Annotated in this window: 89 protein-coding genes and 1 tRNA gene (2 of these 90 running past the window's edge); 53 read left to right on the top strand and 37 right to left on the bottom strand. The window is 68.6% G+C overall.

From position 1 onward, the window contains the following. A protein-coding gene (locus tag NKJ47_RS14850; RefSeq protein WP_429002540.1) for a TonB-dependent receptor crosses the window boundary here: on the bottom strand, positions 1-2,276 show its 5' portion. The gene continues 475 nt to the left of window position 1, outside the view; 2,276 of the gene's 2,751 nt are visible here — the first part of the coding sequence; it begins with the start codon at positions 2,274-2,276; its stop codon lies beyond the left edge, outside the window. A gap of 782 nt (positions 2,277-3,058) precedes the next feature. Here NKJ47_RS14850 and NKJ47_RS14845 point away from each other — a divergent pair. Further along, positions 3,059-6,088 (top strand): TonB-dependent receptor, encoded by a 3,030-nt coding sequence (locus tag NKJ47_RS14845; RefSeq protein ID WP_429002437.1) that lies wholly within the window; start codon positions 3,059-3,061, stop codon positions 6,086-6,088. 429 nt (positions 6,089-6,517) lie between these two features. On the opposite strand, the gene NKJ47_RS14840 is transcribed toward NKJ47_RS14845, so the two are convergent. Together NKJ47_RS14840 and NKJ47_RS14835 are read right to left on the bottom strand one after the other, a co-directional pair. Beyond that, the gene (locus NKJ47_RS14840; RefSeq protein WP_254458606.1) at positions 6,518-7,183 is read right to left on the bottom strand and encodes an energy transducer TonB; all 666 of its coding nucleotides are present in this window, start codon (positions 7,181-7,183) and stop codon (positions 6,518-6,520) included. 234 nt (positions 7,184-7,417) lie between these two features. Then, on the bottom strand, positions 7,418-8,155 hold the full coding sequence (locus NKJ47_RS14835; protein WP_254458605.1) for an SIMPL domain-containing protein: 738 nt from the start codon (positions 8,153-8,155) through the stop codon (positions 7,418-7,420). 134 nt (positions 8,156-8,289) lie between these two features. Here NKJ47_RS14835 and NKJ47_RS14830 point away from each other — a divergent pair, with 134 nt between their 5' ends. The 4 genes from NKJ47_RS14830 to tldD all read left to right on the top strand — a co-directional run bounded on the left by NKJ47_RS14830 (position 8,290) and on the right by tldD (position 16,020). Continuing rightward, positions 8,290-8,856: a Maf family nucleotide pyrophosphatase gene (locus tag NKJ47_RS14830; protein WP_254458604.1), complete on the top strand. Its 567-nt coding sequence runs from the start codon at positions 8,290-8,292 to the stop codon at positions 8,854-8,856. Beyond that, a complete protein-coding gene (gene rng, locus NKJ47_RS14825) occupies positions 8,856-10,346 on the top strand; it encodes a ribonuclease G (protein WP_254458603.1) in 1,491 nt (496 codons plus the stop codon). Before NKJ47_RS14830 ends, rng begins: the two co-directional genes overlap by 1 nt. 157 nt (positions 10,347-10,503) lie before the next feature. Continuing rightward, positions 10,504-14,406 (top strand): YhdP family protein, encoded by a 3,903-nt coding sequence (locus NKJ47_RS14820; RefSeq protein ID WP_254458602.1) that lies wholly within the window; start codon positions 10,504-10,506, stop codon positions 14,404-14,406. A gap of 171 nt (positions 14,407-14,577) precedes the next feature. Continuing rightward, entirely contained in the window at positions 14,578-16,020 is a 1,443-nt protein-coding gene (gene tldD / locus NKJ47_RS14815) for a metalloprotease TldD (protein ID WP_254458601.1), read from the top strand. Positions 16,021-16,194: 174 nt separating this feature from the next. Here tldD and yjgA read toward each other — a convergent pair whose 3' ends face one another. Further along, positions 16,195-16,791, bottom strand: coding sequence for a ribosome biogenesis factor YjgA (yjgA, locus tag NKJ47_RS14810; protein ID WP_254458600.1), 597 nt, complete (start codon positions 16,789-16,791; stop codon positions 16,195-16,197). Between the two features lie 95 nt (positions 16,792-16,886). Between yjgA and pmbA the strand changes: the two genes are divergently transcribed. The 3 genes from pmbA (at position 16,887) to NKJ47_RS14795 (ending at position 19,246) form a co-directional block, all read left to right on the top strand. Further along, on the top strand, positions 16,887-18,251 hold the full coding sequence (gene pmbA / locus NKJ47_RS14805; RefSeq protein WP_254458599.1) for a metalloprotease PmbA: 1,365 nt from the start codon (positions 16,887-16,889) through the stop codon (positions 18,249-18,251). 38 nt (positions 18,252-18,289) lie between these two features. Further along, on the top strand, positions 18,290-18,727 hold the full coding sequence (locus NKJ47_RS14800; RefSeq protein WP_254458598.1) for a DUF4870 domain-containing protein: 438 nt from the start codon (positions 18,290-18,292) through the stop codon (positions 18,725-18,727). Positions 18,728-18,868: 141 nt separating this feature from the next. Next, a complete protein-coding gene (locus NKJ47_RS14795) occupies positions 18,869-19,246 on the top strand; it encodes a DUF4870 domain-containing protein (RefSeq protein WP_254458597.1) in 378 nt (125 codons plus the stop codon). 264 nt (positions 19,247-19,510) lie between these two features. Here NKJ47_RS14795 and NKJ47_RS14790 read toward each other — a convergent pair whose 3' ends face one another. From NKJ47_RS14790 to NKJ47_RS14765, 6 genes are all read right to left on the bottom strand, one after another. Further along, the gene (locus tag NKJ47_RS14790; protein WP_254458596.1) at positions 19,511-20,605 is read right to left on the bottom strand and encodes a M35 family metallo-endopeptidase; all 1,095 of its coding nucleotides are present in this window, start codon (positions 20,603-20,605) and stop codon (positions 19,511-19,513) included. 627 nt (positions 20,606-21,232) lie between these two features. After that, positions 21,233-22,114, bottom strand: a complete 882-nt coding sequence (locus tag NKJ47_RS14785; RefSeq protein WP_254458595.1) for a polyprenyl synthetase family protein — start codon at positions 22,112-22,114, stop codon at positions 21,233-21,235. Then, the gene (locus NKJ47_RS14780; RefSeq protein ID WP_017909613.1) at positions 22,104-22,367 is read right to left on the bottom strand and encodes an exodeoxyribonuclease VII small subunit; all 264 of its coding nucleotides are present in this window, start codon (positions 22,365-22,367) and stop codon (positions 22,104-22,106) included. The genes NKJ47_RS14785 and NKJ47_RS14780 overlap by 11 nt, the downstream gene beginning before the upstream one ends. Before the next feature lie 31 nt (positions 22,368-22,398). Then, the gene (gene tilS, locus NKJ47_RS14775) at positions 22,399-23,742 is read right to left on the bottom strand and encodes a tRNA lysidine(34) synthetase TilS (protein WP_429002436.1); all 1,344 of its coding nucleotides are present in this window, start codon (positions 23,740-23,742) and stop codon (positions 22,399-22,401) included. Positions 23,743-24,384: 642 nt separating this feature from the next. Further along, on the bottom strand, positions 24,385-24,948 hold the full coding sequence (locus NKJ47_RS14770) for a WG repeat-containing protein (RefSeq protein ID WP_254458593.1): 564 nt from the start codon (positions 24,946-24,948) through the stop codon (positions 24,385-24,387). Beyond that, entirely contained in the window at positions 24,945-26,651 is a 1,707-nt protein-coding gene (locus NKJ47_RS14765; RefSeq protein WP_254458592.1) for an alkaline phosphatase, read from the bottom strand. Before NKJ47_RS14765 ends, NKJ47_RS14770 begins: the two co-directional genes overlap by 4 nt. Positions 26,652-26,801: 150 nt before the next feature. On the opposite strand from NKJ47_RS14765, the gene NKJ47_RS14760 reads away from it, so the two are divergent. Beyond that, complete coding sequence (locus tag NKJ47_RS14760; RefSeq protein ID WP_254458591.1) at positions 26,802-28,142, top strand: dicarboxylate/amino acid:cation symporter; 1,341 nt, start codon at positions 26,802-26,804, stop codon at positions 28,140-28,142. A 7-nt stretch (positions 28,143-28,149) separates the two neighbouring features. Next, complete coding sequence (locus tag NKJ47_RS14755) at positions 28,150-28,986, top strand: class I SAM-dependent methyltransferase (RefSeq protein WP_254458590.1); 837 nt, start codon at positions 28,150-28,152, stop codon at positions 28,984-28,986. Positions 28,987-29,190: 204 nt separating this feature from the next. Here the strand turns inward: NKJ47_RS14755 and NKJ47_RS14750 are convergent, their stop codons facing one another. Genes NKJ47_RS14750 through NKJ47_RS14740 form a run of 3 tightly spaced genes read right to left on the bottom strand, consistent with a single transcriptional unit; the run spans position 29,191 to position 33,412 of the window. Beyond that, complete coding sequence (locus tag NKJ47_RS14750; protein ID WP_254458589.1) at positions 29,191-30,237, bottom strand: PstS family phosphate ABC transporter substrate-binding protein; 1,047 nt, start codon at positions 30,235-30,237, stop codon at positions 29,191-29,193. Between the two features lie 5 nt (positions 30,238-30,242). Continuing rightward, positions 30,243-31,274: a PstS family phosphate ABC transporter substrate-binding protein gene (locus NKJ47_RS14745; RefSeq protein ID WP_254458588.1), complete on the bottom strand. Its 1,032-nt coding sequence runs from the start codon at positions 31,272-31,274 to the stop codon at positions 30,243-30,245. Between the two features lie 20 nt (positions 31,275-31,294). Continuing rightward, complete coding sequence (locus tag NKJ47_RS14740) at positions 31,295-33,412, bottom strand: TonB-dependent siderophore receptor (protein ID WP_254458587.1); 2,118 nt, start codon at positions 33,410-33,412, stop codon at positions 31,295-31,297. Positions 33,413-33,665: 253 nt separating this feature from the next. Between NKJ47_RS14740 and NKJ47_RS14735 the strand changes: the two genes are divergently transcribed. Beyond that, positions 33,666-34,145: an acyl-CoA thioesterase gene (locus NKJ47_RS14735; RefSeq protein WP_254458586.1), complete on the top strand. Its 480-nt coding sequence runs from the start codon at positions 33,666-33,668 to the stop codon at positions 34,143-34,145. A 9-nt stretch (positions 34,146-34,154) separates the two neighbouring features. On the opposite strand, the gene NKJ47_RS14730 is transcribed toward NKJ47_RS14735, so the two are convergent. From NKJ47_RS14730 to NKJ47_RS14720, 3 genes are all read right to left on the bottom strand, one after another. Beyond that, positions 34,155-34,904: a nucleotidyltransferase domain-containing protein gene (locus NKJ47_RS14730; RefSeq protein ID WP_254458585.1), complete on the bottom strand. Its 750-nt coding sequence runs from the start codon at positions 34,902-34,904 to the stop codon at positions 34,155-34,157. A 268-nt stretch (positions 34,905-35,172) separates the two neighbouring features. Further along, the gene (locus NKJ47_RS14725) at positions 35,173-36,015 is read right to left on the bottom strand and encodes a C40 family peptidase (protein WP_429002435.1); all 843 of its coding nucleotides are present in this window, start codon (positions 36,013-36,015) and stop codon (positions 35,173-35,175) included. Between the two features lie 107 nt (positions 36,016-36,122). Then, positions 36,123-36,665, bottom strand: a complete 543-nt coding sequence (locus NKJ47_RS14720; RefSeq protein WP_254458583.1) for a C40 family peptidase — start codon at positions 36,663-36,665, stop codon at positions 36,123-36,125. Between the two features lie 109 nt (positions 36,666-36,774). Here NKJ47_RS14720 and NKJ47_RS14715 point away from each other — a divergent pair, with 109 nt between their 5' ends. The 6 genes from NKJ47_RS14715 (at position 36,775) to NKJ47_RS14690 (ending at position 42,932) form a co-directional block, all read left to right on the top strand. After that, complete coding sequence (locus tag NKJ47_RS14715; protein ID WP_254458582.1) at positions 36,775-37,254, top strand: FKBP-type peptidyl-prolyl cis-trans isomerase; 480 nt, start codon at positions 36,775-36,777, stop codon at positions 37,252-37,254. A 158-nt stretch (positions 37,255-37,412) separates the two neighbouring features. Then, entirely contained in the window at positions 37,413-38,636 is a 1,224-nt protein-coding gene (locus NKJ47_RS14710) for a DUF418 domain-containing protein (RefSeq protein WP_254461439.1), read from the top strand. 157 nt (positions 38,637-38,793) lie between these two features. Beyond that, entirely contained in the window at positions 38,794-40,155 is a 1,362-nt protein-coding gene (gorA, locus tag NKJ47_RS14705; RefSeq protein ID WP_254458581.1) for a glutathione-disulfide reductase, read from the top strand. Positions 40,156-40,615: 460 nt separating this feature from the next. Next, positions 40,616-41,551 (top strand): DMT family transporter, encoded by a 936-nt coding sequence (locus NKJ47_RS14700; protein WP_254458580.1) that lies wholly within the window; start codon positions 40,616-40,618, stop codon positions 41,549-41,551. After that, on the top strand, positions 41,548-41,925 hold the full coding sequence (locus NKJ47_RS14695) for an MGMT family protein (RefSeq protein ID WP_254458579.1): 378 nt from the start codon (positions 41,548-41,550) through the stop codon (positions 41,923-41,925). Before NKJ47_RS14700 ends, NKJ47_RS14695 begins: the two co-directional genes overlap by 4 nt. A gap of 350 nt (positions 41,926-42,275) precedes the next feature. Beyond that, positions 42,276-42,932, top strand: coding sequence for a rhomboid family intramembrane serine protease (locus NKJ47_RS14690; RefSeq protein WP_254458578.1), 657 nt, complete (start codon positions 42,276-42,278; stop codon positions 42,930-42,932). A gap of 50 nt (positions 42,933-42,982) precedes the next feature. Here NKJ47_RS14690 and NKJ47_RS14685 read toward each other — a convergent pair whose 3' ends face one another. Beyond that, positions 42,983-43,255 (bottom strand): hypothetical protein, encoded by a 273-nt coding sequence (locus tag NKJ47_RS14685; protein ID WP_429002434.1) that lies wholly within the window; start codon positions 43,253-43,255, stop codon positions 42,983-42,985. A 26-nt stretch (positions 43,256-43,281) separates the two neighbouring features. Here NKJ47_RS14685 and NKJ47_RS14680 point away from each other — a divergent pair, with 26 nt between their 5' ends. Beyond that, positions 43,282-43,611 carry a hypothetical protein gene (locus tag NKJ47_RS14680; protein WP_254458577.1) on the top strand — a complete coding sequence of 110 codons (330 nt, stop codon included), beginning with the start codon at positions 43,282-43,284 and terminating at the stop codon, positions 43,609-43,611. A 314-nt stretch (positions 43,612-43,925) separates the two neighbouring features. Here NKJ47_RS14680 and NKJ47_RS14675 read toward each other — a convergent pair whose 3' ends face one another. Both NKJ47_RS14675 and NKJ47_RS14670 read right to left on the bottom strand, forming a co-directional pair. Then, a complete protein-coding gene (locus NKJ47_RS14675) occupies positions 43,926-45,938 on the bottom strand; it encodes a M13 family metallopeptidase (protein ID WP_254458576.1) in 2,013 nt (670 codons plus the stop codon). Positions 45,939-46,175: 237 nt separating this feature from the next. Continuing rightward, on the bottom strand, positions 46,176-48,272 hold the full coding sequence (locus tag NKJ47_RS14670) for a M13 family metallopeptidase (protein WP_254461438.1): 2,097 nt from the start codon (positions 48,270-48,272) through the stop codon (positions 46,176-46,178). Between the two features lie 202 nt (positions 48,273-48,474). Here NKJ47_RS14670 and NKJ47_RS14665 point away from each other — a divergent pair, with 202 nt between their 5' ends. Continuing rightward, entirely contained in the window at positions 48,475-50,067 is a 1,593-nt protein-coding gene (locus tag NKJ47_RS14665; RefSeq protein WP_254458575.1) for a phytoene desaturase family protein, read from the top strand. Between the two features lie 279 nt (positions 50,068-50,346). Here NKJ47_RS14665 and NKJ47_RS14660 read toward each other — a convergent pair whose 3' ends face one another. Next, positions 50,347-53,112 (bottom strand): AAA domain-containing protein, encoded by a 2,766-nt coding sequence (locus NKJ47_RS14660; RefSeq protein WP_254458574.1) that lies wholly within the window; start codon positions 53,110-53,112, stop codon positions 50,347-50,349. 825 nt (positions 53,113-53,937) lie between these two features. Here NKJ47_RS14660 and NKJ47_RS14655 point away from each other — a divergent pair. Continuing rightward, positions 53,938-55,503, top strand: coding sequence for a tetratricopeptide repeat-containing sulfotransferase family protein (locus NKJ47_RS14655; RefSeq protein WP_254458573.1), 1,566 nt, complete (start codon positions 53,938-53,940; stop codon positions 55,501-55,503). Between the two features lie 171 nt (positions 55,504-55,674). Here NKJ47_RS14655 and NKJ47_RS14650 read toward each other — a convergent pair whose 3' ends face one another. Both NKJ47_RS14650 and NKJ47_RS14645 read right to left on the bottom strand, forming a co-directional pair. Next, positions 55,675-56,058, bottom strand: a complete 384-nt coding sequence (locus NKJ47_RS14650; protein ID WP_254458572.1) for a cupin domain-containing protein — start codon at positions 56,056-56,058, stop codon at positions 55,675-55,677. 272 nt (positions 56,059-56,330) lie between these two features. Then, positions 56,331-59,090, bottom strand: coding sequence for a TonB-dependent receptor plug domain-containing protein (locus tag NKJ47_RS14645; protein ID WP_254458571.1), 2,760 nt, complete (start codon positions 59,088-59,090; stop codon positions 56,331-56,333). A 766-nt stretch (positions 59,091-59,856) separates the two neighbouring features. On the opposite strand from NKJ47_RS14645, the gene apbC reads away from it, so the two are divergent. After that, a complete protein-coding gene (gene apbC, locus NKJ47_RS14640; protein WP_254461437.1) occupies positions 59,857-60,708 on the top strand; it encodes an iron-sulfur cluster carrier protein ApbC in 852 nt (283 codons plus the stop codon). Between the two features lie 130 nt (positions 60,709-60,838). Further along, positions 60,839-61,411 (top strand): dCTP deaminase, encoded by a 573-nt coding sequence (dcd, locus tag NKJ47_RS14635; RefSeq protein ID WP_254458570.1) that lies wholly within the window; start codon positions 60,839-60,841, stop codon positions 61,409-61,411. A gap of 267 nt (positions 61,412-61,678) precedes the next feature. Here dcd and NKJ47_RS14630 read toward each other — a convergent pair whose 3' ends face one another. From NKJ47_RS14630 to NKJ47_RS14620, 3 genes are read right to left on the bottom strand one after another with little or no spacing between them, the layout of a single operon-like run. After that, on the bottom strand, positions 61,679-61,846 hold the full coding sequence (locus tag NKJ47_RS14630; RefSeq protein WP_254458569.1) for a LiaI-LiaF-like domain-containing protein: 168 nt from the start codon (positions 61,844-61,846) through the stop codon (positions 61,679-61,681). A gap of 28 nt (positions 61,847-61,874) precedes the next feature. Further along, positions 61,875-62,282 (bottom strand): HIT domain-containing protein, encoded by a 408-nt coding sequence (locus NKJ47_RS14625; RefSeq protein WP_254458568.1) that lies wholly within the window; start codon positions 62,280-62,282, stop codon positions 61,875-61,877. An 8-nt stretch (positions 62,283-62,290) separates the two neighbouring features. Next, a complete protein-coding gene (locus tag NKJ47_RS14620) occupies positions 62,291-62,953 on the bottom strand; it encodes a dienelactone hydrolase family protein (RefSeq protein ID WP_184643726.1) in 663 nt (220 codons plus the stop codon). Positions 62,954-63,533: 580 nt separating this feature from the next. Between NKJ47_RS14620 and NKJ47_RS14615 the strand changes: the two genes are divergently transcribed. Further along, positions 63,534-64,541, top strand: coding sequence for a hypothetical protein (locus NKJ47_RS14615; protein ID WP_254458567.1), 1,008 nt, complete (start codon positions 63,534-63,536; stop codon positions 64,539-64,541). A gap of 241 nt (positions 64,542-64,782) precedes the next feature. Here the strand turns inward: NKJ47_RS14615 and NKJ47_RS14610 are convergent, their stop codons facing one another. From NKJ47_RS14610 to NKJ47_RS14595, 4 genes are read right to left on the bottom strand one after another with little or no spacing between them, the layout of a single operon-like run. Then, positions 64,783-70,407 carry a DEAD/DEAH box helicase gene (locus tag NKJ47_RS14610; protein ID WP_254458566.1) on the bottom strand — a complete coding sequence of 1,875 codons (5,625 nt, stop codon included), beginning with the start codon at positions 70,405-70,407 and terminating at the stop codon, positions 64,783-64,785. A gap of 17 nt (positions 70,408-70,424) precedes the next feature. Next, entirely contained in the window at positions 70,425-71,519 is a 1,095-nt protein-coding gene (locus NKJ47_RS14605; protein ID WP_254458565.1) for a hypothetical protein, read from the bottom strand. Further along, positions 71,504-74,296, bottom strand: coding sequence for a hypothetical protein (locus tag NKJ47_RS14600; RefSeq protein WP_254458564.1), 2,793 nt, complete (start codon positions 74,294-74,296; stop codon positions 71,504-71,506). Before NKJ47_RS14600 ends, NKJ47_RS14605 begins: the two co-directional genes overlap by 16 nt. Before the next feature lie 2 nt (positions 74,297-74,298). Beyond that, positions 74,299-75,408 (bottom strand): Druantia anti-phage system protein DruA, encoded by a 1,110-nt coding sequence (locus NKJ47_RS14595; protein WP_254458563.1) that lies wholly within the window; start codon positions 75,406-75,408, stop codon positions 74,299-74,301. 601 nt (positions 75,409-76,009) lie between these two features. Between NKJ47_RS14595 and NKJ47_RS14590 the strand changes: the two genes are divergently transcribed. Further along, entirely contained in the window at positions 76,010-76,243 is a 234-nt protein-coding gene (locus NKJ47_RS14590) for an AbrB/MazE/SpoVT family DNA-binding domain-containing protein (RefSeq protein ID WP_254458562.1), read from the top strand. A gap of 198 nt (positions 76,244-76,441) precedes the next feature. On the opposite strand, the gene NKJ47_RS14585 is transcribed toward NKJ47_RS14590, so the two are convergent. Continuing rightward, the gene (locus NKJ47_RS14585) at positions 76,442-76,789 is read right to left on the bottom strand and encodes a helix-turn-helix domain-containing protein (RefSeq protein WP_254458561.1); all 348 of its coding nucleotides are present in this window, start codon (positions 76,787-76,789) and stop codon (positions 76,442-76,444) included. Positions 76,790-76,988: 199 nt separating this feature from the next. On the opposite strand from NKJ47_RS14585, the gene rimO reads away from it, so the two are divergent. Beyond that, on the top strand, positions 76,989-78,398 hold the full coding sequence (gene rimO, locus NKJ47_RS14580) for a 30S ribosomal protein S12 methylthiotransferase RimO (RefSeq protein ID WP_429002539.1): 1,410 nt from the start codon (positions 76,989-76,991) through the stop codon (positions 78,396-78,398). 42 nt (positions 78,399-78,440) lie between these two features. Here the strand turns inward: rimO and greB are convergent, their stop codons facing one another. Then, complete coding sequence (gene greB / locus NKJ47_RS14575; protein ID WP_254458559.1) at positions 78,441-78,947, bottom strand: transcription elongation factor GreB; 507 nt, start codon at positions 78,945-78,947, stop codon at positions 78,441-78,443. 110 nt (positions 78,948-79,057) lie between these two features. On the opposite strand from greB, the gene NKJ47_RS14570 reads away from it, so the two are divergent. Further along, positions 79,058-80,497, top strand: coding sequence for a rhomboid family intramembrane serine protease (locus NKJ47_RS14570; RefSeq protein WP_254458558.1), 1,440 nt, complete (start codon positions 79,058-79,060; stop codon positions 80,495-80,497). Positions 80,498-80,564: 67 nt separating this feature from the next. Here the strand turns inward: NKJ47_RS14570 and NKJ47_RS14565 are convergent, their stop codons facing one another. Further along, entirely contained in the window at positions 80,565-81,845 is a 1,281-nt protein-coding gene (locus NKJ47_RS14565) for a hypothetical protein (RefSeq protein WP_254458557.1), read from the bottom strand. A gap of 247 nt (positions 81,846-82,092) precedes the next feature. Between NKJ47_RS14565 and nudK the strand changes: the two genes are divergently transcribed. Next, a complete protein-coding gene (gene nudK, locus NKJ47_RS14560; protein ID WP_254458556.1) occupies positions 82,093-82,695 on the top strand; it encodes a GDP-mannose pyrophosphatase NudK in 603 nt (200 codons plus the stop codon). 85 nt (positions 82,696-82,780) lie between these two features. Here the strand turns inward: nudK and NKJ47_RS14555 are convergent, their stop codons facing one another. Then, the gene (locus NKJ47_RS14555; protein WP_429002433.1) at positions 82,781-84,343 is read right to left on the bottom strand and encodes a helicase HerA-like domain-containing protein; all 1,563 of its coding nucleotides are present in this window, start codon (positions 84,341-84,343) and stop codon (positions 82,781-82,783) included. Positions 84,344-84,611: 268 nt separating this feature from the next. On the opposite strand from NKJ47_RS14555, the gene NKJ47_RS14550 reads away from it, so the two are divergent. Continuing rightward, a complete protein-coding gene (locus NKJ47_RS14550) occupies positions 84,612-86,210 on the top strand; it encodes a transglycosylase SLT domain-containing protein (protein ID WP_254458554.1) in 1,599 nt (532 codons plus the stop codon). Positions 86,211-87,027: 817 nt separating this feature from the next. On the opposite strand, the gene asd is transcribed toward NKJ47_RS14550, so the two are convergent. Further along, positions 87,028-87,873 (bottom strand): archaetidylserine decarboxylase, encoded by an 846-nt coding sequence (asd, locus tag NKJ47_RS14545; protein WP_254458553.1) that lies wholly within the window; start codon positions 87,871-87,873, stop codon positions 87,028-87,030. Beyond that, positions 87,870-88,520 carry an SCO family protein gene (locus tag NKJ47_RS14540; protein WP_254458552.1) on the bottom strand — a complete coding sequence of 217 codons (651 nt, stop codon included), beginning with the start codon at positions 88,518-88,520 and terminating at the stop codon, positions 87,870-87,872. The genes asd and NKJ47_RS14540 overlap by 4 nt, the downstream gene beginning before the upstream one ends. A gap of 79 nt (positions 88,521-88,599) precedes the next feature. On the opposite strand from NKJ47_RS14540, the gene prmB reads away from it, so the two are divergent. The 7 genes from prmB to NKJ47_RS14505 all read left to right on the top strand — a co-directional run bounded on the left by prmB (position 88,600) and on the right by NKJ47_RS14505 (position 97,004). After that, positions 88,600-89,526, top strand: coding sequence for a 50S ribosomal protein L3 N(5)-glutamine methyltransferase (gene prmB / locus NKJ47_RS14535; RefSeq protein ID WP_254458551.1), 927 nt, complete (start codon positions 88,600-88,602; stop codon positions 89,524-89,526). Between the two features lie 10 nt (positions 89,527-89,536). Then, entirely contained in the window at positions 89,537-90,640 is a 1,104-nt protein-coding gene (gene aroC, locus NKJ47_RS14530; RefSeq protein ID WP_254458550.1) for a chorismate synthase, read from the top strand. Then, positions 90,633-91,667, top strand: a complete 1,035-nt coding sequence (locus tag NKJ47_RS14525) for a 2-hydroxyacid dehydrogenase (protein ID WP_254458549.1) — start codon at positions 90,633-90,635, stop codon at positions 91,665-91,667. The genes aroC and NKJ47_RS14525 overlap by 8 nt, the downstream gene beginning before the upstream one ends. A gap of 103 nt (positions 91,668-91,770) precedes the next feature. Continuing rightward, positions 91,771-92,796, top strand: a complete 1,026-nt coding sequence (locus NKJ47_RS14520) for an aspartate-semialdehyde dehydrogenase (RefSeq protein ID WP_254458548.1) — start codon at positions 91,771-91,773, stop codon at positions 92,794-92,796. A 467-nt stretch (positions 92,797-93,263) separates the two neighbouring features. Further along, a complete protein-coding gene (locus NKJ47_RS14515) occupies positions 93,264-95,348 on the top strand; it encodes a FimV/HubP family polar landmark protein (RefSeq protein WP_254458547.1) in 2,085 nt (694 codons plus the stop codon). A 223-nt stretch (positions 95,349-95,571) separates the two neighbouring features. Beyond that, entirely contained in the window at positions 95,572-96,345 is a 774-nt protein-coding gene (gene truA / locus NKJ47_RS14510; protein ID WP_254458546.1) for a tRNA pseudouridine(38-40) synthase TruA, read from the top strand. Then, a complete protein-coding gene (locus tag NKJ47_RS14505) occupies positions 96,342-97,004 on the top strand; it encodes a phosphoribosylanthranilate isomerase (RefSeq protein ID WP_254458545.1) in 663 nt (220 codons plus the stop codon). The genes truA and NKJ47_RS14505 overlap by 4 nt, the downstream gene beginning before the upstream one ends. 34 nt (positions 97,005-97,038) lie before the next feature. Here the strand turns inward: NKJ47_RS14505 and NKJ47_RS14500 are convergent, their stop codons facing one another. Further along, positions 97,039-97,932 carry a LysR family transcriptional regulator gene (locus tag NKJ47_RS14500; RefSeq protein WP_254458544.1) on the bottom strand — a complete coding sequence of 298 codons (894 nt, stop codon included), beginning with the start codon at positions 97,930-97,932 and terminating at the stop codon, positions 97,039-97,041. Between the two features lie 98 nt (positions 97,933-98,030). Between NKJ47_RS14500 and trpB the strand changes: the two genes are divergently transcribed. From trpB to NKJ47_RS14475, 5 genes are all read left to right on the top strand, one after another. Continuing rightward, positions 98,031-99,248 (top strand): tryptophan synthase subunit beta, encoded by a 1,218-nt coding sequence (gene trpB / locus NKJ47_RS14495; protein ID WP_254458543.1) that lies wholly within the window; start codon positions 98,031-98,033, stop codon positions 99,246-99,248. 146 nt (positions 99,249-99,394) lie between these two features. Continuing rightward, positions 99,395-100,198 carry a tryptophan synthase subunit alpha gene (gene trpA / locus NKJ47_RS14490; RefSeq protein WP_254458542.1) on the top strand — a complete coding sequence of 268 codons (804 nt, stop codon included), beginning with the start codon at positions 99,395-99,397 and terminating at the stop codon, positions 100,196-100,198. 335 nt (positions 100,199-100,533) lie between these two features. Continuing rightward, positions 100,534-101,433, top strand: a complete 900-nt coding sequence (accD, locus tag NKJ47_RS14485; protein ID WP_254458541.1) for an acetyl-CoA carboxylase, carboxyltransferase subunit beta — start codon at positions 100,534-100,536, stop codon at positions 101,431-101,433. 142 nt (positions 101,434-101,575) lie between these two features. After that, positions 101,576-102,919, top strand: a complete 1,344-nt coding sequence (gene glmM, locus NKJ47_RS14480) for a phosphoglucosamine mutase (RefSeq protein ID WP_254458540.1) — start codon at positions 101,576-101,578, stop codon at positions 102,917-102,919. A gap of 118 nt (positions 102,920-103,037) precedes the next feature. Then, positions 103,038-103,976: an isopenicillin N synthase family dioxygenase gene (locus tag NKJ47_RS14475; protein WP_254458539.1), complete on the top strand. Its 939-nt coding sequence runs from the start codon at positions 103,038-103,040 to the stop codon at positions 103,974-103,976. 122 nt (positions 103,977-104,098) lie between these two features. Here NKJ47_RS14475 and NKJ47_RS14470 read toward each other — a convergent pair whose 3' ends face one another. After that, positions 104,099-104,899: an SDR family NAD(P)-dependent oxidoreductase gene (locus NKJ47_RS14470; RefSeq protein WP_254458538.1), complete on the bottom strand. Its 801-nt coding sequence runs from the start codon at positions 104,897-104,899 to the stop codon at positions 104,099-104,101. A gap of 114 nt (positions 104,900-105,013) precedes the next feature. Here NKJ47_RS14470 and tpiA point away from each other — a divergent pair, with 114 nt between their 5' ends. The 13 genes from tpiA to NKJ47_RS14405 form a co-directional block, all read left to right on the top strand. Further along, entirely contained in the window at positions 105,014-105,775 is a 762-nt protein-coding gene (gene tpiA / locus NKJ47_RS14465; RefSeq protein WP_254458537.1) for a triose-phosphate isomerase, read from the top strand. Between the two features lie 62 nt (positions 105,776-105,837). Further along, complete coding sequence (gene secG, locus NKJ47_RS14460) at positions 105,838-106,272, top strand: preprotein translocase subunit SecG (protein ID WP_152245707.1); 435 nt, start codon at positions 105,838-105,840, stop codon at positions 106,270-106,272. A 50-nt stretch (positions 106,273-106,322) separates the two neighbouring features. Further along, positions 106,323-106,407: transfer RNA gene (locus NKJ47_RS14455), tRNA-Leu, on the top strand. A 107-nt stretch (positions 106,408-106,514) separates the two neighbouring features. Then, positions 106,515-106,871: an NADH-quinone oxidoreductase subunit A gene (locus NKJ47_RS14450; RefSeq protein WP_010343005.1), complete on the top strand. Its 357-nt coding sequence runs from the start codon at positions 106,515-106,517 to the stop codon at positions 106,869-106,871. Continuing rightward, positions 106,862-107,416, top strand: coding sequence for a NuoB/complex I 20 kDa subunit family protein (locus NKJ47_RS14445; protein WP_010343006.1), 555 nt, complete (start codon positions 106,862-106,864; stop codon positions 107,414-107,416). The genes NKJ47_RS14450 and NKJ47_RS14445 overlap by 10 nt, the downstream gene beginning before the upstream one ends. A gap of 32 nt (positions 107,417-107,448) precedes the next feature. Continuing rightward, the gene (locus NKJ47_RS14440) at positions 107,449-108,198 is read left to right on the top strand and encodes an NADH-quinone oxidoreductase subunit C (protein ID WP_184449321.1); all 750 of its coding nucleotides are present in this window, start codon (positions 107,449-107,451) and stop codon (positions 108,196-108,198) included. Then, on the top strand, positions 108,195-109,502 hold the full coding sequence (locus NKJ47_RS14435; RefSeq protein WP_254458536.1) for an NADH-quinone oxidoreductase subunit D: 1,308 nt from the start codon (positions 108,195-108,197) through the stop codon (positions 109,500-109,502). The genes NKJ47_RS14440 and NKJ47_RS14435 overlap by 4 nt, the downstream gene beginning before the upstream one ends. Continuing rightward, positions 109,499-110,026: an NADH-quinone oxidoreductase subunit NuoE gene (gene nuoE, locus NKJ47_RS14430; RefSeq protein WP_010343009.1), complete on the top strand. Its 528-nt coding sequence runs from the start codon at positions 109,499-109,501 to the stop codon at positions 110,024-110,026. Before NKJ47_RS14435 ends, nuoE begins: the two co-directional genes overlap by 4 nt. A 5-nt stretch (positions 110,027-110,031) precedes the next feature. Beyond that, positions 110,032-111,375: an NADH-quinone oxidoreductase subunit NuoF gene (gene nuoF / locus NKJ47_RS14425; protein WP_209031858.1), complete on the top strand. Its 1,344-nt coding sequence runs from the start codon at positions 110,032-110,034 to the stop codon at positions 111,373-111,375. Next, a complete protein-coding gene (gene nuoG / locus NKJ47_RS14420) occupies positions 111,372-113,621 on the top strand; it encodes an NADH-quinone oxidoreductase subunit NuoG (protein WP_254458535.1) in 2,250 nt (749 codons plus the stop codon). Before nuoF ends, nuoG begins: the two co-directional genes overlap by 4 nt. Beyond that, positions 113,618-114,709, top strand: coding sequence for an NADH-quinone oxidoreductase subunit NuoH (gene nuoH / locus NKJ47_RS14415; protein WP_254458534.1), 1,092 nt, complete (start codon positions 113,618-113,620; stop codon positions 114,707-114,709). The genes nuoG and nuoH overlap by 4 nt, the downstream gene beginning before the upstream one ends. A 3-nt stretch (positions 114,710-114,712) precedes the next feature. Next, positions 114,713-115,201, top strand: a complete 489-nt coding sequence (nuoI, locus tag NKJ47_RS14410; RefSeq protein ID WP_012915532.1) for an NADH-quinone oxidoreductase subunit NuoI — start codon at positions 114,713-114,715, stop codon at positions 115,199-115,201. A 9-nt stretch (positions 115,202-115,210) separates the two neighbouring features. Continuing rightward, positions 115,211-115,343 carry the start of an NADH-quinone oxidoreductase subunit J gene (locus NKJ47_RS14405; RefSeq protein WP_254458533.1) on the top strand. Its footprint extends 515 nt past the window's final position, so only the first 133 of its 648 coding nucleotides appear in the window; it begins with the start codon at positions 115,211-115,213; its stop codon lies beyond the right edge, outside the window.

Genomic DNA, 115,343 nt, shown 5'->3' with positions numbered 1-115,343 from the left:
CCGGGGCCGATCGCGAAGGTCTGGCGGATGTCGGTGTCGATGCCGCGCACGCGCGAGGAGTTCGCGTTCACGTAGCCGGTGTTGACCGCCAGGATGGTGCCGCTGTTCGGCACGCCGCCGATGTTGTTGCTGTCGCGCAGGACGTTGCCGGCGGCGATCGCATCGGCGGTGCTGCCCTGGGCGATCTCGTTGGTGCGCTTGATCTCCCAGCCGTCCACGGTCAGCGAGGTGGTCGCCGTCGGTTGCAGCACGAAGCCCACCGAATAGCTCTTGGACTCCTCGGGCCGCAGCGCCGGGTTCGGGCGGGTGATGATCGCGACCGAGCGCGCGGTGCACTCGTTGGCCGGGTCGATCGCGCAGCGCACCGGATCGCGCGCGTTGGAGAACGCGGCCAGGCCGCCGTCGCCGTTCTCGGCCGGGTTCGGCGCGCGGAAGCCCTCGGCATAGCTGGCGCGCAGCGCGATCCAGTCGGCCGGGGTCCACTTCACGCCGAACTTCGGCGTGGCCTTGCCGTCGCCGCCGTCGTACTTGTCGTAGCGCAGCGCCGCCGACAGTTCCAGCTGCTCCAGCACCGGCGCGGACAGCTCGACGTGCGCGGCGTAGACGTTCTGGGTGCCGTCGTAGGCCGAATAGCCCAGGCCGATGATGTCGCCCACATCGGTGTAGGTCTGCGGGGTCAGGCTGTTGCTGGTCTTGCGCCATTCGGCGCCGAACGCCAGGCCCAGCGGACCGCCCTTGAGGTCGGCCAGGCTGCGCGAGACGTTGAAGTCGAACATGTCCAGTTCGGACTTGGCGCGCGCGCTGATGGTCGGCGAGATGTAGTCGTACAGCGCCTGCGAGTTCAGGCTGGCGTTGTCGCCGATGCGCCAGGTGCCGGCGGGGCAGGCCGGGTTGCCGAGCACGCAGCGCACCGCGCTGTAGCGCAGGAAGCCGGTGCGCTTGTTGATCAGGTTGGTACCCGAGTGCAGGTAGCCGGTGTCGTAGCTCCACTCGCCCCAGTTGCCCTTCACGCCGACCAGGAAGCGGTTGAACTCGTTGGTGTTGTCGGTGACGCGCGGGCCCACGTCCCAGGCGCTGTAGCGCAGGCGCGCGGCGTAGGGCAGCGGGTTGTCGGGGTGGCCGGCGTAGAGCACGGTGGCGCCAGCGCCGCTGTTGGCGTTGACCGGACCGCCCGGGTAGCCCCAGCCGCCGGACACGGCCGACGGGGTGTTGGAGAACACGGTGTTCTTCTTCGAGTAGCCGATCTCGGTGTAGATCTCGCCGCCCTCGCCGAAGGCGAAGCTGGCGCGCCCGAACACGTTGACGTACTTCTCTTCCGGCGCCAGATCGCGGAACTGCTGCGCCGGATCCCACAGGCAACCCTGCGCCTGCGCGGTGGCGTCGCTCTGGCCGGGGATGGTGGTCAGGCCTGCGCAGCCGGGCAGCGCCACCAGTTGTCCGTTGGTGTCGAACACCGAACCATTGGGGCCGGTGCCGCCGGCGGTGCCGCCGCTGAGGTAGGCGCCGCCGAGGAACTGCGCGTCCTGCGCCGCGTAGCCCCAGCGCCGGATGTCGCCGGTGCCGATCCACTTGCGGTCCTTGCGGTCGCTGATCCTGATCGCGTCGGTCTTGCCCACGTCCAGGCTGAAGAACGCGTTCCAGCCGTCGCTGGCGAGGTCGCCGGTGCCGGCGGTCAGGGTCGCCTTGCGCGCATCGCCGTCGCCGTCGCCGGAAATGCCGTAGGAGCCGCGCAGGATCGCGCCCTGGAAGTCGCTGCGCAGGATGATGTTGACCACGCCGGCGATGGCGTCGGAGCCGTAGATCGCCGAGGCGCCGTCCTTCAGCACTTCGACCCGCTCGACCGCGTCCAGCGGGATGGTGCTCAGGTCGGTGAAGACCTTCTGGCCGTCGTCGGCCAGGCCGTAGGTGGCCATGCGCCGGCCGTTCAACAGCACCAGAGTGGACCCGGCACCCAGGCCGCGCAGCGAGATGCCGGCGCCGCCGCCGGCGAAGCCGTTGCCGAAGCTCTTCGGAATCGAGCCGGCGCCGTCGGCGGTCAGCGTCTGCAGGTATTCGGCCAGCGAGGTCTTGCCGGTGCGGTCGATTTCCTGGCGGGTCACCACCTGCACCGGCGACGGGGTCTCGGTGTCGGTGCGCGGGATGTTGGAGCCGGTGACGGTGATGCGGTCGAGGTTGGTGGCCGCTTCCTGGGCGAAGGCGGCCGGGCCGGCGAGCGCAGCGAGAATGCCGGTGACGGAGGCGCACAGCAGGGAACGGCGGGTTGCACGCCGTTGCATCGAGGTGTTCACAGTTTCTCTCCTAACTGGAAACGTACGTTTGGGATTTCTGAACCACGGAGTGGCTGGCATCGGCGCCGGCCTGGTCGCATCAGGGTCGATGCGCCGTGAAGAAAATGTCAAAGATTCAGTAAAAACCCTTGGTCGATGAAGGCTTTATGCCGTTCATCCCAGTTTGCTCCGTGATCCAGTTCGCGCGGGTGGGGCGCTCTGCAGGTGCTCGAATCCGGCGGCGCCGCGTGCGTGTCCATGGCAGGAATCACTGAACGCGTGCATCGAGCTGGCCACGCCGACGCCCGATCGGCGGTGGACAGCCAGCACGGGCTGTCTTGGCGGGACTGGGGAGGGGACGCCCCAGATGGCGCATGTGTTCGCGGCAGTGGGGCGCTGAGGCCGCCGGCTCATCCAGTGGTCCTTGTGGCGGTGCTGTGCCCTGCCTGGCGCGCAGTTCGGCGTCCCGACGATGCCGGGGTCCAGGGCAGATATGAGCGCGCTGCGGCGCACGGCGCCACGCTGGAGAGTCGCCCAACGCGCGCTCCATCCTTCTAAAAACAGACACTTATCCCAGAATGGGGCGGCGGCAGCGAGAGATCTCTAAACGCTTCCGGCGACAAAGTCATGGGCCAAGAGTTGCATTCTCGTGAAAATTTTGTTTTAAGTTAATCTCGCGTTAAGAAATTTGTTTTAGACGAAGCAATTTTTCGTTACGAATTTCTTAATTCCTGGGTCGCACTGCATCGCGCAGCCAGGCCCTTCACGTGTCGTCAGGAGAGAGAGGACAGATGTCGAAGCACTATCCGAGCCGTGTCATGCGTCGTAGCGTATTGGCCGTGCTCCTGGGAGCAGCCCTCACGCAGGGCGTGGTCCATGCGCAGAGCACCACAGGTTCCATCTATGGCGTCGCGCCGGCAGGCGCGACCATCACCGTGCAGAGCGACACCGGTCTGACGCGCACTGTGCCGGTCGATAGCGCCGGACGCTTCAACATCGGCTCGCTGCCGGTCGGCACCTACACAGTCACCCTGAACAAGGACGGCCAGGCCGTCGATAGCCGCAAGGGCATCGGCCTGCGCGTCAGCTCGGGCACCGAGGTCTCCTTCGCCAAGTCCGACTCCACCGCCACGCTCGATACGGTGACCGTCAGCGCCAGCAACGTGGCGCCGGTGGACGTCACCACCGTCGACTCGCGCACGGTCATCACCGCCGAGCAGTTGCAGCGCCTGCCGCTGGCCCGCTCCGCCGAGGCGATCGCGCTGCTGGCGCCGGGCGCCGTGGCCGGCAGCGGCTACTTCGGCAACGCGGTGTCCTTCGGCGGCGCCGGCGTGTCGGAGAACGCGTACTACGTCAATGGTTTCTCTACCGGCAACCCGATCAACAACATCGGTGGCGTGAGCCTGCCGTATGGCGCGATCGACCAGCAGGAGGTCTATACCGGCGGCTACAGCGCGCGCTATGGCCGCTCCGACGGCGGCGTGATCAGCCAGATTGGCAAGCGCGGCACCAACGAGTGGCATTTCGGCGGCCAGGTGCTGTGGCGCCCGCGCGCCACTTCCGAGTCGCCCAAGGACGTGTACTACCCCGACGCGTCCCTGCCGAGTGGCTATGGCTATCAGGATCCGACGCTGACCGGCAAGCTGTATCGCTCGCGCAAGGACAACCCGACCTGGAGCAACGTGTACAGCGCCTATGCCGGCGGCCCGTTGATCGAGGATCGCCTGTTCGTGTTCGTCTCGGCCGAGCAGGAAAAGATCGACGGCGTGTCGACCACCGCGTCCGACAGCAGCACCGTGGCGCGCAACCATTGGAACCAGAACAAGCCCAAGGTCTACGCCAAGGTCGACTGGAACATCAACGACAGCAACCTGCTCGAACTGACCGGCATCAAGAGCAACGACCGCACCGGCGGCTACTACAACGCGTTCGACTACGCCACGCTGTCCGAGGGCGCGCGCAACACTGCCGTCGAACCGAACATCGTCAAGCAGAACAGCACCTACTACATCGGCAAGTACACCAGCTATCTCACCGAGGACCTGACGTTCAGCGCCACCTACGGTAAGAGCACCTTCGACAACAAGAACTACCCGGGCATCGTCAGTCCGGATCCGTACCTCAGCGGCGTGGTCTTCCAGAATCCGGCGGCCAACGGCGGCACGCCGATCCGCAACGGCCAGGGCGCGCGCAACCTGCTCGATGGCAAGGACAACACCCGCGGCCTGCGCCTGGACTTCGACTACCGCCTGGGCAACCACGATCTCGCCTTCGGTATCGACAACATCTACTACCAGGCCGAGAACGAAGGCCAGTCGATGACCGGCCCGGGCTATGCCTGGTACTACGCCAAGTCGTCCAGGCCGAACGCGCCGATCAGCTCGGCGCTGGGCGTCGGCGCGCCGGGTGGCCAGGGGTATTACGTGCGCAAGCTGATCTTCAGCACCGCGACCTCGATGACGGTCAAGCAGAAGGCCTACTTCCTCGAGGATCGCTGGCAGGTCAGCGACAAGGTGCTGCTGTCGCTGGGTCTGCGCAACGACAAGTTCATCAACAGCAACAGCAACGCCCAGCCGTACGTGGACAGCGGCAACCAGTGGGCGCCGCGACTGGGCGCGACCTGGGACGTGCACGGCGATTCGACGCTGAAGGTCTATGCCAACCTGGGCCGTTACTTCCTGGCGCTTCCCAACAGCGTCGCGATCCGCGGCGCCTCGGCCTCGACCTTCACCAGCGAGTACTTCGCCTATACCGGCATCGACGCCAAGGGCAACCCGACCGGCCTGCGTCCGCTCGGCCCGGGCCCGGTGTCCTCCAACGGCGAGTACGGCATCGCCCCGGATCCGCGTACCTTCACGCCGAGCGACCTGAAGTCGATGTATCAGGACGAACTGATCGTGGGCTTCGACCAGGCGTTCGCCGAGAAGTGGACCTTCGGCGCGAAGGGTACCTACCGCAAGCTGCAGTCCGCCATCGACGACGTGTGCGATCCGGGCCGCATGCGCACCAAGCTGAGGTCGCTGGGGGTGGACCCGAGCACGGTCACCATCCCGGGATGCATCCTGCTCAACCCCGGCGAGACCAACAGCTTCAGCCTGGCCAACAGCAGCGGTGGCCGTACCAACTTCACCATGAGCAAGGCGGACTGGGGCTTCGACAGCTCGGCCAAGCGTGACTACGCCGCGCTCAACCTGTATCTGGAGCATCCGTTCGACGGCAAGTGGAGCACCCGTGTCGACTACACCTGGTCGCGCAACTTCGGCAATACCGAAGGCCAGTTGAAGTCCAACATCGGCCAGACCGACGTGTCCAAGACCCAGGATTGGGACGCCGCGGCGCTGATGGCCTGGGCCGGCGGCTACCTGGCCAACGATCGCCGCCACCAGCTGAAGATCTACGGTGCGTACCAGATCGCGCCGGAATGGATGGTCTCGGCCAACCTGCGCATCCAGTCGGGGACGCCGCGCGATTGCCTGGGTTACTTCAGCGCCAACGGCGTGGATGAAAGCTCTGTGGCTGGCGACCCGGTCGGTTACCGCTCCGCCTATCACACCTGTGCCGGTAGCGCGTCGCGGCCGGGCGATGCGGGTCGGACCCCGTGGACCAAGCAGATCGACCTGGGCGCGATCTATCGCCCGGCGTTCGCGGATCAGAAGCTGGCGTTCGGGTTGCAGGTGTTCAACCTGCTGAACGAGCGCAAGCCGGTCCAGCAGTACGCGACCTGGGAATCCAGCCCGTACACGGTGCTCAACACCTATGGCATGGGCAACTACTTCCAGACCCCGCGTTACCTGCAGTTGTCGGTGTCCTACGACTACTGATCCGGGACTGGCGCCGCGCGCGGCGTGAGTTTCACTGCCAGGCCCGCCTCCGGAAACGGGGGCGGGCTTTTTCTTTGTGTGCAGGGTCCTTCCTGGGAGTTGGAGGCTGCAATGGCGGAAACGCGCAAAGCCAGGGCCGGCGCGCGCCGAAGGTGCGGACTGTTTGCGATGGCGGCGAGGCGGGGATGGCGGCAAAGACCGCAGACGCACAGCGTTGGCCGGACGCGAGGGGGGCTTGTCGCGTAGCCGATGCCGATGGCGCGTGGTGGCCGCGCCCTGTCTTCGATGGCCGATCCTGTGCACGCATGTCCCATGCCGGTGGGGTGCGGCCGGGACCCAGGCGCGCAGCCAGGTCGATGGGCGCGGCCGGAGCCGCTTATCCGGGCAATGGCCGACGCGCTCGGGCGTCGGCCATCGGTGCGCCGATGCTTAGCGATCGAGCGAGAAATCGATCGGCACCAGCCCGTACGCCTGCACCGGCGTGCCGTTCTGCAGCGCCGGCTTGAACGCCCAACGCTTGAGCACCTGGTCGCGCGCGGCCAGGTCGAGTGCCCGGTGGCCGCTGCTCTTCTCGATGCTGACCTGCAGCGGTTGCCCGTCGGTGCCGACCAGCACCCGCAGCAGCACGCTGCCCTGCAGATGCTCGCGCAGGGCGTCGCGCGGATAGGCCGGGGCCGGCGCGCGCAGGTACTGCAGCTGCATGCCTTCCAGTGGTGCGCTGACGCTGGCTGGAGGCTGGCTCGGGGCCGCAATGCTGGGCGTGGGATCGACCACGGGCGCCGCGTCCAGCGCCACCGGGCTGCTGTCGGCCAGCGGCGCCGGCGCCGGGGTCGGTGCCGGCACCGCCACGGGCGTGCGCGGCTGCGGCGGCGTCTGTTTCTCGGTTGTCGGCAGGGTCGGCGGCGGCGGCGTGACCTGGACCACGACGGGTTGCTGCCAGCGCGGCTGCGCCGGTTCCGGGGGCGCGGTCACGTGCGAGAGCGGAAGCAGCAGCAACAGGGCGGCCAGCAGGTGCAGGGCGATCGCGGTGCTGTAGGCCAGGACCCGGGACAGGTCGATGCGGAAGGACGGGGCGGGGAGTTGCGTGCGAACCATGGATCCACCTCTGCGATAGGAGTGTCGTGGACTGCGGTACGGGGAAACGCACGGGCGCGGCGGATGGGGTTGTCGCGCCCGTCGCGCTTGGACAGTGCGCCGGGCGCGGGCGCTTTGGCAAGCGGTGGCGGGGAACGGCGCCGGATGCGACAGTGGCGAGCGGGCGCCGCTTCCTGAGCCGGAAACGACGACGGCGCCCGCAGGCGCCGTCGTGAGGTGTTGCGGGACCAGGACTTACTTGCCCAGTTCGAACACCACGTCCAGGTTGACCGAGACACTGCTTTCGCCCGGTGCGACCGGCGTGTCGGCCTCGGCCTTCATCGCCATCGCGCGCATCATCGGCATCGGCGGACGCACCCCGCCGCCACCGCCCTCGGAAATGCTGACGATGCGCCGCACGCGCAGGTTCAGCGCCTTGGCGTAGCTCTGCGCGCGCGCCTGCGCCTTCTTCAGCGCGTCGACCCGGGCCTGGTCGTACAGCGGTTCCGGGTCGTCGATCTCGAAGGTGGGCCCGTTGATCTGGTTGGCGCCCTGCGCGGCCAGCGCGTCGAGCACCTTGCCGAGCTTGCCGATGTCGCGCACCTTGAGGTTCACCGAGTTGCTGGCCTGGTAGCCGACGATCTGCGGGGCCTGGTTCTCGACGTACTTGTACTGCGGGTTGAGGCTGACGCCGCTGGTCTGCACGTCCTTGTCGGCGATGCCGGCGGCGCGGATCGCGGCCAGGACCTTGGTCATCTGCTCGGCGTTCTGGCGCATCGCCGCGGCGCTGTCGGTGGCCTGGGTGACCACGCCGGCGGAGATGGCGGCCACGTCGGGCGCGCGCTTGGCCTCGGCCTGCGCGGTGATGTTGAGCAGGGTGCCGTCGGCGGGCACGGCATAGCCGGGCGCGGCGGATTGGGCGTGGGCGGTCATCGTGCCTCCTAGGGCGAGGGAAAGGGCCAGCAGCAGGGGACGGACGGACAATGCGCGCATCGTGGTTCTCCTTGTGAAGACGTTGGCGAGGGTGTTGCCGCGACGATGAACGCGTCGTGATCTTCGCTGGGGTCGAAGCGATCGTCCCGCAATTAGCGATCGTTCAGTCAGTCCGGTCGGGTTATCCTTCGAGCATGCTGTATCTCGCGTCCCGTTCCCCTCGCAGAAACGAACTGCTGACCCGCCTCGGCGTGCCGTTCCGGATCCTCGATCTCGAGGTGCCGGAAGTGCGCGCGGCCGACGAATCGGCGCAGGCCTACGTGCGCCGGGTGGCGCTGGACAAGGCCCGCGCCGGATTGGCGCAACTGGCCGCTACCGCCGACGCGGTGGTGCTCGGCGCCGACACCGAAGTGGTGCTGGAGGACCGCGTGTTCGGCAAGCCGGCCGACGCCGGGGACGCCGCGGCGATGCTGGCGGCCCTGTCCGGGCGCACCCACCAGGCGATGACTGCGGTGGCGCTGGTCGCCGCCGACCGCGAGGAGCTGGTGCTGGTGTCCACCGCGGTGACCTTCGCCGCCCTGTCCGCGCGCGACATCGCCGACTACGTGGCCAGCGGCGAGCCGATGGGGCGGGCCGGCGCGTACGCGATCCAGGGCGGCGCCGAACGCTTCGTCAGCCGTCTCGACGGCAGCTATTCCGGGGTGATGGGCCTGCCCCTGCACCAGACCTTCCACCTGCTGCGCACCTTCGGAGTGCTGTGATGTCGCAAGAGATCCTGGTCAACGTCACACCACGCGAGACCCGGGTGGCGGTCATCGAGAATGGCATGCTGCAGGAGCTGCACATCGAGCGCGGCTGGCGCCGCGGCGTGGTCGGCAACATCTACAAGGGCCGCGTGCAGCGGGTGATGCCGGGCATGCAGGCGGCCTTCGTCGAGGTCGGGCTGGAGCGCGCCGCGTTCCTGCACGCCAACGACGTGGTGCGGCCGGCGCCGGTCGGCAACGGCGACACCGAGGAGGCGACGCCGCTGCCGGTGTCGGCGGCGGTGCCGATCGTGGAACTGCTGCGCGACGGCCAGGACATCGTGGTGCAGGTGGTCAAGGACCCGATCGGCAGCAAGGGCGCGCGGCTGACCACCCAGATCAGCATTCCTTCGCGCTACCTGGTGCTGCTGCCGCAGTCGCGGGTGATCGGGGTGTCGGCGCGGATCGAGGACGAGGCCGAACGGCAGCGCCTGAAGACCCTGGTCGCCGACCTGGCCGCCAGCCACGGCGGCTTCGGCTACATCATCCGCACCAACGCCGAGGGCCAGCCGGCCGAGGCCCTGGCCGAGGACATCGCCTACCTGTCGCGGGTCTGGAACGTGGTCGAGCGGCGCGGCCGCGACGGGTCGCCGGCGAGCATCATCTACGAGGACCTGAGCCTGCCGCTGCGCGCGGTGCGCGACCTGATCCGCAAGGACGTGGAGAAGGTCAAGGTCGATTCGCACGAGACCTTCGAGCGCCTGCAGGCCTTCGTCGCCAAGTACATGCCGGTGCTGGCCGAGCGCCTGGAGCTGTACACCGGCGACCGCCCGATCTTCGACCTGTACGGGGTCGAGGACGAGATCGCGCGCGCGCTGGACAAGCAGGTGCCGCTGAAGTCCGGCGGCTACCTGGTCATCGACCAGACCGAGGCGATGACCACCATCGACGTCAACACCGGCTCGTTCCTGGGCCAGCGCAACCTCGAGGAGACGGTGTTCCGCACCAACCTGGAGGCGGCGCAGGCGGTGGCGCGGCAACTGCGCCTGCGCAACCTCGGCGGCATCATCATCATCGACTTCATCGACATGGACGACGCCGAGCACCGCCGCCAGGTGCTGCGCACGCTGGAGAAGGCGCTGGCGCGCGACCACGCCAAGACCACGGTGTACGAGTTCTCGCCGCTGGGCCTGGTGGAGATGACCCGCAAGCGCACTGTGGAGAGCCTGGAGCGGCAGCTGTCCGAACCGTGCCCGGAATGCGGCGGGCGCGGCTCGATCAAGACCGCCGAGACGGTGACCTACGAGATCTTCCGCGAGATCACCCGCGCCGTGCGCCAGTTCGACGCGGCGCGGCTGCTGGTGATCGCCTCGACCAAGGTGGTGGCGCGCATCACCGACGAGGAATCGGCGGCCGTGGCCGAGCTGGAGGAATTCCTCGGCAAGACCATCCGTTTCCAGGCCGACGAACAGTACCTGCAGGAGCAGTTCGACGTGGTGTTGTTGTGAGGCCGGGAGTGGGGAATCGGGAATGGGGAATGGGGGAAGAGCGCGTTATCGGCGCTGATGCATTCCCGGATTCCTTTGCCGAATTTCACGTGGCAATGAGCGGTTCGTGTGCTGCTTTTGCGATTCCCCATTCCCGATTCCCCACTCCCCGCGCCTGATGCACACCCCCCTGCGCCGCCGCCTGCGCCTGGCTCGCCGTTTCGCGTTCTACGCGGCGGCGATCGGGCTGGTGTGCGTTGCCCTGGCGGTGGGCGCGCTGAGCCAGGCGCTGCCGTTCGTCGAGCGGCACCCGCAGCAGGTGGCGGCGTGGCTGAGCGAGCGCGCCGGGCGGCCGATCCGTTTCGACCGGCTGGAGACCGCGTGGACCCGGCGCGGGCCGCTGCTGCGCCTGGACGGGCTGCGCATCGGCGCCGGCGACGGTGTGCGCATCGGCCAGGCCGAGGTGTTGGTGTCGATGTACGCGGGACTGCTGCCTGGGCGCTCGTTCACCGAACTGCGCCTGCGTGGCCTGGCGCTGACCCTGCTGCGTGGCGACGACGGCAACTGGAGCGTGCAGGGCCTGCCGACCTCGGGGCAGGGCGGCGATCCGCTGGATGCGCTGCAGGGGCTGGGCGAACTGCAGGTCATCGACGGCCGCCTGCGCGTGCACGCTCCGTCGCTGGGGCTGGAAGCGCAGGTGCCGAAGATCGACCTGCGGATGCGCGTGAACGGCGAGCGCCTGCAGGTGGGCGTGCAGGGCTGGAGCGATCTGCAGCAGGCGCCGCTGACCGCGGTGCTGGACCTGGACCGCCGCCATGGCGACGGCCAGGCCTATCTGGCGGTGCGCCCGGCGGAGCTGGCCGGCTGGGCCGGCCTGCTGCATGCCGGCGGCATCGAACTGCAGGGCGGCGTCGGCGAAGTCCAGGCCTGGCTGGACCTGCAGCAGCACCGGGTCGCCGGGGTCACCGTGGATGCCACGTTGCGCGAGTTGCGCCTGCGCGGCGCGCCACTGGCCGACGGCCGTACCCGGCCTTCGCTCACCTTCACCACCTTCCGGGCGAAGGCGCGCTGGCGCCAGATCGAGGGCGGCTGGCGGCTGGATGCGCCGCAGCTGCAGTTCGGCCAGGCCGGGCTGCCGTTGCAGCGCCTGGACGGCCTGACCGTGGCCGGCGGGCGCCGCTTCGCCCTGTTCGGCGACCACCTCGACGCGACGCCGCTGATCGCGGTGGCCGGGCTCAGCGACCGCCTCTCGCCCGGTCTGCGCAGTTGGCTGACGGTGGCGCGGCCGCGCCTGCAACTGACCCAGGTGGCGGTGAGCGGGGTGCCCGGCGGCCCGCTGTACGGCCAGGGCCGGCTGACCGAGCTGGCGTTCGCGCCGGCCGGCGGCGCACCGGGCGTGAGCGGGCTGCGCGGCCGCTTCGACGGCGATGCGCAGGCCGGCGAGCTGGCGCTGGACGCTGGCAGTCCGGTCCGCGTCGACTGGCCCAGCGGCTTCGGCGTGGTCCACCAGGTGCAACTGGCCGGGCGCATCGTGGCGTTCCGCGACGGCGATGGCCTGCGCGTGGCGACCCCGGGCCTGCGCGTGCAGGGCAGCGACTACGGCGCCGACGTGCGCGGCGGGCTGCGCTTCCAGGGCGACGGCTCGCGGCCGTGGATCGACCTGGCCGCCGACCTGCAGGACGCGCCGGTGGTGGCAGCGAAGACATTCTGGGTCCATTCCAAGATGAGCAAGGCCGCCACCGACTGGCTCGACGCCGCGCTGCAGGGCGGGCGCCTGCGCGATGGCCATGCGCTGGTCTCCGGCGACCTGGACGACTGGCCGTTCGCCGACCAAAACGGCCGCTTCGAGGCGACCGCGCGGCTGGAGGACGCCAAGGTGCGCTTCCAGCGCGACTGGCCGGCGGTGGAGAACGTGGATGCCAGCGTCGCCTTCATCGGCAACGGCTTCGAGGTGCGCGGCCGCGGCAGCATGGGCGGGGTGCCGGTGGAGCAATTGTCGGCGACGCTGCCCGACTACAAGGAAGGCCAGCTCAGCGTGCTGGCCAGCACCCGCGCCGAGACCGGCAAGCTGCTGGCGATGCTGCGGCAGAGTCCCCTGCATGCCCATTACGGCGACACCCTGGATGCGCTCAGCGCCTCGGGGCCGGCCGATGTCACCTTCGACCTGCTGCAGCCGTTGCGTGCCGATATCGGCACCCACCACCTGCGCGGCACGGTCGACCTGCTCGGCGCGCACATCGCCGACAAGCGCTGGGACCTGGCCTTCGACGACATGCGCGGCAGCGCCACCTACAGCGATACCGGGTTCGCCGCGCAGAAGCTGAGCGTGACCTACCAGGGCCACCAGGGCGAGCTGGCGCTGCGCGCCGGCGACGGCGTGCAGGATCCGCAGCAGGCCTTCGAGGCGGCGCTGAGCGCGTCGCTGGACGCCAACGAACTGCTCGACCGGGGGCCGGACCTGGCCTGGCTCAAGCCCTACGTGCAGGGCCGCTCGCGCTGGAACATCGGCGTCGGCCTGCCCAAGACGCCCGACGGCGGCGCGCAGCCGCCGACCCGGCTGCAGCTGCGCTCGGACCTGGTCGGCACCGAGCTGTTGATGCCGGCGCCGATGGACAAGGCGCCGGCGACGCCGTTGGCGACCTCGGTCAACGTGCCGCTGCCGGTCGGCAGCGGCCGCATCGAGGTGGTCTTCGGCAAGCTGATGGCGCTGGCCGCGCGCAGCCAGGGCGGCAAGACCGGCGTGCGCGTGGTGATGGGCAGCGACCACGTCGCCGACGATCCGCCCGCCAGCGGCCTGGTCGTGACCGGTCGTACCGCGGCGCTGAACGCCATCGACTGGATCGGCGTGGTCAGCCGGCCCGATCCGAACGCCGCCGCGGCCAACGGCGGCGAAGACCCGATGCCGCTACGCCGCATCGACATCCTCGCCGACCACCTGCTGTTGCTGGGCGGGGTGTTCGACAACACCCGCCTGCGCCTGCTGCCGCAGGCCGACAGCATCGACGTGCACCTGGACGGCCCGGCCCTGGCCGGCGACCTCAGCGTGCCGACCAAGGACGGCGGCGTGCTCGGCGGACGCCTGGCGCGGGTGCACTGGCGCTCGGCCACCGCGGCGCTGCCGGTGGCCGACGGCGCGGCCACCGCGGTGGTCGCCACCCCGGCCCGCGGCGTGGCCGGCAGCGCCGGCCCGGTCCCGGCCGGCCCGTTCGCCGACACCCTGGACCCGGCCACGATCCCGGCGCTGGCGCTGGACGTGGACGACCTGCGCTTCGGCCCGGTCATCCTCGGCGCCGCCTCGCTGCGCACGCGCAAGCTCGCCGACGGCATGCAGGTGGACCAACTGCACCTGCGCTCGGACAAGCAGAAGATCGACATCAGCGGCGACTGGCGCGGCAAGGGGGCCACCGCGCATACCCAGCTCGACGCCAATGTCGACAGCCGCGACCTCGGCGAGTTGATGCAGAACCTGGATTTCGGCGGCCAGGTGCGCGGCGGCGAAGGCCAGCTGAAGCTCAGCGCGGCCTGGCCGGGCACCCCGGCCGGCCTGCAACTGGCCACGGTGCAGGGCCAGCTCGACGTGGCCGCGCGCAACGGCCAGCTGCTGGAGCTGAACCCGGGCGCCGGGCGCGTGCTCGGCCTGCTCAGCGTGGCGCAGCTGCCGCGGCGGCTGATGTTCGATTTCCGCGACTTCTTCTCCAAGGGTTTCGCCTTCAACCGCATCGACGGCCAGATCCGCTTCGGCGACGGCATCGCGCGCAGCGACAACCTGGTCATCGATGGCCCGGCCGCGGAGATCAAGGTGCGCGGCGAGGCCGATCTGCGCACCCAGCAGTTCGACCAGACCATCGACGTCAATCCCAAGTCCGGCAACCTGCTGACCGTGGTCGGCGCGGTGGCCGGCGGGCCGGTCGGCGCGGCGGTCGGCGCCGCCGCCAATGCGGTGCTGGGCAAGCCGCTGGGCAACATCGGCGCGCGCACCTATCGGGTCACCGGGCCATGGAAGGATCCCAAGGTGGACGTGATCGAGCGCGAATCGGCGCGGCCGCCGGCACCGCCACCGGCACCGGCGGGTACGCCCTAGAGCCCGTGCCGTCCGTAGGAGCGGCTGCAGCGGCTGTAACGCCCGTCGCGGCTGAAGCCGCTCCTACGGAAGGGACGTGGCGACGGCACAGATACCCGCGGGGCGCTGGCCATGCGCGTTCGGTGCCGCCCGCCGCTTGCGCTGCGCGCCTTCGTCCCCCATGTTGAGCCCATGAACGATCACGCCCTGAGTCTTGCCGAAACCCGCCTGTTGCTTCCCGCCGGCCTGGATGCCGCCAGCCTGGAGCGCGCCTTCGGCACGCTGCTCGGCCCCGGCATCGACTTCGGCGACCTGTACTTCCAGCATTCGCGGCGCGAGAGCTGGAGCGTGGAGGACGGCATCGTCAAGGACGGTGCCCACTCCATCGAGCAGGGCGTGGGGGTCCGCGCGATTTCCGGGGAGAAGACCGGTTTCGCCTATTCCGACGACATCCACCGCGACGCGCTGCTGGCCGCCGCGCAGTCGGCACGGGCCATCTCCCGCGACGGCGGCGCGCAGCCGGCGCAGGCGCTGCAGCGCGGCGGCGGCCGCGCGCTGTACCCGGCGCTGGACCCGGTGGACGCGATGGACAACGCGCACAAGGTGGAGCTGCTGCGGCGCCTGGACCAGTACCTGCGCGCCGCCGATCCGCGCGTGCAGCAGGTGATGGTGAGCCTGTCCGGTGGCGTGGACACGGTGCTGGTGGCGCGCAGCGACGGTGTGCTCGCCGCCGACGTACGCCCGCTGGTGCGGCTGAACGTGCAGGTCATCGTCGAACAGCAGGGCCGCCGCGAATCCGGCTATGCCGGCGGCGGCGGCCGCTACGATTACGCCACGCTGTTCGCCGACGGGCGGCCGGAAGGCTTCGCCCGCGAGGCCTTGCGCCAGGCGCTGGTGAACCTGGAGGCGGTGCCGGCCCCGGCCGGGGTGATGCAGGTGGTGCTGGGGCCGGGCTGGCCCGGCGTGCTGCTGCACGAGGCGGTCGGCCACGGCCTGGAAGGCGACTTCAACCGCAAGGGCACCAGCGTCTACGCCGGCCGCATCGGCCAGCGCGTGGCCTCGCCCGGCGTCACCATCGTCGACGACGGCACCCTGGACGGCCTGCGCGGTTCGCTCAACGTCGACGACGAGGGCACCCGCACGCACTGCACCACCCTGATCGAGGACGGCGTGCTGGTCGGCTACATGCAGGACACGCTCAACGCGCGGCTGATGGGCGTGGCGCCGACCGGCAACGGCCGCCGCGAATCGTTCGCGCACCTGCCGATGCCGCGCATGACCAACACCTACATGCGCGCCGGCCAGCACGACCCGCAGGAGATGATCCGCTCGGTGAAGAAGGGCCTGTACGCGGTCAACTTCGGCGGCGGCCAGGTCGACATCACCAGCGGCAAGTATGTGTTCTCGGCCACCGAGGCCTATCTGATCGAGGACGGCAAGGTCACCGCGCCGGTGAAGGGCGCCACCCTGATCGGCAACGGCCCGGAGACCATGCAGAAGGTGCGCATGATCGGCCACGACCTGGCGCTGGACGAAGGCGTCGGCGTCTGCGGCAAGGACGGGCAGAGCGTGCCGGTGGGCGTGGGCCAGCCGTCGCTGCTGATCGACGGGCTGACCGTGGGCGGGACGGCCTAGGAGCCGGGAGTGGGTAGGCCGGGAATCGGGAATCGGGAAACGGGAATCGGCAAAGCCACAGCCGCGGTGTGCTGCGGCGTTGCCGGCCTGGCGGACAGGTTCATAGCGTGCCGCGCTCGTTGCTGGGCTGGGAGTGCGGCGGCGGCCGTGCGCCGCAGCCGACGCGGCCGTACCTCAGTCGCGCGTGTCGTCGAACGCCTCGTCGTCGTCGGCGTGTTCGATTCCCGATTCTTCATTCCCCATTCCCGACGCACCAGCCAGCATCAGCTCGCGCAGTTCCCGAAACAGTTCCCGATAGGCATGCGGCGGCTTGTTCTTCAGCCGCTCGTCCTTGGCGTTGCGGACCAGTTGGCGCAGGTGCTGGCGGTCGGCGTCGGGATGCTCGGCCAGCAGTTCGGCCAGCGCGGCGTCGCCTTCGGCGAGCAGCCGCTCGCGCCAGTCCTCGACCCGGTGCATGGCCGCCACTTCGCGGCGCGCGCTGTCGCTGTTGACGTCCATGGCCTCGCGGATCGCCTCCAGCACCGCCTCGTCCTCGCGCCGCATCTGCTTGGCCAGGAACGCCAGCTGCCGCTTGTGCGCGATGTGCGAGGTGATGCGCTTGGTCTCGGCGATGTGCGGCAGCAGCGACTCGGGCACCGGCAGCTTGGCCAGCTGCGCCGGGGTCAGCGCCACCAGCTTCTCGCCCAGGCTCAGCACTTCCAGCGCCTCGCGGCGTTGCTGGCTGCGGCTTTCGCCGCGGAATTCACCGGTGTCTTCGTCGCGTCCGCGCATGCTCGTACTACTCGATCGGGCTGGAAATCAAATCAACAGATCCGGCCAGGACGGCCGGACAGGGGCGAAGGGATTCGCACAACAAGGATAAAGCATTGAACGCGATCACCCCCGATTTGCACCGCGACGACAGCCAGCAGCGCCTGGAGCGCCTGTCCGACATCGCCGAACGGCTGCTGGCGCGCGCCCGCGCGCTCGGCGCCAGCCAGGCCGAGGTCAGCTGTAGCGAAGACCGCGGGCTGGACGTCAACGTGCGCCTGGGCGCGGTGGAGACGGTGGAGTCCACCCGCGACCGCGGTATCGGCGTCACCGTCTACTTCGGCCAGCGCAAGGGCAGCGCCAGCACCGCCGACCTGCACGAGTCCAGCCTGGAGGCCACCGTGGCCCAGGCCTGCGCGATCGCCCGCTACACCGAGGACGACGTGGCCGCCGGCCTGGCCGAGGCGGCGCTGATGGCGCGCGATCAGCCGGATTTCGACCGCTGGCATCCGTGGCCGCTGCAGGCCGAGGAAGCGATCGACCTGGCGCTGGCCTGCGAGGCCGCCGGCCGCGACGCCGATGCGCGGATCAGCAATTCCGACGGTGCCTCGGTGGGCAGCAGCGAGAGCCTGTCGGTGTACGCCAATTCGCACGGCTTCATCGGCTGCGAGCGCAGCACCCAGCATTCGCTCGGCTGCGCGCTGATCGCCGGGCAGGGCGACGGCATGCAGCGCGACGGCTGGTACAGCAGCGCGCTGGCGCGCGAGGACCTGGAGCGGGCAGCGGCGATCGGCCGCCGTGCCGCCGAGCGCACCGTGGCACGGCTGCAGCCGCGCTCGTTGCCGACCGGCGAGGTGCCGGTGCTGTTCGCGCCGGAGATGGCGCGCTCGCTGATCGGGCACCTGCTCGGCGCGGTGTCCGGCGGCGCGCTGTACCGCCGCGCCAGCTTCCTGCTCGACAGCGCCGGCACCCGCCTGTTCCCCGAGTGGTTCGCGATCGACGAGCGGCCGCACCTGCGCCGCGGCCTGCGCTCGGCCGCCTTCGACGGCGAGGGCGTGGCCACCCGCGAATCGCCGCTGGTGCGCGACGGCGTGCTGCAGCGCTACGTGCTGGGTAGCTACTCGGCGCGCAAGCTGGGCCTGCAGACCACCGCCAATGCCGGCGGCGTGCACAACCTGCAGGTGGCGGCCAACGCGACCGACCTGCCGTCCATCGTCAAGGGCCTGCCGCGCGGCCTGCTGGTCACCGACCTGATGGGCAACGGCGTCAATCCGGTCACCGGCGACTACTCGCGCGGCGCCGGCGGGTTCTGGATCGAGAACGGCGAAATCGCCTATCCGGTGGACGAGATCACCATCGCCGGCAACCTGCGGCAAATCTTCCAGGACATCGAGGCGGTGGGGGCCGACATCGACGTGCGTTCGCACGTGCACATCGGCGCGGTGCTGGTCGGCAGGATGACGGTGGCCGGCAACGATTGAGCGCGGCCATGCCGCCACGCACGCCAGGATGCCGCGCGATGCTCCCCGCTCAGTCGGACAGCGCCACCAGCGCCGGCCACGCACCGGTACCCGCGCGCGAACGCGCGTTGGCGGCGCTTGCGCACGTGTCGATGTGGATCGGCTTCTTGCTCGCCGTCAATGTGCACCTGGTCTACGCACTGTGGTGGCTGCTGGGGCTGTGGCTGCTGCCGGGAGCGCAATGGCTGGCGATGCGGCGCGGCCGCCCCTTCGCTGCCGAACATGCGCGCCAGGCCATGCTGCTGGGCATCGGCCTGTCGGTGCTGAGCGCGCTGTTGCTGGCGCCGTGTCTGTTGATCTTCGGCGCCGCGCTGCTGTTCGCACCGCTGCTGATCCTGATGCTGCTGGTGGCGATGTGCCTCACCCTGGGCGCCGCGGCCAGGGCCATGCACGGTCGGCGCTACCGCTATCCGCTGCCGTATGGGGCCGGTCGCTAGCGTGGCGCCCGGCGCGGCGAGGGCGTTCCGCTCTTCGCGAGGCCCAGCGCGGCGCGGCCGGGTCGCTTGACAGCGCTACGCCGGCCGCCGAGAGTGACGCGCCAACGTCTTGTCCTTCACCACCAAAGGAACGGAATACCGATGAGCGAATTCGACAACGTCACCGCCCCGCCGCCGCCGCCGGCCTCGGCAGGGCCGCAGGAAGACCGCACGGTCGCGCTGATCACCCATCTGTCCGGGATCATCGCCAGCTTCATCGTGCCGCTGATCATCTGGCTGATCAACAAGGACAACCCGGCCAAGGCGTTCCTCAACGACCAAGCCAAGGAAGCGCTGAATTTCCAGATCACGGTCGCCATCGCCTGGGCGATCTGCGTGGTGCTCAGCTTCGTGTTCATCGGCGCCTTGCTGATGCCGGTGGTGTGGGTGGTGAACCTGGTGTTCTGCATCCTGGCCGGCGTCAAGGCCAACGAAGGCGTCGCCTACCGCTACCCGTTCGCGCTGCGCCTGATCAAGTAAGCGCACCCGCGACACATCCAAGAAGGCCCGGCCTTTGCGCCGGGCCTTTTTTGTGCCCGGCGGGAAGGTGCGCCGCCGGTTCAAGCAGGTGTTCGGCGCGCATCCGCGTGTGCGCGACTGGACCGGAAGCGCAGATGTTTCGCGGCAGCACTGAACTGCCCAGACCGAAGAATGGCGGGTGCCGTGGCGACGTCGTGCGGGGGGATCGCGCAAGCACCCGGGCGCCGATGGTCGGCGCCCGGGGCGATCAGGTCAGGGCGAGCCTCAGTTCTGCGACGGATTGTTTTCGGCGAAGTACTCGTGGCTGTCGGCGTTCTTCACCGCGCGCGCCGGATTGCTGGTGGCCAGGCTCTTGGCCGAACTCTGGCCGTAGGCATAGTCCTGGGTGCCGGCGACCACGCTGAAGTGGCTCATCTCGTGGATCAGCGTGCCGGCCTTGGAGTCGGTGCCGGTCAGCGGCGCGCTCCAGAACGCGTTGCACACGTAGATCTGGTACGGCTGGTCCGGATAGACGTAGGCGTAGGAGCTGTCGCTGCAGCCGCAGTTGATGGTGATCTGCCCGTTGTTCTGGTCGATCGCCGAGTCGATGTTGACGAAGTTGGAGGTGGCGGTGCTGTAGCGGCTGGCGTTGTAGGCGCCGAACCAGGTGGTGTAGCGCGCGCCGGTGCTGCCGCCGTTGAGGTAGGTCTTGGCGTTCTGCGAGTAGGTGCGCGCGGCGTTCACCGCGTTGCCGATGGTGCTGATCTGGCTGGTGCTGCACGAGGCGTAGTTGACGCCGTTGACCACCGCCTGCGGGCCGACCATCAGGTCGTTGCGCACGGCGCGGCCGCGGCCGCCGTCCAGCCACACCGTCAGCGGCGTGCTGGACAAGGTCTGCGGCTCGCCGTCGGCGCGCAGCATGCGCGCGCCATCGGCGAACGCGGCGCCCTGCAGCGGCGTGTCGAGGCGGATGCTGTAGGTGCCGCTGCGGGTCAGGTCGTAGGCGCGGCCCAGGTCGATCTGCGCGTGCCGCACTTCGCCCGGCTGCAGCACCACCATGTCCTCGGCGCGCGGCGCGGCGCGCTTGACCAGGCGCCCGACGTAATCCACCGGCTTGCCGTCGCGCTGGACCTGGAACAGGGCGGCGTCGAGATCGCCCAGCGGCAGTTCCCACTTGGGCACGCGCGCAACCTGCTCGCCGGTGTTGCGGACGGTCACCGCCATCTGGCCGCGCTGCTGGCCGTCGGCATCGGCGACCGGCGTCAGTTCGACCTGCAGCGGCACGGGCGCGCGCGTGAGTTGCGATTGCGCGGTGGCCGCCGAGATGATGCCGACCAGGCTGAAGCCGATCGCTGCCGAGATCCGGGATGCGTGTTTCATGCAGTCTCTCTCCGTGGAAAAGGGGCGCCCCAAGACAGGGGCCGAAGCAAACTAGCCCGGTGCTGCGCGCGTGCACGCCGCGTGCGCGTTTGTCTTCGATTTCGTCCAGAGAAGCGCGCGCCAGGTCTCAGTATCGGCACCGACGGCGCACAGCGCAGCGAGGCACTGTCGCGCTGCAGCGGCATCGCGGCAGCGCCATGCGCTGGCTCGAGGATGGCGTCGCGCTGCGCCGTGTGCGGTGTCCGTGCTTGCGTCGGGGATGCTGCGCGTTGCGCGTGATGGCGGCGACGTGGGTTGCCAAGGCGAAGAAGGTGTCAGGTCGCCAACGGCGTCCTTGCGATCCGCCGCAATGTGCGTGGCTCGGGATGGCCCCGATGACACGCTTTGCCGTGGCCGCCGGACGCGCACCGTCGTCCTGTAGGAGCGGCTTCAGCCGCGACTGGCGTTCCCGATGATGCGTGTCGCGGCCGAAGGGTGCCTCTAATAACTGCGGGACGCATCCTGTAGGAGCGGCTCTCTTCATCGCGGGCTCGCTCGCGATCAGTGCCGGCAAGAAATTCCACTGCCGCTGACAGCGCCGCTCCTGCGTGGCAACGCGTGCGGCAACCGCACGCTTCAGCGCTGCGCTCAGTGCGCGCGATCGACCGCCAGCCGCGCCAGCGCCGCCAGCGTGTCGGCGGCGGCGCCGTAGCCGTGCAGGCTGTCCTGCATCGCCTGCGCCAGTTCGGCCAGCTTGGCCTTGGCGCCGTCCATGCCCAGCAGGGCGGGATAGGTGGATTTGGCCTGCGCCGCGTCCTTGCCGGCGGTCTTGCCGAGCTGTTCGGAGCTGGCTTCCACGTCGAGGATATCGTCGCGCACCTGGAACGCCAGGCCCAGCGCGGTGGCGAAGGTGTCCAGCTGCGCGAGCGCGGCGGCGTCGGCACCGCCGCCGAGCGCTCCCAGGCGCACGCTGGCGCGGATCAGCGCGCCGGTCTTCAGCGCATGCATGCGTTGCAGGTCGGCGAGCGCCTGCACGCGGCCGGTGGCGTCGATGTCCAATGCCTGGCCGCCGCACATGCCGGCCGCGCCGGCGGCCTCGGCCAGGGTCTGCAGCCACTGCACGCGCAGCGTCGCCGCCGCGTCCTCGGCATTGGCCAGCAGCGCGAACGCCAGGCTCTGCAGCGCGTCGCCGGCGAGGATCGCGGTGGCTTCGTCGAAGGCGATGTGCACGGTGGGCTGGCCGCGGCGCAGGGCGTCGTCGTCCATCGCCGGCAGGTCGTCGTGGACCAGCGAATAGGCGTGGATCAGTTCCACCGCCAGCGCCGGCGCGTCCAGCCGCGCGGCCTCGGCGCCGAAAAGCGCGCCGCTGGCGTAGACCAGCAGCGGGCGCATGCGCTTGCCGCCGCCGAGGGTGGCGTGGCGCATCGCCGCGTGCAGGCGCTGCGGCGCCAGCGTGGCCGCCGGCAACTGCGCCTGCAGGCCGGCTTCCACCCGCTCGCGCCAGTGCGCGAACGCCGCCTCAGCCGCCATGGGGCGGCACGGGATCGAAGGGTTCGGCGCTGTCGGGTTGCTCGGGATCGCTGAGCAGGCGCACGCGCAACTCGGCCTGTTCCAGCGCCTGCTGGCATTGCCGGTACAGGCCCACGCCGCGCTCGTAGGCGCTGAGCGACTGTTCCAGGCTCAGGTCGCCGGCTTCCATCTTCTCCACCAGCACTTCCAGTTCTTCGAGCGACTGCTCGAAGCGGGCCACCGGGGAGGCATCGTCTTGGGACTTCTTGGGCATGGCGAAAGTGTGCGCGGCGGCGGCAGCAGGGTCAATGCGACGCGGGTGCCGCCACCGGCAGCGGGTCCAGCACCAGGCGCGCGGCGTGCGCCTGCAGCCAGGCGTGCAGCGGCGCGGCCAGCAGGTCCGGGCCGGCGGCCAGCAGCTGTGTGGCGTCGAACAGCAGCGGCAGCCGCAGGCGCTGCCACGGCGGTAGCGCCTGCGTCTGCAGCAGGTGCTTGAGCGACTGCGACTGCGCACGCCCCGGCAGGCGCAGGCGTTCGCCGCCGAGGCGTGCGCGCACCAGCAGCGGCGTGTCGAAGGCCAGCGTCGTGTCGGCCTGCAGGTGCAGGCGGCGGCCATCGGGCAACGCCAGCGGCGCGCGGCCGTCCCACTGCGCCTGCCAGTCGCCAGGCCAGGGCGCGAGCTCGCGTTCGGCGTACAACGTGTCGCGCCAGCTGCGCACGCAGGCGCCATGCCAGGCGAACTGCGCCGCGGCATCGGCGCGCGGTTGCAGCAGGTCGCGTTCGATCGCGGCCAGGCCGGCCGCCGGCAAGGGCGGCAGCCCGGCCTGCGCGACCCAGCGTCGCAGCACGCGTGCGCGCCGCGCCGCGGGCAGGGCGCGCAGCGCGGCGAGCGGGAGCGGGGCACCGGGGCGGTCCTGCAGCGTGTCGAGCGCCGCGCGGTCGTCCGCCTCCAGCAGCGCGCCGGCGTCGGCGCACAGCTGCGCGCTGCGGGCGAGGGCGGCGTCGGCATGCGCCCAGCGCTGGCGCAGCAGCGGCAGCACCTGCAGGCGCAGGAAGTTGCGGTCGAAGCCGGGATCGGCATTGCTGGGATCGTCGATCCACCGCAGGCCATGCCGCTGCGCATGGGCGCGCAGCGCGCTGCGCGGTTGGGACAGCAGCGGCCGCCACAGGCGGCTGCCGGCGAAATCGGACAGCGCCTGCATCGCCGCCAGGCCATCCGGGCCGGAGGCACGCAGCGCGCGCAGCAGGAAGGTCTCGGCCTGGTCGTCGCGGTGCTGCGCCAGCGCCAGCCATTCGCCGGGTTGCAGCGCCTGCGCGAAGGCGTGGCGCCGCGCCTGCCGCGCCGCCGCTTCCAGGCCGTCGCCGCTGTCGCGCGGGACCTGCACCCGCACCACCTGCAGCGGCACCGCCAGCGCCGCGCAGACCTGCGCGCAATGCGCGGCCCAGGCGTCGGCGTCGGCATGCAGGCCATGGTGCACATGCAGTGCGCGCAGGCCGGCGTCGCGGTAGGCGGGGTGTTGCGCGAGCAGGTGCAGCAGCACGGTCGAATCCAGGCCGCCGCTGAAGCCGAGCAGCAGCGGCGCCGGTGCCGGATCGGGCAGTGCGGCGGCGAGGGCGGACAAGGGGGGCGTGGAGACGCGCGGAGCCATCGCGTCACTGTAGACGCAAGCGCTTGCCAGCGCGATGCGCGACCAGGGCGATGTCTTTGAGCCTGAGCAGCGTTGTGGGAGGGACTTCAGCCCCGATGCCTTTCAGCTCAACGCGTCGGGACTGAAGTCCCTCCCACAAGAGCCGTTCTCGGCGCTCGGGACTATCCAGACTGCTTGCTCAGCAGGGCGCCCGCTCGATGTCGGTCGCCAGCACGCGAAGCGCGGCCTGCGGCCAGCGCGCGACGCCGTCTGAAACAGCGCAAACGTTGGCTAGCGTTCTGTGGAAGGGACTTCAGTCCCGACGCCTTTCAGCTCAACGCGTCGGGACTGAAGTCCCTCCCACAAGTGCCGTTCTCGGTGCTGGGGACTATCCAGACTGCTTGCTCAGCGGGGCGCCCGCTCGCTGTCCGTCGCCAGCAAGCGAAGCGCGGCCTGCGGCCAGCGCGCCACGACGCTTGAAGCAGCGCAAGGTGAGTTAGCCCCCTGTGGGAGGGACTTCAGTCCCGACGCGGGGATTTCTCACTTCGCGGCCGATGCGCTTCCCGCGACGTCGCGGGAGATGCAGCAGGAGATGCGTTGCAGAGGACCAGCCTTGGCGACGTTGTCCGTGACAACGCGGCCAGGCCGCGCACGGTGATCGGCTCAGCGCGTCGGCGTCGGCACTTCGCGGTTGTGGCGATCGATGGAGTACCAGCGGCCGCCCTGCATCGACGTATGGCCGTCGGCGTCGGGAGTGCCGGCCCGGCAGCCGTCGCAGACCTGGGCGACACCGTGCTCGAACGGCCAGGCGAAGTCGTGGACCGGCGCGATCACCTCGCGCAATTGCCGGTCGTAGAAGCCGATGCGGCCGTCGACGATGCCGCGGGTCAGGCCTTCAGTGAAACCGTCCGCAGCGTTGTCCCAGGTGATCACCGGCAGGCTGCGGCCATCGGCGCGGACGTAATAGAACCGTGCGCCGACGCTCAGCAGCGCCAGCCCGTCGCGATCGAAGTGCAGCCGCCGCAGCGCCTGCGGCGTCAGCGCCAGGCGCCCGTCGGCGCCGAGCCGGCAGTCCGGCACTATCGGCCGCCCGGTGCTCGGGTCGCCCAGCCGGCAGGCCTCGGCGGCCGGCTGGGCCGCGGCCGCCTGCACGGTGCCGAGCGCGGCCAGCGCAAGGACGCCAGCCGCCATGCGCAGGCGGCCGACGTGCAGCGGTGGCCGGCTCATTGCGCCGTGGCGGCGCTGCTCATGAACGCCGTCGGCTTGGGCAGTTCCACCGGGACGCCGTCGCCGTTGCAGGTGCCGGCCTGGCACAGCCGCGCGCGCAGCGTCGGCGTGGCTTGCACGATCACGTGGTAGATCACGTTCTCCTCCAGGCTGCCGCGGAACGCGGCGCTGCCGGGGCCGCGCGCCCAGATGCCGACGTCGTCGCCGCCGTGGGTCTCGGCCTTGGTCGGCACCAGGGCTTCCTGCATGAAGTCCGGGCTTTCGGTGTCGACGTGGGTCAGGTCCGGGCGGCCGTTGGCCGGCTCGAAGTTGCTCGGCGCATGCGGGAAGGTCTTGACCCCGGCCGGCTGCTGGTTGCTGGCGCCGGTGTAGCCGGGGCCGTTGGCGTAGCTGAGCGTGGCGTAGGGCTGGCCGTTGCCGTCCAGCGCCAGGTCGCCGGTGTTGGCGTCCTCGCCGCTGGTGCCGCGCACCTTGCCCAGGATCGGGTTGCCGCGCTGCGGGTAGCCGACGAAGTTCAGCGTGTGCGAGTGGTCGGCGGTGACGATGATCAGCGTGTCCTCGGCCGAGGTCGCGTCCGCCGCAGCCTGCACCGCCTGCGACAGGGCGATGGTCTCGTCCAGCGCGCGGTAGGCGTTGCCGGCGTGGTGCGCGTGGTCGATGCGACCGCCTTCGACCATCAGCACGTAGCCGTTCTGGTCCTGCGACAGGGTGCGGATCGCGGCGCGGGTCATCTCGGCCAGGCTCGGGTCGCCGTTGGTGCTGCGGTCGCGGTCGTGGTCGAACTGCATGTGGTCCGGCTCGAACAGGCCCAGCAGCGCCGGCGCGTGCTGCGCCGCTTCCAGTTGCCCGCGGGTCCACACGTAGGCGCCCTGCGGATGGCGCTGGCGCCATTCGCCGACCAGGTCGCGGCCGTCCAGGCGCAGGCCGACCTTGTCGTCGTACTCCGGGTCGCGCTGCTCGACGGTGGTGAACTGGCCGCGGCCGCCGGCCAGCATCACCTGCGGGCCGCGCCCGAAGCGCGCGCCGACCATCTGCTGGGCGATGTCGCGGCAACCCTCGGTGACCGCCTTCTCCGGCAGGTCGGCATCGCTTTCCCAGTTGCGCTCGGGTACGTGCGCGTAGGTCGCGGCCGGGGTGGCATGGGTGAGGCGGGTGGTGGTGACGATGCCGGTGCCCATGCCGGCGCTGTCGGCCAGTTCCAGCCAGCTCAGCAACTGCTTGCCGAGGCTGTCGGCGCAGGCGTCGCGCTTGCCGGCGGCCACGCCGATCGCGCCCATGTGGGTCTTCACCCCGGTGGTGATCGAGGTCATGGTGCCGGCCGAGTCCGGCGTCTGCGAATCGGTGTTGTAGGTCTTGCTCAGCGCGGTGGCCGGGAACGCCTCCCACGCCAGTTGATTCTCCTCGCCGGAGGCGCCCTTGCGCTGGCCGTCGAGGATGCGCGCGGCGGCGACCGTGGTCAGGCTCATGCCATCGCCCAGGAACAGGATCACGTTCTTGGCCTTGCCGCGCATCGCGCCATTGTTGGCGGCCTTGGCGGCGCCGCTGCGGTACCACCAGGCCGGGGTCTCGCCGGCCGGATGGGCCACGGCGGGGACGACGATCGGCGCGACGTTGGCGCTGGCGGCCGGTGCGTGCGGCGTGCTGGCGCAGGCACCCAGCAGCAGGGTGGAGGCGGCGGCGAGGGCGGAAACGGGAAGGCGCATACGCGGAACGGGTCCTGAACACGAAGTCCCCCGCATTATGCCGGCTGCGAGAAGGCACGCCGATGACATGGCGCCTTTCCAGCCATGGCGTCGCCGCTGCTGCCGGGGTGCGCTATCGTGCGAAGCCCCCGATCTTTCTGGACAGCGTCGATGAAACTGGTGACGGCCTGGTTACGCATTCCGTTCTGGCAGCGCGTGGTCGCCGGCTTCGTGCTGGGCGCCCTGGCCGGCTGGGCGCTGGGCCCGACCGCGGAAACCTGGTTCAAGCCGCTCGGCGACCTGTACGTCACCCTGATCAAGATGATCGCGGTGCCGCTGGTGTTCTTCGCCGTCATCAACGCGATCTCGGCCCTGCACGGGCAGCAGTCGGTGGCCAAGCTGGGCGGGCGCACCTTCCTGTGGTTCATCGTCACCGCGGCGCTGGCGGTCGGCGTCGGCCTGGCCGTGGGCACCGTGCTGCAGCCCGGCGCCGGCCACCTGAGCCTGCGCGTGGACAGCGCCTGGACCCCGCGCGACGTGCCCAGCCCGGTGCAGGTGCTGCTGGACGTGGTCCCGTCCAACCCGTTCTATGCGCTGACCGGCATCGGCACCAAGACCAATGCCGCCGGCGAGACCGTGCTGGCGGCCGGGCGCGGGTCGATCCTGCCGGTGATCTTCTTCGCCGCGCTGCTGGGCTTTGCCATGGTCAAGCTCGGCGAGCGCGTGGCCGAGGCGCGCAAGCTCACAAAGCAGATGAGCGAGATCATGATCCAGGTCACCCGCTTCGTGCTGGAGATGACCCCGCTCGGCACCTTCGGCCTGATCGCCGCGCTGGTCGGCGGCTACGGCTTCGGCAAGCTGCTGCCGTTCGGCAATTTCGTGCTGGCGCTGTACCTGGCCTGCGCGATCCATATCGTGGTGGTGTACAGCGGCCTGCTGCTGGTGCACGGGCTGAACCCGTGGAAGTTCTTCCGCGGCGCCGCGCCGGGCATGCAGGTGGCCTTCGTCAGTTCCTCCAGCTTCGCCGCGATGCCGGTGGCGCTGCGTTCGATCACCCATAACCTGGGCGTCAACAAGGACTATGCGGCGTTCGCGGTGCCGCTGGGCGCCAGCATCAAGATGGACGGCTGCGGGGCGATCTTCCCGGCGCTGTGCGCGGTGTTCATCGCCCAGTACACCGGCGTGCCGCTGACCGCCAACCAGTACTTCGTGGTGCTGATCGCCTCGGTGCTGGGCAGCTTCGGCACCGCCGGCGTGCCCGGTACCGCGGTGGTGATGGCCACGGTGGTGCTGAGCGCGGCCAACCTGCCGCTGGAGGTGATCGGTTACCTGTACGCCATCGACCGCGTGCTGGACATGATGCGCACCATGACCAACGTGACCGGGCAGATGCTGGTGCCGGTGCTGGTGGCCAAGGAGACCGGCCTGCTCGACCGCGCCGTGTACGAGGCGGCGCCGAGCAATGTCGGCCTGGAAGATCCGCCGGTCGACAGTGCCGGCCAGGTGCGTTGATGCTGCCGTGCGCACGCCTGCGGACAGCCTGCGCGCGCAGCTGCGGCAATTGCCGGGACTGATACTCCACGCGGGTGTGCTGGTGCACGACGCGTTGCCCGATGACCCGTTCGAGCAGCGCTACCTGGAGCTGCGCCGCCGCGAAGGCCGGCTCTACAGCGACACCCAGGTGCGCACGCTGCCGCAGCCGCCCGGCGCGCTCGGCGCCAGCCACGAATGGCGGGTGCGCGCCGAATCCTGCCGGCGCCTGCTGCGCCACCTGCGCGCGCGCGGCGGCGATGGTCCGCTGCTGGAACTGGGCTGCGGCAACGGCTGGCTGGCGCATCGCCTGGCCAGCGGTCTGCAGCGCGAGGTCTGCGGCGTGGACGTCAACCGCACCGAACTGGCGCAGGCGGCACGGGTGTTCGCCGCCGAGCCGCGGCTGAGCTTCGTTGCCGGCGACATCTTTCGCTTGCCGCTGCCGGCGCAGTGGTTCGATGTGGTGGTGGTGCCGGCCTGCATCCAGTACTTCGCCGATCCGCATGCGCTGATCGCGCGCCTGCTGCAGTTGCTGCGGCACGACGGCGAGCTGCACATCCTCGACAGCCCGTTCTACGCCGATGCGGCGCAGGCCCAGGCAAGCGCCGCGCGCAGCCTGCAGTACTTCAGCGGCCTGGGCCACGCGGATCTGGCGCAGCACTATCACCAGCACACTGACGCGGCGCTCGACGGCATCGTGCTGCGCCGTCTGTTCGATCCGCGCCGGCTGTCGGTGCGTTGCCTGCGCGCGCTGCGCTGGCGCCAGCCGCATTTCCCGTGGCTGTGCGTCCGCAAGCGCGACAACCCGGCGTTGGTCGCGGCGTAGCCGACCGCGTCGACCGCCGGCGTGCGGCGGCGGCACGCTGGCGGCGTCGTTGCTCGGCGCAGCGCGGCACTGCGCACGGCCGATGCGCTGTGGCGCTGGCCGGCTGGTTCGCCCCAGCGCATGGTCGCAAGGCGTCCTGCTGCGCCTCCACAGGCGCGCCCCTGCCGGCGGCGCGGCGCCGTGCTGACGTGCGTGCCGGCGCCGCTACAGCGCGTCCAGCTTGCGCCGTTCGCGTTGCAGGTCTTCGGCGCTGAGCGGCACGTACCCTTCTTCCGAATCGCGCTGCGCCTCCAGGATCGCCTGGCCTTCCCGCGACAGCGCCAGCCGCAGGTACTCCTTGACCAGTGGCGCGAGCGGACGATCGGGGGCACGGTCCACATAGAACTGCACGGCGGCGGACAGCGGGTAGCGGCCCTGCCGCACCGAGGCATGGTCGGGGCCGTGGAAGGCCTCGCCCGGTGCGTCCGCCAGCGGCAGCACGCGCACCTGCGACGACACCGCCATGGCGTCGATCCAGCCCAACAGACCGATGCCGCAGGGATCGGTGGCCACGGCGCGGATCACCGCCTCGCGCGAGGGCAGGGGCTCGTACTTGAGTGCGAACGGCCGCCCACCCAGGTGCGCGATGCGCAGGCCGGTGGCGAAGCCGCCATCGTCGCGCAGGCCGTAGGCGTGGATCCGGCGCTCGGCGCAGACGCCGCCCAGGCCGAGCTGCGACCAGGTGGTGAGGTCGCCGCCGGCGTGGCCATCGGTGAAGATCCGCGCGACCTGCGCCAGGGTCAAACCCGGCAGTGGATTGTCCGCATGCACGTAGACCGCCGGCGGGGTCTTGTGCGGCGGACGCGGTCCGTAGCCGTTGTAGCCGATGCGGACCGGCGTGGCGTCGTAGCCGTGCAACTGGCGGAACGCGGCGCGGTCGCCGGGCCACATGTCGCGGGTCAGCGGCGCGAACAGCGTGGCCCCGGCGGCCAGCGCCGGCATGCCGGTGGACGAGCCGCGCATCACCGTGGCGAAGCGCACGTTGGGGTGGTGACGGACGAACAGTGCATTGAGTCGGTCGATGACCTCCTGCATGCCGTCGTTGCCGACGATGGTGACCGCGCCGTCATGGCTCAGGTAGGAAGCGTCTGCCGGTATCGCGATCGGGCGCGCTACGTCGGCGGGAAGGTCGCCGGCGGTCGCGGCGACGGGGCACGCGAGCAGCAGCAACGGCAGCAGCAGGAACGGCAACGGAACGTGGGGCCTGGGCATGGCGGTCAGTCGAGTTTTTCGCGTTCGCGGCGGGCTTGCTCGGCCGTCAGCGGCAGGTAGCCGCCCGACTGCATGGCGATGATGGCCTGGCCCTCGCGCGACAGCACCAGGCGCAGATACGCCTGCGCCAGCGGGTCCAGCGGCTGCCCGGGCACGCGGCGCACGTAGAAATGCAACCACCGGCCCAGCGGGTAGTCGCCATCCACCACCTCCTGCGCGGTGCCGGCCAGCGCGCGCCCGCTGTGCAGGCCGAGCAGCGGCAGCTGGCGCACCTGCGCATTCTCCAGCCCGATCGCCGCCACGGCGATGCCGTCGGGATCGGTCGCCACGCGCTGCAGCAGGCTGGTGCTGTCGGATGCGTATCGGGTGCGCGGCGCCAGCGCCCGGCCGTGCAGGACCTCCCGCTGCAGCCAATCGCCGAAGCCGCTGTACTCCAGCGTGGCATAGGGCTGGATCGCGCGGCTGCCCCAGTCTCCGTCCAGGCCCAGCTGGCTCCAGTGCGACACGTCGCCGTCGGGATTGCCCACCGCCAGCACCTGCGCCAACTGTGCCAGGCTCAGCTGCGCCAGCGGGTTGCGCCGATTGACGTACACCGCCAGTGTCGTCGCCAGGCCGCCGGCGGCGCTGCCGGCGGTGTGCGCTACGCGGATGTCCAGCGGCTCGGTGCCGACGATCTTGCGGTACGGCACCTTTTCGATCGGATTGATCGCCCGGCCCATCGGCGCGAACAGGGTGCGCCCGAACATCAGCAGCGGCACCGCGCTGCTGGTGCCCTGGCCTTCGTCGGCGAACCGCACGCCGGGATGGTGGCGCGCGAACAGCGCGTTGAAGCCCTCGACCATGGCCTGCACGTGTTCGGCCCCGGCGATGCGGACGGCACCGTCGGCGCGCAGATACGGCGCCGCAGCGTCGACGCGCACGACGCGGGGGACATAGGCCGGCAACGCGGCATCCGGCGTCGGCGGTGCGGCGGGGGCGGTATCCGGCGCGGCCTTGGCGGCGCCCACGCTCGCGAGCAGCACGAGCAGCGAGCGCATGGACCAGAGACCGGCACGCCTCACAGGTCGATCTTGAGAGTGAACTTGAGCGTGCGCGGTGCGCCGGCGGCCAGGCGGGTACCGGCGCCGGCCCAGTAGCGCTTGTCGGCGAGGTTGTCGACGTTCAACTGCCAACTGGTGCGCCGCGCGAACAGCGTCGTGACGTAGCGGCCGCCCACGCTCAGCAAGGTGATGTCGCCGAGCCAGGCCTGGTTGAGGTCGTTCACCGGGCGGCGACCGGTGTAGTAGGCGCCGCCGTTGAGCGACAGCCCGGGCAGCGCGTCGAAGGCATAGGTCAGGAACGCGCTGCCGGTGCGGCGCGCGGCGTTTTCCGGCAACTTGCCGTCGTAGCGCGGGCCGATCTGCGCGAAGCGCGGGTCCAGCCACTGCGCCGAGGTCTGCCAGCCGAGCTGGCGGGTCAGCTGGCCCTGGGTGGACAGCTCGATGCCGGTGTAGCGCTGCTCGCCGTCGGCGGTGAACACGTTGTCGCTGTTGGTGTAGTAGCCAGGGCGGCGGATGTCGAACAGCGCCGCCGAGAGCAGGGTGCCGCCCGGCGCCTGCCAGCGCAGGCCCAGTTCCTTCTGCTTGCTGACGCCCGGCGCCAGGCGCTGGTTCTCGTTGGCGGTCCCGGCGGGCGCGGCCTCGCCTTCCTCCAGGCCTTCGGCGTAGGAGGCGTAGAGCGACAGGGTGTCGCCCAGTTTGTAGATGCCGGCGAGCATCGGCGTGGTCTCGCTGGCGGTGTAGTGCGCGCTGCCCTGGTCGCTGCGGTACCGCGCGTAGCGCAGGCCGGCGATCAACTGCCAGTTCTTCCCGAAGCGCATGCGGTCCAGCGCGTACAGGCCGGTGTCCTCGGTGTCCAGCGCCGCGGTGGTGGGCGTGGTCGGGCGGGCGCCGTAGCTGACCTTGGTGATCACGCGCGGCGCGTACAGGTTTTGCGAGGCGATGACGTAGTTGCTCTGGTAGATCGGATCCTGGCCTTTGTCGGTGCGGCTGGCGCCGAGCGTCAGCTCGTGCGCGATCGGGCCGCTGGCGAACGTGCCGAACAGCTCGGCGCGCAGCAGATCCGAATCCACCGCGTGGCGCTGCAGGTTGCCGCGGATTGAGCCCTCGCCGCTGGCGACGCCGGCGTTGTTGGAGAAGCGGAAGATCGCCAGGCGGCGATCGCGCGCCATCTCCGAGTGGCCGGCTTCCACCGTCAGCGCCCAGCCGTCGGCCAGCGCGTAGTCGGCGCGCAGCAACGCGTTGCGCGTGGTGGCGTCGAAGTCCGCCCAGTCCGGGCCGACCAGGCGGGTGGGATCGACCGGGTGCGGCAAGGTGATCGTGCCGCCGACGGCGGTGGGCAGGTTCACCGCGGCCTGTTCGGTGACCCGGCGGCGGTCGTATTCGACGTCGCCCTTGAGCAGCAGCCGATCGCCGATGCGCCAGTCCAGCGCGGCAGACAGGAAGCGGCGGCTGCCGTCGCCGACCCCGTCCAGGTACGAGCCCAGTGCGCCGCCAGCGGCATTGACGCGCACCCCGACCTGGCGCTCGGCACCGAAGCGGCGCGCCACGTCGACGCTCCCCACCGCCGTGCCGTTCTGGTCCAGCGTCAGGCCGACGCGGGTGACCGGGGTGGCGCCGGCGCGCTTGGTGACGAAGTTGACCACGCCGGCCGGCGAGGTGAAGCCGTAGTAGAGCGCCGAGGCGCCCTTGAGCACTTCCACGCGCTCCTTGTCCTCCAGCGGCACCTGCGAGAAGTTCATGATCGGCATCGCGCCGTTGAGCCGGTAGTTGGTCCGGTTCTCCACCGCGATGCCACGGATCACCAACTGGTCCCAGGTATCGCCGCCGTTCTGTTGCCGGGTGACGCCGGCGGTGTTGCGCAGCGCATCGTAGAGACCGCCGGCGGCCTGCAGGTCCAACGCCTCGCGGGTGACCACGTTGACGGTGGAAGGCACATCCAGAATGTCGGCGCCGCGGAAGCTGCCGGCCTCGACGGTGCGCGGGTTCAGTCCGGTGGCACGGGGGGCGGTCACCGTGACCGTATCCAGCACCGTGGCGCTGTCGTTGTTCGCAGACGCGGTCTGCGGGGCCAGCGCGGGGCCGAACAGGCACAGTGCGCACAGGGGGAGTTGGCGAGGCGAACGCGTGCGGGGCATGGTGTCGATGGCAGGTGTTTGCAGCGCCCTGTCGGGTCCTGACGACCGCTCAAGGCGTTGACGATAGAAGGGGGAGGGGAGACGGCTACGGCGCGTGATCGCGGCGATAGCTGAGTGAAATATTAATGATAATAATTATCAATTGCAATGTGATGCATTGCTCGGCACGCGCGGGGAATCTTCGCTGCGATCGATGCGGCCGGCGCCGCCCGCGCATGGCAGACTGCGGCCTCCTCCCCTGCATGGATTTCCGATGAGCGGCACGCAACGCGAACTGACTTTCCGCTTCCTGGCCGAGCCGATCGACGTCAACTACGGCGGCAAGGTCCACGGCGGCGTGGTGATGAAGTGGATCGACCAGGTCGGCTACGCCGCCGCGGTGGGCTGGAGCGGCCATTACAGCGTGACCGTGGCGGTGGGCGGCATCCGCTTCGTTTCGCCGATCCGCATCAGCGACATGGTCACGGTCAGCGCCAAGCTGGTCCACACCGGCACCAGCAGCATGCATTTCGCCATCGAGGTGCGCGCCCGCGATCCGATGGGCGGCGAGCCGCGCCTGTGCACCCATTGCATCATCGTGTTCGTGGCCCTGGACGGCGTCGAAGGCCGGCCGACCGCGGTACCGGCCTGGCACCCGGCCACGCCGGAAGACCATCGCCTGGCCGAGTACGCGCAGAAGGTGATGGAGCTGAGCAAGGGCATCGAGGACACCATCGCCCACTACCACGGCTGAGGCCGGGGCTTACACGCGCCAGTCCGCCGGCGCGGTCCGGCGGTCGCCGTCGAACAGGCGGCCGCCGTGCATGGCCAGTTCCTGCTGCGCCAACGCCAGCACCGGCGTGCAGTCGGTGTTGGCGAACAGGGCGGCGAAGGCCTGGTCGAAGCGTGCGCCCAGGGCCGGGTCCATTCGTGCCAGCAGGCGTGGAACCCACTTGCCGCTGCCGTACCAGTGGCCGCGCCCGCGCAGCGCCAGCTCCGCCAGGCGCTGATGTAGCAGGGCGCCGATCGCGACGATCTCGGCGGCGCTGCGCTCGCCGCACAGGTCGTCGATCAGGTCGGTGATTTCGTAGCGCAGCGCGTCCCGTTGCGCCGGCGTCAGCGGCGTTGGCCCGGCCTGCAGCCGCGCGGCGACCTGGCCCTGCAGCGCGCGGGCCGCGTCCGTCGCGGTGCCGACGATGGTGCCCTCGGCGATCATGTGCAGCAGGCTGGGGCGGCCGCGGGCGGCATCGTCATCGAGGAACCAGGCCAGGGTGCCCGGATCGTGCACGAAGGCCTCGACCGGTACGCCCTCGGCCAGGAACGACTCGCGGTGTGCGGCCGGCAGGCTGTCGTAGACCACCACCAGGTCGATGTCGGACAGGTGCGTGCCTGCACCGCGCAGGATCGAACCGGCGGCGAAGCCGAAGGCGGCGCCGGCATAGCGGGCGGACAGCAGCGATTGCGCGATCGCCAGCGCCTGGGCGGGCGTGGGCAGGGTGGGCGTGGCCGGCATCAGTGCAGCGCCTGCCGGTGCGGCCAGGACGTGGCCTGGCGACGGCGATCATCGGCACGGCAGGGGCGCAGGGCGGGCGAGGGAAGTGGTGTCATCGACATCCCGGTGACGCGATCGAGGCGGACCAGCTTAGCGTGCCGGCGGACAACGCGGACGGCGGCGATGACGCTCCAGGCGGGCCGCGCGGAACCGTAGCGGCAATGACGGCGAATAAAAAAGGCCGCTGTCGCCAGCGGCCTTTCTTCGCATTGCGTGCAGACGGGGGGGCTTACATCGCCACGCGGCGCGCCTGCACGAACTTCTCGCCCCAGTAGCCGGAGGTCAGCGTGTCCACGCGCACGTCCTTGCCGCGGCTGGGGGCGTGCAGGAAGCGGCCCTCGCCGACGTACAGGCCGACGTGGTCGACGCGGCCCTTGCGGCCGAAGAACACCAGGTCGCCCGGGGCCAGCGCGTCGCGGTCCTTGATCAGCTGGGCGTTGGCCTCGCGGGCCATCTCGCGCGACACGCGCGGCAGTTCGATGCCCAGCGCGGTGCGGAACACGTAGCCGACCAGGCCGCTGCAGTCGAAGCCTTCGGTGTCCTCGCCGCCCCAGCGGTACGGGGTGCCCAGCAGCGCCATGGCGCGCTTGAGCACCGACTGCACCTTGTCGCCGCCCGGCACCACGCCTTCGCGCGGGATCGGCTGGGACACGTCGTAGTTGGCCAGCAGGCGGCTGATGTCGCCGGCGAACATCGCCGAGCGGTCCATCAGCGGAATGGTGTCGTTGGCGGCCAGGTGCGGCAGCAGGGCGGCCAGGGTGGCGGTCGCGGCGGCGTCGGCCTTGCTGCGCGACGGCGCGGACGCTTGGACAGCGGCGGCCGGCTTGGCCGAGGCGGTGACGGTAGCGGTGGCGGCCTGCGCGGGCGCCGGAGCGGTGGTCGCCACGGCGCTCACCGATGCTGGAGCGGGGGCGACGGTGGCGATCGCTTCCGGGACGACGGTGTCGGTGGAAGCGGACTGGGCCAGGGCCGGGAGGGCCGTGAAACAGAGCGAGGCGGTGCAGAAAAGACGGAAAGCGGTCCGGCGGGGAGCGGCGGGCTTGCCTGGAGAGGTCTTGGCTTCGGTCGTCACGCTTGGATCACAAAATAAAACGATGGGGGATCATGCCCTGCTGGCGGCAAGAGAAAGTTCAAATAAAGTTAAATTTCCGTAATTATGAATGTGGGTGAAATCACAGTTCAGTGCAAAACCCGTTTCGCGCCGGTGTAATGGTCCCGCCAGTAGGCCCCGTCCAGCGAATCCAGGCGGACCGTTCCGCCGGTGCTGGGGGCGTGCACGAAGCGGCCTTCGCCGACGTAAATCCCGACGTGCGTCACACTTCCTGCGCTGCCGAAGAACACCAGGTCGCCGGTGCTCAGGCGTTGCGGGTCGATCCGCGGCCCCTGCACGGCGGCCAGCTCGCGCGAGGTGCGCGGCAGCCGCAGGTCGAGCATGTCGCGGTAGACGTAGGCGACCAGGCCGCTGCAGTCGAACCCGGACTCGGGGGTGTTGCCGCCGTAGCGGTAGGGCGTGCCGACCAAGCCCAGCGCGCGCATCAGCACCGCGTTGGCCGCGCCCGGATCGGCCGGCGCCACCTGCGGCCAGTCGCGCACCGCCACCGGCGCGGGGCGGGTGTGGCGGACCTCATGGCGTCCGCAGGCCGCCAGCGCCGCGGCGCACAGCAGCGGAAGCCACCACGGGAGCGCGCGGCGGCCGCGCGGCGAAACTGGCGTGTTGTGCATGGAGCCGGGATAATGCGCGACCTCAGAAGGCCGCCATCATGGCGGCGCTCCCGGCGGCCGACAAGCCGCCCATCCCGTCTGCCCCCGGCAGCCACAGCGCAGAGTGCACATGAAGATCGAAAAAGACCGCGTCGTCCGTTTCCACTACACCGTTTCGGAAGTCGGTCAGGCGCCGATCGAAAGCTCCAAGGATCGCGATCCGCTGGTGATCCTGATCGGCCACGGCAACATCATCCCGGGCCTGGAGAACGCGATGCTGGACAAGGCCGCCGGCGACAGCTTCGGCGTCGACGTGGCCGCCAAGGACGCCTACGGCGAATACCGCGAGGGCCTGAGCCAGCGCGTGCCGAAGAAGCATTTCGGCGCGGCCAAGCTGCAGCCGGGCAGCCAGGTGGTGCTGCAGACCAACTTCGGCCCGCGCGCGGTGACCGTGCAGAAGGTCGGCATGAGCGTGGTCGACGTCGATCTCAACCACCCGATGGCCGGCAAGGACCTGCACTTCGACGTGGAGATCGTCGACGTGCGCGAGGCCAGCGCCGAAGAGATCGAGCACGGCCACGTGCACGGCGACGGCGGCCACCAGCACTGATCGCCCTGGCGGCGGCACCGGTCGCGCCGGTGCCGCCGGCCCTGGTGCCGCGCGCAGCGGCGCCGTCGCGCCGCCGCGGACGCCGGCGGCCCTCCTGATCGCGGCGAGGGACAATCGCCAGCCTTCCGCCTGGTGCCGCCTTGGCCACTTCCGCCCCCGTGTTGCAGCCCGTCGCGCCCGCCGAGCGCATCGCCACGCTGGACGTGCTGCGCGGCTTCGCGCTGCTGGGCATCCTGCTGATGAACATCGAGGGCTTCGTCGGTCCGCTGGACGCGGCGATGACCGGCCTGGATCCTGCCCTGCGCGGCGCCGACCGCATTGCCGATGCGCTGGTCTACATCCTGGTGCAGGGCAAGTTCTACACCTTGTTCTCGTTGCTGTTCGGCATGGGCTTTGCGGTGATGGCGCAGCGCGCCGAGACCGCGCGGCGCCCGTTCGGCGGGTTCTTCCTGCGCCGCAGCGCGGGGTTGCTGCTGATCGGCCTGCTGCACGCGCTGCTGCTGTGGTCCGGCGACATCCTGGTCAGCTACGCGCTGCTGGCGTTCATGCTGCTGGCGTTCCGCGAGGCGCCCACGCGCTGGCTGCCCGGCATGGCGCTGGTGGTCTACCTGTTCGCGCCGGCGCTGTGGCTGTTGATCGGCGCGGTCGCCTCGGCGGCGCAGGCCGATCCGCACGGTGCTGCGCAGTGGCAGCGCGACATGGCCCAACAGGCGCAGCACAACGCCGCGGCGCTGGCGCAGCAGCGCGCGGTGTTCGGCCACGGCAGCTACCTCCAGGCCACCGCGCAGCGCGCGCGCGACCTGGTCGAATCGCTGAGCGGGCTGTTGTTCAACGCGCCCACCATCTTCGGCATGTTCCTGCTCGGCGCCTGGTGCGTGCGCAGCGGCCTGGCCGCGCAACCGCAGCGCTTCCCGCGGCTGCTGGCGGTGCTGCGCTGGGGCATGCTGCCGCTGGGCCTGGCGCTGATGCTGCTGAGCTTCCGGCTGGAGCCGTGGATGGATCCGGCGCGGCTGGATCTGCGCCTGACCTGCGCCTACGCCCTGGCCAGCGTCGCCAGTGGCCTGATGGCGCTGGGCTATGCGGCGTGGCTGGTGCGCGCCGCGCCGGCGCTGCAGTGGCTGGCGCCGGCGGGGCGCATGGCGCTGAGCAACTACCTGCTGCAGTCGCTGGTGTGCACCACGCTGTTCTACGGCTATGGCTTCGGCTACTTCGAACGCTTGCCGCGCGCCTGGCAGATCCCGTTCGCGGTCGTGCTGTTTGCGCTGCAGGTGGTGCTGTCGCACTGGTGGTTGCGGCGCTTCCGCTTCGGCCCGGTGGAGTGGCTGTGGCGGTCGGCCAGCTACCTGCACTGGCAGCCGATGCGGCGCCGCGACGCGGCCTGAGCGCGGGCGCGGCGGTGGCGTCCTCACATCTGCCGCGTGGCCGGCCATGGCATGCTCCGCGGCGACCGAGACCTGCGACAGGACAGCCGATGGACGATGTGAGAGGCGGGCACCGGCCCGCCAGCGATGCCGCCCCGCCGCGCGCCGAGCGTGCGCGATGAGCGCGCCGATCCGCGATTACGACCTGCTGGTGCTGGGCGGCGGTTCCGGCGGCCTGGCCACCGCGTTCCGCGCCGCCAGCCACGGCGCGCGGGTGGCGATCCTGGAGCCGAACGCGCTCGGCGGCACCTGCGTCAACGTCGGCTGCGTGCCGAAGAAGGCGATGTGGCTGGCGGCGGACCTGGTCGAGCGCATCGACCTGGCGCGCGCGGTCGGTTTCGCCATTCCCGAGGCCACGCTGTCGTGGGCGGAACTGGTGGCGCATCGCCAGGGCTACATCGGCAACATCCACGCCAGCTACCGGCGTCGGCTGGATGCCGATGGCGTGGTGCTGATCCCGCGGCGCGGGCGGCTGGTCGATGCGCACACCGTCGAATGCGACGACGGCGTGCGTGTCAGCGCCAAGCACGTGGTGATCGCCACCGGCGCGCGCGCGCTGCGGCCTGACATCGAAGGCGCCGACCTGGGCCTGATCTCGGACGATTTCTTCAACCTGTGCGAGGCGCCGCCGCGGGTGGCGATCGTCGGCGGCGGCTACATCGCGGTGGAGCTGGCCGGGCTGCTGCAGGCGCTGGGCAGCCGGGTGGAGCTGTACGTGCAGGGCGAGCGCCTGCTGGAGCGGTTCGACGCGGAACTGGCGCGGCAGCTCGCCGAGAACCTGCGCCACCAGGGCGTGCGCCTGCATTTCGGTTATCGCGCCAGCGCCCTGCGCCGCAGCGGTGAGGGGCTGTGCGTGGTCGATGCGCAGGGACAGCCGGGCGACAGCGTCGACAAGGTGTTCTTCGCGATCGGGCGCCGGCCCAACAGCCGCGACCTGGGCCTGGAAGCGCTGGGCGTGCGCCTGGGCGACAAGCACGAGATCGTGGTGGACGCCTACCAGAACACCGACGTGCCGGGGCTGTACGCGATCGGCGACGTGGCCGGCAAGGTTGGCCTGACCCCGGTGGCGATCGCCGCCGGGCGCAAGCTGATGGACCGGGTGTTCGGCGACCGGCCGCAGGCGCGGCTGGACTACGAGAACGTGCCCAGCGTGGTGTTCTCGCATCCGCCGCTGGGCCAGGTCGGGCTGGGCGAGGAACAGGCGCGCGAGCGCTACGGCGCCGACGCGGTGCGCGTGTACCGCAGCAACTTCCGGCCGATGCTGCAGGCGCTGGCCGACTCGCCGCAGCGCAGCCTGTTCAAGCTGGTGTGCGTCGGTGCCGAGGAGCGCGTGGTCGGCTTCCACCTGCTCGGCGACGGCGCCGACGAGATCCTGCAGGGCTTCGCGGTGGCGTTGAAGCTGGGCGTGACCAAGCAGCAACTGGAGGACACCGTGGCGATCCATCCGACCTCGGCCGAGGAAGTGGTGCTGATGCGCTGAGGCGGCGTCGCGCGTCGTTGTTGCACGCGCGATCGGCACGGTTCGCCGGTGGGGACGGCGAACCGATGGCGGAGCGGCTTGGCATGCCGTCGCTCGCCGGCGAGGTGGGCCTGTCCACCGAAGCCGAGCACAATGGAGGCGTGTGCATCCGTCGCCATGCCGGGATCTGGGCCGGCTGTATGGCTGCGTCGGAGTGAGACCCCGTGCCGTGGCGATGAACCGAAGTGCGCGCTGGGCCTGCGGTGCGTCCGGCAACAGGCACACGATCGCCAGGTACGCCGAGCCGGCCGCGCTCAGGCGGGTCGGCACTGCCTGGCCGCCGGTCCGGCCAATTGGGTCGGCGGCGCCGACCTCTGCAGGATCTTCGTCCGCCACAGTGGCGATGCGACGGCCAGCCGACCGCGGCGCCGTAGAATGGCGGGATGCACGTTTCCTCTTGTCCTTGCCGCGGCGGTGCGCGATGAGCGCGCCCGGCACGTCCAGCGCCATCGCTCCCGCCGCCCCGCAGGCCGGTCTCGGCGGCATCCTGCTCGCTGCCGGCGGCGCGATCGCGTTCTCCGGCAAGGCGATCATCGTCAAGCTCGGCTACCGTTACGGCGTCGATGCGGTGACCCTGCTGGCCTTGCGCATGCTGGTGGCGCTGCCGTGCTTCGCGGCGATGGCGCTGTGGGCGGCGCGGCGCGCGCCGCCGCTGCAGCCGGGCGACCGCTGGCGGATCGTCGCGCTGGGCGTGCTCGGCTACTACCTGGCCAGCTTCCTGGATTTCCTGGGCCTGGCCTACATCACCGCCACCCTGGAGCGGCTGATCCTGTACCTCACCCCGACCCTGGTGCTGCTGATCGGCGTGCTGCTGTGGCGGCGCCGGCCGCAGCGGCGGCAGTTGTGGGCGCTGGCGTTGAGCTACCTGGGCGTGCTGCTGGCGTTCGGTCACGACCTGCGCATCGGCGGCGCGCGCACGGCCTGGGGCAGCCTGCTGGTGTTCGGCAGCGCGCTGGCCTATGCGGCCTATCTGGTCGGCAGCGGGCAACTGGTGGCGCGGGTCGGCGCGGTGCGGCTGACCGCCTACGCCAGCCTGGTCGCCTGCGCGCTGTGCATCGCCCAGTTCCTGCTGCTGCGGCCGCTGCACGCGCTGGCCCTGCCGGCGCCGGTGTACGCGCTGTCGCTGCTCAACGGCACGTTGTGCACGGCAGTGCCGGTGTTGGCGACGATGCTGGCGGTGCAGCGCATCGGCTCGGCGCTGGCGGCGCAGATCGGCATGCTCGGCCCGGTGTCGACCATCGTGCTCAGCGTGCTGTTGCTGGACGAGGCGATGGGGCCGTGGCAGATCGCCGGCACCGTGCTGGTGCTGGGCGGGGTGCTGCTGGTGTCGCGGCCGGTGCGGGCGCGGCCGGCATGAGTCCACGGCGGGCGCCCGCAGCGGCGGCACCGGCCGCGCCGACGGCGGCCGCGGCGCATGCGCGGATCCTGGCGACGATCCGTGCGATCCCGCCGGGCCAGGTGCGCGGCTATGGCGAGGTGGCGATGCTGGCCGGGTTGCCGGGACGCGCGCGACTGGTGGCACGCCTGCTCGGCGGCAACGCCGACCCCGCGCTGCCCTGGCACCGGGTCCTGCGCAGCGACGGCCGCATCGCCTTTCCCGAAGGCGCGCCTGGCTATCGCGAACAATGCCAGCGCCTGCGCGCCGAGGGCGTGGTAGTGCAGGGCGGTCGGGTGAAGCGCGCGCCGGCGCCGGCGCGCGATCTCGATGCCGAGGTGTGGGGACCGGCGTAGCGACGCCCGGCCATCATCCGTCCCTAGGAGCGGCTTCAGCCGCGACGGGCTTGACCGGGAACGCGCCGTCGCGGCTGAAGCCGCTCCTACGAAAGCTGCCACTGGTGATCTCCCTTGGAAGAGGGGGCCTGCTCTTGTCGGAGGGACTTCAGTCCCGACGCCTTTTGCGCAGTCCGCGGGTCGGCCGGCGCCGCTCGTCGCGACTGAAGTCGCTCCCACAGGATGGCGATCGAGACGGCTGTGGCGGTTCCCAGGGCACGCTCTAGGTCCAGAGGCGAAGGCCGCTGCATTGGTTGGGGTGCCGGCAAGGGCGAGCGGCTATGATGGGGGCAGTTGCCACGGACCCGACCATGTTTCCCAGACTTCCGCCCGTCACCCAAGCGCTGCTGATCGGCAACATCGTGGTGTTCCTGCTGCAGATGCTGCTCGGCATGGACACGTTCGCGCCCTTCATGCTGTGGCCGATCGGCGCCTTCGATGCGTTCTCGCCCGGGCAGAACTTCCAGCTCTGGCAGCTGCTGACCTACGGCTTCCTGCACGGCGGCTTCTCGCATCTGCTGTTCAACATGCTGGCGCTGTACATGTTCGGCGGGCCGCTGGAGCAGACCTGGGGCAACAAGCGCTTCCTGACCTACTACCTGGTCTGCGTGGTCGGCGCCGGCCTGTGCCAGTTGCTGGTCGGCTGGTGGATGCTCAGCAACGGCAACGAGCCGTATCCGACCCTGGGCGCCTCCGGCGGCATCTTCGGCCTGCTGCTGGCCTTCGGCATGCTGTTCCCGAACCAGCGGGTGATGCTGCTGTTCCCGCCGATCCCGATGAAGGCGCGCACCTTCGTCATCGTGTTCGGCGCGCTGGAACTGCTGATGGGCTTCACCGGCCTGCAGCCGGGCGTGGCGCATTTCGCGCATCTGGGCGGCATGCTGTTCGGCTGGCTGATGATCCGCTACTGGCGCGGCCAGCCGCCGTTCGGCAAGCGCAAGCCGCCGCGCCCGCGTATCGTGCGTTAAGAGCGCGGCGGGGCGGCCTGCCGCCCCGGTTCCTGCCCCTTGGCGCGGAATCAGCGTGGGCGCAGCAGCCGGTATTGTCGACGATCGCCGTCGGCCGGGCCGTTGGTTTCGACGTTGGCGCACAGGTGGCCCTGGCACGGGGTGACGTCGGCCGGGGTGTCGGCGCGCAGCCGTTCCGCGCGCAGTGGGTCGTCGCGGATGTCGTGCCGGTACTGCAGCAGCCAGCCGCCGTTGGCGCACGACAGCGGCATGCTGCCCAGCGCGACGGCGGCGCTCTTCCACAGCCGGCTGCGCTGCACGCGCTGGATCCGCTTGAGGGCCACGGAACGTCGTTCGGAGGTCCTGGGCGATGACTGAAAAAACGGTGGCGGCGTACGTCCAACAGGCCGATGGTGACGTCGTCCGCATCCAGGTGCTGGATGACAGCGTACGCCCTGCGTTGGAACGCCCCGGTTTCTCGGACTGCGGTGGTGGCCGGTCGCAACTGTTCGCCGTCGACGCTACCGCCAAGGCGGCGGTTTTCGAGCAACTGCGGGTGATCGGCGTGGCGTTCTCGGCCGGGAAGGAATGGTGCCCTGCGGAGGTGTTCGAATTCCTGCGCGACCAGGGGCTGCTGCGGGGGCGCTATATCCGCATTGCCTGGAGCGCTCCCGCAGCGTATCGCCTGAGCCTTGAATGAGGCGATCGCGGGGTTTCCCGTCCAAGCGTCCGGGGAGCGCTCGGCCAAATCATCGCCCCGGCGCCGATCCTGCGCTGGCCGAAATTCGGAAATTGCGGCGCTGTTCTCGGCCCGGCGCGATGGCAAGCCAGGGGGCGCAGTCGGCCCCGGGGCATTCGCGCTGCGGCGGGGAGCGCGAGGACCGCGCTCTCGCTGCGTGCGTGCCCAGAAGGGGGGAGGCGATGGCACCGATCGCGACCTGCTGATACGACGACGGCGCGGTTGCCCGCGCCGTCTTGCTGTGTGCCTGGCCGGCGGCTAGCGCCGGCACCGGCTCACGGCCACAGGTGGATCTGCTCGGCCTCGCTGCGGACCATCGGCTGGCCCGGCTTGCAGGTGAAGGTCGCGGCGAAGGCGGGCAGGTTGGCCAGCGCGCCATTGGTGCGCCAGCGGCCGGGCGCGTGCACGTCGGCGGTGACCCGCTGCACCGCTTCGTTCGGCGACAGCTGCTGCGCCCACAGGCCGGCCCAGGCCTTGTAGAACGCCTGCTTGCCGGCCTCGCTGGCGTTCGGCTGGGCGGCGCCGTAGGCCTGCCAGGCCAGTTCGACGCTGCCGATGTCGGTCAGGTCCTCGTCCTGGGTCAGCGGGCCGTTGACCTTGGCGCCCTTCACGCCGGGGAAGTCGTAGGCGCCGTACTGCGCGGCGGTGCGGGCGGCCAGCGCGTTCCAGGCGCTCTTGTCCTCCGGGGTCCACCAGTTGCGCAGCTGGCCCTGCGCGTCGACCTGGCTACCCTTGTTGTCGATGGCGCCGATCAGCTCGTGCGCGACCATCGCACCGTAGGCGCCGTACAGCGCCGCGGCGTCGCCGCCGGCCGCGTACACCGGCGGCTGCAGCACCGCGGCGGTGACGATCAGGCGGTTCTGGGCGATGTCGTAGGTCAGCGCCGGCTGCTGCGGCAGCACGTCCCAGCGGCGGTCGGCGTTGCCCTTGCCGATGCGCTTCATCTCCTCGCGGTGGCGCCAGGTGGAGGCGATCAGCATGTTGCCGCCGAAGCTGCCGCGGCCCATCGGCTGCACGGTGTAGTCCAGGTCGCGGCGCGGCGCGCCGACTTCGATCTTCAGCGCGGCCAGCTTGGCCTGCGCCTCGGTGCGCGCCGGCTCGCTCAGCCAGGTGCTGCGCTTGACCGCGGCGATCTGCGCATCGCGCACCTGGTCGGCGATGGTCTCGGCCTGGCGGCGGGTGTCGGCCGACAGATAGCGGGCCACGTACTCGCGGCCCAGCATCGGGCCGGCGGCGACGTTGATCGCGTCCAGCACCTGCATCCAGCGCGGCGGCGGCGCGACCTGGCCCTGCAGCACGCGGCCGCGGAACTCGAAGCTGGCGTCGCGGAAGCTCTTGGACAGGTACGGCGCCATCGCATCGCCCACGCGCCAGCGCAGGTAGGCCTTCCACTGCTCGGGCTTGATGCTGACGATCATGCCGTCGAGCTGCTTGAACATGTCCGGGTCGGCCATCGACACCAGGTCGTCGTTGACGCCCTGGGCCTTGAGGAAGGCGTCGAGCTGCAGGTTGCGGTACTGCTTGTTCAACTCCTTGGTCGAGATCGGCGCGTAGTTGTTGAACGGGTTGTTGATGCCGGCCAGCGACTTGGCGCTGCGCGCCAGCGCGGTCTCGATCTGCAGCACCGACTGGGTGTCGGCCTCGAGCCGGTCGGCCGGGGTGCCGGTCAGGGTCAGGATCTGCTTGATGTAGGTGCGGTAGCGGCCCATCAACGCCAGGGTGTCGGCGTCGGTGCGGGTGTAGAAGGCCGGGTCGGGCAGCCCCATGCCGCCCTGCATGAAGTAGCCGATGTGGCGGTCCAGCGCCTTCAGGTCGACGTCGGCGCCGAAATTGAACGCGACCGGGATGCCGATCTGGTGCAGCGCGGCGATCGAGGCCGGCACGTCCTTGGCCTTCTTGATCGCGTCGATGCGGCCGAGCAGCGGCGCGATCGGGTTGGATCCGTCCTTCTCCACCGCGGCCTCGTCCAGGCCGCTGGCCCAGAAGTCGCCCAGCGCCTTCTGCACCGCGTTCTGCGGCGACTGCATGCTCGCGTCGAGCAGGTCGCGCTGCTGTTGCTGGGCACGCGCGGCGAGCTGGCCCAGCGCGGTGACCGCGCCTGTCTGCGGCACCGGATTCTGCTTCAGCCAGTCGGCGTTGGCGTCGTCGTAGAAATCGCTGCAGGCGGCGCTGATCGGCGGGGCCTTGGGGGCGGCGGCGCGCTTCTTCTTGGGCGCGGCATCGGCGGCGGAGGCGAGGGCGATCAGGCCGAGGGCGACAGCGAGGGCAAGCGGACGGGCATTGGGCATCGGGAACGCATCCGGTCAGGATTAAAGTCGGCGGAGTTTAACAAGCCGCGGTGTGCAACTGTGGCGATGAACCGCGCGGGCGAACCTATCGGGTTCAGTGAAGGAACCGCTGTCGGCAGGGAGGCGTCGCCATCGCGGGGGCACGGCCGCGTGGTCGTCGCGGCGCGCCGGGCGCCGCGGCAAAGAAAAGGCCCGGACATGCCGGGCCTTTTCGCGCGACGGCAGTGACGCCGGCGCTTACCAGATCACCACGCGCTTGTCGCCGCTGCGCACCATCGGCGCGCCCGGCTTGCACTGGAACGCGGTGGCGAAGGCTTCCAGGTTCGACGGCGCGCCGATCGCGCGGAACTGCGCCGGGGCGTGCGGGTCGGTGGTCAGGCGCACCATCGCGTTCTGCGGGGTGTACTTGGTGCGCCACACGGTGGCCCAGTTGATGAAGAAGTTCTGGTCGCGGCTCATGCCGCCGACCTTCGGGTCGTCCTTGCCCTCGGTGGCCTTCTTCATCGCGTCGTAGGCGGTGGTGATGCCGCCCAGGTCGGCGATGTTCTCGCCCAGGGTCAGCTTGCCGTTGACGTGCTTGCCGTCGACCTCGTAGCCGTCGAACTGCTGGACCAGCTTGCCGGTGAGCGCGGAGAACTTCTTGGCGTCGGCCGGGGTCCACCAGTTCTCGAAGTTGCCGGTGGGCCCGAAGCGCGCGCCCTGGTCGTCGTAGCCGTGGGTCATCTCGTGGCCGATCACCGCGCCGATGCCGCCGTAGTTGAACGCGTCGTCGGCCTTCGGGTCGAAGAACGGCGGCTGCAGGATCGCGGCCGGGAACACGATCTCGTTCTGCAGCGGGTTGTAGTAGGCGTTGACCGTCTGCGGGGTCATGCCCCACTCGGTCTTGTCCACCGGCTTGCCGATCTTGCTCAGGTTGTACTTGTAGTTGAACGCGGTGGCCGCCCGCACGTTGTCCAGGTAGCTGTCGCGCTTGGTGGTCAGGCCGCTGTAGTCGCGCCACTTGTCGGGGTAGCCGATCTTCGGGGTGAAGGTCTTCCACTTCTCCAGGGCCTTGGCCTTGGTCTCGTCGCTCATCCAGGTCAGCTTCTCCAGGCGCGCCTTCAGCGCCTGGCTCAGGTTCTCCACCAACTGCTGCATCTTGGCCTTGTCGTCGGGCGAGAAGGCGACCTTGACGTACATCTGGCCCATCGCCTCGCCGGCGCCGTCCTCGATGCTGCCGAGCACGCGCTTCCAGCGCGGCTTCATCTCGGCCTGGCCGTTGAGTTCCTTGCCGTAGAAGGCGAAGTTCTCCTGGGCGAAGGCATCGCTCAGGTACGGCGAGGCGCTGTCCACGGTGTGGAAGCGCAGGTAGGCGCGCCACACCGCCGGGTCGGTGTCGCCCAGCGCCTTGCTCACTTCCTGGTGGAAGGCCGGGATCGCCAGCGAGAACTTCTCCGGCACGGCGATGCCTTGCGCCTCGAAGAACTTGGTCCAGGAGAAGTTCGGCGTCAGCATGTCCGCTTCGGCCGGGGTGATCGGGTGGTAGGCCAGTTCGGCGTCGCGCGAGAGTTCCTCGCTGGACTTGGACACCTTGGCCAAGCGGGTTTCCAGCGCCACCACGTCCTGCGCCTGCTTGGCCGCGTCGGCGGCCGGCACGCCGGCCAGCTCCAGCACCTTGGCCACGTGTGCCTGGTAGGCCTTGAGCTTGTCCTGCTTGTCGGCGTCGACGTAGTAGCTGCGGTCGGGCAGGCCGAGGCCGCCCTGCATCGCGTAGGCCATGTTCATCGCCGAATTCTTGAAGTCGGCCTCGGCGCCGAAGCCGAACAGGCCGTTCTCGCCCTTGGCCGCGCTCTGGCGCAGGTACTCGGCGATCGCCGGGCCGTCCTTGAGGCCGTCGATCGCGGCCAGGTCGGCCTTCAGCGGCTCGATGCCCTGGGCGTTGATCTTGGCTTCGTCCATGCCCGAGGACCAGAAGTCGCCGACGATCTTCTCCACGCCCTGCGGGTTGGCCGCGGCGGCGGCCTGTTCGGCCAGCTGGTGCTGCACGGCCACCGAGCGCTCGTCCAGGATCGAGAACGCGCCCCAGCTGCTGCGGTCCTTGGGAATTTCGTTGGCGGCCAGCCACTTGCCGTTGACGTAGCCGTTGAAGTCGTCGCAGGCGTTCTTGCTGGCGTCCAGGTCGTTGATGTTGAACGCGTTGTAGGCCGGCAGCTTGCTGGTGTCGAGCTTGAGCTCGGCCGGCGCGGCCGGCGTGGCCGCGGGGGCGGGCTTGGCCGCGTCGGCGGCCGGCGTGGCGCTCTCGGGCTTGTTGCAGCCGGTCAGCGCGGCGCTCACGGCCAGGGTCAACAGCAGCATCTTGGGATTGCGAAGGGTCACAGGCAGGCTCCAGGCCAACGTGTATAACAGGATGGCCCGGGCGGGCCGTGGCGAGACTCTACGCTGCCGCGGGAGGTTTCAGGGGTGTCGAAGGTCATGGGCGGCCCCGCGCGTTGGGCCATCGGCGGGGCGCGGGGCCGTGGAGTCGGCAGGCCTGCCGGCGCTGGCTTACCATGCGGCCATGACCCGCGAACCGCCATGCGATGCCCTGATCGTGGGCGCCGGCCACAACGGCCTGGTCTGCGCCGCCTACCTGGCGCGGGCCGGCTGGAAGGTGACGGTGCTGGAGCGGCGCGGGGTGGTCGGCGGCGCCGCGGTGACCGAGGCGTTCCACCCAGGCTTTCGCAACTCGGTGGCGTCCTACACGGTGTCGCTGCTGCAGCCGAAGGTGATCGCCGACCTCGACCTGGCCGGGCACGGCCTGCGCATCGTGCCGCGGCGGCGCAACAACTTCCTGCCGCTGCCGGACGGGGGTTACCTGCTGACCGGCGCCGGCCACACCCAGGCCGAGCTGGCCAAGTTCTCCGCGCGCGATGCCGCGCGCCTGCCGGCCTACGAAGCGCGGCTGGAGCGCATCGCCGACGTGCTGCGCGCGCTGGCGCTGCAGCCGCCGCCCAACGTCACCGACGGCGGCTGGCTGCAGGCGCTGCCCGAACTGCTGCGCGCCGGCCGCCTCGGCCGCCGCCTGCACGCGCTGGACGCGGAACTGCGCCAGGACCTGCTGGACCTGTTCACCATCTCCGCCGCCGAGTACCTGCAGCGCTGGTTCGAGAGCGACGCGGCGCAGGCGCTGTTCGGCTTCGACGGCATCGTCGGCAACTACGCCAGTCCCTACACGCCGGGCTCGGCCTACGTGCTGCTGCACCACGTGTTCGGCGAGAGCAACGGGGTCAAGGGCGCCTGGGGCCACGCGCTGGGCGGCATGGGCGCGATCACCCAGGCCATGGCCCGCGCCGCGACCGCCGCCGGCGCGCGCATCCGCACCGATGCGGGCGTGCGCGAGATCCTGGTCGAGGGCGGGCGCGCGGTCGGCGTGGTCACCGAGCAGGGCGAGCGGCTGCGGGCGCGGCACGTGGTCGCCAACGTCAACCCCAAGCTGCTGTACGAGCGCCTGCTCGATCCGGCGCACGTGCCGGCCGCCACCCGCGCGCGCATGGCGCACTGGCGCTGCGGTTCGGGCACGTTCCGCATGAACGTGGCGCTGTCGCGGCTGCCCAGCTTCAGCGCGCTGCCGGGGCCGGGCGACCACCTCACCGCCGGCATCGTGCTGGCGCCGAGCCTGGCCTACATGGACCGCGCCTACCACGATGCGCGCACGCACGGCTGGTCGCGCGAACCGATCGTCGAACTGCTGATCCCGAGCACCCTGGACGAGAGCCTGGCGCCGCCCGGCCAGCACGTGGCCAGCCTGTTCTGCCAGCATGTGGCGCCGCAGTTGCCGGACGGGCGCAGCTGGGACGCGCATCGCGACGAGGTCGCCGAGCTGATGATCGCCACCGTCGAACGCTATGCGCCGGGCTTCGCCGCCTCGGTGCTGGGCCGGCAGGCGCTGAGTCCGCTGGACCTGGAACGCACCTTTGGGCTGATCGGCGGCGACATCTTCCATGGCGCGCTGAGCCTCAACCAACTGTTCAGCGCGCGGCCGATGCTCGGCCAGGCGGCGTACCGCGGCGCGATCCCGGGCCTGTTCCTGTGCGGCTCCGGCACCCACCCCGGCGGCGGCGTGACCGGCGCGCCCGGCCACAACGCGGCGATGGCGCTGTTGCGCGGCTGAGCCGTCGCCCGAACGGCGAGTGCGCTGCAGACGCCGCGCGCAACATCGGCTGTGCGTGCGAGAGTAATTCCTGCGTGGTCCAGGCGCTTCGGCCGGCGTTTATGTGTAGCGCAAGAATGCGCGTGCCGCAGTAGCGGCAGAACTGCAAGGCCGACGCTTCCGCTTTTCGCAAACCAATCGGGATGCAAGCGGCTGGGTTCCTTGCCTCGGTTTACCATGGCTTGGCGCGGTGTGCTGGAGGAAGATCGCGGAGCGGCGTGGGTGCGCGCAATGCGTGCATCAGCCGGAGGCCTCCGGCTCGACCGGAGCAGGGACATCGCGTTGCGGGGGCGCTTCAGGCGCCGGGCTCGCCCATCGGGCGACGAACGTGGCGATCTTCTCTTCGATGCCGCTCTGGACGGTACGCAGGCGCAGGAGAGGGATGCCGCTTTTGGCCAGGATGGCGTTCTTCAGGGCATCCCGTTCGGCCTGATCGGGACGATCGTGATAGCCGCCATCGACCTCGATCACCCCCGCCGGGATTTTTCCCACCCGGAAATAGAGGACGAAATCGCAGCTGGCGCGCGTCATGAAGGCACGTTCGCGTTCCGTCAAATCCGGGTTGCGCGGCGATGCGACCTGATCCAGCCTGATCTGGCCGTGGTACGACAAGGCCCTGCATGTCGGGGCGGACAATGCCTCCCGCAGCAACTGTGCGACGATCTGCTCGGATCTGTAGCGCGAATCCTCAGGCCGCAAGCGGGTGTTCAACCGCGCCAACGACTGGTCGTACTCGCGGTAAAGCAGGTCGAAGGCCGATACCACCGGTGCCCGCACGATCTGCGCGTCCTGTACGTAATAGGCGATGTAGCGCATCAGCGCGGCGATGTGGCCGTTATTGCCGGCGAACACCTCGTCGCCGGTCACCAGCGTGAAGCGGTGCTTGGCTCGCGACACCGCCACATTGATCATGCGCGGGTCGTCGACGAAGTTCAGCCGTTCGCGTTGCTGGTTGTAGCGCTTCTTGTCCAGCACGGTCGAGAAAACGATTTCCTCGCATTCCCGGCCCTGAAACTTGTGCACCGTGTCTTTGACGAAATCCGCAGGCAGGTGCTTGTCGGAAAGGTCGACCTGCGCCCGGAACGGAGCGATGAAGCCACGGCCGTCGCCGTCCATCCCGATGGGGTCGCCCTCGGTGTCGAGCAGTTTGAGCAGGGAGTCCAGTTCCCGCAGATTGGTGTTCTGGCGAGCGTGGTTGCCCCTGGCGGTCACCACCAGGCGCATGGGCGCTTCGCCGGTGTCCTGGGTCATCGGCACCAGGGCGTTGTCGTAGAACTGCTGATTACAGAACTGGATAATCCTCGGGTGGCAACGGTAATGCTCTTTCAGCAGGGTCCTGGGCAGTGCGTCCTGGAATACGCCGATGCACGAATCGAGCAGGCTGTAGCGCTCGCAGTCGTAGGCCTCGGCGGGCGCCGGCAGGCCGAGCGCCACCGGAATGTGCGCCAACTGGCGGCTGTCGCCGACCACAATCAGATTCTTCGCGCAGCCCAGTGGCAAGACGCCAGGCACGATGTCCTGCAGCGACGCCTCGTCGATGATCACGAAATCGAGGATCGCTCCCGGCGCGATCGAATTTACGATGGAGTGCGTGCCGCTGCCCAGGATCGGAAAACGCTTCAAGAAGGCATCGAAATGCTGTTGGTACGTGCCGGCATCGAAGCTGTCCGATGGCGGTGGCAGCCGTTGCAGATGCCGCTTAAGGTGGCGCATCGAGGCGGTTTTCAATTCATCCAGCAAGGCCTCGAAATTCCCCCGTGCCAACGCGTCGCGGCAGCTCTGCAATTCTCCCGCTTTGTCCTGCAGTGCCTTGTTGTAGTAGTGCATCTGTAGTGCATGGAACGCGGACAGCCGCGCATCGCCCTGGGCGAATGGTTTGGTGCGGAGGATTCCGAAATTGAACAGCAGCTCGACGCGGTCCTTCAGACGAATGCGCCGCTCGCCGAGATGGGCCAGGTAGGCCATCAGGTCCGTCGTCTCGCGCGGAGTCAGTCCATACCGGTCGAGCGCAGCGCCGGCCTGTACGCCATTGTCGGCCTGCCATTGCTGCAGGTAGTGTCGCTCGATGGTCAGCTCGTCGAGTTCGGTTTGCAATTGCGCGGCACGGTTATGGTCGTGCAGTTGTCGCTGGACGCTGGCCAGCAGGGCCTGAATCTCCTCCAGACTTGGCTCGGACTCGGACTCGGGTTCGCTGGATGGCCACGGCGCCAGATCGGCGAAGAAATCACGGCGGTTGTGCTGGTTGCCGAGTCTGGCGACCAGATGGCTCAAGCCGCATTTCTCGAGTTTCTCATAGATGTTTTCCACCGCCGCATTGTTGTTGGAAAGCACCGCCACCGTCTGTCCGCGCAGCAGGATATTGGCCAGGATGTTGAGGATGGTCTGGGTCTTGCCGGTCCCTGGCGGGCCTTCGATGACGCTGACCTGCGCTCGGAACGCCTGCTCGACCGCCGCGAGCTGGCTTTCGTTCAGGCCGAACGGATAGATCAGCCCCCGGCCTGGGGATTGCGTGCCATTGCACCCGGTGCAGTACGCCTGCAGGGCGGTGGCGGCACTGGCGGGAAGTTTCCCCAGCTGGGACACGACATTTTCAGCGATATGACGCTCGGTCTCAGATTTCGCGCGTTCGTGCCGTGCCTTCGCCACGTCGATGAAATAGCGGAAGACAGGCAACTCCCGCATGTTCGTCGGCGCGATCAAGCCAATGCCGTCCATCTTGAAGACGTAAGGCTTTTCGTTGTCCGGATAATGCACGACGGCATACCGTTCGCCGTAGACGGTCGCCTTGGCGATCGGAGTGACAAGCGTGCTGCCTGGCTTGGTCAACAGCATCTCGCCCAGCTCGCGGGTGGGAGAAACGCGGCAGTCGCCAAGCGGGCGCGTGTAGGTCTTCCCGGAGGGGTAGTAACACGTCAGGTGCAGGGCATTGTACTTATTGCTCCAATAAATCGCCCAGTCGCTGATCTTCGCGGTCTTGTCCTCGCCGCCCACATGGATCGATACCATAGGAACCTTTAGCTATGTGCGGACGGTCTCGTCCTGGTTTCGTCCCGGCTGTCGCATGCCGTCGTTTCTCCCATGTGACCTCATCTTGCCAGCATTCTGCTCTTGGCAGATAGACGGTTGCTGGGTTCGGTCGTGTGCCGGTCGCGTCGTGGACGCGTCATCGATCGACCAAAATGGTGGCATCGCTGCGAATTCCCCGGGCTGGTCGACGTCAACCCGACTCGGGTTCCTGCATCGTCAGGCTTGCGCGCAGGCATGCCGGAGCCGAACGGCCGGTCTGTGCGACACGTCCGTAGTCCTGCATCTTGCCCGGCGGGATGCGAGGTCCACGCGCGAATGTCCAATGCCGAAGCCAGGTGCGCCGTGCTGGGGGCCTGCACCGTCTCCAGGATGCCGGCCTGGGAGCGCGGCGACGGCCACAGGCAGGTGCGGGCCAGGGAAGCAGCAGCGTCACCAGCGGGCACTTCTATGACATCGCCTTGGATAGTGCCTCAAGCACTTGCGGCAGATTGAACAGCATGCTTCGCGGCGCCCGCGACCTGCCGAGGCGTTGCCGGGGGACAGGGCGCCTTGGGACGCTGTGGGGAACGTACAACGCCATGTCGGCGGCGACGTGACCGGGCCTGCCCGCCGACGATGCGCGATGGCGTTGCTGTGCGGGACCGGGGAGGGAAAAAAACCTGTCGCCACGCAGTTCAGGGACGGCCGCTTTCGTCGGATGCGTGGTCGGCGCGCGCGCATGCCGCGCTGCGGTCATAATCGGAGACCGCCGCGCGTGCCCGCATGCCGCCGCGGCCAGCCTTCCAGGGGAGATCGGGCGCATCCATGAGCGAACAGGTTCAGCTCTACAACCAGGCCATCGCCGCGCTCAACCGCAGCGAATGGGCGCAGGCGCAACGGATCGCGCAGCATCTGCTGCAGGCCTTGCCGCAGCATCCGGGAGTGCATTTCGTCGCCGGCGTGGCGGCGCTGGAGCAGCAGCAGATGCAGGCCGCGGCCATGCACCTGCACCAGGCCGCGACCCTGAATCCCGAGCGCGCCGACTACGCGGCGCAACTGGCGCGGGTGCTGGCGATGGGCCGGTTCCTGCAGGAGGCGCGCCGTTTCGCCGATCATGCCATGGCGCTGCAGCCCAGTGATGCGCACACCCTGGACACGCTGGGCGTGGTCTACAGCCAGGTCAACGAACATGCCGCGTCGCTGCAGGCGTTCGCGCGCGCGGTGCAGGCGGCGCCGCAGCAGGCCGGCTTCCGCTACAACCTGGGCACCTCGCTGCTGTTCTCCGGAAGGCTGCAGGAGGCCGAGGCCGAATACCGCGCCTGCCTGGCGCTGGAGCCGCGTTACTGGAAGGTGTATCTGTCGCTGTCGCAATTGCGCAAGTGGACGCCGGAGGACAACAACCTGGCGCTGCTCGACGCCGCGCTGGCGTCGGCCGGCGACGATCCGGACGCGGTGCTGTACCTGAACCTGGCGCTGGCCAAGGAGCACGAGGACCTCGGCGACTACCGCGCGGCCTTTCGCGGCTATGTGCAGGGCAAGTCGGTGCACAAGCGTGCGCGCGGCTACACCTCCGAGCGCGATGCGCGCCTGTTCGATGCCCTGCAGCGCACCTTCCGCGCCGACGACGCGCCGGTGGCGGGCTTCGAGAGCGAGGAGCCGATCTTCGTGATCGGCATGCCGCGCAGCGGCACCACGCTGGTGGACCGGATCCTGTCCAGCCATCCGCAGGTGCATTCGGCGGGGGAATTGCAGAACTTCTCGGTGGCGCTCAAGCGCCTGACCGGCACGCGGTCGCCGGAGATCCTCGATGAGGCGACGCTCAGCCAGGTGCAGGGGCTGGACTGGCGGGCGCTCGGCCGCGCCTACGTCGAATCCACGCGCCCTGGCACCGCGCTGAAGCCGCGCTTCGTGGACAAGCTGCCGCACAATTTCCTCTATGCCGGCCACATCGCACGCGCCCTGCCGAAGGCGAAGATCGTGTGCCTGCGGCGCGATCCGATGGACACCTGCCTGAGCAACTTCCGCCAGCTGTTCGCGTTGTCCTCGCCGTACTACGACTATTCCTTCGACCTGATGGACGTCGGCCGCTACTTCCTGCTGTTCGACCGGCTGATGGCGCACTGGAACGCTGTGCTGCCGCAGCGCATCCTGCAGCTCGACTACGAGGACCTGGTGACCGCGCAGGAGCCGACCACGCGCCGCCTGCTCGACTTCTGCGGCCTGCCCTGGGACGACGCGTGCCTAAGCTTCGAGCGCAACCAGGCGCCGGTGGCCACCGCCAGCGTGGTACAGGTGCGTACGTCGATGACGCGTTCCTACATGGGGCGCTGGCAGCGCTACGGCGAGGATCTGCACGAGCTGAAGGCGTTGTTGGCGGGGTTCTATCCGTAACTGGCGGACCGGCCACGCGGCCGGTCGCTATCCGTTACCGGTCGCTGCCGTGTCCGGCGCGCGCCCTTGCGCGTGTTTCGGGCGTGGTGCGAGGCGGGGAGCGCGACGTGCTTGCTTGCGTTGCGTTCCCGAGTGCGGCGACGTTGCCGCACTGCGCGTGACTGGCTTCGCCTAGTCCAGGTCGGTCTGGATCCAGGTCGGCGAGTGATGAGTGTCCATCGTCTGCAGGCGGCCCGGCCCCCGGTTCTCGAACCGGTGCGGCACGCCGGCGGGACCGAAGACCACGTCTCCGGCCGCTGCCTCGAGCGTGCTGTCGCCGACGAAGAACCGCGCGCGCCCGACCAGTACCACGAAGGTCTCGTCGTACGGATGGACATGGCGCGGCGGGCCGTCGCCGATCGCCTCGGGGCCGTAGGTCAGCACGGTGACGGCGCCGTGCCAGGGCGGTGGCGTATCCGGGTCGAACAGCCGTGCCTGTGTCGCCGGCCGCCCATCCGCTGTCGCCGGCCGCCCATCCGCGGCGAAGGTGGCGGGATCGAAGTCGCGACGCGGCATGTTGGGCATCTCCCTGGGACGTAGTGCGGCAGCGGATGCGCGACGAGGATGAACGCCTCGGCGACGACGGATGCGCTGAGCGCGATTACGGCATGGGCTGCCCGCGTCAGTGGCCATGGTGCCGGAACGCTGTCATGCGCAAATCGCGCGAGCCTGGCTGGGCGCAGGCTGGCCGGATCCCGCGCTTGCCAGCATGGGCGAGCGGGCCGCGAGTGCGAGGCAAAAAAAAGCCCACCCTTGCGGGTGGGCTCCGTGACTGCCTGCGTTCGTTCTTACTTGCCGAACGAGTAACGCATTTCCAGGTAGTACGCACGGCCGTACACATCGAAGTTGTATTCGTTGTACGCCCACTGCGCGCTGCCCGGGTAGGACGCGTCGAACGGCGGCATCTTGTTGAACACGTTGGTCACCATCAGCGACAGCTCCATGCCCTCGAACGCCTTGTAGGTCACGCTGGCGTTGTGGGTGATGTGCGACGGCAGCTTGCCGGCGCGCGGGGCCGCGTAGCCATTGGCGCTGATCGTGGCGGCGTAGTTCGGGGTCTTGTCGAACCAGTTCGCGTACCAGGTGGTCGAGAACTTGCCGATGTCCCAGGTCAGCGACGCGTCGGCCTTGCGCTTCGGATCGGTGCTCCAGTACGGATCGTTCAGCAGGTCCACCGGCTTGTCGCCCGTGTAGCGCACGTACTTGTGGCGCAGGTTCTCGCTGTAGCTGGCGATGGTGCTCAGGTCGCCCCAGCGGCCGAAGTCGTAGCCATAGCGGAACGAGGCGGTGACCGCTTCCAGCTTCTGGTTGGAGACGTTGACCTTCGGCGTGTAGATGCTGGTGATCTGGCCTGCGGCGTTGCGCGTGACCTGGGAGAACGTGGCCTGGCACAGCGCCGAGTTGGCATCGTCGATGCCGGCGCGGCAGCGGTAATCCTGCAGGCTCAGACCATTGGCGCTCTGCTGGGTGACCTCATCGCTGATGTCCCAGTTGAGGTAGTCGACGGTCAGCGCCATGCGGTCCACCGGCGACCACACGAAGCCCGCGCTCCACACATCGGCGTTGATCGGCTTCAGGTCCAGGTTGCCAGACTGCGTACCGAAGAACTGGCGGCTGGAGTAGGCGGCCGGGCAGTTGTCGGTATTGCCCGGCAGGTAGCCGCGCCGCGCGCACTGGTAGTAGTCGATGACGCTGTTGTAGTAGCCGCTCTTGCCCTGGTACAGGTCGGACAGGGTCGGCGCGCGGAACGCGGTGCCGTACTTGCCGCGCAGCAGCAGGGTCTCGAACGGACGGTACTCCAGCGAGATGCTGTACGTCGGCTTGTCGATGGTGCGGCCACTGGCCTTGAACGCATCGTAGCGGCCGGCCAGGGTGATGGTCAGCGGGTCGAACACCGGCATGCGCAGTTCCGAGGTCAGCGCGTAGCGATCACGCTGGCCGCCGCCGGCCACCGAGGTCAGGCCCCAGACTTCGCCGTTGAGGATCGCCGGCGCCGGATCGTAGTCCCACTTCTGCTTGCCGTACTCGCCGACCACGGCCAGGCCGGCGTCGCCGCCGGGCAGGCTGAACAGCTTGCCGTTGGTGGCCTGCACGCGAATCATGCCGTCGGAGGTCTTGCTCTTGTTGGTGGCATGGCCGGTGAAGCTGGCGAACTCCTGCTGGGTGATCGGCGAGTAGAACGCGGCGTAGTTCGGCGAGTAGACCGGGTAGGTGTCGTAGTACGGATCCAGGCCGAGCTGCGGACCCAGCACCTTGTTGATGAAGAACTGGTCCACGGCATTCTTGAAGCGGACGAAGTTCTGCTCCTGCAGCTTGTACTGGGTGTAGGTGACGCCGGCGTCGTAGTCCCAGTTCGACTGGCCGAGCTGACCCTGGGCGCCGAAGGTCACGCGCACCGAGTCGCTCTTGTCGCGGCTCATCGTGTCCTTGATGCCGTTGATGCCCATTTCCTCGGGCGCGAACGAGCGCTGCAGGTTGACCAGGTCGTCCAGCTTCGGATCGTAGTAGTAGCCGAAGTCGGCGCCGGTGCCCCACCACAGGTAGTTGGAACCGGAGTGGTACTTGACCTCGTCGTGGCTGTAGAGCACGTCGCCGTACAGCTGCACGTTGTCGTTGAGGTCGTGGGTGCCGTGCAGGTAGGCCTGCAGCGACTTGGTGCCGCTGTCCAGGGTGCGGTAGCCCGGGGTGTACTTGGAGCCGCAGTAGTAGGTGTCGCCGAAGCCCGGGCGCTGCTGCTTGGCGATGGTGCCGCCGAACAGGCCGGTCAGGTTGTTGCAGTTGTTCGGGTCCAGGAACTTGTAGCTGGTGAACGGGCTGTAGACCAGGAAGTCGCGGCTCGGCAGCTGACGGGTGTAGCCCTGGGTGTTGAACTGCTTGGTCTGGTCGCGCTGATAGGCCCAGATCGGATCCTTTTCTTCGTACTGCAGACCGCCCAGGATGCTGGTGCGGCCGTCGGCCGAGGTCCAGCCGTCGGCGAAGGTCGCGCGGAAGTTGCTGCCGCCGCCCTCGGAATAGCCGCCGCCGCGGATGCTGAACACCGCGCCGTCCATCTTCTTCTTGAGGATGACGTTGATCACGCCGGCGATGGCGTCGGAGCCGTACAGCGACGACTGGCCGCCCGGCAGGATTTCGATGCGGTCGACCAGGTCGATCGGAATGCCGCTGATGTTGTTGAAGGTGTCGCTGCCGTTGTACAGCGCCGGGTAGTTCGACATCGGGCGGCCGTCGATCAGGTACTTCACGTAACCCGGCGGCAGGCCGAACAGGCTCACCGTCTTCGCGCCCTGGGTGAAGGTGCCCGAGCTCTGCCCGCCCTGCACGCCGCCGGTGGCGAACGAGCTCTTCTGCAGCACGTCGGCGACGGTGCTGAAGCCGCGCGCCTTGATCTCTTCGGCGCTGATCGTGGTGACCGGGGTGGCGGTCTCGATCTCGGTCTGGGGGATCAGCGAACCGGTGACGGTGATCTTTTCCAGATCCGTCGCCTTGTCGGTCTTGCCGTCGGTCGTGGCGTCCTGCGCGAAGGCGGCAAACGCGGCCGGAACAAGCATGGCGGAGGCCAGTGCGGCACTCAGGTGGCTGTGCTTGAAACTAGGAGTATGACGAGCAGTCATCTTTCTGTGTCCCCGAAAATCAATCGATAAGGCGAGGGGCCTCGTGCCGCGACATGTGCCTTGAAAGTGGGATCGCATCCTGCGATCAACCCAAACGTAACACGGACTTAACGCCGTTTGTACATGGGGATCACTTTTTTCGTCTACAGGCGAAAAGTGCCGCGATCAGGCGGGGAACGTCGGCAAATGCTGGCTCCCGACGCCGATGTAGACAAGTTGCGCGTTGCTTTGCACCATCGCAGGGCATTGTTTGTACAGGTTTATGAACGCGGCGCTGGCGCCTCGGCTTGCGCTCCGGAGGGCCTGCGTCGACTGGACGGCGTCGGGGTTGCCAGTCATTCCGCCCGATCGCCGACGCACCATTTCGGTGAGTCAAATGCGTCATCGTGGGGCGGGGAGCGCGGACGGTTTTGCCGACGGCGTGGCGTGGGTTGATCCTGGCGCCTGTGCGGGACGGCGCCGGCGTCGATGCGCGAGGCGGGCGAACGGCGCGCCGCCGCCGTGCGCGGGCGCCATTTGCGCAACTTTGCCCGCGGTCGCGCCGGCGGCGGCGCGGGACCGCGCACCGGCACACTTGTATAGTCATGTGTCTGTGCGGCCCGCGATGCTGCCGCTCCCGGCGGCGCCCCCGTCGCGGTCCATGGTTCCTTTCGTCCTGCGCACGCCTGGCGTGCGCTGCCGACGCTTCCTGTTGAGTTTCCCGATGACCGAACGCCCGCGTCTCCCCGCCCACGCCGTCCAGCCCAAGCTTGCCCCGCACCCACGCATCCGCAACGTCATCGCCGTCGGCTCCGGCAAGGGCGGGGTGGGCAAGTCCACCACCGCCGTGAACCTGGCGCTGGCCCTGCAGCGCCAGGGCGCGCGCGTCGGCGTGCTGGACGCCGACGTGTACGGCCCCAGCGTGCCGGCCATGCTCGGCCTGAGCGGGCGCCCGGACAGCCCGGACGACAAGAGCATCGAGCCGATGCGCGCCTTCGGCATCGAGGCCATGTCGATCGGGTTGCTGGTGGACCAGGACACGCCGATGATCTGGCGCGGCCCGATGGCGACCTCGGCCCTCACCCAGTTGTTCGCCGACACCCTGTGGGACGACCTGGACTACCTGCTGATCGACCTGCCGCCCGGCACCGGCGACATCCAGCTGACCCTGGCGCAGAAGATCCCGGTGGCCGGCGCGGTGATCGTCACCACCCCGCAGGACATCGCCACGCTGGACGCGAAGAAGGCGCTGAAGATGTTCGAGAAGGTCGAGGTGCCGGTGCTGGGCATCGTCGAGAACATGGCGGTGCATACCTGCAGCCAGTGCGGCCATGTCGAGCATCTGTTCGGCGAGGGCGGCGGCCAGCGCATGGCGCAGCAGTACGGCGTGCCGCTGCTGGGCTCGCTGCCGCTGGCGATCGCGATCCGCGAGCAGGGCGATGCCGGCACGCCGATCGTGGCCGCCGCTCCGGAATCGGCCGCCGCGCAGGCCTACCTGGCCACCGCGCAGCGCCTGACCGAGGAACTGCGCAAGCGGCCGCGCGCGGCGATCCCGATCTCCGCCGCGCTGCGCTGAGCGGCGCGCGGCGTCTGCCGCGAACGCCCCACGACCGGCTAGAATCGCCGGTCATTGCGGCCGGCCCCTTCCGCCGGCCGCGTTCCCGGCGCGCAGGCTGCGGCCGCCGCCACCGGCATCAGGAACCCCCATGAGCATCAAGAGCGACCGCTGGATCCGCCGCATGTCCGAACAGCACGGCATGATCGCGCCCTACGAACCGGGCCAGGTCAAGCAGGTCGACGGCCAGCGCATCGTCAGCTACGGCACCTCCAGCTACGGCTACGACGTGCGCTGCTCGCGCGAGTTCAAGGTGTTCACCAACATCAACTCGACCATCGTCGACCCCAAGCACTTCGATCCCAAGAGCTTCGTGGACATCGAGGCCGACGAATGCATCATCCCGCCCAACAGCTTCGCGCTGGCGCGCACGGTGGAATTCTTCCGCATCCCGCGCGACACCCTGGTGGTGTGCCTGGGCAAGAGCACCTACGCGCGCTGCGGCATCATCGTCAACGTCACCCCGCTGGAGCCGGAGTGGGAAGGCCACGTGACCCTGGAGTTCAGCAACACCACGCCGCTGCCGGCGCGCATCTACGCCAACGAAGGCGTGGCGCAGATGCTGTTCTTCCAGTCCGATGCCGACGACATCTGCGAGACCAGCTACAAGGACCGCGGCGGCAAGTACCAGGGCCAGACCGGCGTGACCCTGCCCAGGACCTGACCTTTCGATGGCGTGATCTGGCTGGCGACGTTTCTGCCGGTGGTCGCGTTCATTGGCTAGAGTCGGGCTGTGTCACGGATGCCCCGCGCCGCGGCGCGCTGATGTAACTGGCCAAGCTCGGCTGCTGCCGCTAGCGACGATGGCCCGCGCCAGCGCCTGCTTGCACCAAGCGAGGGGGCGTCCCCCGTGCCGCTCGCGCGGCAAGCGGCTGGAGTGGGGAACCGCCTTGGCGAATCCCCACTCCCGAATCCCCAATCCCCGCCTTCGCTACTTGCCGCGCCCGAACAGCATGCCGACGCCGACCGCGACCAGGATCGCCGGCCACCAGGTGGCGATCAGCCGGCCCAGGCTCAGGTTGGTCCAGCCCAGGTTGTTGGCCAGGAACACCAGGCCGATCAGGATCAGCACGATGGCGGCGATCACATTGGATTTCATGGAGGCGCGGCTTCCGTAAAAAGGGCGCCTATCGTAGCCGCTGGCGCCAGGTCGCAACACGCGCCTGCAGTTCGGCGGCCGGCAGCCGCTGCGCCGCGCCGTTGCCCCACACCGGGCCAGGCCAGGCGGCATCGCCGGGATGCCGCCCCAGTACGTGCACGTGCAACTGCCGCACCACGTTGCCCAGCGCGCCGATGTTGAGCTTGTGCACGCCCGGTTCCTGCCGCAGCAGGTGCGAGAGCTGGTTGATCTCGGCCAGCAACAGGCGCTGCTGGCCGCCGTCCAGGTCGATCCATTCGCTGGCCTCGGCCACCCGCGGCACCAGCAGCAGCCATGGGAAACGTGCGTCATCCATCAGCCGCACCTGCGACAGCGGCCCGTCGGCGACGAACGCGCTGTCGGCCTGCAGCCGCGGGTCCAGGACGAACTCGGCCATGCCGCGGCTCAGCCCAGGTGCTCGGCCAGGAACGCCAGGCTGCGCTCGCGGGCCAGCTCGGCGCTGTCGGCGTCGTAGTGGTTCGGATCGACGTGGCGGTCGAAGCCGTGCCCGGCCGGGTACACGAAGGTCTGCATCTGCGGCAGCTTCTCGCGGTGCTGCTGGATCGACTCGGCCGGGATGCTGCCGTCCTGCGCGCCGAAGTGGAACAGCACCGGCGCCTTCGGCGTCTCGTCCAGGAACTGGGTGTTGCGGCCGCCGTAGTAGCTCACCGAGGGCAGGCCCAGGCGCAGCGCCGCCAGCAGCGCGACGCTGCCGCCCCAGCAGTAGCCCAGCGTGCCGACCTTGCCGGCCGGCGCCAGCGCCTGCGCGGCCGCCTGCACGATGTCCAGGGCGCGGTCGAAGCCCAGCGCGCCGACCAGTTCCAGGCCCTTGCGCACGCCGTCCTGGTCGTAGGCCAGTTGCGCGTCCTTCTCCACCGGATCGAACAGCGCCGGCGCCAGCACCTCGTAGCCGTGCGCGGCGTAGCGGTCGGCGACCTGGCGGATGTAGTCGGTCACCCCGAAGATCTCCTGGATCACCACCAAGCCGCCGCGCGGCGTGCCCTCGGGCAGAGCGTGCCAGGCGGAAACCTGGCCGTGAGCGGTGTCGAGCGTGGTCCAATGGCCCATGTCGGGGAGTCCTGTGGAGTGGGGGAGCGGCCGATTATCCATTGCCCGGGCTAAGCCGGGGTGAGCGGGCGCATACCCGGCCGCCGCCGCGGTGGCGGCCCCGGCCCGGTATACTCCGCGCGCTGTTTTTCTCCCAGGCCCTCCGGACCCAGGCCCCAATGTCTCTCGCGACCCCCAAAGTCGGCTTCGTCAGCCTCGGCTGCTCAAAAGCAAGTCTATTTATATCATGAGGCAGGATAGACTCCGAGACCATCGTGGGTGTGTTGCTGGGTTGGAAGTGCCACGATAGAGTTCCGCCTATTTCCGGGCGATCCAGTCACACTGAAGGTCGTGCAGTTGGACGTGACGCCGCGATCAATTTATAAGATGGCCTACGAGGCGTTGGGATCGTACTTTGTGGCGTCCACGGCAGAATTGCGGTGGTCCATCACTTTCCGCACCCATGGAAGCTGATGTCGATCAGCCTCCGTCGCGACTCTCGCTCTCAACCACAGGTCTCAGCATAATACTGTGAGGGCTACTAGTGGCTAATCTAATAGTAAAGATCCCGAGCATTCTTGACCTTTCTAATGCTCTTAGATTGTCCATTGATCTGGCGCAGGTAAAGGATGTCTCTTCTATACGCGCAGACTTCAAAGGAGTCGGATTGGTTGAGCCATTTGCGATACTGATGGTGTCGAGCGAGTTGCAAAGAGCAGCCCTTAGGAATAGGGTGGAAAAGTTTGAGTGCGTAAATCATGAGTCGATGAGCTATGCGAGTCGAATGGGATTCTTTGAGGCGTTCGGCTACCCGTCTACCCATAAACCGGGGAAAAAGGACGGCGGATCACAACACTTGCCAATAAATATAATTGACTGTAACTCGCTCCGGGACGAAGCAAGCAATGAGTATACGGAAGTTGGAAATATTGTTGAAGCCAGAAGCAAGCACCTGGCAAAATTGTTGTGTGGGGTTGATAGTGGCGACGTATTTGAGACTCTATCCTACTCTCTGAGAGAAATAGTGCGAAATGTTGTTGAACATAGTGAATCAAAGCAAATCGGAGTATGCGCTCAGTACTGGCCAACAAAGCACAAAGTTGAGGTTGCGATTATTGACCGAGGAGTGGGCCTTCGAAAGACTCTGTCCAGAAACCCTCACTTGGACGTCGGCAGTGATCGGTCAGCTTTGAACTACGCACTAATGCCGGCAGTCTCCGGTAGGGCTTTCAAGGGGGCCCGGAAACAATATGGCCCATGGGCAAATTCAGGCTTCGGTCTGTATATGACGAGTCGAATATGTAGAAATGGCGGCAACTTCTTTATAGCAAGTGGAGACTGTGGCATGCTCCTAACCAAGGCTAAAGACGGAAAATCTTATTTTCCATGTTCATATGAAGGTACTGCTGTTCGCTTGGTAATCCGAACAGACCAAATTGGATCTCTTGCTGATTCACTTAGGCGATACAGGGAGGATGGATTTGCATTTCAGAAGAAGTATCGGGAGCTTGTGCAGATTAATCCATCTGCCGCTTCTTTAATGCTTTCAGAGGACTTCGATCCATCCCTTTGGGAAAAATTCTTGACGGCACTTAGGCGCAACGCATAGCCCTACATTAGACCGTTCCCTGCATTACTGGCTTAGCCTCCATCGTCTCATGAGTTTTTTTCGTACACAGAGCTAATTTTGCTGGATGACATGAAGCTGTTGTGGGCTTGATTGCCAAGCTACGAAGACGGTTGCCCCTTAAAAGAGGTCTGAAAAGCCCCTGAAGTCCTCAGCAGATGCCCCATGAGTTGTTGATTGCATCGGGCCCGGATTTTAGTAAAACGAGTTTTCCAGGAGGCCCCTAACTTCCTTGCCATGTCGATGTTCCTCCCCAGGTCGCGACCTCAGGACTATTGGAAACTCCATCTTCACCTGCACCTCCGCTTCGGTCAAAGCCGAGTTGCACGCAAACTGATTTCGTTGCCGCCGCCAGGTTCGATCGCACTAGCAGTTCGTTGACGGCGATCACTTCTATATCGTTGTTAGCGTTATGTAGTGCCCGTATATTCGCATCGGCCGCATACCCATCTTTCAAGGTGCTGCTTAGCCCGATCACGACCATGGCGTCGTTCGACTTCAAGTGGCACAGGATCGGTAAGATGTACTTTGTATCGCCAAGCGTTATTTCGGCACCGCGTTCAAATGCGATTTCTGAATTATCGCCAAGCAGCCGGGAAAGGTCCTTGAACAGCAAGTCCGTTGATGCTTCTAGGCGCGTGGTCTCGGTTTCCGGTACGACGCCAGTCAGCAGATAATCGATAAGTTCAATGCCGACGTGGCGGTCTAGCGAGCGATGCTCGATCCGATTGCCGAAGGCACGAAGGCAGCGATAACAGGACGAGTCGCATTTCTCGGGGCAGTTGTCCAGTAGCTTGCGGGCACGCTTGAGTAATTCTTCGGCCTTGGTAGGTATAGCGCTGGAGAAGCCGGCGCCGCCCGGGAGTGTGTCGTACAGGAAGATCTCCGCGCACAGAGCCGAACTCGCGTCCGCCGACATCGCTGGCCGGAACTCGGCGAGGATCTCGCCAGGCTCGATCCCCAGCAATTCTGTCGCGGCCCGGGCAAGCGCCTCGCTTATGGTCCGCAAGGCGACGTTGCTCGCGTAGGTGCCTGGCTTCAGATTCATCGGCGCATCGACCCGCAGCGAAAACAGAGCGATGTCGGTGACGAACTTTGCACCAAGGACGACGTTTTCCACGCCACGCCCTCGACAGTTTTCCTGGCCCAGATCTGTTGGGAAAGGGCGGCGGTGAGGGCCACCGACGACCGAATGTGGCTCGGTCATGGCCTCGATGCGACCGCATAGGGTGCAGTACCGGTAACCATCGCCCTTTGGTCCGACATTTGATACGAGCAGGTGATCCCGGAACGGCACACTCTTGAACCGTGGATTTACCTCAAACCACTTCTGGTCGTCGCCGGGTGTCTTCGTGGTCAGCTTGGCTCGCGTGGCGTAGCTGACTTCTGGCACCCGATCAGGCGAGGTTTCTTCCTCAATGTCGATGGGGTGGGCAAAACCCACCGGACGCATCCATTCGCCCTTGAATTCGAAGCTGCCCTGGGTGCCGCACGCTGGGCATCGGCTGGTCGTGCCCGATGAGTCGCTGTTGGCTTCCGTCCGGGCGAAACGACATACGGAGCACTCGTAGTAGCGCTCGCGGTTCTCCCACGCGGCGATGCGCTCCTGCACGGAGCGCGAATAGATCGCGCCTGAAACGTAGCACTTGCCACCCACCCACACCTGCTTGCCTGGCGCGTACTGGGAGAGCGCCACCGGCAAGCCTTGGGATGGGGCATATTCGTCGCGGTGCTGGAACTTGCTGGATCGCTCCCGATCGAAAATGTGGAAGGTCGCTACGTCAGTGGGGAAAGCGTAGCGGGGTAGAACGCCTTCGTAGAGCAGTCGGTCGAGCAGCTTGTCGCTGTCGGCGCGGGGGGGCTTTTCTTGCTCGACATCTGGATCCTGCTCTGGCGTGCTGGCTCCTTTGCCTTCATTCTTACTCTTGTCGGTCTTCATTTCGCGACCGCTTGAGATCGCCTTGTCAATCTCTTTGATGCAATCCCCGATCATGCCGTCAACGAGCCTTTCGATGCCGTCCGCGGTCAACTGTTCGGGAAGCCATTTGGTAACTCGTTCCTTGATCTTGGCTTCATTTTCTTCAAGCCAGGAAGCTAGGTCGTCACGATTGAGAACACCCGAGCCATCGCGGAATGCGCCCACTTTACCCAACACGGAGAATAAGTCGTTCGGCTGATCGGGATCAAACTCGGGCAGGCGGTCCTGGTGGTAGCACTGCAGCAAGAAGGCGCGGATGTGCCGCTTGGCAATGTCCTGGTTGTCAAGAGTGAGGATTGGGTCGACCACCTTTCCCGAGATCATTTCCTCCGGGTGTGAGAAGTAGTGCTCGTCGTGGCTATCGACACTCCCGAAGGCGACGACTGTCGCTACGGCCGTGCCGCGGCGGCCAGCACGACCGGCGCGCTGCTGGTAGTTGGCGCGGCCCGGTGGCATGTTGCGCAGCGCCACGCCGGACAGGGCGCCGATGTCAATCCCAACTTCCATCGTCGTCGTGCTTGACAGAATATCAATGGCGACGGGCGAGTCGCCCTGTTCCTTCCAGGCGATGTTGATGTCCTGGAACAGCAATTCGTTGCGTTCAGCCTTGGAGAAGGCTTCCTCTTGGTCGGAGGAGTTCAACTGTGCGGTATGCTCGGCCGCGATTAGCGCCAATGGGCGCTTCGAGACATCGCTCAGGACTTGCTCCGTAGCCCGGCGATAGTAGGCCTTGCGCGCGCGGAACACCGGGTCAACGAAGGGATCGATGATCGCTGTCTCCTTCTCGCCGCAATCGATGCAAGCCGCTGTATTCGCGATCGGACGGTGAACGGAGGCGCAATTCGCGCAGCGAACCCAAGTGCCACCCAGTTCGAGATAGAGATTCTTGGCGTGCAGCCGGTACATCGGCCCGACCCTCTCGGCAAATGCCTCCAGCAGAGCCGGCAGCCAGTGTTCGCTGAAGGTCGTCTTGGCCGCCTTGTTCGACAGCAGCTTTTCGACAGCCTTGAACTTGCCGTTCTGCCCGAGCACGTCGGTCTGCCACTTATCGTTATCCATTCCCTGGAACCATATGTGGCCTTTCCGACTCTTCTGGCGCCAGCACCGTAGCCAAAAACCTACCAGCGACAATTTCTCTGCCTCAGTTGTGGCGAATCCGGCGATATCAGGAAGCTTCCTCAGCAGATCCTCCTTTTTCTTGCCCGGCCGAACCGTCAAGGTTCCCAGTGCGATCGCGTCCAGTCCGATATATCGATCCTGAATGACTCCCAGCAGTTCCTCCAGAAGCGCGTCTGGCGCGCGTTCGGGGTGGTAGTCGTTGTAGAGCTCGATTAGGGTTTCTTCGTCGACTGCTCCGCTGCCGCCGATGACCGCGCCGATTTTGAAGTAGGGGTCAAAGGATTCGCCGGACTTCAACTCAGGGCGCAAGCGAACCGAGAGGCAGCGGGCGGCGAGCAGTGTTGCGAAATAGGCGTCCTGCAAGCTGGCCTGACGAGCGAGTGTGGGCGACTGCTGTAAACGCTGCATGCCCCAGACCAGAAGCGGCCGCAGTGCATCGCGCATTGAATAGGTCTGCAGGTTTGGCGCGAGGCGAGCAGCGACCTGGCGCGAGTCCGAGAACGCCAGTACCTTGCGGCCGCGAAGCGGCGCGAAATTGTCGTCGATCTTCGGCCCAGGCGGCTGAATATCGATCTGCCTAGCGACGAGGGCCTGGAAGGGCTGGTCGCCCTTGGTCATGTGATCCTGCACCGAGGACTTACCGCCACCAGCCCGGCCCCGGCAGATGCCGCAGGGGATGAACTGCCCCAGCGTGCCATGCCCGCCTTCCTCATCCTCGTCGGTCAAGTCCTTGGCGTTAAGCAACCTGCGATAGACGATCCGGGAGCGATCCCCGCTGTCGTAGGCGTTCAGCCGGCCGGTTTCCACGTCATACGAAACCGCAACGACAGTGTTCTCCTTTAGGGGCGCTTGCAGAAGCAGGTCCAGCGCTTCCAACTGCCCGGCCTCGCCGTCGCTGAGCGCGATGTTTGCGCCAGGCTCGGACCACAGCGATTGTGGATCCTCGACGTCATCGGTGTAGGCGCGGGCATAAGGAGCGCCGCAGTGACGGCAGGTGTAAAACTCCAGGCATGTCGAGCCGCAGGCGCAGTGCTTGATCGGCTGGCTGTACATCTTGCCGCAATGGGGATTCCTTTCCTCGGGCACGACCTCCGTGCAATTGGGGTCCATGCAGACCCACAGCCCAGGCAAGCCACGGAAGAACCCATGCACGCGACAGGGCAGCAGGCCGTTGCCACCCGCAGACTTGGCCATGCTGCCCAAAGCCAAGAGGTTGGAGAATGCATGAGCTGCCAAATCGGCGTCGATTCCCGGAAACACCTGGGCAGGCAGGGCGGCAAGGCGCTTGGCATCGCCCATGGTGTTGTTGATGACCCACTGCAATGGACCGAATGCATGCAAAGCGGCATACAGATCTTGCTCGATAGACCCAGAGGATGCCACGCCGCGAAATGTCAGGAATGCGGCTATGAGCGCTGACCGTTCGTTCGGATCCTCAAGTTCCTGCAGGCGGGCCACGGCGATGGTTGCCAGCGCTTCGGCATCGGCCAATGTTCCCGTCGCGGCATCGGCGCCCAGCAGCTTGTTACCTTCGACTGGCTTGAACGTCTCCTCGGCGCAGCCGCTCAACTGCGCCCCGAATTTCTTAGCGTACTCACTGTCGCTGAAGCTCGCCGTGGCGCAGATCGTCTGGATGCGATCGGCGGAAACGCCGAGGCGATCGGTCAGCCGGCGGATCAACAGGCCGACCTCGGCGCCGCCGGCGCCGCGATACAGGTGTGCCTCGTCGAGGATGATCAGGAATCTTTCGGTCGGGTTGCGTTCGAGCCATGCCCGAGTGGTATCGAAGATCGAGCGCTCGATCGGACGCATCAGCATGTACTCGAGCATCGAGTAGTTGGTGACCAATAGGTCCGGCGGAGCAGCCTGAACCTCGTGACGAGTGATCAACTCGCTATCGTCGGGGCGTGCGATCGCACGAACGAAATCACCGGTGCGATCCTGCCATCGCGAACCCGAGGCCCCGAGCCATGTAGCAAGGTTGGGTTTGGCCGGCCATTTGCCCTTTCCCTGCAACTGCCTCATCAGCGCGCGCGCGCGATCAGCCTCCTCGCCGGTCTCCATGGCCTTGCGTTCGATTCTGACGTAGAACTCTTCGAGCGACTTAAGCCGCCGGTCGTCCTTGTTCTTTTCGCGTACGCCCGCGTACGGGGTACGGCTGGTGTAGCGGGCAAACCGCGGAATGCGGCCAGCCCAGCCGGCGAACGCCCGGGTCACGCGCGGGTCACTGAACATTGAGCGTAAGCGCCCGAGTTGGTCATTGACCAGCGCGTTCATCGGGTAAAGCAGCAAGGCGCGAACCGCTGAGTCGGCGAAGGCATCGGGCCGCGAACTCGCCTCAATCGCAAGTTTCGACAGAACCGGCATCAGGAAGGACTCGGTCTTGCCCGAGCCGGTGCCGGTCATGATCAGCAGGTTGTTGCCCTTGACGATTGATTCCTCAATCGCTTCGGCCTGGTGGGAATACGGTGGGTTGTGCAGTAATGGAGCATGCCCCTGCGCATCGGATGAGAGTGCTTCCAGTAGGCTCGTGGCGGAAGGGTGCAGGCCGCTGATCTGGGAGAACGTGCGATCCGAGACGTAGCGAGGCGTTGACTCCAGAAAAGGCACTTGGTGAATGTTGCCCGGCTCATCGAGCAGGCGCTTGCGCGCATGGACCAACGCTTCGGTGCCAATGTGATAGGTCGCTTCAATGTATTCGGTCAGTGCCTGGTGAAGCTTGGAAACGGATTGCTGGATCGTTGTGGACATTCCCCCCCCCCTTTTTTTTAATTGGTTTGCTTAAACCACATGTAGGACTGCACCAAATCGTCGATCTCGTGATCGCCATGCCGGTCAAGCAAGTAGGCGAACAGGGCGCCATCGGTGTGCACCTTCTCGCCATGAAGCTTGAGCTTGCGTTCAATCCACAACGGCAACGGCGAGAAGAAGTCGTAGCAGTCGAGATCGCCATCGATCGGCGTCACGCGGTAGGTCTGCGGCTGATCGGCGAGGGCGTCGAGCGCGCTCAGGATCCGCCAGCCATGATCGCAGCCACGAAACTTCCCACCCCGCCAAGGCAAATCCAGGAAGTGGGCTGGACGGCCTTGTTCAAGCTCGACGAAGACCCATAGCGGCGCCCCGAAGGCCTGCGGGCGCCGACCAACGTGGAAGCCCGAGCGTCCTGTCGGTGGTCCCAATCGCGACGCGTAACGCAGGCCCGGGCTGGCAGGTGCATATACCCGGAGACCCTCCAAAACGCCACGGTGGTTGGCTTCACGCAATCGGCGGATGGTGCCTTCGAGGAATACACCGGCGGCCTGCTTTTGTGGCGGCCGCGTCCATGCGATTTTCGAGATTTCAAGATAGCCGGCCGTGCGCAACTGCGCCGCTATGCCATCAGCGTCTTGATCGCCGTTGGTTCGGATGTAGCGCAACTCGCGTTGGTGAACCACGCGGGTTCGTAGCGCCGTCGGCAGGGAAGCCTGGTCTTCCGGTTGAATGCCCAGCAGCAGGATGGACTCATCTCGAACGACGAACGACGGCGGGGCGCAGTAGAGCCAGTCATCAGCCAGCACGCCGGGCAGGGACATCGACCCTCCCAGTTCCAGCAAATCGCCGATGACGATGAGGCTGTCGAGAGTCTCTCGCATGCGCAGCTTGATCGCCTCGGTTGCGCCCAATCCTGTGAATGAATCGATGGCGCAGCCGACAAGCGCCTCCCTTGGGCAGGGGCAGGTATTGATGGCAATTCGGCGCAGGACGCTCGCAACGAGAGCGATAGGCAACTCGTCGGGGTGCGACTCCACGCTGGCCAGCCCCAACTGGCGGACCATGGCGGCCAGCAATGCCTCCCGGGTCAGGGATTTCAGTTCCAGTCCCATGACTTGCCCTTCAGCAGAATCTGCAGATAGCGAACGCCGCGGGCGAGCTCGCGATGTTCGATGAGCGACTTGACATCGGTGGAGATGTCGCGGGACGATGCGATGAAGCCACTTGGATCGGTCAAGTATCGAAGCATTTGCTCTACTAGGTGAGCGTCGGCGCACAGCCGAAATCCTGTTGTGATCCTGAGCATCCAGGGCACGACCTGCTTCGGCGTCATGTCCTTGGCTTCCAGATGTGACATACGTAGTTTGGCTGGGAAGTTCACCCATTCCCAATGGTTGGTAATCGCATCTCCCAGCAGTGCGATGGCGTCATCGTCCCATGGCGGATCGCCTATTCGGCGTTCGGCGTCCATCCACGCTGGGCCGCAGACTTGGTGGATGAGTGCGTCATTCATCGTGCGCACCACCTTGTCCTTTCTCGCCGCGCCCAGGGGGCCGAAGACGCGGGCACGCGACCATAATCCCAACAGAGCGATGTCGTCGCGCAAGCGTTCGGAAGCAGTCGCGAAACCAGCTAGCCGAGGCTCCACTACCAATTGGGCAAAATTGGTCATCGTTCCCTGGCCCGGCTGGCTGACCACGACGGCATCGAGTCGGTCGCGACCGGCGACGACGAAAAGCGCTCCGGGAGCAGGAACCTCAATGCCATCGACACAATCTTCATAGTCCAGGTCCTGAGCAGTGCAGGGATCGCTCAGTGGCGCCATGCGGCACAAAGCATGTGTGCCCAGTGCGGCTTCGTCGACCAGCCTGATAGTGGTCGCGTGCTTCGATCGGTGCAGCACCCACCGAAGCGGCCGGCTTTCACGTTCGAGCGGCAGTGTGAAAGTGCCGATTTCCTCAGCGCACACGACGAGGCGGCAGGTGTTGCTGCCGCCAAGGTTCTCCTGAATATCTAGCGGTAGAAGGTGCCAGAGGTCGGTCAACGTGGACGGCACAATGGCTTTGCAAAACGGGTGCTGATCTGTCTCGCTGCCTTCGACCTCCAGGAACAGTTGCACCTCGCGGCCGGCGGGGCCGTAGACCTCAAGGCGAAGCTTGCCCCGCTCGAGACTCTCCAGCGAAGCATCGATGGGCGTGGCGATCACCATCAAGCCACCTCGTTGCTGGATTGTTTCTTTGACGCCCACCGGATCACGAACTTCGAGGATTACCTCACCACGCGATGCACTGGGCGAGTCGGCATGTCCCGCACCATCCTTTACTTCGACCGCCAGACGGTGTTGTCCCGGCGGCAAAGGTGGCAACTGCACCCAGGAAGGACCATGCACGCCTGTTCGGGAAATCAACAGAGAGGATAGGCCATCGAGTGCGACTTCCACCGCCACCACGTCGTGGTCGACGTCGATGCCGAAGCAGGGCATATCGGTCGTGAGCCATTCGCTCCGTCCCTCGCCGTCCCACGAGACGGCGGGTAGCCCCGCCGGCCAGATTCTGACCGTGGAAGTGAACGACAGGCCGAGCGACTTCAGCGTGCGCCGAAGGTCGTCAGGCACGTGGGCGGGCAACGATAACTGGATACCTATCAGGCCCTCGCATCGCAGTTCGACGGGGCGAAGGGCTGGATGAGATCGGAAAACGTGGCCGGCGCGCGCGAGTACGACGTACTTATGGCCTGGCCGGACGCGGTGGTAGCGGACTTCCCGCGCCAAGCCATCGTTGCCAAGGCGGCAGACCCAGAGCGGCCCTTCGCTCAACGTGGCTTCGCGTACTAGGCGGGCGAAGATCGAAAGGGAATCCTTGAACCGCAGGACTGTGCCGTCGGCGGGCCAACGTTGAAGCCCATGGAGTTTCGACGGGATATTGAGGATCTGGGCTGGATGCCATTGGCCCGATCCACCCTCGATCTGAACCCGTGTCTTTTGCAGGTGCTGGGCGACGTCCGGGCAGGAGGCCGCCAGCGGGGCAAATGAAGGAATCTGGATGCCAACATGCCAAGCATCGTTCTTCCGGCTTAGTAGCAGCGTCGGACGCAGATTGAATCCGGGTGGGGCGGTTGCCCGGGGAGGACCCTGTGGTGCCCGGCCGAAGAATCGTTGCCGCTGGGCGCCATGGATCCGTCGGATGTCCGTGCGGGCTTGCTCCAGCCACTCTCGGGCTTCCTGTGTGCTCTCAAGGTCGGCAACTATGCGACGGGTCACCTCGGACGAAAGTGGCAGGTGCCCGGTCTCCGCGCCTAGCAGGGCCAGCGCAATGCGACCGACCAGTTCTTCCTGCTCGCAGAACTCCCGGAAGCGCGAAGAAGGATGGACAGTTAGTTGGCGTATCAGGCGGCCGATGGCGAGCGGATCACTGTCCGCGGCGATCCGGTAGCGGTTGTGGTAGATCGATCGAGCGAACTGGTATTGCAGGTCCTTGGGCAGTATCGCGTGGGTGATGGGCCAAGCAATGATGCGGAATTGCTCGGCCCAGGTCCCCGACGGTCGGACGGCGTTGTAGGTGGTGGCGAAGCGCCTGAACCACATGCGGATTCGGCTTCTGCCCTTGTTAGTGTCCGTCGCATGCCAGGCTGGCAATCGCTCATTGAAGGTCTGCCAGTATTCGTTGCCGGCAAAGTCGTATCCAACCTCGGTGGCGAACACGACCCAAGCCAGCCAGAAGGCCTGGTTGGGTGTGCCGTAATCGAGTTGTTCCGACAGCGCGTCGGACAGCGCCGCCATGTCGATCTTCAATCCGTGTTCCAGCGCGAAGATGCGCCGATTCTCCGTGCATTCCGCGGAAAGTTGCCCGAACCGGGCTTCTAGCTCCTGTTGGAAGGCGGGCAGTTGCATCGTTAGGTTCGGGCCTGTTTCCTTTTCATCGGCTCGACGAGCGAGACGCGTACGCCCGAGGAGTTCGAGACCAAGTCAACCAGATCCTGTCGAGTCCATTGCCGGTAACCTGTTTCCCGGTCGGCGCGGGGGATTAGCCAACGTTGGCAGGCAAGCGCGGCCACCTCCTTGACTGACTTCAGGTCACTGAGATCGAGCTCGGCGACCTCGCCCTTCAGAAACTCGACCGTGTTGCTGGCCATTTCACAGATGAAGACCTCGCGTTTAACACCGTGCATCATCAGGTTCGTACGCTCACCGATCATGTCGAGCGCCGCCCGGGTTACGCGCATCCTCCAGTTCGGTCCTTTGCCGAATTTGTGTCCATCGGCATACCGGTGATCCTTGGTGCGCAGGTAGTCCCGCAGTTCAAGAAACAGCCGATCTGGGATGTGGAAATGGCCGTAGCCACTTGAGTACCCGATCGGCTTGAGATAGTGCTTCCTGCCGAGATTGACCCGGTTGTAGACCGAGGAACGCCCCATCGACGAGGTGGTCGTGATGGCTGCTAGACGCGCCTGGTTAATCTTCCCTGAGATGACGCCTTTGCGGGCGCCATAGGTCGCCAGGAAGTCATCGTAGATTTCCCGGGTGCGCAGCAGGGACGCCACGACCTTTCCACCCAACAACTGGTTGTACGGCGGGACGGCGCCCAGCACGTACGCGTCCATTGTGTGGATCAACTGGGTGGCGCGCTGTTCGCCCGTCCAGCCGATGTATTCGTCCCTAGTCCGTAGGTTGAAGACCGGATCGCCGATAGCGAGGATGCCCATCAGGCGTTCGTGGCCCTCGTCCCAAACCAAGTAGCGAAGGCGGCGGCCAAATCCGGGCGAGACCGGTACAGACCAGGTTAAGGAGGCGAGCTTGAATAAGTCCGCCTTCAGGGTGCCACTTGTCACGCGTTCCAACCTTGGTCGAACCTGGGTTGGATCGATTTCCACCCCGGTCGCGAAGTACGGAGCAAGCTTCGGAAACTTCGCCTTCAGGAAATCCTTCTGCTTGGCGGACCGCTCCTCCCGCTGCAACTGGTGCGCTGCGCGGATCGCCTCTTTGCTGTCGGCGGGTAGGTACAAGTTACCTTGCTCGTCGCGCTTGAAGCCGACACGATGGAGGTGTCGCCGGACTCTGCGCTTGAGGAGCGCTTCCCGGGACATGACCTTAATGACTTTGCCTGTCTCTTTTTTCTTCCCCACACTCTTCCCCCTGAACCGGCTTTTGCATTGTAGCCACAGCTCCGGTTCCCTTGCGATTTCCGAGCATGGCCTGTCCGAGGTGTTCGGGCGCGTGGGATAGCGGAGTCAGCCAAATGTCTACTTCCGCATAGCGTTCTGCTTGTAAAGTGGCTCCGACATGCCGAGGATGGCTGAAACGAGTCCATCGCTGGCTGACCATCGTCGGCCGTTTCTCTTCGATCTCGCGGGTCGCTGGACCTAAGTCAGCCCCTCAGGCGCCGATCGTGGGCATTTCTAGCATGACTGTGCGTGGGCAGCTTTCCGGTCTAAGCGGGGCGGTCTACGTGACGTTAAGACGGGGTGCCCGGACGCATGCACTGCGCTGTAGCCTGAGTCAGATAGCAGGTCAGCGACCGTGCTTTCTTGCCAAAAGAGATACTTGGTGTCGTGGCATGGGGACGCGTCAGAATACACATCCGTACAGACATGGTGCTGATTCACTATGCGAGTCGCAAAGTGGGGTGACAGCTTGGCTATACGCCTGCCGGTTAGCTTGGTCGAGGCACTGGAGTTGCGGGAGGGCGATGAGATCGAGGTCATTGTTGACGGTCCTCGACTCTTCAAGGTCCGCAAGAAGCTGGGGCTGCAGGCCGGGCTAGACCGGCTTCGTTCCTTTCGCGGTAGGTTGCCGGCGGACTTCAAGTTTTACCGGGATGAGGCCAATGGCCACTGGTAAGTATTCGCTGGCCGGCGTTGATGTTCTCGACTGCTCAGATTGTTTGCGAGAACCGGCCTCGCTAGGCCCGTTAGATACGTCGAACAGGTCAGCTTGATTGCGCGATGCGTTTCCGCGTCTATGGGCGTGTCCGCTGCCGCTGGCGCTGGCGTCGGTGACCGCAGCTCCGGCACGCTTTCCCAACTCGCTGCGCAGCAGCTATTCCGAACGAGCAAGAATCCGCGCGATCACCATGAGAGTGGTCTGCTCGGTAAATTGGAGGCTCCGGTAGAGACTCAACAGCTCGGTCTCTCGCGCATTGCGGGGCGCGACCTGCTCGAAGGGGCTACCTTCGCCCAGCAGGATGAATTCCGCAGAGCATTCCAGGGCATCAGCCATCTTGAGCAGCGTCCGCGCGGTCGGCTGGCGCGAGGCGCTCCCGACGATGTTCGAGACTGCGCTTTGCGTGATCCCGATCTTTGACGCCAGCTCTTGCTGTGTGAGGCGTCGGAACACCAGTAGCCACCGAATGCGCTCGCCGATGGTCATCTGCTGGAACTTCGCCATTGTTTTCCTGAGCTTTTGCAATCCGAGCCCTCGTGGACAGGAGGGAGTCCATGCTATTTCAGGTGTTGGCTCGTTCATCGGTAAGATGACGCGATCTTCGAGGTCGGTATAAGTGTGGCCTTGGGGTGGTATCACAACAGAAATACAATCAGCCACCTTCGATGCCGGCATGGCGGACGTAAAAAGTTAAATGAAATCAATGAATTACGCGGATCTCTTGAAGAGTCAGGTGCCCAAAGTTGGCTTCGTGTCACTAGGTTGTCCGAAGGCCCTTGTCGACTCCGAACGCATCCTCACCCAACTGCGCGTGGAGGGCTATGCGATCGTGCCCAGCTACGACGCGGCCGACGTGGTGGTGGTCAACACCTGCGGCTTCATCGACTCGGCGGTCGCCGAGTCGATGGAGGCGATCGGCGAGGCCATGGCCGAGAACGGCAAGGTCATCGTCACCGGCTGTCTGGGCAAGCGCTCGGAGCAGATCCGCGCGGCCTATCCGGACGTGCTGGCGGTGTCCGGCCCGCAGGACTACCAGAGCGTGATGGAAGCGGTGCACGCGGCGCTGCCGCCGCGCCACGATCCGTTCGTGGACCTGCTGCCGCGCGGGCGCGGCAGCAGCGAGGACGACATCGGGGTCAAGCTGACGCCGCGGCATTACGCCTACCTGAAGATCTCCGAAGGCTGCAATCACCGCTGCAGCTTCTGCATCATCCCGTCGATGCGCGGCGACCTGGTGTCGCGCCCGGTCGACGAGGTGCTGCGCGAGGCCGAACGCCTGGTCAAGGGCGGGGTGCGCGAGTTGCTGGTGGTGTCGCAGGACACCTCGGCCTACGGTGTGGACATCAAGTACGCGGAGCGCGAATGGCGCGGCCGCGCCTACCAGACGCGGATGAAGGCGCTGTGCGAGGGCCTGTCGGAGCTGGGTGCGTGGGCGCGCCTGCACTACGTGTATCCGTATCCGCACGTGGACGACGTGATCCCGCTGATGGCCGAGGGCAAGCTGCTGCCGTACCTGGACATCCCGTTCCAGCACGCCAGCCCGCGCATCCTCAAGCTGATGAAGCGCCCGGGCGCGGTCGAGCGCACCCTGGAGCGCGTGCAGCGCTGGCGTGCGCTGTGCCCGGAGATCACCCTGCGTTCGACCTTCATCGTCGGCTTCCCCGGCGAGACCGACGCCGAGTTCGAGCAGTTGCTGGAGTTCCTGGATGCGGCGCAGCTCGATCGCGTCGGCGCGTTCGCCTATTCGCCGGTCGAAGGCGCCAGCGCCAACGCGCTGCCGGATCCGGTGCCGGAAGAACTCAAGCAGGAGCGGTTGGCGCGGTTCATGGAGCGGCAGGCGGCGATTTCCGCGGCGCGCCTGGAAGCCAAGATCGGCAGCGTGCAGGAGTGTCTGGTCGACCTGCTCGAGGACGGCATCGCGGTGGCGCGCTCCAAGGCCGATGCGCCGGAGATCGACGGCCTGGTGCATATCCAGAACGGCGGCGAACTCGGGCTCAAGCCGGGCGATCTGGTGCAGGTGGAGATCACCGACAGCGACGAGCACGACCTGTTCGGCGATGCGTTGCCGGCGCCCGCCTCGCCGGCCAGGCCGCTGGACCTGTGGGTGCTCTGAGGCCGCAGGCGGCGGCCGGCGTGGCGCCCAGGCGCCGCGCGCTTACGGCGTGGTGTAGTCCACCGCCACCACCACGAAGCTGTGGCGGCCGCCGGGCAATTGCGCTTCCACTTCGTCGTCGATGCGTTTCTTCAGCAGCGCCCGCGCCAGCGGCGAATCGATGCTGATCCAGCCGCGGGCCGCGTCGGTCTCGTCCGGGCCGACGATGCGGTAACGGCGCAGCTCGCCGCTGTCGGCATCCTCCAGCTCGATGTGCGCGCCGAAGAACACCGCCTGCGGGTCGGACGGTGCCTCGGCGACCACGCGCAGCGCTTCCAGGCGCTTGCTCAGGTAGCGCACGCGGCGGTCGATCTCGCCCAGTTGCTTCTTGCGGTAGGTGTACTCGGCGTTCTCCGAACGGTCGCCCTCGGCGGCGGCCGCGGCCAGCGCCTTGACCACCTCCGGACGGCGCACCCGCCACAGCTCGTCCAGTTCGGCCTTGAGCCGGGCGTGGCCTTCCGGGGTGATCAGGGCGGTGCTTTTCTCGGCAGGGGGACGCCAGCGGCTCATCGGGGCGACTGCGGTGGAGCGGGGTGGCGATGCTAGCGCGTGGCTGCGGCTTGCGCACCCGCAGGCGATGTCTGAAGCTGGCACCGCCTCCCGGACCCAGACTTCGTTCGATGCTGATCCTGCCGCTGCACAAGCCGCTGTCGCGGGACAATTTTCCGCTGGTCACGCTGTTGCTGATCCTGCTCAACATCGCGGTGTACGCGGGCTGGCAGCGCCACGACGCGGCGCCGCTGCGGCAGGCGCTGCGCTACTACCTCGACTCCGGACTCGGCGCGCTGGAAGCGCCGGCCTATGCGCGCTACCTGGAGCGCAGCGGCCAGCGCGAGGCGCTGGCGAAACTGCAGCAGGTGTCGGCGGCCGAGCGGACGGCCTTCGTCGGGGCCGCCACCTTGCACGACGTGCGGTTCGTGCAGGCCCTGCGCAACGGCAGCGCCTTCGCCGACGCCGATGCGCAGCAGGCCTGGACGCCGCTGCGCGCGCGCTACGACGCGTTGCTGCAGCGCGTGTTCACCCTGCGCCATGTGCAGCGCAGCTCCGAATGGGCGCCGGCGCGCATGCTCGGTTCCGCGTTCCTGCATGCCGACGCCATGCACCTGATCGGCAACATGCTGTTCCTGCTGGCGCTGGGCACCCTGCTGGAAGGCGCGATCGGCGGCTGGCGGTTCCTGGCGGTGTACCTGCTCGGCGCGTTCGGGGCCAGCGCGGTCAGCCTGTGCTGGCGTTGGGGCGAGGCCGGTGGCGGGCTCGGCGCGTCCGGCGCCATCGCTGCGCTGATGGGGGCGTTCTGCGTGGTCTGGGGGCGGCGCCCGGTGCGCTTCTTCTACTGGGCGGCGGTGCTGTTCGACTACGTGCGCGCGCCGGCCATCGCGCTGCTGCCGCTGTGGCTGGGCTGGGAGCTGTACAACCTGCTGTTCAACGGCGATGCCGGCATCGGCTTCGACGCGCATGCCGGCGGGCTGGTGGTCGGCGCGCTGCTCGGCGCGGCGCTGGTGGCGACCGGGCAGACCCGCGAGGCGTTCCTGCGCGACGACGCCGGCGCACCGGCCGACGACCGCTGGGAGCGTGCGCAGCGGCATCTGGGGCGGATGGAACATTTCCAGGCCGGCGCGCTGCTGGACGCGCTGGCCGCCGAAGCGCCGCAGCGCTTCGATGTGGCGCTGGCGCGCTACCGGGTGGCCGCCAACGCCGGCCAGGCCGCGTCGGCGCGGGCCAGGGCGCTGGACGTGTTGCGGCTGCCGGCAGCGTCGCTGCAGGAGGCACGGCAGCAGGCGGGGGTGTTGGCGGCGGCCGGCGCGCTGGACGCGCCGACGCATGCGGCGCTGTTCGCGCGCTGGATGGCGCTGGGCTTGTTGGCCGAAGCCGAGACGCTGCTGGCGCAGGATGCGGTCTCGCCGCGCGAGCAGCAGGCGCAGGCCTGGTTCCGGCTCGCGCTGGGCCACGGCGAGCGCCAGGCCGCAGCGGAGTGGCGGCGCGTGCTGGAGGCGCTGATCGTGCGCTATCCGGACCTGCCGCCGGCGGACAAGGCGCGGTTCCTGCTCGCCAACGCCTGAGCGCGCTGCCTGGCGCGCGCGGGGCAGCGGTGGCTGCGTCCGCGCTCCGCGCACGGCAGGACGCGCGCTAGACCGGCGCGATCGTCACCGCGCGCAACGCCGCCTGCAGCTTGCCGCGCTGCTGGTCGTCGTCGCAGTGGGTCAGGGCGTCCTCCAGCAGGCGGCGCGCCTGCGCGTCCTCGCCGAAGCGTTCGGCCAGCAGCAGGGCGGCCTGCAGCGACCAGGCGCTGCGCTCCGGTGCGTTCGGCCAGCCGCGCAGCGCGGCCTGCAGGCCGTCGGCGGCGAGGCGGAACTGGCCTGCCAGCTGCGCACGTTCGGCCAGCAGCGTGGCCTGTTCCGGCAGCAGCGGCACGAAGTCGGGATCGGCATCCAGCGCCTCGCGTTGCAAGGCCAGCGCGCGCCGTTCCTGCTTTTCCTGCAGCAGCCGGTGCATGTACTGGCGGGTATGTTCGCGGCGTTCGTCGTGGCGCGCGCTGCCGCGCAACAGGCGCTGGTACAGCTCGTGCACGCCCAGGCTCACCGCGCGGCTGCGTACCTCGCTGCGCAGCACCTGCAGCGCATCGTCGGTGTGGCCGTCGCGCACCAGTTGTTCGGCCTCGTCGAGCACGCGCTGGTCCGGGTCGTGGCGGGCGACGGCGTTGGCCGCCTCGGCGGCCGGTTCGTAGCCCAGCACGGCGTGATACTGGTAGACCAGATAGCCCAGCAGGTGGAAGGCGGCGAACAGGCCCCAGATCGTCACCACGGTGACCGCCAGGTCGGCGATTACCGGCGGCAGGACGCGCTGCAGCCAGGCGGCGGCGCTCAGCGCGCTGGCCTGGATCACGAACAGCAGGCCGAACGCGGCCAGGTAGGGCCAGCCGATGCGCAGCGCCAGGCCGATCGACACGGCCGGGTTCAGCGCGCGGCGCAGGCTACCGTCCATCGCCAGGGAAATCAGGATGCCCGGCTGCAGCAGCACCACCGCCAGCAGCATCAGCAGGCTGCCGACCGGCCCGGCCAGCATCAGCGTGGCGAACACCGCCATGCCGAGCAGGATCATCATCGCCAGCAGCCGCAGCACCACGCCGTCGCCGATGTCGAAGCCGCGCTCCGGCGCGTCCAGGTAGCCGTCGGCGGTGTGCCGCAGGATCTCGAAGGCGTACTTGTAGATCGCCAGGGTGGTGACGATGCCCAGGATCCAGCCGATGCCGGGCAGCATTCCCAGCAGGCTGCACAGGGTCAGCGCGATCAGCGCGTACAGTGCGCCGCCGCGCAGCGGGTACAGCGCGATGGCGCGGGTCCGCGCCCAGAACGGTTCGGGTGTGCTGCGATGTGCGCGGCTTGCGCCCACGCGCCGACGATCTTCCATGACTCCCCCTGTCTACGAAGTGCACCGATTGTGCAGTGCGGTCGGGACGCGCGCAATCGGGAGACGGGCGGGGCGGCTGCGCGATGCGGATGGCCGCACCGAGGGAGTGTGGTCGGCTGCGCAAAGCGCAACCGGGGCCGCCTGGCCCGCACGCGTGCTGGCTACACTGCGCGGTCGAGCGGCGGGAGATGTGCGGTAGGTGCCGTGCCCGCCGTCCCACCGTGTTCCTCATGTCCTGGAGCCTTGCTTGGACCCCTCCTGCATTTCCGGCAATCCCCGCGTGCGCGTCACCCACATCGAAGTGCTGTCGGACAACTGGTATGTGTTGCGCAAGGTCAGTTTCGATTTCCAGCGTCAGGACGGCCGCTGGCAGCCGCTCACCCGCGAGGCCTACGACCGCGGCAACGGCGCGGCCATCCTGCTGTACAGCCGCGCCAAGGGCACGGTGATGCTGACCCGCCAGTTCCGCATGCCGACCCTGCTCAACGGCAATCCCGACGGCATGCTGATCGAAGCCTGCGCCGGGCTGCTCGACCATGACGATCCGGAGACCTGCATCCGCAAGGAGACCGAGGAGGAGACCGGCTACCGGATCGAAAACGTGCGCAAGGTGTTCGAGGCGTTCATGAGCCCGGGTTCGGTGACCGAGCGGCTGTACTTCTTCGTGGGCGAGTACGTGGACCGCGACAAGATCGGTGCCGGCGGCGGCGTGGCCGCCGAGGGCGAGGAGATCGAGGTGCTGGAGCTGGCGCTGGATGCGGCGCTGGCGATGATCGACAGCGGCGCGATCGCCGATGCCAAGACCATCATGCTGCTGCAGTACGCCAAGCTGCACGGGTTGCTGGGATAGCGCCGGATCGCGCGGATCCCGTAGGAGCGGCTGAAGCCGCTCCTGCGCGAAGCCAGTGGCCGGGATATCTCGGCGTGCGTCGCGCTCAGCGCTTGCCGCCGAAGATGCTGCCGAAGATGCCGCGCACGATCTGCTGGCCGATGCGGTTGCCGATGGTCCGCGAGGTCTGCTTGGCCATCGCCTCCAGCATGCCCTGGCGGCGCTTGGTGCCGAACACCGCGTCCTTGACCGCCTGGCCGAAGCCGCTGTCCTGCGCCTCGTCCTGCTCGCGGGTGCGCGCCGGCGGCGCGGCGCTCCGGTCGGCGCTGCGTTCGACGCGGCGCGCCAGCAGTTCCGCGGCCGATTCGCGATTGACCGGGGTGTCGTAGCGATCGCCGACCGGGCTGCCGGCGCGCACCTGCGCGCGCTCGGCCGCGGAGATCGCGCCCATGCGGCAGCGCGGCGGCGCGATCAGGGTCTGCTGCACCGGTGCCGGCACGCCCTTGTCCTGCAGCGTGGAGACCAGCGCCTCGCCGGTGCCGAGCTGGGAGATGGCCTTGGCCACGTCCAGCTTGGGATTGGCCACGAAGGTCTCGGCGGCGGTGCGCACCGCCTTCTGGTCGCGCGGGGTGTAGGCGCGCAGCGCGTGCTGCACGCGGTTGCCGAGCTGGCCGAGGATGCTGTCGGGCACGTCGTCGGGGAACTGCGAGCAGAAGTACACGCCCACGCCCTTGGAGCGGATCAGCCGCACCACCTGTTCGATGCGCTGCACCAGCGCCGGCGGCGCATCGTCGAACAGCAGGTGCGCCTCGTCGAACACGAACACCAGCTTGGGCTTGTCCAGGTCGCCCACTTCCGGCAGCCGCTCGAACAGTTCCGACAGCAGCCACAGCAGGAAGGTCGAGTACAGCCGCGGTTTGAGCACCAACTGCGCGGCGGCGAGGATGCCGATCACGCCGCGGCCGTCGTGGTCGACCCGCATCAGTTCGGCCAGGTCCAGTGCCGGTTCGCCGAAGAAACCTTCGCCGCCATCCTGGGCCAGGCGCAGCAGCGCGCGCTGGATCGCGGCCACCGATTGCGCGCTGACCAGGCCGTACTCGGTGGAGATGTCCTTGCGCTCTTCCACCACCAGCGCCAGCAGTGCGCGCAGGTCGTCCAGGTCGAGCAGCAGCAGGCCGCGGTCGTCGGCCAGCTTGAACACGATGTCGAGCACGCCGGCCTGGGTGTCGTTGAGTTCCAGCACGCGCGCCAGCAGGGTGGGGCCCATCTCGCTGACGGTGGTGCGCACCGGGTGGCCGAGCTGGCCGTAGAGGTCCCAGAACACCACCGGGTTGGCGGCCGGCGCGTAGTCGCGCACACCGATCTGGGCGGCGCGCTGCAGCACCTTCTCGCTGCCGTCGCCGGGCATCGCCAGCCCGGCCACGTCGCCCTTGACGTCGGCCAGGAACACCGGCACGCCGATCCGCGAAAAGCCTTCGGCCAGGGTCATCAGGGTCACGGTCTTGCCGGTGCCGGTGGCGCCGGCGACCAGGCCGTGGCGATTGCCCAGGCGCGGTTGCAGCAGCACCGCGATGTCGTCGGTCACGCCTTTGCCTAGCAGGATCGGGTCCATAACGGGGTCCACAGAGAGAGGCCTGGATTCTAAAGTGTCCGCGGCATGGCCGAGCATGTGCGCGCTGCGCTGGGTGCGCGCGGGACCGTGCAGGCACTGTCGCCGCCCGCCAAGTGCGGTCCTTGCGTGGAGCGGCTGGCGGCACCGGCGTGGCGTGCCTGCTTCGGCATGGCAACGGCTGGCGCACGCGGGGCGCGTGTTGCGGTGCGGGATGGCCGCCGGCGATGAACCTTGGCCCGCCGCGGGCCGGACCGTGGCCGCGGCGACCTTGCCGCGACGCGACGGCGGGGGCTACCCTGCGGCCTTTCCGTAGCCGCGTCCCACCATGCCCCTTCCGTTCCGCTTCACCCACGCGTGGCCCGTCGCGGCTGCCGTGGCGCTGACCTGCACCGCTCCTGCCGCCCATGCCCGCGTGTCCGCCCGCGACCAGGCCGCCATCGCCGTCCTCGACCAGCGCCTGGCCGCCGCCGAGAAGCGCTACAACGACGCCATGGTGCTGGTCGGCAACAGCGACCCCAAGGGCACCCAGGAAAGCGATGCCGCGCTGGAGGACATCGAGGACGTGATCCAGGCCTGCATCAAGCAGCGCGGTTGCGAGGTCGGCACCTACCTGGGTGCGTACAAGCGCCTGCTCAAGGCCAAGACCGACGCGCAGGGCCAGGCCAGCGACACCGATGCCGCCGACGACGATTCCGCGCCGTTGCAGGCTGATCCGGACCACATCAGCCCGCTCGCCGCCGACGTGCCGGAGGCGGCGCGTGCCGCGCGCCTGCTCAACGACAAGCGCCACGCCTTCGATTCGATGGTGGAGTACAACCCGGCGGTGCAGGCCGGCATCCGCCGCTGGCTCACCGACATGCGCCCGGCGCTGATGAGCAGCTACGAAAACTATCAGAACCTGCGCGCGATCATGTGGCCGGAATGGGAAAAGCGCGGCCTGCCGGAGGCGCTGCTGTTCGGCATCATCGCCAAGGAGTCCAACGGCCGCGTGCACGCCAATTCGCGGGTGGGCGCCGCCGGGCTGATGCAGTTCATGCCGGCCACCGGGCGCCGCTTCGGCCTGGGCCCGGACGGCACCGGCTTCGATACCCGCTACGACGCGCGCAGCGCCGCCGAGGCGAGTGCGGTCTACATCAACGAGCGCATGGCCGAACTCAATCGCAGCGTCGAGTTGGCCCTGGCCGGCTACAACGGTGGCGAAGGCCGCGCCGCGCGCGTGTTCAACCAGATGCCCGGCCGCAGCTTCTGGGACGCATCGGTGTACAACCAGTTCCCGGCCGAGACCAAGGACTACGTGCCGATGGTGATCGCCGCGGCGTGGATCTTCCTGCACCCGCAGCAGTACGGCGTGGCCTTCCCCAAGATCAATGCGCAGCCGGCCACGCTGCGCCTGGCCAAGTCCACCACCATCTACGAACTGACCATCTGCCTGGGCAGCGATGGCACCCGCGACGGCTACATGCGCGCGCTGCGCAACCTCAATCCGCGCTACGAGGCGGACGGCTGGATTCCGGCCGGGGTGACCATCAACGCCACCACCAAGATCGTCGGCCTGTACAACCGCTACTGCGTCAGCGGCCCGCGCGCCGACCTGGCGCGCGCGCTGATCACCGCCGACGTCACCGCCGCGGTGCGCAGCGGCAGCCCGGCGCCGGCCGCCGACCTCACCGGCAACGTCGCGGTGGGCGACGTCAGCCCGGTCGCCGGTGTGCCGACCACGGTCGCCACCGGCCGTCCCGCGCCGGCCAAGCCCAAGCAGAAGCAGGTGCGCAGCTACCGCGTGGCCAAGGGCGACACCCTGGGCCGGATTTCCGACCGCCACGACTGCGATCTGAAGGAGCTGGCCAAGGCCAATGGCCTGCGTGCGCCTGGCTATGCGCTGAAGCCGGGCGATTCGCTGAAGCTGGTGGGTTGCGAGAAGTAGCTGGGGGGCTGTCGCTGCCGCATTGCTGGGAGACCCAGGCGGACTCCCATTCCTTCTCCCCCCGGGAGAAGGTGGCGCGCAGCGCCGGATGAGGGTACGGGCGACCGCAGTGCCGGATGTGTGGCGTTTCCGTCAGCCGGCGCGCGTCGGCGGTGCTTCACCGTCATCGCGTCGGGACTGAAGTCCCTCCCACAGTGGGGGACTGTCGCTGCCGCATTGCTGGGAGACCCAGGCGGACTCCCATTCCTTCTCCCCTCGGGAGAAGGTGGCGCGCAACGCCGGATGAGGGGACGGGCGATCGCAGTGTCGGATGTGTGGCGTTTCCGTCAGCCAGCGCGCGTCGGCGGTGCTTCACTGTCATCGCGTTGGGACTGAAGTCCCTCCCACAGTGGGGGACTGTCGCTGCCGCATTGCTGGGAGGCCCAGGCGGACTCCCATTCCTTCTCCCCCCGGGAGAAGGTGGCGTGCAGCGCCGGATGAGGGTACCGGCGACCGCAGTGTCGGATGTGTGGCGTTTCCGTCAGCCAGCGCGCGTCGGCGGTGCTTCACCGTCATCGCGTCGGGACTGAAGTCCCTCCCACAGTGGGGGACTGTCGCTGCCGTACTGCTGCAAGACCCGAGCGAGCTCCCATCCCTTCTCCCATCGGGAGAAGGTGGCGCGCAGCGCCGGATGAGGGTACGGGCGATCGCAGTGTCGGATGTGTGGCGTTTCCGTCAGCCAGCGCGCGTCGGCGGTGCTTCACCGTCATCGCGTCGGGACTGAAGTCCCTCCCACAAGGGCATTCCACAAGGGGCCGCGTAACGGCCCCTGTGCGCGTCAGTGCAGCAAGCGCGCCAGCGCCTGGCCCAGCCGCACCGGCGATTCCGCCGCCAGCGCCGGGTCGAATGCGGCCACGCCGGGCGGCAACAGCACGATCACCGTCGAGCCGTAGTTGAAGCGCGCCATCTCCTCGAACCGCTGCAGGGTGATCCCCTTGCCGCGCCAATCCTTGCGGGTGATGCGGTCGGCGTAGCGCGGGATCTCCACGCCGCTCCACACCGTTTCCACGCCGGACACCAGCAGCGCGCCGACCATCACCGACACCATCGGGCCGAAGTCGGTGTCGAAATGGCAGACCAGCCGCTCGTTGCGCGCGAACAGGCGCGGCACGCTGCGCACCGCATCGGTGCCGACGCTGAACAGCCGGCCCGGCACGTGCACGGTTTCGCGCAGGGTGCCGGTCCAGGGCATGTGCACGCGGTGGTAGTCGCGCGGCGACAGGTACACGGTGGCGTACAGGCCATTGGCGAATGGCGCCGCCGCGGTGTCGTCGCCGAGCAGTTCGGCGGCGGTGAACGATTGCCCCTTGGCCTGGAAGATGCGTCCGTTTTCGATCCGGCCGAGCTGGCTGATGCGGCCGTCGGCCGGCATCAGCAGCGTCCGCGGATCGGGGTCGGGGACGCGCGCGCCGGGCTTGAGCGCACGAGTGAAGAAGGCATTGAAGGTCGGGTAGGCGCGCGCATCCGGTTGCGCGGCTTCGCTGAGGTCCACGCCGAAGCGGCGCACCACCGTGTCGATCAGCCACTGCTTCAGCGCCGGCCGCGACGAGTAGGCCAGGCGCCGCGCCAGCGAGGACAGCAGCCGGTGCGGCAGCACGTAGGTCAGGCGGGTGGTCAGGCTCATGGGGCGGTGGCCTTGGTCAGCGCCTGCAGGTCGGCGGCGATCGCCGCGGCATCGAACGGCGGGCGGATCAGTCCGGCCTGGCGGCCCTGCGGGTCGAGCACCGCGATCGCGGCGGAGTGGTCCATGCTGTAGTCGTTCGGGTTCTCGGCGTAGTGCTTGCCGGGCACCTTCTGGAACACGAAGCCCAGCGCGGTGGCGAAGCGCTCCAGCTCGGGCACGTCGGCGGTGGCGGCGATGGTGTCCTTGTGGAAGGCGTGGGCGTACTCGCCCAGCCGCGGCAGGGTGTCGCGCTGCGGGTCGACCGAGACGAACAGCACGCGCGGGCGCAGCGTGTCCGGCAGGGTCTGCCATTGCTTCTGCGCGCGCGCCAGGTCGGCCAGGGTGGTCGGGCACACGTCCGGGCAGGCGGTGAAGCCCAGGAACACCAGGGTCCAGTGGCCCTTGAGCTCGCCCGGCACCAGCGGCGTGCCGTCGGTCTGGCGCAGGCGGAAGTCGGGCAGCGGCCGCGGCTGCGGGTACATGCGCACCGTGCGGGTCTCCGGCCAGGCCGGGGCGGCGCCGCCGCCGAAGTACTTCTGGGCCAGCAGCAGCCCCAGGCCGGCGGCCAGGGCAACCACCAGGACGATGCCGAAGGTGCGGTTGAACATACTGATTTCCCATGCAACGAACGCTCATCATAGCGGCCGGGCCTCTATAATCGGGGGCCGAATTGCCTTGCCTGTTGCCATGACTGCCGACGCGGCCGCCGAACTCCACACGATCATCGACCTGATCCGCTACGGCACCAGCCGTTTCAACGCCGCCGGGCTGAGCTTCGGCCACAGCTACGACAACGCCCTGGACGAGGCCACGCAACTGGTGCTGCACGCGCTGCACCTGCCGCACGACCTGGGCCCGGCCTATGGCAGCGCGCGGGTCACCACGCCGGAGAAGGCGCAGGTGCTGGCGCTGTTCGAGCGCCGCATCGCCGAGCGCATCCCCGCCGCCTACCTCACCGGCGAGGCCTGGTTCGCCGGTCTCAGCTTCAAGAGCGACGCGCGCGCGCTGGTGCCGCGCTCGCCGATCGCCGAGCTGATCGAGGCCGGTTTCGAGCCGTGGCTGGCCGGTCGCCCGGTCGAGCGCGCGCTGGACCTGTGCACCGGCTCGGGCTGCATCGCCATCGCCATGGCCCACTACAACCCGAACTGGCAGGTGGACGCGGTCGACATCAGCGACGACGCGCTGAGCCTGGCCGCCGAGAACAAGCAACGGCTGCTCGCCGACAACGTCGCGCTGGTCAAGTCCGACCTGTTCGCCGGGCTGGGCGGGCGCCGCTACGAGCTGATCGTGACCAATCCGCCCTACGTCACCCACGCCGAGACCGACGCGCTGCCGCCGGAATACGCGCACGAGCCGGAGCTGGGCCTGCGCGCCGGCGACGACGGCCTGGACCTGGCGCTGAAGATCCTGCGCGACGCGCCGGCGCACCTGAGCGAGGACGGCCTGCTGATCTGCGAGGTCGGCGAGTCCGAGCGCGCGCTGGCGCAGCTGCTGCCGGAAGTGGACTTCGCCTGGGTCGAGTTCAAGGTCGGGCAGATGGGCATCTTCGCGGTGGAGCGCAGCGAACTGCTGGCGCACCACGCGCGCATCGCCGCGCTGGCCGCGGACCGGTGACGCGACGGCCATGAGCGCGAACAGTTTCGGCACCCTGCTGACCGTCACCACCTTCGGCGAATCGCACGGGCCGGCGATCGGCTGCGTGGTCGACGGCTGTCCTCCCGGCCTGGAACTGGACGCCGGCGAGTTCGCCCACGACCTGCAGCGCCGCGCCACCGGCAAGAGCCGGCACACCTCGGCGCGGCGCGAGGCCGACGCCGTCGAGATCCTGTCCGGGGTCTACGAGGGCCGCACCACCGGCACCCCGATCGGCCTGCTGATCCGCAACACCGACCAGCGCAGCAAGGACTACACCGACATCGCCCGGCAGTTCCGCCCCGGCCATGCCGACTACAGCTACTGGCAGAAGTACGGCATCCGCGATCCGCGCGGCGGCGGGCGCTCGTCGGCGCGCGAGACCACCATGCGCGTGGCCGCCGGCGTCATCGCCAAGAAGTGGCTGGCGCAGCGCTACGGCGTGCGCGTGCGAGGCTACCTGTCCCAGCTCGGGCCGCTGCTGCCGCAGGGCTTCGCCTGGGAGGCGGTGGAGGACAACGCGTTCTTCTGGCCGCATGCGCCGCAGGTGCCGGAGCTGGAGGCGTACATGGATGCGCTGCGCAAGTCCGGCGATTCGATCGGCGCGCGGGTCACCGTGGTCGCCGACGGCGTGCCGCCGGGCTGGGGCGAGCCGATCTACGGCAAGCTCGACGGCGAACTGGCCGCGGCGATGATGAGCATCAACGCGGTCAAGGGCGTGGAGATCGGCGACGGCTTCGCCGCGGTGACCCAGAAGGGCACCGAGCACCGCGACCTGATCGCGCCGGACGGGTTCCAGTCCAACCATGCCGGCGGCGTGCTCGGCGGCATCGCCACCGGCCAGCCCATCGTCGTCTCGGTGGCGTTCAAGCCCACCTCCAGCCTGCGCCTGCCCGGCGCCACGGTGGACGTGGACGGGCAGGCGGTGGACGTGATCACCACCGGCCGCCACGATCCCTGCGTCGGCATCCGCGCCACCCCGATCGCCGAGGCGATGATGGCGCTGGTGCTGATGGACCAGGCCCTGCGCCACCGCGCGCAGTGCGGCGACGTCGGCACGGTCACGCCGCGCATCCCCGGCGGTGGCGATGGCTGAGTCGCGGCCGCGGGTGTGGGTCAGCCAGCCGCTGTTCGACGACGTCGTCGCACGGCTCGGCGAGCATTGCGCGCTGACCACCACCGCGGACGTGACCCGGTATTCGCCGCAGGACCTGGTCGCGGCGCTGGCGCCGCTGGACGGCGCCCTGGTCACCCTCAACGAACGCATCGGCGCCGCCGAGATCGCCGGCGCGCCGCGCTTGCGCGCCATCGCCAACGTCGGCGTCGGCTACAACAATCTGGATCTGGACGCGCTCAGCGCGGCCGGCATCGTCGCCACCAACACCCCCGACGTGCTCACCGAGACCACCGCCGATCTCGGCTTCGCGCTGCTGATGGCGGCGGCGCGGCGCATCGGCGAGGCCGAGCGCTGGCTGCGCGCGGGGCAGTGGCAGCAGTGGTCGTTCCAGACCATGCTCGGCGCCGATGTCCATGGCAGCACCCTCGGCATCCTCGGCATGGGCCGCATCGGCCAGGCCATCGCGCGCCGCGCCGCGGGATTTTCGATGCGCGTGCTGTACCACAACCGCAGCCACCTGCCGGCCGAGGTGGAGCGCGCGCACCGCGCCGAGTACGTCGGCTTCGACGACCTGTTGGCGCGCGCCGACCACCTGCTGCTGGTGCTGCCGTACAGCGCGCAGTCGCACCACGTCATCGATGCCGCCGCGCTGGCGAAGATGCGGCCGACCGCGACGCTGGTGAACATCGCCCGCGGCGGCCTGGTCGACGAGGTCGCGCTGGCCGACGCGCTGGCCAACGGGCGCCTGGCCGCGGCCGGGCTGGACGTGTTCGAAGGCGAGCCGGCGATCCGTCCGGAGCTGCTGGCGCTGCGCAACGTGGTGCTGACCCCGCACATCGGCAGCGCCAGCGTGGCCACGCGCCGCGCGATGGTGGCGCTGGCGGTGGACAACCTGCTCGCCGCGCTGGGCATCGGCGCCGACGCCGGACGCCCGCCCAACGCGCTGAACCTGGACGCGATCGCCGCGGCCGGCGGCGCGCGGACGATTGCGGACAAAAAACGATAGGGAGCCTGCGGCGCCGCGCGCGGCGCGCACGGCAGGTTCCCCGAATCCACGTGGCAGTGCGGCTGTTCCTCCCCTTTTATCTTCCTGCGGATCGAATCCTTCCATGAGCAATGCAACCCGTCGTTTCAACGTCGCCGTCGTCGGCGCCACCGGTGCCGTCGGCGAAACCATGCTGAGCATCCTCGCCGAGCGCGATTTCCCCGTCGCCACCCTGTACCCGCTGGCCTCCGAGCGCTCGGCCGGCGGGCAGGTCGAGTTCAAGGGCCAGAAGGTCACCGTGCTCGACCTGGCGACCTTCGACCCGACCGGCGTGGACATCGCGCTGTTTTCCGCCGGCGGCGGCATCTCCAAGGAGTACGCGCCGAAGTTCGCTGCGGCCGGCGCGGTGGTGATCGACAACTCCTCGACCTTCCGCTACGACGACGACGTGCCGCTGGTGGTGTCGGAGGTCAATCCGCACGCGCTGAAGCACCGCCCGCGCGGCATCGTCGCCAACCCCAACTGCTCGACCATGCAGCTGATGCCGGTGCTGGCGCCGATCCACAAGGAGTACGGCATCGAGCGCATCAACGTGGCCACCTACCAGTCGGTGTCCGGCGCCGGCCGCTCGGGCATGGAGGAACTGGGCAAGCAGACCGCGCAGCTGCTGGCGTTCCAGGACATCGAGCCGCAGAAGTTCCAGGCGCAGATCGCCTTCAACCTGATCCCGCACATCGACGACTTCCAGCCCAACGGCTACACCAAGGAAGAGATGAAGCTGGTGTGGGAGACGCAGAAGATCCTCGAGGACAGCAGCATCCTGGTGAACCCCACCGCGGTGCGCGTGCCGGTGTTCTTCGGGCATTCGGAGGCGGTCAACATCGAGACCAAGCGCAAGATCACCGTCGAGCAGGCGCGCGCACTGCTGGGTCAGGCGCCCGGCGTGGAAGTGGTCGACGAGCACAAGGCCGGCGGCTATCCGACCCCGGTGACTCATGCCTCGGGCAAGGACCCGGTGTTCGTCGGCCGCATCCGCGAGGACTTCTCGCACCCGCGCGGCCTGAACCTGTGGGTGGTCGCCGACAACATCCGCAAGGGCGCCGCGCTCAATGCGGTGCAGTTGGCCGAGTTGGTGGCGCAGCAGGGCTGAAAGGGCGGGATTCGGCAGTCGGGATTGAGGATTCGTAGCGCTGCGCAGCGCGGGCTGTTCCTGGGCTGCGTGGTGCGCAAATCCCGACAATCATGCAACGGCCAGTGGCGGATGCCCTGGCCGTTGTCGTGTCCGGCGTTCGCGGTGTGCTGGAAGGGGGCGCTGCGGGTGCGATGATGAATGGCGTACCTTCAGCCGCGACGACGCATTCCTGGGAACGCCGTCGCGGCTGAAGCCGCTCCTACAGGACAAGGCGCGTTTCGCCGAGCCATGGCACAAGCGCGTGCAGTGCAGTGCGCGTCGGTCGCCAACCCACGATGGAACTGAAGCACTCGCGCACCCAACGCCACCGCGCACCGCGCCGCTGCCGCGTCCGCACCGAATCCCCAATCCCCAATCCCCAATCCCCAATCCCCAATCCCGGCTTCATATATATTGATGGCATGACTACAAGGGGCAGGGGCGGGATGCGCCTACAACCACGTTTGTTCCATCGCCGCGGCGGCGATGCGGCGTCCGCCGCGCGCGGGTTGCGTCACGTCTGTCGCGCTGCCGCTGCGCTGCTGTTGCTGGCCTGCAGCCAGGCCGCGCTGGCGCTGGGTCTGGGCGATATCCGCGTGCTGTCCAAGCCGGGCGAGCCGTTCCTGGCCGAGATCCCGGTGATCTCCAACGAGCCGGGCGAACTGGAGCGGGCGCGGGTGGCGCTGGCCTCGCCGGCGACCTTCGCGCGGGTCGGGCTGGAGCGCCCGCAGGGCCTGGTCAGCGATCTGCAGTTCCGCTTCACCCAGACCCGCAAGGGCCGCGCGGTGATCCAGGTCAGCAGCCGCATGCCGGTCGACGTGCCGTCGCTGAGCTTCCTGATCGAGGTCGATTGGGGCCAGGGGCGGCTGATCCGCGAGTATTCCGCGCTGATCGATGCGCCCAACACCGCCGCGGCCGTGGATGCGCCGGCGATCAACGCGCCGGCCGCGGCGCAGCCGTCCGACCGCATCGCCCGCGAGGCGTCCACGGCCGCCCCGGCGGCTGCGGCTGCCGCCACGCCGGCTGCCCCGGCGGCGCCGGGCGCCAGGCCGGCCGCCGCGCCGCGTCAGGCGCCGGCCCCCGCGGCCGCACCCGGCGATGCGCTGGCGCCGGTGCGCGCCGGGCAGACCCTGTCGCAAATCGCCGGGCAGCTCGCACGCGGCAACGGCCATTCGCTGGACCAGACCATGGTCGCGCTGCTGCGCGCCAACCCGGACGCCTTTATCCGCGGCAACCTCAACCTGCTCAAGCAGGGCGCGGTGCTGCGCACCCCGCGCGAGGAGGACCTGGCCAGCCTGGACGCCGCCGCGGCGGAGGCGGTGGTGCGCGAGCAGGCGGCGCAATGGCGCCAGGCGCGCGCGCCGGTGCCGCAGCCGGCCCAGGCGCAGCAGGACGCGGCGACAGTGCAGGCCGCGCCCAGGCCGGCCGCCGCCGCAGCCGGCGCACGCCTGGAAATCGCGCCGGCGGTGCCGGCGACGCGTCGCGAGGCGGGAACCAAGTCCGGCACCGGTGCCGGCGACCAAGGAGACATGGTGGCGACCCAACAATTGCAGCAGGCGCGCGAAGACCTCGCGGCACGCGATGCCGAGGTCCAGGAACTGCGCTCGCGGGTGGAGCAGCTCGAAAAGCTCAAGGCCCAGCAGCAGCAACTGATCGCGCTGAAGGACAGCGACCTGGCCGCGGCGCAGAAGCGCCTGGCGCAGGCCGGGCAGGCGACGCCGGCGGCCGCGCAGGCGCCGGCCAGCACGGGCTGGCCGCTGTGGTTGTGGGGCGGGGTGAGCCTGCTGGTGCTGGGCCTTGGCGCCTGGCTGCTGTCGCGCCGGCGCAAGCCTTCGCCGCTGCCGCCGCTGCCGCGCGACGACGACGCGGCGCTGGCGGCGAGCGCCGCGGTACCGGTGGTCGCGCACCGCGATGTCGATGCGCCGGAACTGCCGCCGCTGGAGCCCGCCGAGCCGCTGGTCGAGGACGACCTGGTCAGCCGCGACGAGCATGCACGGGAGGAGCCGGAATTCACCGACCACGTCGACCATCCTGCCGACGATCACGCCGAGCACCACGTGGATCACCACGCGGCGTTCGACGACGACGCCTTCGAGCGCGCGCTGGCGCAGCAGACGCTGCGCCATGCGCCGGCCGATGCGCCGCTGTCCGCGGGCAACGACGACATCCATTCCGTCGACGCGGCCGATGCCCATCCGCATGCCACCCCGGCCGTCGAGTCCGCGGCCGAGACGTCCTGGCAGCAACCGGCGCCGCTGTCCGCGGTGCCGAGCAGCGACCTGCATGGCGACAGCGATGCCGGCGCCGGCCGGCAGGAGCCGACCTGGCACCAGCCGGTGGCGCCGGCACCGGCGCCGGCCGAAGTGCCGTCGCCGTATCCGCCGGTGGGCCGCGAGCGGCTGGAACTGGCGGTGGCGTACATGGACCTGGGCGACAACGAGACCGCCCGCACCTTGCTGACCGAGGTCGCGGCCAGCGGCGACCCGGCCGCGCGTGCCGAGGCGCTGCAGTTGCTGGGACGGCTGGACTGATGGCGGCAGGCGGCGCGCGGCGCGCTTGCCGCGGCCGTCCGGCCTGGCTCGGGACGGCCTTGCGGCAGCCTGCGCGTCGGCGGCGCGGGCGCGGCGCCGTGCCCGCGTTGCCGGCATTGCAGGTGTACTGCCACGGCTGTGTCGCGGGCGCCCTGCGCTGGTCCAGGCACGCGCCGGCCGCACGGCGCGCCGACGCCGAGGTCGCACTGCAGTGGAGGTCGCCATGCGCTACGCGCTAGGGGTGGAGTACGACGGCAGCGAGTTCCAGGGCTGGCAGCAGCTCGGCGAGAGCGGCGGCCCCAGCGTGCAGGCGACGCTGCAGGCGGCGCTGTCGTCGGTGGCCGACGCGCCGGTGAGCGTGATTTGCGCCGGCCGCACCGATGCCGGCGTGCACGGCGAATGCCAGGTGGTGCATTTCGATTGCGATGCGCCGCGCCCGGCGCGCGGCTGGATGCTGGGCGCCACCGCGCGGCTGCCGCCCTCGGTGTGCGTGCGCTGGTGCGTGCCGGTGGCCGACGACTTCCACGCGCGCTTCTCCGCCCGCGCACGCCGCTACCGCTACCGCCTGCTCAACCGCCAGGTGCGCCCGGCGCTGTACCGGCAGACCCTGAGCTGGGAGCGGCGGCCGCTGCAGGCCGAGGCCATGCACGCGGCGGCGCAGGCGCTGCTGGGCGAGCAGGACTTCAGCGCCTTCCGCAGCGTGCAGTGCCAGGCGCTGCACGCGCGGCGCGAACTGCAGTCGATCGTGGTGAGCCGCAGCGGCGAGCTGGTCGAGATCCAGGTCCAGGCCAATGCATTCCTTCATCACATGGTGCGCAATATCGTTGGTTCCCTTGTCATGGTGGGAACGGGCGAAAAGCCGGTGTCCTGGATTGGCGAATTGCTCGCGGGACGCGATCGCCGCGTCGCCGGTCCGACGGCGCCGCCGCAGGGCCTGGTGTTCGTCGGTCCCCTCTATCCCGCCCACTGGACGCTTCCGGACGAGGTCACGCTATGAATCGCACGTTGTATCGCACCCGCATCAAGTTCTGCGGCATGACCCGCGCCGGCGATATCCGCCTGGCAGGCGAGTTGGGCGTGGATTCGATCGGGTTCGTGTTCGCCCATGGCAGTCCGCGGCGGGTGGCGCCGGCCGAAGCGCGGGCGATGCGCCAGGCCGCCGCGCCCATGGTCGACGTGGTGGCGCTGTTCCGCGACAACCCCAAGGACGAAGTGCGCGAAGTGCTGCGCACGGTGCGTCCGACCCTGTTGCAGTTCCACGGCGACGAGGACGACGGTTTCTGCCGCAGCTTCAACCTGCCGTACCTGAAGGCGGTGCCGATGGGCGGCGGTGAGATCAACGCGCGCACCCTGCAGCTGCAGTACCCCAACGCCGCCGGCTTCCTGTTCGACAGCCACGCCCCTGGCGAAAGCGGCGGCTCGGGCAAGACCTTCGACTGGTCGCGGCTGCCGACCGGCCTGCACCGGCCGTTCCTGCTCGCCGGCGGCATCAATGGCGACAACGTGTTCGACGCGATCATCGCCACCCTGCCGTGGGGCGTGGACGTGTCCAGCGGCATCGAGAGCCAGCCCGGGATCAAGGACGGCCACAAGATGCGCAAGTTCGTCGAGGAAGTGCGCCGCGCCGACTGCCACGAGTTGAACACCAACTGCTAGGCCACGCGCGGCGCCATCGTCCGCGTCGCGCGCGTCAGCGTTGCAGTTCCTGCGTCAGCCACTGGGCCAGCGCCTCGACCCGGCCATCCTGGACCTCGCGGCGCGTGCACAGTGCCCACTGCCCGCCGGTATCGACGAACCCCCAGGGCGCCAGCAGGCGGCCGTTGGCCAGGTCGTCGGCGACCAGCGGCTGCGGCGCGATCGCCACGCCGATCCCGGCCAGCGCCGCTTCCAGCAGGTAATACAGATGTTCGAAGCCGGTGCCGTAGCGCAAGTGCGCCGGCGCCAGTCCCTGCGCCTCGGCCCAGGCCGGCCAGGCCTGCGGACGCGATGCCGTATGCAGCAGCGGCAGCCCCTGCAGCGCCGCCGGCGCGGCCGTGGCCAGGGCCGCGGCCTGCGGCAGAGCGGGGCTGAGCACCGGGCCGATCCGCTCCGGCGCCAGCACGCGCACCTGCCAGTCCGCCGGCCACGGCGCCTGGCCCAGCAGCAGCGCCGCATCCAGGCCGTCCAGGTCGGCGGCGAAGTCGCCTTCGTGCGCGGACAGGTGCAGGGTCAGCGCCGGCAGGTCGCGCTGCAACGCCTGCAGCCGCGGGATCATCCAGCGGGCGAGGATGCTGCCGGGGCAGCCCAGCACCAGCGCGGCCGGGCGCGCTGGGCGGCGCAGCTCCGCCACCGCCTCGTGCACCTGCGCGAACGCCGAGCCGGCGGCCTCGCACAGGCGCGTGCCGGCGGCGGTCGGGCGGATGCCGCGGCCGTCGCGCTGCAGCAGCGGCAGCCCCAGTTCCTGCTCCAGCAGCCGCACCTGGCGGCTGACCGCGCCATGGGTGACGTGCAGCTCCGCGGCCGCGGCGCCGACGCTGCGCAGCCGCGCGGTGGCCTCGAATGCGCGCAGGGCGTTGAGCGAGGGCAGGCGGCGTAGCGTGGACATGTGAGTTTTCCTGACGGTTCGTGTCAGACTTTATCGGTTTTTGTGCGTCGACGTGTGCGCTAAAGTGCAAGCCTGTCCTGTTGCCCTCCGGTTGCGCCATGTCCTCTGTCCCCGTCAGCGACTTCCACGCCTATCCCGACGCCGCCGGCCACTTCGGCCGCTACGGCGGCCGTTTCGTCGCCGAGACCCTGATCGGCCCGCTGCAGGAACTGGCCGCCGCCTACGACGCCGCGCGCCAGGATCCGGCCTTCATCGCCGCCTACGACAAGGACCTGACCCACTACGTCGGCCGGCCCAGTCCGATCTACCACGCCGAGCGGCTCAGCCGCGAAGTCGGCGGCGCGCAGATCCTGCTCAAGCGCGAGGACCTGAACCACACCGGCGCGCACAAGATCAACAACACCATCGGCCAGGCGCTGCTGGCCAGCCGCATGGGCAAGACCCGCATCATCGCCGAGACCGGCGCCGGCCAGCACGGCGTGGCCAGCGCCACTGTGGCCGCGCGCCTGGGCCTGGAATGCGTGGTGTACATGGGCGCCACCGACATCGAGCGGCAGAAGATCAACGTCTACCGGATGAAGCTGCTCGGCGCCACGGTGGTGCCGGTGCACTCCGGCTCGGCCACGCTCAAGGACGCGCTCAACGAGGCGATGCGCGACTGGGTCACCAACGTGCAGGACACCTTCTACATCATCGGCACCGTCGCCGGCCCCGACCCGTATCCGCGCATGGTGCGCGACTTCAACGCCATCGTCGGCCGCGAGGCGCGCGCGCAGATGCTGGCCGACTACGGCCGCCTGCCGGATGCGATCAGCGCCTGCGTCGGCGGCGGCAGCAACGCCATCGGCCTGTTCCATGCCTTCCTCAACGACGCCTCGGTGAAGATCTACGGCGCCGAGGCCGCCGGCGACGGCATCGGCAGCGGCCGCCACGCCGCCTCGATCGCCGCCGGCCGCCCCGGCGTGCTGCACGGCAACCGCACCTACGTGATCTGCGACGACGACGGACAGATCACCGAGACCCATTCGGTGTCCGCCGGCCTGGACTACCCGGGCGTGGGCCCGGAACACGCGTTCCTGGCCGACAGCGGCCGCGCCACCTACCAGGGCATCACCGACGACGAGGCGCTGGCCGCGTTCCACCTGCTGGCGCATACCGAGGGCATCCTCGCCGCGCTGGAGTCCAGCCACGCCGTGGCGCAGTCGATCAAGCTGGCGCGCGAACTGCCCAAGGACGCGCTGGTGCTGTGCAACCTGTCCGGCCGTGGCGACAAGGACGTGCACACCATCGCCGCGCGCGAAGGGCTGGCGCTGTAACGCTGTTCCCTTCTCCTTCGGGAGAAGGTGGCGCGAAGCGCCGGATGAGGGGACGGGCGCAGCCCCGTAAGCCAAATTCCGCACCGCTTCGCCTCTTTTCCTCACCCAACCCCTCTCCCGCTCGGAGAGGGGCGCAAAGGTCCAACATGAGCCGTCTCGCCGACACCTTCGCCCGACTCGATGCCCGACGCCGCAAGGCCCTGATTCCCTTCCTCACCGCCGGCGATCCATCGCTGGAGGCGACCGTGCCGGCGATGCATGCGCTGGTCGAGGCCGGTGCCGACGTGATCGAACTGGGCGTGCCGTTCTCCGATCCGATGGCCGACGGCCCGACCATCCAGCGCAGTTCCGAACGCGCGCTGGCGCGCGGCGCCGGCCTGCGCTACGTGCTGGAGACGGTCAGTGCGTTCCGTCGCGACGACGCGGCCACCCCGGTGGTGCTGATGGGCTACCTCAACCCGGTGGAGATCCACGGCACCGCACGTTTCGCCGAGGAGGCGGTGGCGGCCGGCGTGGACGGCGTGCTGCTGGTCGACCTGCCGCCCGAGGAGTCGGCCGAGACCCTGGCGATCTTCGCCGACGCCGGCCTGGACCTGATCGTGCTGGCCTCGCCGACCACCAGCGATGCGCGCATCGCGCTGTTGTGCGATGCGGCACGCGGCTATCTGTACTACGTCAGCTTCGCCGGCGTGACCGGTGCTGACCGGCTGGATACCCGCGCCGCCGGCGACCGCCTGCGCCAGCTGCGCGCGCGCTGCCCGGTGCCGGTGGTGGCGGGCTTCGGTATCAAGGACGCCGCCAGCGCCAAGGCCATGGCCACCGATGCCGACGGCGTGGTGGTGGGCAGCGCGCTGGTCGCGGCGCTGGCCGAGGCCAGCAGTCCGCAGGCCGCGCGCGAGGCGGCCCTGGCGTTCCTGGCGCCGCTGCGGCAGGCGCTGGACGCGGGCTGAGCCACGCCGGGTCCGTACGCGAACGCCCGCCGCGCGCGGGCGTTCGTGTTTGCGGCGATGCCGCATCCGCGGCGCGCAAGTGCATGCGGCGCAGCGCCGCCAGTCGATGGCGCGCGCGGCCGCTGGTCCCGGAGCGTTTATGGGGTGCCGGGATGGGCGGCGGCGATGCCACACGTCCCGCGGTCGGCGAGGGCCGCAGGCGCCCTGGCGGCGGCCGCGTCGGTGCCGGCCGGCCTGGCCGCTCCATGCGCCACCGTCTGCAGGCCACCGGGGGACCGAGTTAGACTGTCGCCCCTCTGCGGCTCTCGCGGCCGCCCAATGGATCGTCACATCGCATGAGTTGGCTCAGCAAATTGATGCCTTCGGGCATTCGCACCGACAGCACGCCCAGCAAGAAGCGCAGCGTTCCCGAAGGGTTGTGGGAGAAGTGTCCCAATTGCAGCGCCGTGCTGTACCGGCCGGAGCTGGAGGAGAACCTGGAGGTGTGCCCGAAGTGCGGCCACCACATGGCGATCCGCGCGCGCGCGCGCCTGGCCGCGCTGTTCGACGCCGACACCGCGCCGACCGAGATCGGCGCGCGCCTGGGCCCGACCGACGTGCTGAAGTTCAAGGACCAGAAGAAGTACGGCGAGCGCATCAAGGCCTCGCAGAAGAGCACCGGCGAGTACGACGCGCTGGTGGCGATGCAGGGCCTGCTGAAGGGCCAGCCGCTGGTCGCGGCCTCGTTCGATTTCGCCTTCATGGGCGGCTCGATGGGCTCGGTGGTCGGCGAGCGTTTCGCCCTGGCCGCCGAGACCGCGCTGAAGATCGGCGCCCCGTTCGTGTGCTTCTCCGCCAGCGGCGGCGCACGCATGCAGGAAGGCCTGTTCTCGTTGATGCAGATGGCCAAGACCTCGGCCGCGCTTGGGCGCCTGCGCGCGGCCGGCCTGCCGTACGTGTCGGTGCTGACCCATCCCACCACCGGCGGCGTGTCGGCCAGCTTCGCCATGCTCGGCGACGTCAACATCGCCGAGCCGCACGCGCTGATCGGCTTCGCCGGCCCGCGCGTGATCGAGCAGACCGTGCGCGAGACCCTGCCGGAAGGCTTCCAGCGTTCGGAGTTCCTGCTCGAGCACGGCGCCATCGACCAGATCTGCGACCGCCGCGAATTGCGCGACCGCCTGGCCGACCTGCTGGCGATGATGATGCGGCAGCCGGCGCCGGCGCCGGCGCCGGCGAAGAGCGAGGCGGCATGAGGGCCGGGAATCGGGAAGCGGGACTGGGGAATCGTGGTGCCGCGCGTGCGTTGCATCGCGCGGCAAGCGCGGGTTTGTCGCGATTCCTGGAAGTCTCCGGCTGTTCCCGATTCCCCATGTTCCATTCCCGATACCCCGCCGCATGAGCCCGCGCAAATACTTCGGCACCGACGGCATCCGCGGCCGGGTCGGGCAGGGCGTGATTTCCGCCGATTTCGTGATGCGCCTGGGCAATGCGCTGGGCCGCGTGCTGGTCGCTGGCGGCACCGCGCGGCCGACCGTGGTGATCGGCAAGGACACGCGCATTTCCGGCTACATGTTCGAGTCGGCGCTGGAGGCCGGGCTGGTCGCGGCCGGCGCCCACGTGCAGTTGCTCGGGCCGATGCCGACCCCGGCGGTGGCGTTCCTGACCCGCACCCTCGGCGCCGACGCCGGCATCGTCATCAGCGCCTCGCACAATCCGCATTACGACAACGGCATCAAGTTCTTTTCCGCCCACGGCGAGAAGCTCGACGACGCCACCGAGCAGGCGATCGAGGCGGCCCTGGACGCGCCGTTCGCCACGGTCGAGTCCGAGCGGCTGGGCAAGGCGATGCGCGCGCGCGAGGCGATCGGCCGCTACATCGAATTCTGCAAGGCCAGCGTGCCGCGCGGCTTCGACCTGCGCGGACTGAAGCTGGTGCTGGACTGCGCGCACGGCGCGACCTACCACATCGCGCCGCTGCTGTTCCGCGAACTGGGCGCGGAGGTGATCGCGATCGGCGCCGCGCCGGACGGACTCAACATCAACGCCGGCGTCGGCTCGATGCACATCGACAACCTCGCCGCCAACGTGCGCGAGCATGGCGCGCACCTGGGCATCGCCTTCGACGGCGACGGCGACCGCGTGCTGATGGCCGACGACCAGGGCAATCCGGTCGACGGCGACGGCCTGCTGTACGTGCTGGCCTGCGGCTGGCAGGCCAGCGGCCGCCTGCACGGGCCGGTGGTCGGCACGCTGATGACCAACTACGGCCTGGAACGGGCACTGGCCGCGTTGCAGGTGCCGTTCCTGCGCGCCAAGGTCGGCGACCGCTACGTGCACCAGGCGCTGGTCGAACAGGGCGGGGTGCTCGGCGGCGAGGCCTCCGGGCACATGCTGTGCCTGGATCGCGCCACCACCGGCGACGCCATCGTCAGCGCGCTGCAGGTGCTGGAAGTGCTCAAGCGTTCGCGGCAGACCCTGCGCGAGGCGCTGGCCGGGCTGCAGAAGGTGCCGCAGCAGACCGTCAACGTGCGCCTGCAGCCGGGCGTGCGCCCGCTCGAGGCCGATAGCGTGAAGGCCGCGCTGGCGGCGGCGCAGGCGGCGGTGCAGGGGCGCGGGCGCGCCTTCCTGCGCGCCTCCGGCACCGAACCGGTGGTGCGGGTCACGGTCGAGGCCGACGATGCGACGCTGATGCAGCAGACCCTGGACGCGCTGGCCGAGGCGGTCCGTGACGCGGCGTGAGTCGGTCGCCATCGCCCTCTTCGTGGTCGTCGCCAAGGCGGTCACGTTCTACCTGCTGTATCGCCTGCTGCGCTGAGCGCGGCGTTTGTTCCCTTTTCACGAGATGACGGTTCCTGCCATGACTGCGCGCATTCCCACCCTCGACATCACCCGTTTCGACACCGACCGCGACGCGTTCGTCGCCGAGCTGGGCGCGGCCTACCGCGAGTGGGGCTTTGCCGGCATCCGCAACCACGGCATCGCCCAGGCGCAGATCGACGCGGCCTACGACGTGTTCAAGGCCTTCTTCGCCCTGCCCGAGGAGACCAAGCGCCAGTACCACCTGCCGGGCGGCGGCGGCGCGCGCGGCTACACCGCCTTCGGCGTGGAGACCGCCAAGGACTCCAAGCATTTCGACCTGAAGGAGTTCTGGCATATCGGCCGCGAGATCGCCGACGACTCCCCGTACCGCGCGGTGATGCCGCCGAACCTGTGGCCGAGCGAGGTGCCCGGGTTCCGCACCCACGGTTACGGCCTGTACCAGGCGCTGGACCAGCTCGGCGCGCGCGTGCTGTCGGCGCTGGCGCTGCACATCGGCCTGCCCGAGCACTACTTCGTCGACAAGACCGATTCGGGCAATTCGATCCTGCGCCCGATCCATTACCCGCCGATCACCGCCGACGACATCCCCAACGTGCGCGCCGGCGCCCACGAGGACATCAACCTGATCACCCTGCTGGTCGGCGCCAGCGCCGCCGGCCTGGAAGTGAAGTCCAAGCAGGGCGAGTGGGTGCCGTTCACCTCCGACGCCGACACCATCGTGGTCAACATCGGCGACATGCTGCAGCGCCTGACCAACCACGTGTATCCCTCGACCACCCACCGCGTGGTCAACCCGCCGGGCGAGCAGGCGCGCCAGCCGCGCTACTCGGTGCCGTTCTTCCTGCACCCGAACCCGGACTTCGTGATCGACGTGCTGCCGTCCTGCGTCAGCGCCGACAACCCCAGCCGCTATCCCGAGCCGATCACCGCGCAGGGCTATCTGGAGGAGCGGTTGCGGGAGATCAAGCTGAAGTAGCTGGGAATCGGGAATCGGGAGTGGGGAATCGGTAAAAGCGGGCGTCCGTGCCCAGTCTTGTCACAGGCCTTCGTCGGCTTGCAGGCGCGGTTGTTCCCATTCCCCTTTCCCCATTCCCGGCTTCACTCCACGCTTCTGAAGCGATGCGAGCCGCGGCCCATCATCCGCAGCAGCAAGGCATTGGGCAGCAGTGCCGTCAGGCCGAGCAGGGTGCGGTAGACCGCGCCCGGGACCACCCGCACCTTGCCGCGTTCGGCGCCGTCGATGCCGGCGCGGGCCACCGCCGCGGTCTGCAGCCAGAGCCAGCGTGGCAGGGCGTTCATCTGTTCGCGGGTGCCGGTGACGTCGTGGAACTCGGACCAGGTGAAGCCGGGGCATAGCGCACACACGCCGACCCCGCGGTCGGCGTTCTCCAGGGCCAGCGATTCGCTGAAGCGGAGCATGAAGCTCTTCGCCGCCGCGTACAGGGTGTGGCCATCGGCGCCAGGCACCAGCGCGGCGAACGAGGCGACGTTGAGGATGCGGCCGTGGCCGCTGGCGCGCAGCGCCGGCAGTAGCCGCCAGGTCAGTTCGCAGACCGCGCCGACCATCACCTGCAGGAACGCCGCGTGCACCGCCCAGTCCTGGGTGATGTAGCGGCCGGGCACGCCGTAGCCGGCATTGTTGACCAGGATCCGCACCGCCAGCCCGCGCCGTTCCAGCTCCGCCACCAGCGCGGCCGGCGCCGCCGGGTCGGCCAGGTCGGCGACCAGCACTTCCACCGGCACCTGCGGCCGCAGTTCCTCGGCCAGGGCCTGCAGCAGCGCCTCGCGGCGCGCGCTGAGGATCAGCGGCACGCCGCGGCGGGCGTATTCGCGGGCGATCTCGCGGCCGATGCCGCTGGAGGCGCCGGTGATCAGGGCGTAGCCGGGAAGCTGGGGCATGGGGGTCTCCGGACCTGCAGCGGGCGATGGGGGAGGGCGGGACGGCCGGGACGATGCCTGCCCTTGGCGGCGCATCGGCTATCCTCTCCGCACTTTTTCGCCGGAGATGCGCCGATGCGACGCAAGATCGTAGCCGGAAACTGGAAATTGCATGGCACCCGCCACTTCGCCGCCGACCTGGTGCGGGAGATCGTCGCTGGGCTGCATGAGGCCGAGCACGAGGTGGAGGTGGTGATCCTGCCGCCGCTGCCGTACCTGGGCGACCTGATCGAAAATTTCGAGGACCGGCTGCTGCGCTTCGGCGCGCAGGACGTCAGCAGCAACGAGAAGGGCGCCTATACCGGCGAGGTGTCGGCGGCGATGCTGGTCGACGTGGGCGCGGACTACGGCCTGGTCGGGCACTCGGAGCGGCGCCAGTACCACCAGGAGAGCAACGAGCTGGTGGCGCAGAAGTTCGCCGCGGCTGTGCATGCCGGGCTGATCCCGATCCTGTGCGTGGGTGAGACCCTGGAGCAGCGCGAGGCCGGGCGCACCGAGGCGGTCATCGCCGCGCAGCTGGCGCCGGTGCTGGAGCGGGTCGGCGCCGAGGGCTTCGCCCGCGCGGTGGTGGCCTACGAGCCGGTCTGGGCGATCGGCACCGGCCGCACCGCCAGCCCGGCGCAGGCGCAGGCGGTGCACGCGTTCATCCGTGGCGAAGTGGCGGCGCGCGATGCTAGAATCGCGGATTCGTTGCCGATCCTGTATGGCGGCAGCGTCAAGCCCGACAACGCCGCCGAGCTGTTCGCGCAGCCGGATGTCGACGGCGGGCTGGTGGGCGGCGCCTCGCTGGTCGCCGCGGAGTTCCTGGCCATCGTGCGAGCGGCGGCCGCCTGTTGAGCGAACGGCTGCCGGTGGCGGCCGCTCGTCCCCCAAGTCGTACTGTCCGGACGGATTTCGAAATGCTGATGGTCATCCTCAATGTGGTCTACGTGCTGGTGGCGATCGCGATGATCGCGCTGATCCTGATGCAGCGCGGCGCCGGTGCGGCGGCGGGTTCCGGGTTCGGCGCCGGCGCGTCCGGTACCGTGTTCGGATCGCGCGGCGCGTCCAACTTCCTGTCCAAGTCGACCAAGTGGCTGGCGGTGGTGTTCTTCGCCATCAGCCTGTTCATGGCCTGGTACGCCGGCCATAGCGCGCGTCCGGCCGACGCCAATCTGGGCGTGATGTCGCAGTCCGCCACCCCGGCGCCGGCCGCGCCGGCCGGCGAACTGCAGGTGCCGCAGGCGCCGTCGGCTGCCGCTGCGGCCCCGGCTGCCCCCGCCGCCGCCCCGGCCGCCCAGCAGGCGCCGGAAAAAGCGCAAGAAAAGTCGCCTGCCCCGTCGCAGAAAGACTGAAGGCGGTTACAATATGCTGCGCGGCGGGATTGCCGTGCGGTTTTACGCAAGCCCAGGTGGCGGAATTGGTAGACGCACTACCTTGAGGTGGTAGCGACTTAGGTCGTAGGGGTTCGAGTCCCCTCTTGGGCACCATTGTTTGGCTACGGTTTCTGCGCGAAGGCATCACGCCCTCGCTCGGAGAATCGTCTATCCCATGCCTGCGCGGCACGCGTGCGGGCACAGGCAAGAGAGAATCGCGAGTGCTGGCCGAATATTTGCCGACCCTGCTGTTTCTGATCGTGGCCACCGGTATCGGCGTCGCGCTGATGCTGGTGGGGCGGTTCCTCGGTCCCCGGCGTCCCGACCTGAAGAAGCTGTCGCCCTACGAGTGCGGCTTCGAGGCCTTCGAGGACGCGCGCATGAAGTTCGACGTGCGCTACTACCTGATCGCCATCCAGTTCATCGTCTTCGATCTGGAAATCATCTTCATCGTGCCGTGGACGCAGGTGTTCATGGACCTGGGCGCTCGTTCCCTGGTCACCATGGGCCTGTTCGTGGGCATGTTGTTCCTCGGTTTTGTCTACGTGTGGAAGAAGGGAGCGCTGGAATGGGAGTGATTCAGACCCTGGATCGCCTGATGACCAACCCGATCCCGGAAGGGCGGGTGGACGACATCCTGCGTCCCGAAGGCGAGAACCCGCTGCTGGAGAAGGGTTACGTCACCACCAGCGTCGATGCGCTGCTGAACTGGGCGCGCACCGGCTCGATGTGGCCGATGACCTTCGGCCTGGCCTGTTGCGCGGTCGAGATGATGCACGCCGGCGCCGCGCGCCTGGACCTGGACCGCTACGGCGTGGTGTTCCGCCCGTCGCCGCGCCAGTCCGACGTGATGATCGTCGCCGGCACCCTGGTCAACAAGATGGCCCCGGCGCTGCGCAAGGTCTACGACCAGATGCCGGACCCGAAGTGGGTCATCTCGATGGGTAGCTGCGCCAACGGCGGCGGCTACTACCACTACTCGTATTCGGTGGTGCGCGGCTGCGACCGCATCGTGCCGGTGGACGTCTACGTCCCGGGCTGCCCGCCGACCGCCGAGGCCCTGGTCTACGGCATCCTGCAGTTGCAGAAGAAGATCTGGCGAACCCAGACCATCGCGCGCTGATTCCTCTTTCCTCGAGAGCACGCCAAGCCCCCATGGCAGAGCAAGCATCTTCCTTTAGCGACCGACTCGGCGCCCGTTTCCCCGGTAGCCAGGTGTTCGTGGCCCTTCCGCGCGGCGAAGTCACCCTGGAAGTGCCGGCCGACGCCTGGCACGCCACCTGCCTGGCGCTGCGCGACGAGTTCGGTTTCGAACAGCTGTCCGACCTGTGCGGCGTGGACTACCTGGGCTACGGCAGCGACGAGTGGGATACCTCGGACGTGTCGTCGCACGGTTTCAGCCGCGGCGTCGAAGGCAAGGCCGTGGGCCGTTTCGCCTGGGGCGAGTTCCCCAGCGGCGAGGCCGCCGGCGGCGCGCAGCCGTTGCCGGTGCCGCAGCAGCGCTACGCGGTGCTGGCGCAGCTGATTTCCTACCGCCACAACCAGCGCCTGCGCGTGCGGTGCTACGCGCCGAACGAAGACCTGCCGGTGGTGGCCTCGGTCACCGACATCTGGCCGGGCGCGAACTGGTTCGAGCGCGAGGCGTTCGACCTGTTCGGCGTGGTGTTCTCCGGCCACCCGGACCTGCGCCGCATCCTCACCGATTACGGCTTCGTCGGCCATCCGTTCCGCAAGGATTTCCCGCTGATCGGCAACGTCGAAGTGCGCTACGACGAAGAGAAGCAGCGCGTGATCTACGAGCCGGTGACCTCGGTGGAGCCGCGCGTGGGCGTGCCGCGCGTGATCCGCGACGATGCGCGCTACCAGACCGCGGCGGGCGAAGCACAGAAGGAGTCCGCCAAGTGAGCGAGTACCACCAGGCGCACGACGCGTTCGCCAGCAATCCTGCCGAAGCCAAGCAGGAGATCCGCAACTACACGATGAACTTCGGCCCGCAGCATCCGGCCGCGCACGGCGTGCTGCGCCTGATCCTGGAGATGGACGGCGAGACCGTGGTCCGCGCCGATCCGCACATCGGCCTGCTGCACCGTGGCACCGAGAAGCTGGCCGAGTCCAAGCCGTTCAACCAGTCGATCGGCTACATGGATCGCCTGGACTACGTGTCGATGATGTGCAACGAGCACGCCTACGTGCGCGCGATCGAGACCCTGATGGGGATCGAGGCGCCGGAGCGTGCGCAGTACATCCGCACCATGTTCGACGAGATCACCCGCATCCTGAACCACCTGATGTGGGTCGGCTCCAACGGCCTGGACCTGGGCGCGATGGCGGTGATGCTGTACGCGTTCCGCGAGCGCGAAGAGCTGATGGACGTCTACGAGGCGGTGTCGGGCGCGCGCATGCACGCGACCTACTACCGCCCAGGCGGCGTCTACCGCGACCTGCCGGACCGCATGCCCAAGTACCAGGAATCGCGCTGGCACAAGGGCAATGCGCTGAAGCGCCTCAACGCCGCGCGCGAAGGCTCGATGCTGGACTTCCTCGAGGAGTTCACCAACACCTTCCCGGCGCGCGTGGACGAGTACGAGACCCTGCTCACCGACAACCGCATCTGGAAGCAGCGCACCGTCGGCATCGGCGTGGTCACCCCGGAGCAGGCCTACGCCTGGGGCATGACCGGCGTGATGCTGCGCGGCTCGGGCATCGCCTGGGACCTGCGCAAGAAGCAGCCCTACGCCAAGTACGACAGCGTGGATTTCGACATCCCGCTCGGCACCAACGGCGACTGCTACGACCGCTACCTGGTGCGCGTGGCCGAGATGCGCGAGTCCAACCGCATCATCAAGCAGTGCGTGCAGTGGCTGAAGGCCAACCCGGGCCCGGTCATGGTCGAGAACTTCAAGGTGGCGCCGCCCAAGCGCGCCGACATGAAGGACGACATGGAAGCGCTGATCCACCACTTCAAGCTGTTCAGCGAAGGCTACTGCGTGCCGGCCGGCGAGACCTACTGCGCGGTCGAGGCGCCGAAGGGCGAATTCGGCTGCTACCTGATGTCCGACGGCGCCAACAAGCCGTTCCGCGTGCACCTGCGCGCGCCGGGCTTTGCCCACCTGTCGTCGATGGACGCGATCGTGCGCGGCCACATGCTGGCCGACGTGGTGGCGATGATTGGTACCTATGATCTGGTGTTTGGTGAGGTCGACCGATGAAGGCGACAGGTAATTTCGAAGCGGCGCGCGACGTCGATCCGATGGTGGTGCTGAGCGACAAGACGCGCGCGCACATCGATCACTGGCTGAGCAAGTTCCCGCCCGACCGCAAGCGTTCGGCGGTGCTGCAGGGCCTGCATGCGGCGCAGGAACAGAACCAGGGCTGGCTGACCGACGAATTGATCGCCGGCGTGGCCAAGTACCTGGAGCTGCCGCCGGTGTGGGCCTACGAGGTCGCCAGCTTCTACTCGATGTTCGAGACCGAGAAGGTCGGCCGCAACAACGTCGCGTTCTGCACCAACATCAGCTGCTGGCTCAACGGCGCCGAGGATCTGGTCGCGCACGCCGAGAAGAAGCTCGGCTGCAAGCTGGGCCAGTCCACCGCCGATGGCCGGGTCTACCTCAAGCGCGAGGAAGAATGCCTGGCCGGTTGCGCCGGCGCGCCGATGATGGTCATCAACGGCCACTACCATGAGCATCTGACCAAGGACAAGGTCGACGAATTGCTGGACGGGTTGGAGTAACGGCAATGGCACAGCATCCCCACGCCCCCACCGGTCCGGTCGGCCCCGCGCCGCAGCCGCACCAGGTGGTGTACACCACGCTGCACTACGACACCCCGTGGTCCTACGAGAGCTACCTGAAGACCGGTGGCTACGCCGCGCTGCGCAAGATCCTCGAAGAGAAGATCCCGCCGGAGCAGGTGATCGAGATGGTCAAGCAGTCGAACCTGCGCGGCCGTGGCGGCGCCGGCTTCCCGACCGGCCTGAAGTGGTCGTTCATGCCCAAAGGCGCGCCGCAGAAGTACATCCTGTGCAACTCGGACGAATCCGAGCCGGGCACCTGCAAGGACCGCGACATCCTGCGCTACAACCCGCATTCGGTGGTGGAGGGCATGGCCATCGCCTGCTACGCCACCGGTTCCACCGTGGGCTACAACTACCTGCGCGGCGAGTTCCACCACGAGCCGTTCGAGCATTTCGAGCAGGCCCTGGCCGACGCCTACGCCAATGGCTGGCTGGGCAAGGACATCCTCGGCAGCGGCATCGACATCGACATCTACGGCGCGCTGGGCGCCGGCGCCTACATCTGCGGCGAAGAGACCGCGTTGATGGAGTCGCTGGAAGGCAAGAAGGGCCAGCCGCGCTACAAGCCGCCGTTCCCGGCCAACTTCGGCCTGTACGGCAAGCCGTCGACGATCAACAACACCGAGACCTACGCCTCGGTGCCGGCGATCATCCGCAACGGCCCGGAATGGTTCCTGGGGCTGAGCAAGACCAAGAACGGCGGCCCGAAGATCTTCTCGGTCTCCGGCTGCGTGCAGAAGGGCGGCAACTTCGAGGTGCCGCTGGGCACCACCTTCGACGAACTGCTGGAGATGGCCGGCGGGCTCAAGCCGGGCCGCACCCTCAAGGGCGCGATCCCGGGCGGCGTGTCGATGCCGGTGCTGAAGGCCGAGCAGCTCAAGGGCCTGCAGATGGACTACGACACCCTGCGCGCGCTGGGCACCGGCCTGGGCTCGGGCGCGATCGTGGTGCTGGACGACAGCGTCTGCTGCGTGAAGTTCGCCTGCCGCATCTCGCAGTTCTTCCACAAGGAGTCCTGCGGCCAGTGCACCCCGTGCCGCGAGGGCACCGGCTGGATGCACCGCGTGCTGGAGCGCATCGTCGCCGGCAAGGCCACGATGGAAGACCTGCACCAGCTGCGCACCGTCGCCGGGCAGATCGAAGGCCACACCATCTGCGCCTTCGGCGAAGCGGCGGCCTGGCCGATCCAGGGCTTCCTGCGCCAGTTCTGGGACGAATTCGAGTACTACATCGTCAACGGTCATTCGATGGTTGACGGCAAGAAGCTGGAGGCAGCCGCGGCATGAGCGCGCAACCCAACAATCCCGGCGCGACCCCGGCAGTGGTGCCGGACGGCCATGTGACCGTCGAGATCGACGGCCAGTCGCTGGTCGTGCCGAAGGGCTCGATGATCATCCAGGCCGCCGACAAGGCCGGCATCCCGATCCCGCGCTTCTGCTACCACGAGAAGCTGCCGATCGCGGCCAACTGCCGCATGTGCCTGGTCGACGTCGAGAAGTCGCCCAAGCCGTCGCCGGCCTGCGCCACGCCGGTCATGGACGGCATGAAGGTGCAGACCCGCAGCGACAAGGCGCTGAAGTACCAGCGCAGCGTCATGGAATTCCTGCTGATCAACCACCCGCTGGACTGCCCGATCTGCGATCAGGGTGGCGAGTGCGAGCTGCAGGACGTGTCGCTGGGCTATGGCCGTTCGGTCAGCCGCTTCAACGAGCGCAAGCGCGTGGTGCCCGACGAGGACATCGGGCCGCTGGTCGCCACCGAGATGACCCGCTGCATCCAGTGCACGCGCTGCGTGCGCTTCACCGCGGACATCGCCGGCACCTACGAGCTGGGCGGTATGTACCGTGGCGAGAACCTGCAGATCGGCACCTACGACGGCAAGCCGCTGACCACCGAGCTGTCCGGCAATGTGGTCGACGTGTGCCCGGTCGGCGCGCTGACCAACAAGGTGTTCCAGTTCCGCGCACGCCCCTGGGAGTTGGTGGCGCGCGAGTCGCTGGGTTACCACGACGCGATGGGTTCCAACCTGTTCCTGCACGTGCGTCGCGGCGAAGTGCTGCGCACCGTGCCGCGCGACAACGAAGCGGTCAACGAGTGCTGGCTGTCCGACCGCGACCGCTACTCGCACCAGGGCCTGTATGCCGAGGACCGCGCACTGCGGCCGATGCGCAAGGTCGACGGGCAGTGGCGCGAGGTGTCGTGGGCGGAAGGGCTCTCCGCCGCGAGCGAGATCCTCAAGGCCAACCGTGGCGACGCGCTGGGCGTGCTCGCGCATCCGTCCACCTCCAACGAGGAGGGCGCGCTGCTGGCGCGCCTGGCCGAGGGCCTGGACAGCGGCAACCTCGATCACCGCGTGTACAACCGCGACTTCTCCGATGTCGCGCTGGCCGAGCCGTTCGCGCTGCCGCTGGCGGAGATCGAACAGGCCGACGTGGTGGTGATCCTGGGCAGCAACCTGCGCCACGAACTGCCGCTGCTGCATGCACGCCTGCGCAAGGCGCGGATGCAGCGCCAGACCAAGGTGTATTCGATCAATCCGGTCGACTTCGACGTGGCCTTCGACCAGGCCGGCCGTCAGATCGTGGCGCCGTCGAAGTTCGCCGAGGCGCTGGCCGACGCTGCGCTGCGCGAGGCGGTGCAGGGTGCCGGCCGTGCGGTGCTGATCGTCGGCGCGCTGGCCGAGAACCATCCGCAGGCCGCTTCGCTGCGTACCGCTGCGCGCGAGTTCGCGACGGCCACCGGCGCGGCGCTGTGCCGCATCCCGCAGGGCGCCAATGCCCTGGGCCTGGCGCGCTACGGCGTGCTGCCGCGCAGCCGCAACGTCGCGGCGATGCTGGCCGAGCCGCGCAGCGCCTACGTGCTGTACGGCCTGGAGCCGGGCCTGGACTTCGCCGACGCCGCGGCCGCGCGCAGCGCGCTGGCCGGCGCCAAGGTGGTGGCGTTCAGCCACTTCGCCTGCGCCTCCACCCGCGACGTGGCCGACGTGATCCTGCCGATCGGCGCCCTGCCGGAAATCGAGGCGACGCTGACCAACCTCAACGGCAACGACCAGCGCACCCGCGCCGGCGGCAAGCTGCCGGGCGAGGCCCGCGAGGGCTGGCGCGTGCTGCGTGCGCTCGGCGGCGAGCTGGGCCTGCAGGGCTTCGAGTTCATCGACCTGGCCGGGCTGCGCGATGGCCTGCAGCCGCGCGAGGTCGCCGCGGCGAGTTCGGCGCAGCCGGCACGCCAGGACCAGGGCCTGGAACTGGCCGCCAGCCCGGCGATCTACCGCACCGATGCGGTGGTGCGCCGTGCGCAGGCGCTGCAGCAGCATCCGCTGAACCGCGCGCCGGGCGTGGCGGTGCATCCGGACGAGGCCGCGCGCCTGGGCCTGAGCGACGGACAGATGGTCAAGGTCGGCACCGCGGCGGGTAGCGCCACGTTGCCGCTGACGACGGACAAGCGGGTCGCGCCGGGCGCGGCCTGGATCGAAACGGGCCACGGCGCGACCGCGCCGCTGGGCGCCGGTCGGGTGACGGTGGTGGCTGCATGAACGAGATGCTGTTGAACGTGGTCGACCCGCTGCACCAGTGGCTCCTCGGCCTGGGCGCCCTCGGCGTGGTCCTGTGGATCGTGCTGAAGATCCTGGTGATCGCCGTGCCGGTGATCGTCGCGGTGGCGTTCTACGTGGTCTGGGAACGCAAGCTGATCGGCTGGATGCACGTGCGCCACGGGCCGATGTACGTGGGCATGGGCATCTTCCAGGCCTTCGCCGACGTCTTCAAACTGCTGTTCAAGGAAATCATCCAGCCCAGCAGCTCGCACAAGGCGATGTTCGTGATCGCGCCGCTGATCACTCTGGCGCCGGCCTTCGCCGCCTGGGCGGTGGTGCCTTTCGACGCCAAGCTGGTGCTGTCCAACGCCAACGCCGGCCTGCTGTACCTGCTGGCGATGACCTCGCTGGGCGTGTACGGCATCATCCTGGCCGGCTGGGCGTCCAACTCCAAGTACGCCTTCCTCGGCGCGATGCGCTCGGCGGCGCAGGTGGTCAGCTACGAGATCGCGATGGGCTTCGCCCTGGTCGGCGTGATGATCGCCGCCGGCAGCCTGAACCTGAGCACGATCGTGCAGGCCCAGGCCGGCAACTCCGGGTTCTTCGACTGGTTCCTGATCCCGCTGTTCCCGCTGTTCATCGTGTACTGGGTGTCCGGCGTGGCCGAGACCAACCGCGCGCCGTTCGACGTGGTCGAAGGCGAGTCGGAAATCGTCGCCGGCCACATGGTCGAGTATTCGGGCGGTGCGTTCGCGCTGTTCTTCCTGGCCGAATACGCCAACATGATCCTGGTCAGCTTCCTGGTCTCGCTCTTCTTCCTGGGCGGCTGGCTGAGCCCGATCCAGGGCTGGGTCACCGCGGACGTCTCGCCGTGGGTCAACTGGATCTGGACCGGCGGTTGGCCCTGGCTGCTGATGAAGGTGCTGTTCTTCGCCAGCGCGTACATCTGGTTCCGCGCCAGCTTCCCGCGCTACCGCTACGACCAGATCATGCGCCTGGGCTGGAAGGTGTTCATCCCGCTGACGATCGTGTGGATCGCGGTGACGGCATTGATGGTGTTCTACGGCGTGATCCAGAAGGGCGTGTAAGCGATGAATAAAATCACCCATTACTTCAAGAGCCTGCTGCTGCTCGAGCTGCTCGGCGGCCTCTGGCTGACCTTGAAGTACACGTTCCGTCCCAAGTACACCGTGCTGTACCCGATGGAGAAGTTCCCGCAGTCGCCGCGCTTCCGCGGCCTGCACGCGCTGCGCCGCTACCCCAACGGCGAAGAGCGCTGCATCGCCTGCAAGCTGTGCGAGGCGGTGTGCCCGGCGCTGGCGATCACCATCGACTCGACCAAGCGCGAGGACGGCACCCGCCGCACCACCCGCTACGACATCGACCTGTTCAAGTGCATCTACTGCGGCTTCTGCGAGGAAAGCTGCCCGGTGGATTCGATCGTGGAGACCCAGGTGCTGGAGTACCACTTCGAGAAGCGCGGCGAGAACATCGTCACCAAGCCGCAGTTGCTGGCGATCGGAGACCGGCTCGAGGCCGAGATCGCCGAGCGCCGCGCCGCCGACGCTCCCTTCCGCTGAGGTTCCGAAATGGATTGGGTAAATATCGCTTTCTGGATCTTCGCCACCATCGCCGCGGTCGCCGCCGGCGCGGTGATCAGCGTGCGCAACCCCGTGTATGCGGTGCTGTGCCTGATCCTGACCTTCTTCTCCATCGCCTGCG

This window comes from Xanthomonas sacchari (assembly GCF_024266585.1).
In the GTDB taxonomy this organism is placed as follows: Bacteria; Pseudomonadota; Gammaproteobacteria; order Xanthomonadales; family Xanthomonadaceae; genus Xanthomonas_A; species Xanthomonas_A sacchari_C.
Note: the sequence above shows the minus strand (reverse complement) of the source record. Positions and strands in the feature narration are given on the sequence as shown.

Coding starts and splice junctions, on each gene's coding strand:
- NKJ47_RS14845 (WP_429002437.1), top strand. CDS start 3,059: ATGTCGAAGCACTATCCGAGCCGTGTCATGCGTCGTAGCGTATTGGCC.
- NKJ47_RS14840 (WP_254458606.1), bottom strand. CDS start 7,183: ATGGTTCGCACGCAACTCCCCGCCCCGTCCTTCCGCATCGACCTGTCC.
- NKJ47_RS14835 (WP_254458605.1), bottom strand. CDS start 8,155: ATGCGCGCATTGTCCGTCCGTCCCCTGCTGCTGGCCCTTTCCCTCGCC.
- NKJ47_RS14830 (WP_254458604.1), top strand. CDS start 8,290: ATGCTGTATCTCGCGTCCCGTTCCCCTCGCAGAAACGAACTGCTGACC.
- rng (WP_254458603.1), top strand. CDS start 8,856: ATGTCGCAAGAGATCCTGGTCAACGTCACACCACGCGAGACCCGGGTG.
- NKJ47_RS14820 (WP_254458602.1), top strand. CDS start 10,504: ATGCACACCCCCCTGCGCCGCCGCCTGCGCCTGGCTCGCCGTTTCGCG.
- tldD (WP_254458601.1), top strand. CDS start 14,578: ATGAACGATCACGCCCTGAGTCTTGCCGAAACCCGCCTGTTGCTTCCC.
- yjgA (WP_254458600.1), bottom strand. CDS start 16,791: ATGCGCGGACGCGACGAAGACACCGGTGAATTCCGCGGCGAAAGCCGC.
- NKJ47_RS14800 (WP_254458598.1), top strand. CDS start 18,290: ATGCTCCCCGCTCAGTCGGACAGCGCCACCAGCGCCGGCCACGCACCG.
- NKJ47_RS14795 (WP_254458597.1), top strand. CDS start 18,869: ATGAGCGAATTCGACAACGTCACCGCCCCGCCGCCGCCGCCGGCCTCG.
- NKJ47_RS14790 (WP_254458596.1), bottom strand. CDS start 20,605: ATGAAACACGCATCCCGGATCTCGGCAGCGATCGGCTTCAGCCTGGTC.
- NKJ47_RS14785 (WP_254458595.1), bottom strand. CDS start 22,114: ATGGCGGCTGAGGCGGCGTTCGCGCACTGGCGCGAGCGGGTGGAAGCC.
- NKJ47_RS14780 (WP_017909613.1), bottom strand. CDS start 22,367: ATGCCCAAGAAGTCCCAAGACGATGCCTCCCCGGTGGCCCGCTTCGAG.
- tilS (WP_429002436.1), bottom strand. CDS start 23,742: ATGGCTCCGCGCGTCTCCACGCCCCCCTTGTCCGCCCTCGCCGCCGCA.
- NKJ47_RS14770 (WP_254458593.1), bottom strand. CDS start 24,948: ATGAGCCGGCCACCGCTGCACGTCGGCCGCCTGCGCATGGCGGCTGGC.
- NKJ47_RS14765 (WP_254458592.1), bottom strand. CDS start 26,651: ATGCGCCTTCCCGTTTCCGCCCTCGCCGCCGCCTCCACCCTGCTGCTG.
- NKJ47_RS14760 (WP_254458591.1), top strand. CDS start 26,802: ATGAAACTGGTGACGGCCTGGTTACGCATTCCGTTCTGGCAGCGCGTG.
- NKJ47_RS14750 (WP_254458589.1), bottom strand. CDS start 30,237: ATGCCCAGGCCCCACGTTCCGTTGCCGTTCCTGCTGCTGCCGTTGCTG.
- NKJ47_RS14745 (WP_254458588.1), bottom strand. CDS start 31,274: ATGCGCTCGCTGCTCGTGCTGCTCGCGAGCGTGGGCGCCGCCAAGGCC.
- NKJ47_RS14740 (WP_254458587.1), bottom strand. CDS start 33,412: ATGCCCCGCACGCGTTCGCCTCGCCAACTCCCCCTGTGCGCACTGTGC.
- NKJ47_RS14735 (WP_254458586.1), top strand. CDS start 33,666: ATGAGCGGCACGCAACGCGAACTGACTTTCCGCTTCCTGGCCGAGCCG.
- NKJ47_RS14730 (WP_254458585.1), bottom strand. CDS start 34,904: ATGCCGGCCACGCCCACCCTGCCCACGCCCGCCCAGGCGCTGGCGATC.
- NKJ47_RS14720 (WP_254458583.1), bottom strand. CDS start 36,665: ATGCACAACACGCCAGTTTCGCCGCGCGGCCGCCGCGCGCTCCCGTGG.
- NKJ47_RS14715 (WP_254458582.1), top strand. CDS start 36,775: ATGAAGATCGAAAAAGACCGCGTCGTCCGTTTCCACTACACCGTTTCG.
- gorA (WP_254458581.1), top strand. CDS start 38,794: ATGAGCGCGCCGATCCGCGATTACGACCTGCTGGTGCTGGGCGGCGGT.
- NKJ47_RS14700 (WP_254458580.1), top strand. CDS start 40,616: ATGAGCGCGCCCGGCACGTCCAGCGCCATCGCTCCCGCCGCCCCGCAG.
- NKJ47_RS14695 (WP_254458579.1), top strand. CDS start 41,548: ATGAGTCCACGGCGGGCGCCCGCAGCGGCGGCACCGGCCGCGCCGACG.
- NKJ47_RS14690 (WP_254458578.1), top strand. CDS start 42,276: ATGTTTCCCAGACTTCCGCCCGTCACCCAAGCGCTGCTGATCGGCAAC.
- NKJ47_RS14680 (WP_254458577.1), top strand. CDS start 43,282: ATGACTGAAAAAACGGTGGCGGCGTACGTCCAACAGGCCGATGGTGAC.
- NKJ47_RS14675 (WP_254458576.1), bottom strand. CDS start 45,938: ATGCCCAATGCCCGTCCGCTTGCCCTCGCTGTCGCCCTCGGCCTGATC.
- NKJ47_RS14670 (WP_254461438.1), bottom strand. CDS start 48,272: ATGCTGCTGTTGACCCTGGCCGTGAGCGCCGCGCTGACCGGCTGCAAC.
- NKJ47_RS14665 (WP_254458575.1), top strand. CDS start 48,475: ATGACCCGCGAACCGCCATGCGATGCCCTGATCGTGGGCGCCGGCCAC.
- NKJ47_RS14660 (WP_254458574.1), bottom strand. CDS start 53,112: ATGGTATCGATCCATGTGGGCGGCGAGGACAAGACCGCGAAGATCAGC.
- NKJ47_RS14655 (WP_254458573.1), top strand. CDS start 53,938: ATGAGCGAACAGGTTCAGCTCTACAACCAGGCCATCGCCGCGCTCAAC.
- NKJ47_RS14650 (WP_254458572.1), bottom strand. CDS start 56,058: ATGCCGCGTCGCGACTTCGATCCCGCCACCTTCGCCGCGGATGGGCGG.
- NKJ47_RS14645 (WP_254458571.1), bottom strand. CDS start 59,090: ATGCTTGTTCCGGCCGCGTTTGCCGCCTTCGCGCAGGACGCCACGACC.
- apbC (WP_254461437.1), top strand. CDS start 59,857: ATGACCGAACGCCCGCGTCTCCCCGCCCACGCCGTCCAGCCCAAGCTT.
- dcd (WP_254458570.1), top strand. CDS start 60,839: ATGAGCATCAAGAGCGACCGCTGGATCCGCCGCATGTCCGAACAGCAC.
- NKJ47_RS14630 (WP_254458569.1), bottom strand. CDS start 61,846: ATGAAATCCAATGTGATCGCCGCCATCGTGCTGATCCTGATCGGCCTG.
- NKJ47_RS14625 (WP_254458568.1), bottom strand. CDS start 62,282: ATGGCCGAGTTCGTCCTGGACCCGCGGCTGCAGGCCGACAGCGCGTTC.
- NKJ47_RS14620 (WP_184643726.1), bottom strand. CDS start 62,953: ATGGGCCATTGGACCACGCTCGACACCGCTCACGGCCAGGTTTCCGCC.
- NKJ47_RS14610 (WP_254458566.1), bottom strand. CDS start 70,407: ATGTCCACAACGATCCAGCAATCCGTTTCCAAGCTTCACCAGGCACTG.
- NKJ47_RS14605 (WP_254458565.1), bottom strand. CDS start 71,519: ATGGGACTGGAACTGAAATCCCTGACCCGGGAGGCATTGCTGGCCGCC.
- NKJ47_RS14600 (WP_254458564.1), bottom strand. CDS start 74,296: ATGCAACTGCCCGCCTTCCAACAGGAGCTAGAAGCCCGGTTCGGGCAA.
- NKJ47_RS14590 (WP_254458562.1), top strand. CDS start 76,010: ATGCGAGTCGCAAAGTGGGGTGACAGCTTGGCTATACGCCTGCCGGTT.
- NKJ47_RS14585 (WP_254458561.1), bottom strand. CDS start 76,789: ATGGCGAAGTTCCAGCAGATGACCATCGGCGAGCGCATTCGGTGGCTA.
- rimO (WP_429002539.1), top strand. CDS start 76,989: ATGAATTACGCGGATCTCTTGAAGAGTCAGGTGCCCAAAGTTGGCTTC.
- greB (WP_254458559.1), bottom strand. CDS start 78,947: ATGAGCCGCTGGCGTCCCCCTGCCGAGAAAAGCACCGCCCTGATCACC.
- NKJ47_RS14570 (WP_254458558.1), top strand. CDS start 79,058: ATGCTGATCCTGCCGCTGCACAAGCCGCTGTCGCGGGACAATTTTCCG.
- NKJ47_RS14565 (WP_254458557.1), bottom strand. CDS start 81,845: ATGGAAGATCGTCGGCGCGTGGGCGCAAGCCGCGCACATCGCAGCACA.
- NKJ47_RS14555 (WP_429002433.1), bottom strand. CDS start 84,343: ATGCTCGGCCATGCCGCGGACACTTTAGAATCCAGGCCTCTCTCTGTG.
- NKJ47_RS14550 (WP_254458554.1), top strand. CDS start 84,612: ATGCCCCTTCCGTTCCGCTTCACCCACGCGTGGCCCGTCGCGGCTGCC.
- asd (WP_254458553.1), bottom strand. CDS start 87,873: ATGAGCCTGACCACCCGCCTGACCTACGTGCTGCCGCACCGGCTGCTG.
- NKJ47_RS14540 (WP_254458552.1), bottom strand. CDS start 88,520: ATGTTCAACCGCACCTTCGGCATCGTCCTGGTGGTTGCCCTGGCCGCC.
- prmB (WP_254458551.1), top strand. CDS start 88,600: ATGACTGCCGACGCGGCCGCCGAACTCCACACGATCATCGACCTGATC.
- aroC (WP_254458550.1), top strand. CDS start 89,537: ATGAGCGCGAACAGTTTCGGCACCCTGCTGACCGTCACCACCTTCGGC.
- NKJ47_RS14525 (WP_254458549.1), top strand. CDS start 90,633: ATGGCTGAGTCGCGGCCGCGGGTGTGGGTCAGCCAGCCGCTGTTCGAC.
- NKJ47_RS14520 (WP_254458548.1), top strand. CDS start 91,771: ATGAGCAATGCAACCCGTCGTTTCAACGTCGCCGTCGTCGGCGCCACC.
- NKJ47_RS14515 (WP_254458547.1), top strand. CDS start 93,264: ATGCGCCTACAACCACGTTTGTTCCATCGCCGCGGCGGCGATGCGGCG.
- truA (WP_254458546.1), top strand. CDS start 95,572: ATGCGCTACGCGCTAGGGGTGGAGTACGACGGCAGCGAGTTCCAGGGC.
- NKJ47_RS14505 (WP_254458545.1), top strand. CDS start 96,342: ATGAATCGCACGTTGTATCGCACCCGCATCAAGTTCTGCGGCATGACC.
- NKJ47_RS14500 (WP_254458544.1), bottom strand. CDS start 97,932: ATGTCCACGCTACGCCGCCTGCCCTCGCTCAACGCCCTGCGCGCATTC.
- trpB (WP_254458543.1), top strand. CDS start 98,031: ATGTCCTCTGTCCCCGTCAGCGACTTCCACGCCTATCCCGACGCCGCC.
- trpA (WP_254458542.1), top strand. CDS start 99,395: ATGAGCCGTCTCGCCGACACCTTCGCCCGACTCGATGCCCGACGCCGC.
- accD (WP_254458541.1), top strand. CDS start 100,534: ATGAGTTGGCTCAGCAAATTGATGCCTTCGGGCATTCGCACCGACAGC.
- glmM (WP_254458540.1), top strand. CDS start 101,576: ATGAGCCCGCGCAAATACTTCGGCACCGACGGCATCCGCGGCCGGGTC.
- NKJ47_RS14475 (WP_254458539.1), top strand. CDS start 103,038: ATGACTGCGCGCATTCCCACCCTCGACATCACCCGTTTCGACACCGAC.
- NKJ47_RS14470 (WP_254458538.1), bottom strand. CDS start 104,899: ATGCCCCAGCTTCCCGGCTACGCCCTGATCACCGGCGCCTCCAGCGGC.
- tpiA (WP_254458537.1), top strand. CDS start 105,014: ATGCGACGCAAGATCGTAGCCGGAAACTGGAAATTGCATGGCACCCGC.
- secG (WP_152245707.1), top strand. CDS start 105,838: ATGCTGATGGTCATCCTCAATGTGGTCTACGTGCTGGTGGCGATCGCG.
- NKJ47_RS14445 (WP_010343006.1), top strand. CDS start 106,862: ATGGGAGTGATTCAGACCCTGGATCGCCTGATGACCAACCCGATCCCG.
- NKJ47_RS14440 (WP_184449321.1), top strand. CDS start 107,449: ATGGCAGAGCAAGCATCTTCCTTTAGCGACCGACTCGGCGCCCGTTTC.
- nuoE (WP_010343009.1), top strand. CDS start 109,499: ATGAAGGCGACAGGTAATTTCGAAGCGGCGCGCGACGTCGATCCGATG.
- nuoF (WP_209031858.1), top strand. CDS start 110,032: ATGGCACAGCATCCCCACGCCCCCACCGGTCCGGTCGGCCCCGCGCCG.
- nuoG (WP_254458535.1), top strand. CDS start 111,372: ATGAGCGCGCAACCCAACAATCCCGGCGCGACCCCGGCAGTGGTGCCG.
- nuoH (WP_254458534.1), top strand. CDS start 113,618: ATGAACGAGATGCTGTTGAACGTGGTCGACCCGCTGCACCAGTGGCTC.
- nuoI (WP_012915532.1), top strand. CDS start 114,713: ATGAATAAAATCACCCATTACTTCAAGAGCCTGCTGCTGCTCGAGCTG.